This window comes from Arthrobacter sp. Soil782 (genome assembly GCF_001428435.1).
Lineage (GTDB): Bacteria > Actinomycetota > Actinomycetes > Actinomycetales > Micrococcaceae > Arthrobacter_D > Arthrobacter_D parietis.
Map to the genome: position 1 here is coordinate 800,490 of NZ_LMSO01000001.1, position 114,288 is coordinate 914,777.

Consider the following 114,288-nt stretch of genomic DNA (forward strand, 5'->3'; position numbering starts at 1 on the left):
CCGCCGGCGACATCATCCACTGACACTGAACTGACCCGGCGCTGCGGGTCCACCCGGTCCACCAAAACCACGGGCACGCCGTGAGCGCGCAGCTGTTCGAGCCGGGAATCGACGTTACCTACCGGCGAAATCAGAACACCCTTGACCCGCTGCTGCTCGAACACATCGAGATAGCGGCTTTCGCGGCCGGCGTCATGCCCACTGTCCCCCAGCAGCACGGTGCTGTCCGACTCCGCCGCCCGGTCTTCGGCGGCGCGCGCCAGCGAAGAGAAGAACGGATTACTGACGTCGAGGACGATGAGCCCAATGGTGCGGCTGAGCCCGGCACGGAGCTGGCGAGCGGCATCATTGCGCACGAAGCCCAGTTCCGAGATGACGCTGAGCACCCGCTCGCGGGTCTTTTCAGCTACGCGGTCCGGGTTGTTGAGCACGTTCGATACTGTGCCCACGGCAACCTGCGCCTGGTCGGCAACGTCTTTGATACTGACCATCCGGGCAGACCCTCGTTTCCTGGAAGTGACGGGCTGTAGACAAGCGATGGATGAAAATGTGCACTCTTCACGAGAATGCTTGACACCACTTATCGCCAAGGATACCTTTGAAACGTACTAATGAATCGATTCAATATTTGATTCATTACCTGACCGTCACCGCCGCCTCCTTCAGGCCTAGTGAAAAGTCAGTGCAAAACAACGACGATGCGCGCGGGCTTGCAGCCGGCAGCTGTAAATGGAGAGTAGTTATGGTTGACCTGAGCCGCATAACGCCAACCCTGGAGAACCTCGCTATTGAGGTGCCGTCCTGGGCCTACGGCAATTCCGGAACCCGCTTCAAGGTGTTTCAGACTCCCGGCACTCCGCGCACTGTGCAGGAGAAGATCGCCGACGCCGCCAAGGTTAACGAGCTGACCGGCCTTGCGCCCTCCGTTGCCTTGCACATTCCCTGGGACAAGGTGGCAAACTACGGCGCGCTTTCTGACTTCGCGCAGGGCCTCGGCGTCAGGCTGGGAACGATCAACAGCAACACGTTCCAGGACGACATCTACAAGTTCGGGTCTCTGACCCACAGCGACGCCGCCGTGCGGAACAAGGCCCTCGACCACATGTACGAGTGCATCGACGTCATGAACGTCACCGGTTCACAGGACCTGAAGATCTGGCTGGCTGACGGCACCAACTACCCCGGCCAGGGCGACATGCGCTCACGCCAGGACTGGCTGCATGATTCCCTGCAGAAGGTTTACGAGCGCCTCGGTGATGACCAGCGCATGGTCCTCGAGTACAAGTTCTTCGAGCCGGCTTTCTACCACACCGACGTCCCTGACTGGGGAACTTCCTACGCCCACACCCTGGCCCTCGGTGAGAAGGCCATGGTCTGCCTCGACACGGGCCACCACGCACCCGGCACCAACATCGAATTCATCGTGGCGCAGCTGATCCGCCTGGGCAAGCTCGGATCCTTCGACTTCAACTCGCGCTTCTACGCGGATGATGACCTGATCGTGGGGGCAGCGGATCCGTTCCAGCTGTTCCGCATCATGTACGAGGTGGCCCGCGGCGGCGCTCTCGACCCGGCTGCCAACGTGGCGCTGATGCTGGACCAGTGCCACAACCTCGAAGAGAAGATCCCCGGCCAGATCCGCTCGGTCCTCAATGTGCAGGAGATGACCGCCCGCGCGCTCCTCGTCGACCGTGACAAGCTGACCAAGGCCCAGGAAGCAGGCGACGTGCTCGGCGCCCACGCCCTCTTCATGGACGCCTTCTACACCGACGTCCGTCCGGCACTTGCCCAGTGGCGTGAATCCCGCGGACTTCCCGCGGACCCCATGGCTGCCTACGCGGCCAGCGGCTACCAGGAAATCATCAACGCTGACCGTGAGGGCGGGCAGCAGGCAGGATGGGGCGCGTAACCATGACTAACCAAACCGTTCAGGACCTCATCAACCGCTCCAACCGGCTCGGTGCGGACAAGCGCAACACGAACTACGCCGGCGGCAACACCTCCGCCAAGGGCAGCGACACCGACCCCGTCACCGGCGAGAACGTCGAGCTGCTCTGGGTGAAGGGCTCCGGCGGTGACCTCGGCACCCTTAAGGAACAGGGCCTGGCCGTACTCCGCCTCGACCGTCTCCGTGCCCTGACCAACGTCTACCCTGGCCTTGACCGCGAGGACGAGATGGTCGCGGCGTTCGATTACACCCTGCACGGCAAGGGCGGCGCGGCACCTTCCATCGACACCGCCATGCACGGCCTCGTCGACGCCGCACACGTTGACCACCTGCACCCGGATTCCGGCATCGCCATCGCCACCGCGGTCGACGGCGAAGCACTCACCGAAAAGATCTTCGGCGACAAGGTGGTGTGGGTGCCCTGGCGGCGTCCGGGCTTCCAGCTCGGCCTGGACATCGCCGCAATCAAGGCCGAAAACCCGCAGGCCGTCGGCACCATACTCGGCGGGCACGGCATCACCGCGTGGGGTGAAACCTCCGACGAGGCCGAGAACAATTCACTGTGGATGATCGAAACCGCCGAGCGCTACATTGCCGAGAACGGAAACCCAACGGCGTTCGGTGAGCCCCTCGACGGCTACGCCGCGCTCTCGTCTGAGGCGCGCCGTGCGAAGGCCGCCGCCCTCGCCCCGGTGATCCGTGGCCTGGCCTCCACCGACCGCGCGCAGGTGGGGCACTTCACCGACGACGACGCCGTTCTGGACTTTTTGAGCGCAGCTGAACATCCGCGCCTGGCGGCACTAGGCACTTCCTGCCCGGACCACTTCCTGCGCACCAAGGTCAAGCCCTTGGTCCTGGACCTGCCCGCGGACGCCTCCGTCGAGGACTCCATCACCCGGCTGAAGGAACTCCACAAGGAATACCGCGCGGATTACCAGTCCTACTACGAGCGCCACGCCCAAGAGGATTCCCCGGCCATGCGCGGAGCCGACCCGGCAATCGTGCTGATCCCCGGCGTCGGAATGTTTTCCTACGGTGCCAACAAGCAGACCGCTCGCGTAGCCGGTGAGTTCTACATCAACGCCATCAACGTGATGCGCGGCGCTGAGGCGATTTCCACCTACGCCCCGATCGATGAGTCGGAGAAGTTCCGCATCGAGTACTGGGCGCTGGAAGAGGCCAAGCTCGCCCGGATGCCCAAGCCGAAGTCCCACGCCACCCGCATCGCACTGGTAACCGGCGCGGCCTCGGGCATCGGCAAGGCCATCGCCACCCGCCTCGCAGCGGAGGGCGCGTGCGTGGTTATCGCCGACCTGAACCTCGAAAACGCCGAGAAGGTCGCCGAGGAACTTGGCGGACCGGACGTCGCCATCGGCATCCAGGCCGACGTCACCAATCCCGAGCAGGTCCAGCAAGCAATCAACGCCGCAGTCCTGGCCTTCGGCGGACTGGACCTTGTGGTCAACAACGCCGGGCTTTCGATCTCCAAGCCGCTGCTGGAGACCTCCGAGAAGGACTGGGACCTGCAGCACAACGTGATGGCCAAGGGATCGTTCCTGGTCTCGAAGGCCGCCGCGCAGGTCCTCATCGACCAGGAAATGGGCGGGGACATCATCTACATCTCGTCCAAGAACTCTGTCTTCGCCGGGCCGAACAACATCGCGTATTCAGCCACCAAAGCCGACCAGGCCCATCAGGTGCGTCTGCTGGCCGCTGAACTCGGCGAGTACGGCGTCCGCGTCAACGGCATCAACCCCGACGGCGTGGTCCGCGGCTCCGGTATCTTCGCCGGCGGCTGGGGAGCCAAGCGCGCCGCGGTCTACGGGGTGGATGAAGAAAAGCTCGGCGAGTACTACGCCCAGCGGACCCTGCTCAAGCGCGAGGTGCTGCCCGAGAACGTGGCGAACGCGGCCGCGGTCCTCACCTCCGCCGAACTGTCCCACACCACCGGGCTGCACGTTCCGGTCGATGCGGGCGTAGCCGCCGCCTTCCTCCGGTAATCGGCTCAGCATGAAGTCGGTATACGCAGCCGTCGATATCGGTGCCTCATCCGGCCGGGTTATCCTCGGCCGAATGGGCACCGACGGCCCGTCACTTGAGGTCATCCATCGATTCCCGAACGGCGTGCAGGAAATCGACGGCGCCCTCCGCTGGGACATCGACGCCCTCTTCGAGGAGGTGCTGTACGGCCTCACCCTCGCCCGCGAACTCACAGACGCAAAGGGCGAACGGGTGGTGAGCATCGGCGTCGACACCTGGGCCGTGGACTACGGATTAGTGCACGACGACGGCGCTCTCGCCTCCCAGCCGCACAGTTACCGTGACTCGCGCACGACTGGGGTTCTCGATCGGGTGCACGAAACCGTTCCGTTCGAGCAGCTGTATGAAACCACCGGGCTCCAGTTCCTGCCGTTCAACACTGTCTACCAGCTGGCGGCTGAACCCTCCCTTGAGAACGTCCAGGCGCTGTTGATCCCGGACCTGCTCGGCTTCTGGCTCACCGGCGAACGCCGGACCGAAATCACGAACGCCTCAACCACCGGACTGCTCGATGCCGCAACGGGCAACTTCTCAAGCCACCTTCTCGATGCCGTCGACATTCCGCGGAGAATCTTCCCGACGCTGATGGAACCGGGGGAAACGCTGGGCACCCTGCTGCCCTCCATCACCGAACGGACAGGGCTGAATTCCGCCACCACGGTCATCGCCGTAGGCTCCCACGACACAGCATCCGCCGTGGCCGCAGTGCCCGCGGGAGTAGACAACTTTGCCTACATCTCCTCCGGCACCTGGTCGCTGGTGGGCGTCGAACTGTCCGAACCGATCCTCAGCCCGACCAGCCGCGCTGCGAACTTCACGAATGAACGCGGCGTTGACGGCACCATCCGGTACCTGCGCAACTGCGGCGGACTGTGGCTGCTCCAGGAGTGCCTGCGTGAGTGGGGGCGATCCGTGACCCTCGAGCAAGTTCTCGCTGAGGCTGCCGAGCTGCCGACCGGCGGTCCGCGAATCGACGCCGATTCCGACGACTTCATCGCGCCAGACAACATGCCACACCGCATCCGCAGCGCGGCGGGCGAAGCGCTTGAGTCTCCTGCCGCCGTCGTTCGCTGCATCCTGGACAGCCTCGCGCGGGTGTATGCACGCACGCTCGAGCAGGCGGCAGAACTTAGCGGTAAGCCGATCGACGTCGTGCACATTGTCGGCGGCGGTTCGCAGAACCGGCTGCTGTGCCAGCTCACCGCGGACGCCACGGGGCTTCCCGTTCTTGCCGGGCCGGTGGAGGCCACGGCCCTTGGCAACGTGCTGGTTCAAGCGCGTGCCGACGGCGCACTGGGCGCGGGAGCTCTCGGTGCCGGAGCCACGCTGGACGACCTCCGTACCGCCGTCCGGAGCACAGCCCAGACCACGCGTTATGAACCTGCACGACAAACCGAAACAGCACTGACCTAGCAAAGGATCCGCAGTGGCAGTTCGCACCAAACCCATCCGTACCGCCGTCGTTGGAGGCGGAGGCATCGCGCAGGGGCAGCACCTTCCCGGGCTGCGCGTCCTCGGCGATCGGGTGGAGATCGCAGCCATCGTCGACATGGACGGCGACCGGGCGCGGGAAGTTGCAGCAGAGTGGGGCGCGCCTTCCTCCAACACCTCCGTGGCCGCGATGCTGGAGGAGGTGCAGCCGGATCTCGTGCTGGTGTGCACGCCGCCCGGCTCGCACACTGACGCGGTCATCCGCTCGCTCGACGCCGGAGCCTCAGTCTGGTGCGAAAAGCCGCCGACCCTTTCCCTGGCCGAGTATGACGCCATCCTCGAGCACGAAGGCGCCGCGGGCCCGTATGCGTCCTACGTCTTCCAGCACCGCTTCGGATCGGCGGCGCGCACGCTCCGCGCGCAGATCGCCGCGGGGGATCTCGGGGCGCCTCTCGTGGGCATCTGCCACACGCTCTGGTACCGGGACGCCGCCTATTACGACGTCGCGTGGCGGGGTAAATGGGAGACCGAGGGCGGTGGACCCGCCATGGGCCACGGCATCCACCAGATGGACCTGCTGCTGTCCCTGCTGGGCGACTGGACCGAAATCAGCGCGACCATGGCGACCCTGGGCCGTGATGTTGAGACCGAAGACGTCTCCTTTGCCCACGCCACCTTCGAAAGCGGCGCCATTGTCTCGGTTGTGAACAGCGTGCTGTCGCCGCGGGAGACCAGCTACCTGCGCTTCGACTTCGCCCATGCCACCGTGGAGGTCGAGCACCTGTACGGGTATGACAATTCGCACTGGAAGTGGACGCCCGCGCCGCACGTCGATGCGAACACTGTGAGCTCCTGGGCGCCGACGCAAAACTTCGCCAGCTCACACGCTGTGCAGTTGGAGGAACTCGTGTCCTCCCTCGAGCGCGGCGAGCGCCCCGCGGCTTCCGGGCACGACGGACGGCGTGTGCTTGAGCTGATCGCGGGCCTGTACCAGTCGGCCATCACGGGCAAGCGGGTGCAGCGCAGTGAGCTGACCCGGGATAATCCGTTCTACTGGTCGATGAACGGTGCTTCCGCCACATTGAAGGAGACACTCGATGCCTGAACTGCAGCTACGCCGTCCATCCAATAGCGAGCTGGTGATTTCCTGCGGCGCCGTTGACCTGGCGACGTACGTGTTCATCCCGCCCGCCACGCGCTCGGAAGCACCGAAGCCGTACCTGCATCCGCTGCGTACCCTGAGTGGTGCGCCGCTCACCGGCTTCCGGCCCTGGGATCACCGCTGGCACAAGGGCCTGCAGATGACCTGGTCCCATGTTTCGGGGCAGAACTTCTGGGGCGGACCAACGTTCTCTCCGGAGACGGACTACCAGTGGCGGGACAACCTCGGTTCGATCGAACACGAGGGGTTCCCCGGGATGTCCGCTGCCGAAGACAGGATCACGGTCGGCGAGACCCTTTCCTGGCGTAACTCCGCCGGCGAGCGCTGGCTCTCCGAGGAGCGCGAGACCGTCTTTTCCAACGTCGATGTGCAGGAGCAGTCCTGGCAGCTGGACTTCACCACCGAGTTGACCAACATCTCCGAGCGATCGCTTGATCTTGGCAGCCCTACCACCCATGGCCGCGCCAACGCCGGGTACACCGGGTTTTTCTGGCGCGGCCCGCGTAGCTGGACCGGGTGTTCGATCATCGGTCCGGATGGTGCTGAGCGTGAAACGATGATGGGCACCTCTGCGCCCTGGATTGCCCTCGCCGGGCAGAATGACGAGCTCGACGGCGGTGCCACCATCGTGGCGCTCGCCGGGACGTCGTCGTCGTCGGTTCCCTTGAAGTGGTTTGTCCGCAGCGAGCCGTTTGCGGCGTTGGCGCCCTCCCCCGCTTTCGACGAGGAGATCACGCTGGCGCCCGGGGAGTCCCTGCGGCTCCAGCACCGGTACGTCTTCGTGGACCGGATCTGCGAGCGCGACGACGTCGAGCGGATCGCGAAGGGCGCCTCCCTGTGAACGGATCGCCGCGGCTGCTCCCTCTCTTTCCGGGATCGGTCGGCATGAGCGACCTGCGGGTGTACGAGTGGGAGACCTCCGACGGTCACCACGGCGGGACGCCGCACCTGCATACGGTGTCGAACGAGGGTTACGTGGTGATCGGCGGATCAGGTGAGGTGCACACGCTCTCCTCCGAGGGCTATGCGCGGGATCCGCTGAGTGCCGGATCGGTGCTGTGGTTCAGCCCGGGGACGGTGCACCGGCTCATCAACACAGGCGACCTTCACATCCTCACGGTCATGCAGAACTCAGGGCTGCCGGAGGCCGGCGACGCTGTGCTGACGTTTCCGCTCGAGATCGTTTCCGACGCCGAAAGGTACCGGTCAGCGGTCACGTTGCCCGAGGGCACCGAGGCGAAGCGCGGCGAGGCGGCCCGCCGTCGTCGTGATCTGGCGATCAAGGGCTATGCGGAGTTGCTTGCTGGATTGGAGGAAGGCGACCGCCGACCGCTCGATGCGTTCTACGCCGCAGCTTCCGCACTGGTGCAGCCTCGTGTGGAGGAGTGGACGAAGCTGTGGACGGACACGGTGCTTGCCGACGTCGAGACAACCCGATCGCAGCTGGCAGCCCTTGCGGAAGGGGACGCTTCGCACCTGGGTGATGCCGCCGTCGTACGTGCCGTCCCGAGGCCTGAGCCGCGAGCCTTCGGAATGTGCGGGCGCCTGGGGATCTGGGACGCCGACCGGCGCTGAACCCTGCGCACCGCTACCGCAAAAGTGCCGGTGAGTGGCAGGATCGTGGGGACGTCCCCACGATCCTGACAATCACCGGCGCCTTTGCGCCCGACGTGCCCGTTTTCGAGGAGACACGCCGGGATTGTTTGCGTGGATAGGCTTATTCGCATGACGCCGAGCGAGCAGCAGTGACCCACCATCCGGGTGCCGGCATCGGCGCCGTTTTTGTCCTGATTGCGGCGGTGCTGTGGGGAACCACCGGCACCGTTGCCAGCTTCGCGCCAGGCGTCGGCCCGCTCGCTATCGGCGCGGCGGCAATGGGGGTCGGCGGCCTGCTTCAGGCAGCCCTCGCCGGGCCGGCGCTGACCCACGCCCGCCACGAATTACGACGGCGGTGGCCCACCATCGCGCTCGGCGGAGTCGCCGTAGCTGTGTACCCCCTCGCCTTCTACAGCTCCATGCGATTGGCCGGTGTTGCCGTGGGTACCGTCATTTCGATCGGCTCGGCGCCCATCGCGTCGGCGGTCATCGAACGCGTCATTGACGGGCACCGGTTGACGCGGCGCTGGGCGGTGGGTGCCGGCGTCGGGCTGGTGGGAGTAGTGCTGCTTACCTTCGTGGAGCCGGCGCAGGCGGCGGGTGCAGGCAACACCACTGCCGGGATTTTGCTGGGGCTGCTCGCCGGGGTCACGTACGCGCTGTACTCGTGGGCGGCACACCGGACTATGCAGCGGGGCGTGCGTTCCAGGGTTGCAATGGGTGCGATCTTCGGGGCGGGCGGTGCGTTGTTGATGCCGGTGCTCGTGCTCACCGGCGCGCCGTTGCTTGAGTCGTGGCACAACTTCGCTGTGGGCACCTATATGGCGCTGGTGCCGATGTTCCTTGGCTACGTCTTCTTCGGCCTCGGTCTCGCGCGGGTGATGGCAAGCACGGCGACCACGCTGTCCCTGGCGGAACCGGTGGTCGCGGCGATGCTCGCCGTCGTCATCGTGGGTGAAAGGTTGCCGGCGGCAGGGTGGATCGGCGTCGGACTCGTGATTGCGAGCCTTGCAGTCCTCACCGTGCCCGTGCGGCGCAATGTTCGCACAGCGGTTGGTGTGCCCTAGCGACCTAGGCCTGGCCGTCCAACTCCTCCGGCACCTCGATCCGGGTGACACGGACACGTTCGATCCGATGGCTCGCCATCTCCGCCGCTTCGAAACGCAGTCCCTCGATTTCTACGCTATCGCCGGTCTTCGGCATTCTGCCAAGCCGGTCAAGAACCAGGCCGGCAAGCGTCTCATATTGGCCGTCGTCGGGAAGGTCCACGCCGATCTCCTCGGAAGCCTCTTCGATGATCAGACCGCCGTCCAGCACGACGCTGCCACCGTCACTGAGCGTGTGCCGTGCGGATGCGTCAGCCTTCTCGTCGTCGTACTCGTCATAGATTTCACCGACGAGTTCTTCGAGGAGGTCTTCAAGTGTGGCAATACCGTCAGTGCCTCCGTATTCATCGACGACGAGGGCTATGTGGTGCCCTCCTCCACGCATTTGGCTGAGTGTGGGCAGAATTCGGTTCGAACCCGGCACAGCGAGGATCGGCCGGGTGATTGAGGCAATGGCATCACCGCCGGATCCTTCGTGGCTGAGGAGGTCGCGGATATGAATGAAACCAACGACGTCGTCGATGGACTCTCGGTACACCGGGTACCGCGTGTAGGGGAGGTCACGGACTGCCTCAGCAGCTTCACTCAACGGCATGGTCTCGGCGAGGAACTCGACGTCGGTGCGTGGTCGTTTAACCTCCTCGATCAGGCGTTCTCCGATGCTGAAGGCGTCAGAGAGAATCTGACGGTGTTCCCGCCGCAGGTCCGGCGTTTCCTGAACCAGTTGCCGCAATTCCGCGGCGGTGTACTCCTCGGTGGTGGCATTCGGATCCCCGCCGACCAGCTTCACGACGAAGTTGGTGGACACCGAGAGTAGCCAGATCACGGGGCGCATCACCCGGGCAAACAGGTTGAGCGGGGGCGCAAGGACCTTCGTGAAGCCGACCGCACGTTGCATCGCCAAGCGCTTGGGAGCAAGCTCGCCGAGGACGAGGGATAGGTACGCGATGACCAGAGTCATCAGAATCAGGGCAACCGTATCGGCAGTGCCGTCCGGAATGCCGATGTCGATGAGTAGCGGGGCGAGATCGGGGGCAAGCGTCGAGGCGCCGTAGGCCGATGAGAAAAATCCTGCGAGCGTGACGCCGATCTGCACGGCGGAGAGGAAGAGATTAGGATTACGGACCAATTTGGCGGTCCTCATCCCCTTGGGCCCGGACTCCTCGATGCGCTTGATCTGGCCTTCGCGAAGATTGACGATGGCCATCTCGGTGCCGGCGAAAACGCCGCCTATCAGCACGAAAACGAGAACCAGCAGGGCATTCAGGAGGGTGTCGGTATCCACTACGCCACTCTATCCGTGGCGACTCGGCCTACTTCGGTTGTTCAGTCACCGCGAAGATGTACTCAACGCCGGCGGCAGGTTCACCGCTGAACGTCATGAAGTAGCCGGTCTGTGCCGGGGGCACTGGGCGTGGACGACCCGGCAGTCGCGCCCGCGATCAGACACGCGGCGCATAGGGTTGGCAGCATGTGGTGGGAACCTGTAGTCGCTATCCTGGCGGGGCTCCTCGTTGTGTACGTGGTGGCGCTCGTGCTCCTGTATCTTTACAGCCGCCGACACCCCGAAACGGTCAGCATGCGCAGCGCTCTGCGACTCCTACCCGATCTGCTCCGGCTCTTCCGTTCCCTGTTGAGCGACCGGAAGGTCCCGCGATCGATCCGGGTGCTCATCGTGGTGCTACTGGCGTACCTGGTCCTGCCGATCGATCTCGTACCGGATTTCATTCCGGTGCTGGGGTACGCCGACGACGTCATCATCGTCGCCATTGTGCTCCGTGCAGTGATTCGCCATGCAGGACCGGAACTGATTACCCGCCTCTGGAAGGGCGACGACGACGGCCTGCGCCTCGTTCTGCGGCTGGCAGAAGTCCGTGAACGTCCCTGACGTCCAAACTTTCGGGCAGATCTGGTGCCTTCAGGTCGCTCGAAGTCGCCGGACCTGCGCAAAAGTTCCAGAAACGGGTGGGCTACATCCGCCCGAACTTCGCCCGCAGCAGCGCGAAAATGCCGTAGCAGATGAGGCCCACGGCAATTGAGACAAGCAGCGCATCGCCGAATGGGTGGTCCGTCAGCGCCTTCAGGCTGCCGTCGAGTCCGGTGGACCGGCTTGGGTCGTGGGTAATCACAGCGGTAACGAACAGGATGCCCACCAGGATAAGGGCAATCCCCTTTGCAACGTGCCCGATAACCCCGAGCACCTCGATAAGAGCGCCGCGGTGCGTGTCTTCGAAATGCCGGAGCTCGGGCCGGAACTTCCGCAGCAGCCCCTTGAAGACGAAGTGGACGCCGATTCCGAAGACGGTCCCGCCCACGGCAAGGATAACGAAGTTGCCAGGAGGCGAGCCCATCATCGAGGCGGTGAAATCCCTGGTGGACTCGCTGGAATCGACTTCCCCGCCAAAGGCGAACCGGGCAAAGGTGACAGCCATGGTTCCGTAGATGATGCTCAGCGATCCGGAGGAAATTGTCTTGGAGACCCGTTCTCCCGTGGGGAGGTGGCGCGCACGCAGGGTCCCTTCGCTGAGCTGCCAGGCAGCGAGTCCGAGGCACCCGATCGAGCAGGCCCACATGGTCCAGGGACCTGAGGTTCCGCCCGCCAGCTGTTCCAGCGCACCAGTGGTTTCCGCCTCGCCGCTGCCCCCAAACGCGATCTGCAGGGCGATGATGCCAATGAGGATGTGAACCACCGCAAGAACGGCGAACCCAAAACGGGCGACGACGTCGAGCGCCTTGTGGTCCGACACTTCCTCCGCGGTGTCCGCGGCTCCCCGTGCCGACAAGTTCTCATCCGTTGACATGCCACGCTCCTGCACTTCCCTGAAACAGGGTACAACCGCAGGCGCCCTGCTGCTCAGCGCCGCCAGAACAGGTGATGGGTCACGCCGCTGGCGCTGGGAACAATGTCGAGATGGAAGCGGTCGAGCAGCTCCTCGGGCGATTCCCACAAGCGCGACCCGACTCCGAGTTCAAACGGCGAGACAGCTACATGCATCGTGTCTACGAGATCCGCGTCGAGGAACTCCCGGATGGTGATCGCTCCCCCACCGAGCCGGACATCCTTGCCGTTGGCTGCCGCCCGAGCTTCCGCCAGCACCGTTGCCGGATCAGCGCCGGTGAAATGGAAAGTGGTGTCGGAAAGAGTGAAGGATGGCCGCTCATGGTGGGTCATCACGAACACTGGAGTGTGAAAAGGCGGTTCGTTGCCCCACCAGCCCTGCCAGTCCTCGTTCTCCCAGGGCCCACGGTGTGGGCTGAACTTGTTTCTGCCCATGATCTCCGCCCCGATGTTGTTGCTGAAATCCCGGGTGAAGTAGTCATCGAGGCCACGGGTTCCGCCGGGTTCGGTTCGGTTGGGCCAGCTTGCCGTTGCCCCTGCCCAAGCGAACATTGCGCCCGGATCCGCGTGGCCGAACGGCCTTTCCAGGCTCTGGTTCTCACCCGCTCCGAAACCGTCACTGGAAACACCGAAATTCTGCACCTTCAGCAGCTGGTTCACCTGATACTCCTCATCGTGGCAACCGGCCACTCCCCGGTTTCGAAAAGATCCTCCAGCAGCCCGAGCGCAGGCTCCGGATCCAGACCGCGCGCCGCCAGCCAGGCGTCGTCGTTATAGGAACACGCATAACGCTCACCCGAGTCGCAGAGAAGGGAAACGATACTCCCCTGCTGACCCGCTGCCTTCAGTTCGGCGACGAGCTTCCACACTCCCCACAGGTTGGTCCCGGTGGACGGACCGGCCGAGATACCCGTCCAGGCGCGCAGGTGCCGCGAAGCGGCTACCGAGGCGGCATCGGGGACCTGGATCATCGCGTCAATGACTGAGGGAATGAAGCTCGGCTCCGGCCTTGGACGGCCGATCCCCTCGATCCTCGACGGCTTCCCGACGGCCGCGACACCTTCCGCCCAGGTGGGATAGAAAGCCGAGTTTTCCGGGTCCACCACGGCAAGCCGCGTGGGGTAGCGGTTGTAGCGGAGGTACCTGCCGATGGTGGCGCTGGTTCCACCGGTTCCTGCGCCGACCACCACCCAGTCCGGGACAGGGAACCGCTCATGCTCCATCTGCCGGAAAATCGATTCGGCGATGTTGTTGTTGCCGCGCCAGTCCGTGGCACGTTCCGCGTAGGTGAACTGGTCCATGTAATGGCCGCCGGTCTCCGTCGCAATGCGCTCGGCTGCCGCATACACTTCCGAGGCCCCGTCAACGAAGGAGCACGTTCCTCCATACTGCTCGATCAGCGCAATTTTCTCGGGACTGGTGGAACGGGTCATCACCGCAACGAACGGCAGCCCGAGCAGCTGCGCAAAGTACGCCTCGGACACTGCAGTGGATCCACTGGACGCCTCAACAATGGTGGCGCCCTCCCGGATCCAGCCGTTCACGAGTCCGAAAAGGAAGAGCGACCGGGCAAGGCGGTGCTTCAGGCTTCCCGTCCGGTGCGTTGACTCGTCCTTGAGGTAGACGTCAATCCCCCAGCTCTCCGGCAGAGGCAGTGCAAGCAGGTGGGTGTCAGCGGACCGGTTGCCCTCGGCCTCGATGCGCCGGATGGCCTCATCCGACCAGGCGCGGTCAGCAGCAGCGGAAATCGTCATATGTGCACCTTACGGATTCGCGCCGACAAAGGAACAACAGACGACGGCGGCACTGTGGGTGCCGCCGTCGTCATCCCTGCCGCTACAGGTTGCGGTCGGCGAAGAGCTTCAGCGCGTCGCGCACCAACTCCGCACCCTTCCGGCCGCCGTAGTTCGCACCGAAACGGTCATCGGCGACGTACATGTCACCGAGCCCGGTGACGTACTCCTTCGAGGGCCCGTTGTCCGAAGACCCGCTGCCCGACGACGGCAGGCCGGGCACGCCGGCGAGCCACTCGCAGTGCCGCCGCGCCAGCTCCTGCGCCTCAGCACTGTCCGCTGCGACCCCCTGCTCCGCAGCGGATGTCCAGTCAGCGCCGAGCTGCGCCGTCCGGGCCTTCCAACCGGCTCGCTCAGTATCACTCATGCCGGTCCACCAACGGTCGCCGGAGACATAGGCCTCCTTGCCCCACCGCTGCTCCACCTCGTCCTTGTACTGCGTGTGGTCGAAGCCGTTGAACATGTTCTCAGCCATCAGTTGTTCACCTCCTTCCAGTTGTCTAATGGTCAGCGAGACCGACGCGATCTGCCGCGCCAGCCGCTCCTGTTCCTGCCTCAGCAGCTCCAGGTGCCTGTGCAGCGCACGGGCGGGTTCCGCCTCCCTGTCCAGCACGTCCGCGATCGCAGGAAGCCCCAGCCCGAGGTCGCGCAGCAGGAGGATCCGCTGCAGCCGGACCAGGGCGCCGTCGTCGTAATAGCGGTAGCCGTTACTACCCACCCTGGACGGCGGCAGCAGACCCAGCCGGTCGTAATGCCGCAGGGTGCGGCTGGTGGTCCCGACCAGCCGAGCGATGTCCTGAATCGACCTGTCCATGTGCTCCTCCCTGCGCCTTTCCCTCACGGTATAGGTTGACGCTGCGTCAAGGTCAATAGCCGGGTGTAGGGTTCGGGAATGAGCATTGGAGAGGAACAGTTCCTTGCCCGCGCCATCGATCTTGCAATCCGGAACGTGCACGACGGCGGCGGTCCCTTTGGAGCTGTGATCGTCACCGGTGATGGGCGTCTGTTTGACGGAACCAACCGCGTGACCGCGAACAATGACCCCACCGCCCATGCCGAAGTGATGGCCATCCGCAACGCCTGTTCATCGCTCGGAACCTTTGATTTGAGCGGGTGCGTGCTCTACACGAGCTGCGAACCGTGCCCCCTGTGCCTGTCCGCCGCGCTCTGGGCCCGCGTTGACGGAATTGTGTACGCGGCAGACCGGCACGATGCTGCAAGGGCCGGCTTCGACGACGCCCGCTTCCACGATTTCTTCGCTCAACCTGTCGAGGAACGGTCAATGCATGTCCGGCAGCTCGCGCTTCCGGACTCCTCCAGCACTGGACCTTTCCGCGCCTGGGCAGAGCTGGCCAACCGCATCGAGTACTGACAGCGCTTCACCTGCTGCAGAAATGCGCGCCGAGCACTGCCGCAGCACCACGCTGACCTCCCCACGAAATTACACAGTATGCTTAGCAATTAGTTGCCCGCAGCACACCGATCATCTCTGGGGAAGGGGAAACCTATGGCCGGCTCCCGCTTGCACAGCACCAGATCAAGCCCATGGACGGACGGTCTCGGCCGGACCGCCTCCCGGTCAGCGCAGATTCTGCTGATTCTGACCCTTGCGGTGGTGGCCATCTACGGGCTGCTCCAAATCCGGCTGCTCGTGATTCCGGTCATCATTGCGCTGATCCTCGCAGCGGCCATCGGGCCCTTTGTAAACCTGCTGCGGCGGCGCGGAGTGCCCGGCGCACTCGCCACGGCCATCGCCTTCCTTGCCCTGCTGATCGTCATCTCCGGCGTCATCACCATCATCGTTTTCTCGGTCCGCAGCCAGGCCGATGAGTTGATTGCCGCGGCCACCGAAGGCCTGGACGAACTGCAGGCCTTCCTGACCAGCGGACCCTTCCCTATTTCGCCGGAACAGCTCGACCAGGCGCGCACCGCGATCATCGATTTCGCCACCAGCGCCCAGTTCCGCTCAGGCGCCATCTCCGGTGTTTCCGTGGTGGCTGAATTCCTCACCGGCGCCACCCTGATGGCCGTGATCCTCTTCTTTTTCCTGAAGGACGGCAAGAAGATCTGGGAATTCTTTCTCCGTCCCTTCAAGGGCGAGCGGGAGCAGAAATTGCGCCGCTCCGGTGCCCGCACCCTGGAGGTACTCGGCAGCTACGTTCGCGGAACGGCAATCGTCGCGCTCGTTGACGCTGTGGCCATCGGCATCGCGCTGCTCATCCTCGGCGTACCGCTGGCCCTGCCGCTGGCCATGATCGTGTTCATCGGTGCGTTCATCCCGCTGGTGGGGGCTACCCTCGCCGGCGTGCTGGCTGCCCTCGTTGCGCTGGTGGCCAACGGGCCGATTGTCGCGCTCATCGTGGTCGGCGTAGTCGTCGCGGTCAACCAGCTGGAAGGCGATCTCCTGCAGCCCATCGTGATGGGGAAGTCACTGCGACTCCATGCACTGGTGATTCTGCTCGCGCTGACAGCAGGAACCATCCTCGCCGGCATCATCGGTGCCGTGCTGTCCGTTCCGATCGCAGCCGTCACCTGGGCCGTCCTGCAGGTGTGGACCGATGAGGATCCAAGGATGGAACCGCTGAACCCGGACCTGCCTCCCGCAGGCTCCGAACCAATCTGAGGAGGGGGAGAGAATGACCACAGAAACAGCTCCATCGAAACTACGGCAGGGCATCTCCGGCAAGCTGCTCTACCTGTTCATTCTCGGAGACGTGCTCGGCGCCGGCATCTATGCCCTGGTGGGCGTCATCGCCGCCGAGGTCGGCGGGGCCATTTGGGTGCCGCTGATCATTGCGCTGGCGCTGGCCCTCCTCACCGCCGGGTCCTACGCGGAGCTGGTCACCAAGTACCCCAAGGCGGGCGGAGCGGCCGTCTTCGCGCAGCGTGCGTACAAAACCCCCTTCATCTCCTTCGTCGTGGGATTCTGCATGCTCGCCGCAGGCGTGACCAGCGCAGCCGGGCTCACCCTGGCATTCACGGGTGATTACCTCTCCGCCTTCATCGCCGTTCCACCCGGCTGGGCGGCAGTGGTGTTCCTCGCGCTGCTGGCACTGCTGAACGCACGCGGCATCAAGGAATCCGTGCGCTCCAACGTGGTCATGACGGTCATCGAAGTGTCCGGGTTGGTGCTCGTGATCGTCCTGGTCGCAGTATTCCTCGGCCAGGGCGGCGGCAACCCCGAGCAGATTTCCCAGTTCCCGGCCAACGCCAATCCTGCCGTTGCCGTCCTGGGAGCGTCCCTCATCGCCTACTACTCGTTCGTCGGCTTCGAGGTCTCCGCGAATGTCGCCGAGGAAGTGCAGAACCCGGCACGCGTCTACCCGAAAGCCCTGTTCGGCGCCCTCGCGACGGCGGGCGCCGTCTACCTTCTGATCGGGCTGGTGTCCGCTGCCGCGCTACCCGCCGAAGACCTGGCCGGCTCCACCGCACCCCTGCTCGACGTCGTCACCGCCACCGGCTTCGGGATCCCGCCGTGGCTGTTCAGCCTGATCGCCCTCGTCGCCGTTGCAAACGGTGCGCTGCTGACCATGATCATGGCGAGCCGGTTGACTTTCGGCATGGCCGAGGAAGGTCTCCTTCCTCCGGTGCTCGGCAAGGTTCTGCCCAACCGGCGCACGCCGTGGGTAGCAATTATTGCGACGACGGCGGTTGCCATGGTCCTGACCCTCACCGGGGATCTCGCCTCGCTCGCCGAGACGGTGGTGCTGCTGCTCCTGTTCGTCTTCATCAGCACGAACATCGCGGTACTGGTACTCCGCCGGGACCGGGTCGAGCACAAACACTTCCGCATTCCGACGGTGATTCCCTACCTCGGCGTTGCCTCGTGCGTCCTTCTTCTCACCCAGCAGTCAGCAGAAATCTGGCTGCGGGCGGCGATTCTGGTGGGTGTCGGCGTCGTGCTGTATTTCATCAGTGCGGTGGTGACCAAACGCAGCAACCGTAAGCCCCAGGCGGAAGCTGGATAGTCATGACCTTCACCGCGGCCCTGATCGCTTCGCTGGTCATCGCACTCGTACTGGCGGCACTGCACCTCGCCGCCCCGCGCATCCGGAAGCTGCCGTTGGTTCCGGAGAGCGTGACCGGTTCCTTCGCGGGAGGACTCGCCGTTGCTTACGTCTTCCTCCACCTGCTCCCGGAAATCGCCGAGGGTAACGAGGCGATTGGCGAGCTGCTCGAGGACACCATTGAGGTCACGCCGCTGTTTGACCTGGGGATCTTCGTCGTTGCGCTTACCGGCTTCACCGTGTTCTACGGGCTGGACCGGCTGGCAACCTCGCGGCGGACAAGCAAACGGCCGGATTCCGCCGGCGTCTACTGGCTGCACCTCGGAGCGTTCGCGTTTTACAACGCCCTGATCACGTACACGATGGCGCTGCGCGTCGAAACGGGGTACCTCTTCGCAATCCTGTTCGCCATCGCCATGGGCCTGCACTTTGTGCTCACGGACCGGCACCTCGAGGAGAACTATCCGCACCGCTTTGCTGCCAGCGGCCGGGTGGTTTTGGCAGGCGCGCTCCTTCTCGGCTGGCTGTTGTCAGCCCTGTTTGCGCCGACCAGCACGGTTGTCGTCGCCATTCTGACCGCCCTGCTGGGAGGCTCTGTGCTCTTGAACGTTTTCAAGGAGGAACTGCCGTCCAACCGCGGCTCAAGTTTCCCCTGGTTCCTTGCGGGTATGGTGCTCTACTCAGTGCTGCTTGCCCTCATTACAGCGGCCGCCGAATGAGCAGAAAATTCGAGGCCACCGCGCGGGAGCACTTCGGCTGGGATTCGCTCCTTCCCGGACAGCGCAAGGCGCTGGACGCAGCCGACGGCGGCCGGAACCTCCTCTGCATCCTTCCCACCGGTTACGGAAAGTCCGCCATCTACCAGGTGGCCGCAATGGCAGCGCCGGGTGTCGCCGTCGTTGTTTCGCCGTTGATCGCCCTGCAGCGTGACCAGGCGGAGGCCATCAACGAAGCACTGGGCGAGGTCCGCGCCTATGTCCTGAACTCCACCGTGACGGACAGCGAGATCGACGAGGCATGGGCAGCCGCCGAGGATCCGGACGAGGAGCGCCGCGCCAAGTTCCTGTTCCTGGCGCCTGAGCAGCTGGCGCGCGAGGAAACAGCCGCCCGGCTGACGGCGCTGGACGTATCCTTCCTGGTGATCGACGAGGCGCACTGCGTCTCCGCGTGGGGGCATGATTTCCGGCCCGACTATCTCCAACTGGGTTCCCTGGTGGAGCGTCTTAAGCGGCCGGTCATCGCGCTGACGGCCACCGCGTCTCCCCCGATGCGGCAGGAGATTCAGGAGCGGCTGAAGTTGACGGACGCCGTCGTGATCGCTGAGGGCTTCGACCGGCCAAACCTCCACCTCAGCGTGCAGCAGCACGAGTCCGACCGCGACAAGCAGCGCGCAGTATTGGAGCAGGCGGCCTCCCTTGAGGGGCAGGGCCTGCTCTATGCCGCCACCCGGAAGCAGGCGGAGCAGTATGCACAGGAGCTGCGTGACGCAGGAGTGCGCGCTGACGCCTACCACTCCGGGCGGAAAAAGTCCGAGCGGACCGCGCTGCATGAAGCCTTCCATACCGGTCAGCTGGACGTCATGGTGGCAACAACGGCATTCGGGATGGGCATCGACAAGCCGGATGTGCGGTTCGTGGTGCACGCGGACATTCCCGATTCCCTCGACAGCTACTACCAGGAGGCAGGGCGTGCCGGGCGGGACGGTGAGCCTGCCGACGTCGTGCTTCACTACCGCCCTGAGGATCTTGGGATCCGCCGATTCTTCGCCGCGAAGAACGTGCAGGAGGACAGCCTTCGTGAGCTGTTCGCCGCTCTGCGGGCAGCGGAAAGCGCGCTCGATGCCGCTGGGATCCGGGAAGCGACCGGGCTGACCCAGCGCAAGCTCTCCGGGCTCCTGAACCAGCTGGTTGAGGTGGGAGCGCTCCGTGAGCGTTCCGGGACGTACCGCGCGGTGGCGACGGATGCCAGGCAGGTGATTGCCGACGTCGTCGAGCATCAGGAGCGGCGGCAGGAAGTGGACCGTTCACGTGTGGAGATGGCGCGGCAGTACGCGGAGTACCGCGGGTGCAGGCGGAAGTTCCTGCTCGGATACTTCGGCGAGGAGCACGAGGGCCTGTGCGGTGCCTGCGACAACTGCGATTCCGGCCGGTCAGCGGAGAACACTGACGACGACGGCGAGAAGCACCCCTTCCCGCTGCAGAGCACCGTGCGGCATGGCGAGTGGGGCGAGGGCGTGGTGATGGGATACGAGAACGAGGTGATCACGGTCCTGTTCGGGGAGCACGGTTATAAATCGCTGTCTGTGCCGCTGGTGGAGGAGAAGGACCTGCTGACTGCGGTGGGGTCCTGAAGGTACTGGTGTGCGCGTGAACAGCGCGTTCCGTCATCCGATCTCGCGCAACGCTCAACAGCATGGTTACACTTCGACAGAGAACCGTAATGAGCGCGAAAGTGACCCATGGAAACCAACCACAAGATTTCCCCAGAAGACCCATTCCCAGAAGACTTGACCGTGCTGGATGATGTCGAGGTCGAGGTACTCAACAGCAGAATTCACCGCGAGCTCGAGGCTGAGTATGCAGAAGGCCTCCCGGAGCCGGAAACCGAGGCGCGTCTTGAGGAGGTCAACCTGGAGTTGAACCGGCGCGAGCAGGAGAACTAACCCCTTCATCGGGAACACGTCCGGACTGGACAGGCTGCTCGCCTGCCTGGTCCGGACGAGTTCTTTAACCGGGGTGACTTAATCGAAAATATGTTCTACTTTTAAACCCGGCACTGAAGAAGGTGAAGGGTAATGACGGCGCAGCATGTAGACGAGGTTCAGCCCGGGTCGCGGTCCCTCAATGAGGAGGCAGACGTCCGTTTCACGTCCCGCGGGGAGCCGCTCGCGCTTCGTTGGAGGGCGGGCATCTGGCAGGTTCTGGGTGACCCGATGCACTGGACAAGCTCCCGAAACTGGTGGGAGCCGGGCCCTTCGGGAATTATGGGCCAGGGCAGCATCATGACACAGCAGTACTGGCGGTTCCGGGCACAAACAGGGCCGGCGTCACCCATCCTTGTCTTCGACGTCTGCCGGGATCCGCGCTGGGAGGGCTGGAGACTGGTCCGGGTGACTAACCTCGGGTCCGGTTGAGTTCTCGCGGCTTTCAGGCGTGCGGCTCATCGGCAAAGAAAATGCTCGTAAGCAGTGATGGCGCCGTCGAACGCTTCGGTGCCGCTGATTGCGGACTCGGCAAACGGGGCAATGTCCGCCGTGTTGTCCCTCGGATTTCTCCGCCAGGTTCCTACGGCGCGGCCGTCCAGCAGAAGTGCCGGCTTGAACACCCCGTTCTTGGCCAGCTGGATGCGGAAGGCGTACTCGGGCGGAAGTGAGGGCGCGCGGTCCTGGTAACCAAGGATGTACTCGTCATACCCGGCCAGCAGGAGCCCGCCTCCGGCCATCGGGTCCGGCTCGGTTACGCCCGGCAGCGCCCAGTAGCTCGCGCCGTCGTAGACGTACTCCACCAGCTCGCTGCGTGCCTGAGCCAGGCCAACCTTCGCATCAGCGAGAGTCAGCTTCGACCACCAGGTGAAGTCCTGCAGACGTGCCGGGCCGTGTCCGGTGAAGTACCGGAGAACGAACCGCCGGAGGGCCTCTTCCCGATCCGGCTGCGGGCTGCCATCAGGAGCCCAATCATCAAGCAGCACCAGCGCTTGCTGGGACCCGTCCGCTGGTCCCCAGCACACCAGTTGTATCTGCGCCAGATACCAGATGATGTGGTAACCCCGTTGCCCGCTGGTGGAGATTCCTGACCTGTTGAGGGTTTCCAGGAACTCGTCCCGACTAAGCGCCATACCGCCCGCGAGCGCCTCACTGGCTACATCCCGGGCCCGGTGGAGTGTGCGCTGGTCAAGGTCGAGTTCCGCCAGACGCCGCGACGCAGACTTGATCATCCGCCCCGCCGTCAGCCCGAGCATCCAGCGGAGGTCACCCGGCCGTACAAAGTGGAGTGTGCCGCGCACCGGCGCAGACCGCACCACGTCTGCACTATCGAGGACAGCGAGGACTCGTTGACGAGTGGAACCGCTCACCCGCGAGCCAACCGCCCAGAGCGCCTGGCCGAAATCCTGCGCCTGGACTGCGAGCATCTTGCCAACCACGTCGGCCGGACCGGAAGGTCCTGACCGTCTGGACGGTGGTTGGCCGTCGCTCGCCGGGAAGTGGTGAGCGAGCCGAAGCTGCAGCAACTGGTCCCGGGTTATCGGAGTTCCCATGGCTTCAGTATGCGTTGATCGGCACCTGCACAGGAGGACCTACGGCATGATGGACAGATGTCCTCCTCCGAGCACTTCACCCTGCGCGTTGACGATGCTGACTTCTCCTGCACCTACGAACAGCCGGACACTCCGACGGCAACCGTGATCATCGCCCACGGTGCCGGTGCGGGCATGGACCACCCTTTCCTCCTCGGCTTCAGCAATGCCGTGAACGACGCCGGCTTTGCCACCTTGCGCTTCAATTTTCCCTACATGGAGCAGGGTCGGCGATTCCCGGACCGCCCTCCGAAGGCGATCGCTGCCTGGCGGGAAGTGATGGCGCATGCGCAGGAGCGCACGCGGGAGGGACCGGTGTGGGCGTGTGGGAAGTCCTTCGGGGGCCGAATGGCGTCCATGGCAGCAGCGGAGGGGATGGACGCCGCCGGACTGATCTTTCTCGGTTATCCGTTGCACCCGCCGGGAAAGCCGGAGAAGATCCGCGACGAACACCTGGTCCACATTCACATGCCGATGCTCTTCCTGCAGGGAAGCAACGACGCGTTCGCGCGGAAGGAGCTCTTGAATCCGGTGGTCGCGAAGCTCGGCGACCGGGCAACGCTGCAGTACGTGCCCGACGCCGATCACTCTTTCGCGGTCAAGGGCGCCAAGCGCAGCCCTTTGGAAATTGGTGCATCGCTGGCTCCCGCGGCGGCGTCACTTATTGCGCGGAGTGGCTGAGCCCGTATCCCCACTGGGTACGGTAAACCTATGCCGAGCCCCTCTCCCGCAAACCTGACAGTAATCCCAGCCGTGGATGGAGCCGACGTTCGCAGACCTGCTGTCCTCGTGCTTCCGGGAGGCGGCTACGGCAAGACATCTGACCATGAGGGGGAGCCCGTTGCCGAATGGCTCGCAGGGCTCGGCATCCACGCATTCGTCCTTCGATACCGGGTTGCACCTCATCAACATCCTGCGCCGCTGATCGACGCCAAGGAAGCGATGCTCTGGATTCGGGGAGGGGATCACGGTATCGCCGTGGACGGCGGGCGGGTAGGCGTGCTGGGGTTCTCAGCCGGTGGACACCTCGCCGCCACGCTCTCGACAGCTACATCCGCGAAGACTCCAGCGCTCGACGTCCCCTCCGCCGTCCCCGACCTGTCGATCCTCTGCTACCCGGTGGTGTCTTTTACCGATGCTGTGCATCAGGGAAGCATCGACAACCTGCTGGGCCGCTCGCCGTCGTCGGACCTGCTGCGACAGATGTCACCGGAGTTGAACGTTACCGACGCAACGCCTCCGGCGTTCCTCTGGCATACGGCCGACGACGGCGCGGTGCCCGTGGAGAATACCTTCGCCTATGCACGTGCGCTGATCGAGCACTGCGTGCCGGCCGAGGTCCACGTCTTCCCTCACGGCTCGCATGGGCTGGGATTGGCCGGCGGCGAACCGGGCCCCGACCAGTGGACATTGCTGTGCGGGAACTGGCTGTCGCGGCAGGGCTGGACCAGCGGATAGAGCCGCGAACCTTGGGAAAAGGTTGGAAGAGTGTGTCCCCCGGCGTCATACGACTTTCTTATATTACGAATTAATGAAATCCTAAAGTCATCAGGCGCGCTGATGCGCCTCTGCGCCGGAGGAGGAAATAGTGGCCGGTAACTTCGAAATTTTCAGGGACGCCGACAAGCTGTACCGCTTTCGCCTCATGGATGAGCGAGGCGGCATTCTCGTAACCTCAGCCGGGTACGGACACAAAGGTGACGTGGTAACAGCCATAACCGCCGTCCGTGAGCATGCCGCCATGGGACATATCCAGGATTGCTCCGACCCTGCCGCACGGGCGCCACGGGCGCGGCAAGTGCGGCAAGTGCGGCGTCGCGCTACCGCTTAGTCTCGCTACGGTGCGAGTCTCGCTACGGTGTGGGAGCGGACTGCTGGGATTCCCTGGCTTCGACGGATTCCTGCGCAACCCACTCCGAAGTCCGCAACTGCTGCTGCGTAGACTCAAGGACCTCGCCCAACAGCATCTTCGCCGTCGCCAGCAGGTCGGCGACACGCGGATAGGCCAAGCTGTAAAAGACTTGGCTGCCGCGCCGCTCGGACACAACAAGGTGGTGCGTCCGCAGCACGGAAAGGTGCTGGGAAAGGCGGGATGCTTCAACGCCCATATCCGCCATAAGATCCGTCACTGAGACGTCCCGCGACGCGGAGAGTATTTCAAGAACACGCACCCGTACGGGATGCGCCATGCCTTTGAACAGGTTCGCCTTCACCTCATAGAGGGGCCGGTGCGCTCCTGGAAATGCCTCCAAGAAAACCATCATCCTTTGCGAACATGGACCGGGACGATCACAGGATGACAGCCGGTTCAGAGAAGTGCCTCGCGGCGATCGCCTGGGCAGTTGAGGACTTCATCATACCGTCATATGCTACTCACCGGTAGCTTCTCCTGTTAGACGGATTCGTCTCCCACTGGTCCGCGCGGATAATCATCCTCACCGTAAACCGCCTGCGCCTGCTCGACGACGTCCGCCTCGTTAGCTTCGCGGGCCCCCGCCTCAAGCGGCTGCTCGCTCACGTCCTCGACGGAATCCTCACCAACTGCTTGTTGCTGCTCAATCCGGTCGGCATCATTTGCCGTCAACGGCTCATTGTCTTCGATCGACACGTCTGACTCCTTCCTAAGGGGAGACTTGCACACAACGATCATAAGCATGCTTGCTTTCTTTGGAAAGAGACGGAGAAAGTGGTCCGCAAACCGTCTGTCGGGATGAAAAGGTTGATGCCGAAGGAGGACGATAGCCGCGGTCCATCGGGTGTTGGTAGGTTGAATTCATGGGGAGCGCGAGCCAGAGAACAGACGATACGCACGCAGACACCGACACAGCCAAACGCCGTCGCAAGGTTTGGGCGGTCTTCCTTCTCCCGCTTGCAATCACCGGCATTTTCTTCGCTGTCGGTGTCTCGCGGTATGCGGCGATGCCGGAGGTCATTCCTACTCATTGGGGACCCGATGGAACCCCTGATGCCCACAGCGACAAGTCTTTCTGGTCTGTCTTCAGCCCGCTGCTGATCGGCCCGGGCGCGGCGATCTTCTTCGCTTTCGCCGCGCTGGCCACCTCGGCGCTGGCGCTGGAATCGCCGGAGCCAACGCTATGGCGGAAATACCAGCGGGAAGGGTCCTACCGCGCCAATATTTTTATACTCGGCCTCATCGCCGCCCTCATTGCGCTGCTGATCGGCACCGTGTGCGTGGCCGCGTGGAGGGGAGTGGGTTCGTTCGAGCCGTGGCCGGTGGCCGTTTTCGTCGTCGTCGTTCTTGGCATCATCCTCGTTGGCTACCCGGCCGGGCAACGCTGGGCGCGCCGTCATGCAAGAGACGCAGGGGTGCAACCAAGCCCTGAGGAGATTGTGGAGGATGAGAAGTGGGTGGCAGGTGGACTGTACCGCGACGCCGATGATCCGCGCGTCCTTGTGCCGAAGCGTGATGGCCAGGGAGTAGGAACCACTCTGAACATCGGGAGCGCTGCGGGCAAGGCCGTGGCCACGGCTCTGCTCGTTCTGGTTCTGGCCGTACCGGTTGGCCTCACCATTGCGGCGCTGTTCAATTGAGGAGCGGATGAACCCCAAGAACGCAGTCCTCCGGCGCTGGACGCCCGACGACGCCGGTGCCCTCCACCGCGCCGTAGCCTGCAGCGATGACTTACGCATCCAATTCGGGCAGCAGGATCTCGCTACCCACGACGCCTGCAGACGGTACATCGAAAACCAGCTGGCAGTCGAAAGCGCTTCAGCCCGCCATTTCGCAGTAGCGGTCGACGGCGTAGCGGTCGGCGATGTCGGCATCAGCTCAATGGAGTTCAATCACGGCACGGCCTGGGTCTCCTACTGGATGAGCACCGAGTTCCGCGGACGGGGACTCATCACCAGAGGTCTCGCGGCGGCGTCGGAATGGGCATTTTCCGAAAGCCTGTTCCGGTTGGAGCTGGGGCACCGAGTCAATAACCCTGCCTCGTGCCGGGTAGCAACGCGCGCCGGATTCCAGGCGGAGGGAGTTGAGCGCTCGAAACTGCGTTACGGTGTTGAACGCTACGACGTGGAGACGCACGCCCGCCTGGCGACTGACCGTTCACCGGATGATATCGAGCCGCTTCCCCGGTGAACTCAATGCGAGGATTGAGTCCAGAAGCTCGCGCATCGCATGGAAGGGATGACCATGAAAGTTGCTGTTGTTGGGGGCGGGTCGACCTATACGCCCGAGCTCGTGGATGGCTTCGCCCGCCTCCGGGAGATGCTGCCCATCGAAGAGCTCTGGCTGGTTGATCCCGACGGGTCGAGGCTCGAGCTGGTATCAGGTCTTTCCCGCCGCATCTTCTCGAGGGCGGGACATCCGGGCCAAATTCGGACCACTTCCAGTGTGGAGGAGGGGGTCAGCGACGCCGACGTCGTTCTCCTGCAATTGCGCATCGGCGGGCAGGCCGCACGCCATGGCGACGAGACGTTTCCCCATGAAGCCTGCTGTGTGGGGCAGGAGACCACCGGCCCCGGCGGGTTCGCCAAGGCGCTGCGGACCGTGCCTGTGGTACTTCAAATCGCTGAAATCATCCGCGAGAAGGCGAAGCCGAATGCGTGGATTATCGATTTCACGAATCCGGTCGGGATAGTGACGCGCGCGCTTTTGCAGGCCGGTCACCGGGCTGTGGGGCTGTGCAACGTGGCCATCGGTTTCCAGCGTCGGTTCGCAGCGCTCCTCGACGCTGATTTCAGCAAGATTTCCCTACATCATGTGGGCCTCAATCACCTCACCTGGGAACTGGGCGTCAACCTGAAAACGGATGGCGGCTCCGTGAACGTCCTCCCGCGAATCCTCGGAGAACATCTCGAGGAAGTGGCGCGGGAGGTGCAGCTACCACCCGCCTTGTTGTCTCTGCAGCAGGCTGTGCCGTCCTACTACTTGCGGTACTTCTACGTCCACGACGAGGTGCTCCGGGACCAGCTGAGCCAGCCGTCCCGGGCGCAGGCTGTCATGGAGGTTGAAGATGCGCTGCTGAGAAAGTACGCGGACCCGGCGCTGGACATCAAACCGGAGGAACTGTCCCTGAGGGGCGGCGCCTTCTATTCCGAAGCAGCGGTTGACCTCATGTCGTCGCTGATCTCGGGGCGGGGCGATGTTCAGGTTGTCAATATCCGCAATGACGGCACGCTGCCTTTCCTGCCGGACGATCACGTGATCGAGGTCCCTGCCGTCATTCAGTCCGGTGGGATGACTGTGACTCCGATCGGCACGCTGCCGGAGGAGATAGCCGGGTTGATCAGCCACGTGGCGTCCTACGAGCGGCTGGCCCTCGACGCCGCACTGCACGGCGGTAGGGAGCGGGTGCTCAAGGCGATGCTCGCCCATCCGCTGGTTGGCCAGTTCGACAAGGCGGAGAAGCTCACCGATGCACTGCTTGCCGCCAACCGTGAGCACCTGGCGTGGGCCCGTTGAATCAGCCCGGCTGCCCTGTTGTTATAGCGGTTGACGGCGGCGGTTCGAAGACGGACCTTGCAGTGCTCTCGGTTGAGGGCGAGGTGGTCTTTCACGCGCGTGGCGGTGGCGCGAATCCCCAGACGGTGGGCCTCGACGCATCTGTCGCGGTGGTCCGGGCGCTTGCTGCCGAGGCGATGGCGGTTATCGGGAACCGACCGCTGCTGCAGACAAGCGTCTATCTCGCCGGTATGGACCTCCCGGTCGAGATTGAGGAATTCTCCTCGGCCATCGCCCAAGATGACTGGGCGGGAGGAGCAGGCGGTAGACGAGCGTTCGTCGACAATGACCTCTTTGCCCTCCTCAGGTCCGGAACCGACAGCCCGGACGCCGTCGCGGTTGTCTGTGGGACCGGAATCAACGCAGTGGGAGTGAGAGCTGACGGCCGGACGGCACGGTTTCCCGCCCTTGGTCTGCTGTCCGGAGATTGGGGCGGCGGAGGGGACCTCGGCGCGGCTGCACTGTGGCACGCGGCCAGGGCAGAAGACGGCAGGGGGCCACGAACGTCCCTGGCCGAACTGGTTCCGGCGGCCTACAACCTGCCGTCCGTGCGCGAAGTCATCGAAGCCATCCACCTCGGGCGAATCCCCGCACGTTCGGTTGCTGACCTCACTCCACTTCTGTTCACAGCCTCGACAACCGGCGATGACGTCGCCGCATCAGTGGTTGACCGCCAAGCCGATGAGATTGTTGTCCTGGCGGTCACTGCGCTTCGGCGTCTCGATCTGCTGGACGCTCCGGTGCCGGTCGTTCTGGGCGGAGGGGTCCTTGCTGCGAATGACAGCCGGCTCCTCACCAGGATCGGGTCAGGTCTGGAGGAGCAGGCACCCCGCACCCACCTGCACTTGGTGACCGCTCCCCCGATCGTGGGAGCGGGCCTTCTGGCGCTCGAAGTGGCCGGTGCGGAGGCGGACGCATTGGCCCGCGCACGGTCAGCTCTCGAGGGTTCCTCCGGGAAACCGCACGTCGGCTCATCACTCCGGGTCCCTGACTGGCACAACGAGGAGACGTCTTGAGCGCGGGGGCAGGACGCTGGTAGCCCGACACTTACCGGTGGCACGCACGCGGCTCTAACATCGATCGGTAACATTACCTCAGCTTGGCGAGGCTCTCACCTTTGAGGTTGAGCTCTCGTAGCGGCGCCCGGCTACACCGTGATCTGGTCGCTCCCGTACCGGATGCCGACCTGCCCGCGCACGTCGTCGAGAAGCTCCATCGTGGCAACCGAGTCAGCCCACGGCATGGTGGGGCTTTCGGTCAGTCCGTCCTGGATGCACCGGGTGACTTCGCGCAGCTGGTACACATAGTTGCTTCCCACCTGGCCGAAGGATTCGACGCGGGATCGTCCGTCCGTCGTCGTAATGGTGAGGTCGGAAGGATTGCACTGTGGGGTGGAGGCAGTCAGCCAGCCTGCGTTTCCGCTCACCGTAGCGGTGCCGGGACAGGCGGCAACGATCGAGGTGATCAGTTGGGCGTTCGCCCCGTTCGCATAGGCAAGCGTCAGGGCGTTGCGCATGTCCACGCCGTCGTCAGTGAGTGTTGCTTGCGCCGCGACGCCGGTAGGAACCCCCAGCGCTCCGAGCGCCCACGTCAGCGGGTAGACCGCGAGATCCAACAGCGCGCCGCCGCCGGCAGCCGGATCCCACAGGCGTGAGTTACGGTCATAAGCGGACACGAAACCCAGGTCCGCCTGTACCCACTGAACCTCGCCCAACTCCCCGGAGGCAATGATGTCCCACGCCCGGTTGATGCTCGGCAGGAAACGCGTCCAGACCGCTTCCATCAGGAACACGCCGTTGGCCGCAGCAACTTCGGCGAGCGCCCGGGCTTCCGCAGCGTTGACGGTGAAAGGCTTCTCGCACAGGACGTGCTTGCCTGCGGCCAGGGCCGCTTCCGCCACCTCGCGGTGCTGGCTATGCGGCGTGGCAACGTAGACCACGTCCACATCCGGGTCATTGAACAACTGCTGGTAACCGCTCACGCCCTTCGTGTCGAAGTAGCTGGTTGCGAAGCCGAAGTCGGCGGCGAAGCCGGTAGCATTCGCTTCACTGCGGGAGCTCACCGCGTGCAGCACTGAGTCTTCCAGTAGCGCCAGGTCTGCAGTAACCCGTCGGGCTATGGTTCCCGGGGCCACGACGCCCCAGCGCAGGTTCTTCCCGGTGGCTTTCAGCGGGTCAGCTCCGGGCTCAGCGCAGGGCGGAACGGGCAGGATGTGTTGGCGCATGGGTTTCCTTGGAAGGTTAGGCGGAGTCCCTGACCACCAGCGAGGTGGGCAGCAGGTTCACGCGGTCCGCCGGCTCCCCCTCGATCAGTGCGAGGAGGATCTCGGCCATCCGGTGTCCCATTTCGACGATGGGGTGGTGAATGGTAGTCAGGGCGGGCGTTACGGAGGTGGCAAAGGAGTCATCATCGAAGCCGACGACGGCGATGTCCGCCGGGATGCGGATGTTCCGGTCGGTGAGCACCGAGCAGGCACCGGCCGCCATCTGGTCGTTGGCCGCAAAGAGCCCGTCGATCCGTTGCCCGCGGTCCAGGAGCCGCCGCATCGCCTCCCTGCCGGAAGCCTGCGTGAAGTCGCCGACTTCCACCAGCGAGGTGTCCAGCCGAGCTGATCGCAGGGCAGTCTCCCAGCCGCGCAGCCGGTCGATCCCCGGGTACATGTCCTGCGGACCGGCGATGGTGGCGATGGAGGTGCGTCCGGCGTCAACCAGGTGTTGTGCGGCGCGTGCCGCAGCGGCCTGGTTGTTCACCTCGACGTAGTAGCTGTCACCCTCACCCCGGAAAGGACGTCCCGCGAAGACCACGGGGAGCGAATCGCTGATTCTCGTCCAGGAGTGGTCCCCGCTGTGGTGGGAGACCACCAGCGCACCGTCAACGTTCCCGCCCAACAGGTAGCTTCTGGTCTTTTCAGGCCTTGCTTCAGACGAGACGATCAGGTTCAGCGTGTACTTCGTCTCCACCAGCGTTTGCGCGATGCTTTCCACCAGGGTGGCGAAGAACGGGTCGGCAAACACTTTCGAGGTGGACTCCGGAACCACCACTGCAACCGAGTTGGTTCGCCTGCTCGCAAGCGAACGGGCAGCGCGGTTGGGAATGTAGTTCAGTGTGGAGATGGCGCTCTGGACGGACTTCACAATGTCCGGGTCAACGTTCGGTGCATCGTTGACCACCCGGGACACCGTTGATCGTGAGACGCCAGCCAGCGCGGCCACCATTTCGAGGGTCGGCGCGGGCCGCGACCGGCTTGCGTCTGTCTTCACAATCATCTCCGTGCATGGTGCTGGAACCTGTGGGTCCAGTCTAGGTTGGCTCAGGCTCCTGACGGCGTGAGCACCTGCACCCTCGACTGTTCCACCTCCCCATTGGCCCTCGCGGAGCTGATCAGCTGCCGGTAGGCATGGCCGCTGTCCTTGATGGTCCGTTCAAAGGAGTTGTAATCCACCCGGACAATCCCGAAGCGCTTGCCATAGCCCCACGACCATTCGAAGTTGTCGAGCAGGGACCAGACGAAGTAGCCGCGGACGTCCGCGCCGGCATCGATTGCCTCACCGACGGCGGCAATGTGGTCGAGTACGAACGCGGTTCGCTCGGTATCATGCACCGCGCCGTCGCTGCTCACGACGTCGTCGTAGGCTGCACCGTTCTCCGTCACGTACAGCGGTGGGAGGGTTGGGTACTCCTCGCCGAGGCGGACCAGCAGTTTCCGGAGCCCGTCCGGGTTCACTTCCCAGTTCATCGCCGTGCGCGGCAGGCCGCGGCTGGGGAAGGCGATGTCCTCAGAGCCGATCCAGCATGAGGACGTCTTGCGGGTGGTGCCGCCGGAGTGGCCGTCGCCGCCCTCGGTCGGGTGACCGCTGATGAGGTCATCGTGGTAGTGGTTGACCCCGAGGAAGTCGATCGGAGTGCCGATGATTTCCAGGTCACCGAACTGGATGACGTCCCGGATGCCGAACTGCTCGAGGTCCGCGAGGGTGTCTTCGGGGTACACCCCGCGCAGGATCGGGTCGAGGAAGATCCGGTTCTGCAGGGAGTCGAACCGGCGCGCGGCATCGAGATCGATGGGGTCCGCCGGGTCCTTCGGAATTGAATTGCTCAGGTTCAGCGTGATGCCGATCTGCTCGGCCCCCCGAGAGCGCAGAGTGTTGACGGCGAGGCCGTGCGCGAGGTGCTGGTGGTGAATAGCGGCAACGGCAGCTCTCGGTTCCTGCCGGCCCGGCGCATGCACTCCGGCAGCGTACCCAAGCAGGGAGGAGCAGAAGGGTTCGTTGAAGGTCGTCCAGTGCTGCACCCGGTCGCCCAGCGCCGAATAGACGTCATTCGCGTAGTCCACAAAGCGGTACGCAGTGTCCCGGTTGGCCCAGCCGCCCTTCTCCTCGAGGGCCTGCGGCAGGTCCCAGTGGTAGAGGGTCAGCCAGGGGAGGATCCCGGCGTCGAGCAGTTCATCCACCAACCGGGAGTAGAAGTCCAGGCCTTCCAGGTTTGGCCCGCGGTCCCCCGGCCGGACGCGCGCCCAGCTGGTGGAGAACCGGTAGGAGCCCAGCCCGAGCTCCTTCATGATGCGGACGTCTTCGGGCATGCGGTCATAGTGCTGGACCGCGTCCTTCAAAGTGTCGCCGTGGGCAATAGCCCCGGGCACACGGGCGAAGGCGTCCCAGACGGAATCTTCCTTGCCGCCCTGGTGGCTTGCTCCTTCAACCTGCGCTGCTGCAGTGGCTGATCCCCAGAGGAACCCCTCCGGCCAGGTTCTGGTCGCGCTTCCTGACACGGGTTCACCGCTGATGGGTAGGGGGCGGGTTGCGTCGAGTGGCATTAGCCTTTCACTGCTCCTTGCATGATTCCTGAAATGAGTTGTCGGCCTGCGATGACGAAGAGCACCAGCAGGGGAAGTGTTGCGAGAACCGCGCCGGTAAGCACGATCGAGTAATCGACGTACCGGGCGGCCTGCAGTTGGCTCAGCGCCGTCTGCAGGGTGGGGTTGCCGGCGTCGAGCACCAGCAATGGCCAGAGGAAATCCGTCCAGGCGGTCATGAAGGTGAAGAGCCCAAGAATCGCCATGGCCGGCCGCGCAGCGGGAAGCGCCACGTGCCAGAACGTGGAAATCATGGACGCACCGTCCATGCGGGCGGATTCGATCAGCTCATCGGGAATGACGTCCACAAGGTACTGACGCATGAAGAACACACCGAACGCCGTCACCAGCGTGGGGATGACGACGGCGCCGATCTCGCCGGTCCAGCCCAGGGTCCGCATCATCATGAACAGAGGGATGATGCCCAGCTGGGTGGGGATCGCCATGGTGGCGATCACCGCGACCATCAGCCCGTTTCTGCCCTTGAAGCGAAGCTTTGCGAAGGAGTAGCCGGCAAGGGTCGAGAAGGACACCACCGAAACGGTGATGATTCCCGAGATCAGGACGCTGTTGCCCAGTGCCAGCCAGAACGGGATGGTGTCGAAGACTTCGCCGGCGTTGCTCCAGAAGTTGCCGCCGGGCAGGAGCGGCGGCCAGGTTCCTGCGAGTGCCGAATTGGACCGGCTGCCGATGATGACTGACCACCACAGCGGGTACGCCGAGGCGAGGAAGAAGGCAAACAGCAGTCCGTAGGTCAGGAACCCGGGACGGTACCCATTGCCGAGCGGCTTTCTCCGCAGAGCCGGCGGGCGCGTACCTTTCTTGCGATCGGTGGTCTGCGTCCTGTCGATGACGGTCATTTTCCACTCCTTGTGGTCGCGTCGTCTGTGCTGGCTGGGTTTCCAGCCGCTGATTCCCCCGACGGTGCCGGCGGCTGTGTTCCGACGGCAGGCAGTACGACGGCGGGAGCCGAAGACTTCTTCCTGCGCCCGCTGAGTGCCCCGCGGCGAGATCCGCGTTCGTCCCCCGTGGTTGCAATGCGGCGCGAGATCAGCCAGTTCACGATGCCGAACAGGACGATGATGAGGAACAGGAGCCACGCGATGGTCGCAGCCTTGCCGAAGTTCTGGCGCTGGAACGCCATTTCCCACAGGTAGAGGACGGTGGTCTGGAACTGACGTGCGGTTCCACCGGCGCTCCTGGGATCGTAGAGCTTGGGTTCGGTGAAGATCTGCAGGCCACCGATGGTTGCGGTGATGACCACGAAGATCATGGTGGGGCGGATGCTTGGCAGGGTGATGCTGAAGAAGCGGCGGAACGGCCCGGCGCCGTCAATGGCGGCGGATTCATAGATGTCCCGCGGCACGGCCTGCATGGCTGCGAGGAGAATCAGGGCGTTGTAGCCGGTCCAGCGCCAGTTCACCATGGTGGCAATGGCGATGTGGCTGGGCAGGGTCTCGTTCATCCACATGATCCGGTCGATGCCCATGCTGGCCAGGATGTTGTTGATGAGCCCGTACTGCTCGCCAAACATGTTCGCGAAGATCATGGCAACCGCTACCGGAGTAACGATGTAGGGGAGCAGGATGCTCATGCGCCAGAACGTCTTGGTCCGCAGATTCTGGTCCAGGACGGCCGCAATGGCGGTTGCGACCACCAGTTGCGGGATGGTGGAGAGCAGGAAGATGCTCACGGTGTTGAACAGTGAGTTCCAGAAGAACCTGTCCTGCAGTACCTCGACGAAGTTCTGCAGTCCCACAAACTCGCCCTGACCCTTCAACAGATGCCAGTCGAAGAGGGAGACAACAAAGGTGTAGCCGAGGGGGAACAGCCCCACGAGCCCGAACAGGAGAAAGAACGGGGCGATATAGAGGTACGGCGACGCCTTCACATCGAAAACATTCAGGCGCTGGCGGAAGGTCGGTGCGGTCTTGCTGGCAGCGGGAGTCCCGGATGCCGGTCGATTCAGTGTCGTGGTCATGACGATTCCAGTCCATGAGGGGGCCTCCGGTACTCCGGAGGCGTCGGTGATCCCGGAGGCCCTCCGGCTGGTGTGCTAGTTGTTGACGACGAGCTCGTTGAGGAGCTTTACGGCTTCGTTCCAGGCTTCGTCAGCCGTACCGGAGCCTGTATCGAGGATCTTCAGTGCCGGCGCGAAGACGTTCTCCTGAATCACCGAGTCCTTCGGACCCTTGAACTGCGCGACGACGCCCTCGGCCCGTGAGGCGAAGATGGCACCGTAGGGAGCGTCATTGAAGAGCTCATTGGGTACGGCGTCTTCCACAATCTGCTGCTGTGCCTCGATGGTGCTGGGGAAGTTGTTCGCTGCGGCGGACTGCTTGACCTGCTGCTCCGGGGCGGTCAGCCATGCTGCCAGCTTGGCTGCCTCTGCCGGGTGTTCCGAGCTTTCAGGAACGGAGAGGAAAGCTCCACCCCAGTTGGAAGCGCCGCCCGGGAACACGTCAGCTACGTCCCAACCGGTCTCGGGTCCACCGCCTGCGGATTCAAGCTGCTCCTGGATGGTGCCGAGCATCCAGGCGGGGCACACATGGACGGCGAAGGAGCCATCAACGAAAGCTTTACCCTTGCCCCAGTCGAACTGCTTCTGGTTGGCGGACAGTCCGTCGGCTGTGCCGGCTGCAAGGAGATCGAACTTGGCGCGCATGGCCTCGTTGCCCTCGACATTCAGCGCGCCATCGGCCGTGTAGTAGCCCTCCTCCATCTGGTTTACCATGGAGTTCCACACGAACGCGGACTGGTCATACCAGGCTTTGCCGGTGGCCTCGTTGTACTGCCGGCCCAGGTCGAAGTAGGTCTCCCAGGTGGCGTCGTCGCCGCCGAAGAGTTCAGCAACTTCTTCGCGGTCCGTGGGGAAACCTGCTGCCTCGAAGAGGTCCTGGTTGAAGCACAGTGCCTGCGGCCCGATGTCGGTGCCGTAGCCGATGACGCGGCCGTTGGGATCGGTGCCCTGCTCGAACTTCCAGTCCACCCAATTGTCCTTGATGTCCTGGGCACTGTGCTCATTGAGGTCTACGAACTGGTCAGACACCTCCATGATCTGGCCGAGCCAGCCCTCCTCGACGGCGACGACGTCGCTCAGACCGGATCCGGCTGCGAGTTTGGTGAACGCATCGACGCGGGCGTTGGCGCTGCCGTCGATGTTGTTGGCCTCGATGGTTACGCCGGGGTTGGCTTCTTCGTATTCGGCATACAGATCGTCGTAGCCGAAGTTGCCGAAGGTGGTGATGGACAACTCGATGGGGTTCTCGGCGCTGGCCGGTTCATCGCTGCTGCTGCCGCAGCCCGTGGCAACGAATGCCAGGGTCATAGTGCCGGTGAGGGCGGTGATCATTTTGGTGCGTCGTGAAAGGCTCACGGTCACTCCTTTGTGTGCGTGCTTCGATGGGGAAAGGGCGTGCTGAATTCCACTGGCTGGCCTTCTGGAAACGGACGGGATCAGCCTGCGCGGAGAGTGATGCGAAAATTTGATGGAGCGCTCCATCGGCGGTTCAGTCAATCTACAGATGACCTGGGTCACATGTCAATAGAGCGCTCTATCAAGTCTCTTCGGGCGCCTCAGGCGTGCATCACAACGGAATTGAAGGCACGGCTGTTGCCTCGCGAATCCTTACGCGCGGCGGGCGGTACGTCCGTCGAGCAGATCCTTGGCGCGGGCCGGCACGATGTGGCGGAGGAAATCAATCTCAGGGATTGACGGCGTCGCTGCCGCTGCATCTGCAGTGGATTCCACAGTTGTCGCGACAGTCAATCTGGCATCGGCGGCACCGAGTCCCCAGGCAACACCTTCACGCACGATGTGCTCGAGCGTCAGGTAGGGCAGCTTGATCTGGCCGCCGAGGGCGTGGCCGGCGTTGACCGAATGGGCGTGCAGCAGGAGTGTCGGCGCAGCGTCATACAGGGGTGCCAGCTGGACTTCACCGCCATCCAAAATGAGCACGCCGTAGTTCTTCGAATGGGCATCGCCATTGCCTATGAGCGCATTGAAGGTGACGGCACTCAGCAGTTGGCGGAGGAACGCCTCCTCATTGCGTGCGTGTGGCGCAGCCAGGGAAGTGAGCGTCATCAATCGCGACGGCGGTGCTGTGGTTCCTTCGTATTTTGCGTTGCTGGAGAGTCCGAGCGCCTGGGTAAAATCTTCTTGGTGTATCCGGTCGCCTGTGGGTGTCCGGTCGTATCGCTTCACGACGATGGCGCCGCGGGAACCGAACGTTTCCAGATGCGACTGCGCGGCGGGCAGATCTGCGGCAGCTGCAACTTTGAGCGCCCAGTCCTCGGAGGCAAGAAGGTGAGGCACAGGGGAATCCAGCGGCTCCGGCTTGATGATGTGGGTTGAGATTGTGCCGCCGCCCGGCCACGCCCAGCTGCCGTCGATCCAGCTCAGAAGCACCTTCGACTGCACACCGCCGAGCGACGCGGTTATCATGAAGTTTCTTGGCAAGTCCCACGTTGGAAGCGCCTCGATCAGACTCACAATTTCATCCGCTGTGATCGACCGGCCTAAACCTGCCTGCTGCGGTTCGACACCAGCCGGCAATGCCTGCACTGCGCCGGCGCAGTCTGCACCCAGGACACGCAGTAATCCGAGAGCATCGGGGGTCGAGACCCCGTTCTCTTTGGCCAACTGGGATCGCACTTGGCCCTCAGGAAGTAGGCCATCGAAGTAGTTATAGACGGCCGGGCCTACGAGCTTCCTGCGGGAAACGGGCAGCGCAAGGGACAGCAATGTGGCTCCGACGCCATATTCGGCGACAACATCGGCATCGTACTGGAAAGCAAGCTTCAGCGATGTGCCCGAAAGCACCCCGATATGGCGGCCATACAGGTAAACCTCCAGCGCGCTGCGGCGGCTCACTTCTTGACCTGCAGCCTCGAAAATCGCGGCACCAGTGCTACATCCCGTCCGATGATTCGTATCGCATGCATTGCCACGACAACAGACACCGCCTCGCCATTTTCAAGTCGAACGACAGTGCCCCGACCGACGCCCAGGCGAGCAGCCAACTCCCGCTGAGTCATACCAGCTTCCTTGCGAGCTTCGCTGATAGAGCGTCCCAACGATGCTGCATCTACCGCACGGAAGAACGGCGTGGTATCCGGATGTTCCATATATCGATCATAACCTGAACGGGTGTAAATGTTCAATATACGGAACATTTCATGATTGGACGCTTATGTTCGATATCGCGCACTTCAAAAAGCAGAAGCTAAGCGAATCCGGATAGCTGCGTTGCTTCGAAGGTAAGGACACATGCACTCGTGATCTGCGCCACCGGCTCCACTAGCGATGCCCTGATCCGGTCAGCGTCCGCCGGCAGCCACACGGGAGTATCGGCAGCGAGTGGAAACACCGCCACCTCGACCGCCCGCCTGTCGGTGTCCGCCGCCGGCGTGATGTCGATGTCAGACACCGAACCGTCCCAGAACACGTCCTCCTCACGGCCTTCAAACAACGACGAACCCGTGTCACCCACCAGCTCAAGGCGCAGCAGGGAGCGTTCCCCCGCCTTCGCCTGACCGCTAACGCTGATGGTGTAGCGGGCGGCATGCGCAGCGAAGTCATCGGGGGACGGCGCGGAGGCGCGCCCCGGTACGGTGACGGGCCGTGCCGGCGGTGCGGAAGCGGGAGCTGTCCGTGCGATCCTCACTTCGTGCGCCTCGGACGATACGGTGAACGGGTGGCGCGAGAAACCGTCGTCGTCCGCTTCTCCCATGGGAGGGAATACTGCCGCGGTGCCGGGTTGGTGCGCGTACACCGCAAGTCCGCCATCCCGCTCCACCACAGGGGCAGACGAAAGCACCAGACGACGACGGCCGCTGACAGTAGGCGTCCACGCTTCCAGCGCCTGGGACGCCGAAAGAACCAGCACGCGCAACCGCCCACCCCTCTCACTGGTCAGCGTGAAGAAGCCGGGGCGAAGGTCTTCGAGCACCCGCTCCACACCCACCGGCACACTGGAATGGCCCTCAACCGCGTACGCGGCCGGCACGGCCAGGTGGGCATCGACGCCGTCGTTCGCGGCGAGCACCAAAACCGGCGGCTCCCCCTCGGCTTCAAGCACGGTCAGGACATTGAGCGTGGCCCACCGGACGACGACGCCACCTACCTCCAGCTGCACCGGCCAGGAAAGGAACTCCCCGGCCGGGAGATCGACCGTCCGGTGCGGGAACAGGACACTCTGGTCATCCAATCCGATCTCGAACTGCATGCCGGTCCGGGCGGGCAGCGGCTCATGCGGCCGGTGGTTGTTGATAAATACAAAGCCGCTCCCACCGTCGCTGCGCAGTGACCAGCGCAGGCCGCCGTCGTCGTCGTCGGTTTCCGGGATGGTCGCATTCATTGCCGCGAGACGGGAGCCGAAAGCATCCAGGAAGGAGTGCTGGTTCCGCAGCCGGTGGAAGCTCTCCCGAATCTGGAGGTGGGCGCCGATGGGTGCGCCGAAGTCGTAGTTCAGTTCAGGCAGGTCGTTCGGGTAGCCGGTGGCGTGGGACTCCTGCAGGCCCTTGCGCGGATTGGTCCCGCCAACATACATGTAGTAGCCCTGCCAGGTGGACCCGCTGCCGATCTTGCAGAGCGCGACGGCGGCAATATCCCGTGCGGTCGGCGCCGGACGCCGGTGGTAGGCCTTCGCCATTCCGCCGCCGAGTTCGCAGGTGGCGGCCGGGAAGTCGGGATGCTTGGCGCCGACGACGCCGGTCCAGGCGGCACCCGCGAGGTCCTTGCCGATTCCGGGGTCATCCCACTGGTGGGAGAAGGTGAAGTGGGCCTGGAAGCTCTCATCCCAGCCCTGATCCATATCCACCCAGAAGCCGTCTGAGTAGCCGCCGTAGAGCGGGAACACCTCGCCCACCGGGATGTCCGCGCTGCCCCAAGCCGTTGCGGTCCACAGCGGCGCGTAAAGCCCGCTCTCCCGGGCAAGGTCCTTGAGGGCGAGAATGTGGTCCGGCTGGTCGTAGATCTCGTTCTCGAGCTGGATGCCAATCACCGGGCCACCGCTGCCACAGAGGCCGGCCACCTCACGGCCGATCTGCCCGAACCAGGTTCTGACGGCGTCGAGGTAGCGGGGATCGTTGGTGCGTTCGGTGTAGTCCGCGTTGACTACCCAGTCCGGATGACCGCCGTTGCGGACCTCGCCATGGCACCACGGGCCGAGGCGAAGGATGACCTCGAGCCCAATCTCCTCACACAGCTGCACGAACGCCGCGAGGTCGAGGTTGCCCTCGAAGCTTGGAGTGCCGTGTTCCTCCGGCTGGTGATGAATCCAGAAGATGTAGGTGGCGACGACGTTGATGCCGCCCGCCTTCATCAGCCGCAGCGCATCGGCCCAGCGTTCGCGCGGCTGGCGGCTGTAATGCATCTCGCCGGTGACGGGAATCCACGGTTCACCGTTCCGGAGAATGCTGCGGTTGGTGAGCGCTAAGCCGGGGCGGGCGTCGACGTCGTTGGCCATCCGTGGGCGGGTTTCGGGAGCGTCCCAGCCAACGTGGGAGATCTTCAGGGCGGGCATGGTTTCGACGGTAAGCGCATTCCGCGCACCGAGCAACAATGTCAGGGTTCCAGGACGTACGCCAACAGATCATTGAGCGTCTGCTCCATGTGCCGATCCATGGCCAGCCGGGCGCGTTCGGTGTCATGCGAGCGCATGGCGTCCATGATGTTGGCGTGCTCGGCAATGGCGTTGATCTGAATCTGGACCACCTTCGAGGTCTGCGCGCGCCGGGAGGCAAGGATCCGGGTCAGCGGCTCAAACAGCACCGCAACAAACACGTTTCCGGACGCATGCAGGATCAGATCATGGAAGGCGAGATCGGCAGCGACGAAGCGGTCGACGTCGTTCTCTTCATGGGCGGCGCGCATCTGCGCCAGCTGCCCGTCCATCTCGGTGAGTTCCTCGGCGGTGATGCGGCTCGCGGCGAGTTCAGCGGCGCCGGTTTCGAGCATGCGCCGCAATTCGATTAGCTGCACGGCCACCGCAGCATCCTCCTGGCCCTCGGACGCGGCACGCAGCACGGCTTCAAGGGACGACCACTGGTTCAGCGGGTTCACGAACGTCCCCCGCCCACGCTCCACGCGGAGAATCCGGCGTGCCACGAGAGTCTTCATCGCTTCGCGGACGGTCATGCGGCTGACCTCGTGCCGCGCGCTCAGTTCGAGCTCGCCCGGAACACCGGATCCAGGCGGGAATTCACCGGCAACAATGCGGTCGAGCAGCTCATCAGCGACTTCATCGACCAGCGATTTGCGTGCCATGCTCCCCCTCTTCCAGTGGTCAGCCCAGTGTACTTGCGCGTCTGCATGGCCTATGTCACACTTATCGACATGCAAGATGTCTGACATCTTACATTCGAATTGAAGCCAGCTATACACAACGGAGTGCACAGTGACCACTGAGACAAACCTCCTCGCCGGTTACCCGGCCGAACTCGCCGTATCCGCCGACGCGGTGGCGCAAACGCTTGAGAACCGCATCTTCGTAGTGCTCGACGACGACCCCACCGGCACGCAGTCGGTCTCGGATCTGCCGGTCCTCACCCGCTGGGAGACCGAGGATTTCACCTGGGCGTTCGGCGAGGGAAAGCCCGCGGTGTACGTGCTGACCAACACCCGAAGCCTTGATCCCGCGGAAGCCGCCGCCCGCAATGAGGAAGTGGTCCGCAACGCGCTCGACGCCGCTGCCCAGTCAGAATCCGACCTCCGCGTGAGTTTCGTCAGCCGCAGCGACTCCACCCTCCGTGGGCACTACCCGCTGGAGCCGGACGTTATTGCCGCCGCTGTGGCCGAGATGTCCGGTGAAGCTACCGACGGCGTCGTCATCATCCCCGCCTTTCCCGACGCCGGCCGCATCACCATCGGCGGAGTGCACTACACGCGCGGAAGCGAGGACGAACTTATTCCAGTCGCTGAGACCGAATTTGCGAAGGATGCCACCTTCGGTTTCGCGAACTCCGCGCTACCGAAGTATGTGGAGGAGAAGTCCGGCGGGCGGTTCTCCGCCGGTGACGTGATCGTTCTCGACCTGAACATCATTCGCGCGGGCAGCGAAACCAGCGATCCGGAGCTCTCGGCGATAACCATCGCTGACGCGCTCGACGGCGCTACCGGCTCCACTCCGATCGTCGCGGACATCGTCACCGAGAACGATCTCCGCGCGCTCTCGCTCGGCCTCGCCGAAGCTGAACGGCGCGGCAAGCGCCTGCTGTACCGGGTGGGCCCGCCGTTCATGCGTGCCCGCATCGGGCAGGATGTCCGCGAGCCGCTCACCAGTGACGAAGCGTTCGCCGGTAGCAGCCCGAGCACTGCGGGCGGCCTTATTGTTGTCGGCTCCCACGTGGGCGTGACCACACGGCAGTTGAACGTATTGACCACCGAGCACAGCGCAGCCCGCATCGTGGAGATCGATGTCGAGCGCCTGTTCACCGCGGATGCGGACCGCTACCTCGACGAGGTCGTGGACACCGTCAGCACCGCCCTCAACGGCGCGGACGTCATTATGCACACCAGCCGCCTCCTGGTGCGGGCCGATGATCCGGCCGAGAGCCTTCGCATTGCGCGCACCGTTTCTGCCGCCGTCGTCGACGTCGTCAACCGGACGTTGAAGGCGTTCCCTCCCCGCTTCGTCATTGCGAAGGGCGGCATCACCTCATCCGATGTTGCAGCCCACGGCCTCGAGATCCGCCACGCGATTGTGCGCGGTCCCATGCTGCCCGGAATCGTGAGCCTCTGGGCGCCCGTTGACGGCCCCGCCAAGGGCATCCCCTACATCGTCTTCGCGGGGAACGTCGGCGACGACCGCTCCCTTGCAGACGTGACGCGCACCCTCAGCGTCACCTTCTGACGGCTTTCCCACTGCACAGTTCAACCCAGCACGTACCAATGGAGATACAGATGAGCACCACTGATTACCAGGTCACCGTCCTCGGCCTCGGCGCGATGGGGCTGCCGATGGCAACCCGACTCGCAACACAGCTGACCGTGCACGGCTTCGACATCGCCGAGGAGCGGCTCAAGCTGGCGAACGACGCCGGTGTGCGCACCTTCGCTTCCGGGCGGGACGCGACGCACGGCGCCGACGCCCTCCTGCTCGCCGTCCGTAACGGCGAGCAGCTCACCGAGGTCCTGTTCGGCGAAAACGGTGTCGCCGCAGCGCTGAAGCCGGGCGCCGTCGTCATCCTTACCAGCACCGTCGGCACCGAGGCGATTGCCGGCACTGTCTCGCGTCTCGCGGAATTCGGCGTTGCCCTCGTTGACGCGCCGCTGTCCGGCGGACCGAAGCGGGCCGGAGAGGGGGACCTGCTCATCGTCGTGGGTGCTGACCCTTCGGCTGTTGAAGCGGCCCGCCCGGTGTTGGAGCTGCTGGCGTCAACGCTGAGCATTGTCGGCGACAAGCCGGGCGACGGCCAGGCGCTGAAGACGGTGAACCAGCTGCTGTGCGGCGTTCACATTGCCGCTGCCGCTGAGGCGATGGCGCTGGCCGACGCACTTGGCCTCGACCAGCAGAAAACCTTGGCCGCCCTCGAGGCTGGAGCCGCCGGATCCTTCATGCTCTCCAACCGCGGCCCGCGGATCCTCGAGGCCTACAGCGAGGACGGCGCCGAAGTACTGAGCCGGCTCGACATCTTCGTCAAGGACATGGGGATTGTCGGCAAGGCCACGCGCGGCGCCGGGCTGGCAACGCCGGTCGCTGCCGCGGCTGAACAGCTCTACCTTCTCGGTCAGGCCCAGGGCCTCGCCGCTGCGGATGATTCCGCTGTCATCCGGGTTGTTGCGCCGACGAAGCGCAGCGCCTGACGTCGTCGCTCACTACACCATCACTGAGCGCACCGTTCGCTCTCAGGCGGCTCCCGCCGTCGTCGTTTTTATTAGCAGCCTCACTGCGAGGCTCCTGTTGTCATAGGAGACACCCTTATGAGCCCTCTCGCTCTCCTCGCCATTGCAGTAGCGGGCGTTGCCCTGCTGCTCGTGGGAGTTATCAAGTTCAAGATTCCGGCGTTCCTCGCGCTGCTGGTGGTGAGCGTGCTTGTGGCGCTGGTCGCGGGCATTCCGCTCGGCGACATCGTCAGCACTGTCACTGACGGTATGGGCGGGACGCTCGGCAACGTCGCGATCCTCGTGGGCCTCGGCGCCATGCTCGGCAAGATGATCGAAATCTCCGGCGGCGCCCAGGCGCTGGCGGGGAAGTTCACCTCGGTGCTCGGCCCGCGCCGCGTGGTTGCAGCACTGACGTCCGCGGCGTTCCTGCTGGCCATTCCCGTGTTCTTCGATGTCGGCTTCATCATCCTTGTGCCGATCATCTACGGTTTCGCCAAGGCGGCCGGCGTGAACCCGGTCAAGTTCGGCCTGCCGGTTGGCGCCATCATGCTCGCCATCCACGTGGTGGTTCCGCCGCACCCCGGTGTTGTGGGAGGAGCCGGAATCCTCGGCGCGGATATCGGCTGGACCACTGTCCTGGGCCTGCTGCTCTGCATCCCCGTCGGCGTACTGGGCTACTTCGTTGCGCAGAGGCTGAACCGCCGCGAGTACGAGATGCTCCCCGCCACCGCCGCCCAGTTCAAGCTTTTCGGCACCGGCGAGTCCGACGTCGAGCGCGACGCAGCCGCCGGCGGCACCGGTGGAGTTGCCACGCAGGTCCGCACCGCGCCGAGCCCTGCGATGATCATCTCCCTGATCGTGCTTCCCATCCTGATGATCATGGTCGGGACAGTCGGCGCCATCCTCCTGCCCGAAGATACCTTCGGCCGGGACCTCGCCGGGTTCATCGGCTCACCGCTGATCGCGCTGCTGACGGCTCTGGGCCTGACCTACTACTTCCTGGGCATCCGCCGCGGCTGGTCCTCCCAGCACACCGGCGAGGTCATGGATTCAGCGCTGGCTCCCACCGCGATCGTCATCCTCGTGACCGGCGCCGGCGGCGTCTTCGGCAAGGTACTGACGGTTTCCGGTATCGGAACGGCGCTGGCTGAGGGTCTCGCTGCCGTTGGTCTGCCCATCATTGTCATGGCGTTCATCCTGGCCGCAGTTCTGCGTGCGTCGCAGGGTTCGGCAACCGTCGCCATCATTACGACGGCGGGACTTCTCAGTGCAGCCGTCGCGGCCGGCGGCTACTCCCCCGTGCAGACGGCGCTCATCCTGATCGCGATCGGTTTCGGCGCGTTCGGTTTGAGCCACGTGAATGACTCCGGCTTCTGGATTGTTACCCGCTTCCTGGGCCTCTCTGTGGCGGATGGCCTTCGGACCTGGACTGTACTGACTACCATCCTGGGCGTTGCCGGCTTCCTTCTCACCCTTGTGGTGTGGGCGCTGGTGGGCGGGTTCGCGGTCTAGGTTCGCCTTTCCGCGATACCGTTCGCGCCTCCCGTTAGCTCTTTTGCCATCCGATAGCGGCCTACCGCTATCGGATGGCAAAACTGTTATCGGATCAGCTGTAGTCATCGGCTCTCCCACCCGTTATTGTTCGGAACAGTCCGCTCCTTGTGCAGGGGCGCCGAGGGGGGAAATGAACTGGATCCGCGCCAACCGGCTGATTGCAGCCGGTCTTGGCATCGCCGTCGTCGGGCTTGTGCTGGTTCTTGTTGCCGGGGCCACCGCGCCGCCTGTGACGTTCGGCTGGTTCGCCTACGCACCGTTGGCCAACAACGCCGTCGTAGCACCCGGCCCGACGGCGGGTGAAATCTTCGGAGGGTCCCTCGCTGGAGTGGGACTCATCCTTTGCGCCGGGGCCCTCGGTTACCTGCGGGGACGGCACCGCACATGAGGCGGCTGCTGATCTCGCTGCTGGGCGTCGCCGCGCTCCTGGTCCTGGCCGGGGTGTCGCTGCTATTTGGCCGGCCGCCAGCCGCTCTCCCGCTTCCCACCGCTCAGTCTGAAGCGAGCATCGCGTACGGTTCGGAGCTCGTGATCGCGTACGACGACGGCGCCTCCTCCTCCGATCTGCTCACCACCGCCGGTGGCCTGCTGGTGCTGGGCGGCCTGATGATCAGCGCCGGCGCCTACGGCGGCCGGCTTGCGAAGGATGCTCCGGATGCGGACTGATTCCGGTTGGCGGAAAGCGATCGCGGTGTTGGCGGTGGGAGCGTTGCTGGTGGTTCTCGGCGTGTTTCTGGTGATCGGTTCCCAGCCGGCTCCCACGCAGGACTTCGGTTTTGTCGGAGGGCAGGGCCAGGAATTCCACCTCACCTCGAACGGCGTCCTCAGCAATGGCCCCCTGTTGTTCAGTCCCACGATGGGCGGGGTGTTGCTCGGTGCCGGGGTGGCGCTCGCGGCCGGCGTCGGCGGGTTCGTGCTTGGCCGTCGTCGTCTTGGCTCGGGCTAGTCCTGGGCCACCCCTTCAGCGCGACGATGTACAATTTGTACATGACTACAGAGATGACGGTGAGTCAGGGTCGGGCTGAGCTCAGCGCCGTGACCGCCCGTGCAGAATTCGGCGGCGAGACCACCTACCTCACCAAACACGGGCATCGCGCCGCAGCCGTGGTGCCGGCAGCATCTGCCGAGTTGCTCGAACAACTGGAGGATCTCATCGACACGAGGAGCGTTGAAATCGCCCTCGCAAACCTTGACTCCGGGAAGGACGAGCGAGTGCCCTTTGTCCGCCGCAGTGGCGCTAACCCCGCATAGTGACTTACTCCATCGCGCTCCTTCGTTCAGCAGACAAATTCTTGTCCAAGTTGGTGAGACAACAGCTGACCGATGCGCAGAATATTGAAGAAGTAATTCAAAGCCTGGCGAATAACCTCATCCGCCCGGATGCAAACAACTCAAGGGCTACTCCGGCATATTCCGTATCAGAGTAGGCAACTACAGGATCTGTTACCGCGTAGACGACGGCGAGCTACTCATACTTGTGATTGTCATCAACAAGCGGGACGAAATCTATCAGGAGCTGCGGCGTCATCTAGGGCGCTGAGCGAGATTGCTGGACGTTACGTAGCTATCCAGTAGCGAAGCTTCGCCGCTCGCTGGACTACTCCGGGATTCTCCGTGGCGCGTAGAGGTGGCGTACATCGGACCGCGCCCTTGCCTGATCCCCCGGCCCGTGATTCGGTGGGAAGTGGGGCTGACAGCCCCGGTCGGGTTCCGACTCACCGAATCCATAGAGGAACCCGAGAGTAGGAGAGGCACATGGCTACGAACAACCCCGCCAAACTGATCAAGCTAAGCGACAGCGATCAGACGGTGACTGCCGAGGAAGACATCCGCGGACTCAGCGTCAAGGACAAGGACGGCGAAGATCTGGGGCAGATCGATGCACTGCTGATTGACGACGCCGAGAAGAAGGTTCGCTTCCTGGTGGTCGCCTCCGGTGGATTCCTCGGGATCGGCAAGGAGAAGTCGTTCATCCCGGTCGAGGCGATCACGCGTATTGCCGATGAGGTCACCATTGACCAGTCCCGCGAACTGGTCGCCGGAGCTCCGGGTTATGATCCTGAGCTGGTCGACGAGGCCGCCTATTACGAGGACGTGTACGGGTACTACGGATACATGCCGTATTGGGGCGCCGGCTACGCTTACCCGACCTTCCCGTACTACCCGCCTGTTCCGCCTGCCCGCTCTTCGGACAAGTAGGGGCGGTTCGACGCTTAGACTCCGAGGATGCGCGCAGTAGTTTTCGACCAGGTTCAGGGCCGGCCCAATGTTCGGGAGGTACCGGCCCCAGCGGTCACTCCGGGCGGCGTCGTGGTCAAAGTGATGGCAACAGGTTTGTGCCGCAGTGATTGGCATGCTTGGGCCGGCCACGAGGACATAGCGTTTCCCCACGTTCCCGGCCATGAGCTTGCCGGCATCGTCACCGAGGTGGGTGCCGACGTCGTCCGGTGGAAGACTGGAGACCGTGTGGCTGTCCCCTTTGTGTGCGGCTGCGGCCGGTGCGAATGGTGTCTGACCGGAAATGCCCAGGTGTGCCCCAATCAGCAGCAGCCGGGCTTCACACACTGGGGATCAGCCGGGAGACTGAGAAATTGGCTGGCGATCAGTGCCGCGACAACTGTGGCCGTAGCACGGACAAGACGGGGACGGCTCATTGGCTTCCTCGAAGTGAGACCCCCGGGAACTCCGGGCAGTGGGACGCCCGGTTGCTTCCCCCGCGCGTAGTGTATATCGGCTGGGATCGGTGAGGGAATAGTTCGACGACGAGCGCTCGGCCTGCATGCTCGAATCGACAGGTGCCGCGCAGGCGCCCGACTCACCTTAAGCTGGAACGCGTGATCAACGGGACAGTGCGCGCGCAGGTAGACAAAGCGTGGGGTACCTCCAAATTTACATTCAGACCACGCGGTATAAGGAAGGCAATAACGTCGACCTGGAAACGATTCAGCCTTCGTCGACTTCGAGTTACCCTACATGCACGAATATCTACTCAGTAGGTTGCAGCAGTAGCGACAACATTCAGCGCGGCACGCCCGCCCGCATTCCCGCAAAGAACTCGCCCAGCTCCGCGGTAGCCGTCAGAGGCAACACATTGGCCACGTACTGGTCGGGGCGGACAACGACGACGACGCCGCCACGGTCCAGCCCGCGCAGCTCGAAGATGTCCTCCGCCTGGTCGGTGCCGAAGACCTTCTCCAGGTAGTTCAGCTTGAACGGCCCGACTTCAGGCTTGAAGACCGCTGGCACGGCGTTGATGTCGATGCTCTGGTGGTCCTGCTGATAGATCACCTTGACGTCGAACCACGCGTCGAGGTCGGCTCCCTCGGGCGTTGCAGCGAGCGGTGACTCCGGTGAGTTCGTCAGCCACTCGGCGAAGTTGGTTACCTTCGATGGATTGCCCGGCAGTGGCTCGTCCGCGAAGACGTAGATCCGCCAACGACCGTCAGCCGTTGCATGGTGGCCGAGGTGAAGCGGGTTGGTGTCGCACACCCGGACTACCGGTGCAGATTTGAAGCGCTTGCCCACGGGGAAGCCGGTTGCCAGTTCCTGATGTACTGCCTCGGCAACGATCATCGACGGCGAGTACTCCGTCATGAATCCGGCGGGGAACTCCATGGTTCGGACGTAGAAGTTCTCGAGTTCGGTGGGGTCCTCGAACTCTTCGGGCTTCTTCGCCATGAGCGAGGACCACTGCTTGTCGAAGTCGATGAGGTTCTTCGCAACCACCTGGCGTTCCGCCGAGTAGGTGGACAGCAGACTTTCCTTGCTCCGGCCTTCCAGCACATGGCCGAGCTTCCAGGCGATGTTGAAGCCGTCCTGCATGGAGACGTTCATGCCCTGGCCGGCTTTGGCGCTGTGTGTGTGGCAGGCGTCTCCGGTGATGAAGACGCGCGGGGTGCGGGTTCCAATGTCCTCCGGAAGGACGTCGTCGAACCTGTCCGTGAGTCGGTGGCCAACCTCGTAAACACTGTTCCAGGCGACGTTGCGGACATCGAGCGTGTAAGGGTACAGGATTGCGTTGGCCTTCTCGATGACCTCCTCGATGGTGGTGCTGCGGATGTCACCCTTCGTGTGCGCGTCCACCTCACCGAGGTCCACGTACATGCGGAACAGATGGCCCCCTTCGCGCGGAATGAGCAGGATGCTTCCGCCCGTACCGGATTGGATGGCGCACTTGAGCCGGATGTCCGGGAAGTCGGTGACGGCGAGGACATCCATTACGCCCCATGCGTGGTTCGCCGCATCACCGGCGAGCGTGCACCCAATCGCCTGGCGGACTTTGCTGCGTGCTCCGTCCGCCCCGATCACGTACTTGGCGCGGACCGTGCGCTCCTGCCCTTCGCGGGGCCCGGCGGTGTGAAGCAGGGTGACGGTCACGGGGTACTCTCCGCCTTCATCGACCTCGAGGCTTTGGAAATCGAGTCCATAGTCCGGGGTCATGCGGGTAGGTGCGTTTGCCATGAACTCAGCAAAGTAGTCCAGCACCCGCGCCTGGTTGACGATGAGGTGTGGAAACTCGCTGATGCCCGTCGGGTCATCGAGCGGGCGAGCCGTCCGGATGATGCGTGAGGGGTCCGCCGGATCCGGCTTCCAGAACGCCATTTCGGTGATCCGGTACGCCTCGGCCGTGATGCGCTCGGCGAACCCAAAGGCCTGGAACGTCTCAACGCTACGGGCCTGGATACCGTCCGCCTGCCCGATTGCGAGCCTCCCTGGGCGGCGCTCCACCAAACGCGTGGTGATATTCGGGAACTGTGACAACTGCGCAGCGGCAAGCATGCCGGCCGGACCGCTGCCGACAATCAGGACATCGACCTCCTCCGGCAGTTCTTCGGACCGATTCACGCCGACGCCGGCTGCCGCCTGGACACGTGGATCACCGGAGACGTAGCCATGATGATGGAAGTGCACGCGCTGTCCTCACTCACTTCTTCGTGAAACTTTGGGAATGCCCGCCATTGTGTTCACTATCTGAACAGCTATTTCTATAATCGAATGACGGTGCCAAAACTGTACGACGAACATGATGCGCAACACAACCGTTCCAAGCACCTGAACGAAGGGTTGACGTGCTGCACTTCACAAGACAGACTTATCGTATACGATTTCGTACATCGAAACATCGCTTGGATCTATTAGGAGAACGCGGCATGACAACGGAGTCACAGACCACCGAAGCAAGCAGCCAGCTCCTTGCCCGCACCCGCAAGGTCATTGCCGTCCACATCAACTACCCGAGCCGCGCCGCCCAGCGCGGGCGCACCCCCCAGAAGCCCTCCTACTTCCTCAAGCCGCCGTCGTCGCTCGCAGTGGGATCCACCGAAGCGCCCGGTTCGGTCGAACGCCCGGCCGGCTGCGAACTGCTCGGTTATGAAGGGGAAATCGCCCTCATCATCGGCAAGCCGGCACGCCGGGTCCGCCTCGAGGATGCTTGGGGCCACGTGGAATGGATCACCGCAAGCAATGACCTGGGCGTCTATGATCTCCGCTACGCAGACAAGGGCTCCAATCTCCGCTCCAAGGGTGGTGACGGATTCACCCCCGTCGGGCCGCAGCTCATCCCCGCGGGGGAGGTCGATCCCGCCGCAATGAGGGTGCGCACCTGGCACAACGGTAACCTAGTGCAGGATGACACCACCGAGGACCTCCTCTTCCCTTTTGCCCAGCTCGTTGCGGACCTCTCGCAGCTCCTCACTTTGGAGGAAGGCGACATAATCCTCACCGGCACGCCCGCTGGAGCGTCAGTCGCCCAGCCCGGTGACGTCGTCGAGATCGAGGTCACCGCCGGCAGCTACAGCAGCGGCAAGCTCACCACCCGAGTGGTGGAGGGAACCGCGCCGTTCGCGGACTTCGGCGCGCAGCCCAAGGCGGATGACGCCCAGCGTGAAGAGGCGTACGGATCACGCGAGGCCGCCGGTTTGGAACCGAGCAGGCAGGCACTGACACCGGAACTCAGGAAGAAACTCGAAAGCGTTGCTACCGCCACCCTGTCCTCCCAGCTGCGCAAGCGCGGTCTGAACAACGTCAGCATCGACGGCCTGCAGACCACGCGCCCGGACCGCCGGGTTGTGGGCGTGGCCCGCACTCTGCGTTTTGTGCCCAATCGTGAAGACCTCTTCAAAACCCATGGGGCTGGCTTCAACGCACAGAAGCGTGCCATCGATTCAGTGAACGACGGCGAGATCATCATCATGGAGGCACGCGGCGAGAAGGGCACGGGAACAGTGGGTGACGTCCTGGCCCTGCGCGCCCAGGTACGCGGTGCGGCAGCCATCATCACGGACGGCGGCGTCCGGGACTTCTCGGCCGTCGCTGATCTTGATATGCCAACCTACTTCGCCAATCCCCACCCCGCGGTCTTGGGCCGCCGGCACATTCCGTGGGACACGGACATCACCATTGCATGCGGCGGAGCCACCGTGCAGCCCGGAGACATCATCGTGGCTGACTCCGACGGCATCATCGTGATCCCACCGGCCCTCGCCGAAGACCTCGTCGAGGACTGCATCCAGCAGGAAAAGGAAGAGACTTTCATCTTCGAGATGGTCAAGCAGGGCAACGGCGTTGACGGGCTTTTCCCGATGAACGCGGAGTGGAAGGCGAAATACCAGGAGTGGGCGGCCTCAGCTTCGGAAGGAGCATCAGGTGGTTGATATCGCCTTTGGGCCATCCGTCGTTGTACAGACCTCCGGTGACATCAAGCCCGGCAGCAAATCCGAGCAGGCATACATTTCAATCAAGGCTCGCATTGTGGAGGGAACCTTCTCCCCTGGATACCGGCTGGTATTGGCGAAGATCGCCGAGGACCTCGGCTTCAGCGTGGTGCCGGTACGGGAAGCGATCCGGCGGCTGGAAGCCGAAGGGCTTGTGAAGTTCGAGCGCAACGTCGGCGCCACAGTCTCCGGGATCGACCCCACGGAGTACCTCTATACAATGCAGACGCTCAGCATTGTGGAGGGGGCGGCCACCGCGCTGTCCGCGCCGCTGATTGACTCCGCAGCGGTCGCGCGGGCGCGGGCCGTCAACACGGAGATGCGCGACTGCCTTGATCACTTCGACCCCGCGCGCTTCACGAGGCTCAACCAGGACTTTCACAGCGTCCTGTTTGAGCACTGCCCCAATCCGCACATCCTGGATCTTGTTCATCGGGGCTGGAACCGACTCGCAACGCTGCGGTCCTCTACGTTCCGGTTTGTCCCCGGACGCGCACGCGAATCAGTCAGCGAACACGAAGACCTGCTGCAACTTATCGAATCGGATGCCGACGCCGACACCATTGAACGCGCGGCACGAAGACACCGCTCTGCCACTCTCGACGCTTATCTCGCGCAAGCGCCCGCCACCACCCAGTAGATTCCAGCAGTCAGGAAGAGAACAATGACGTCCACCGTTTCTGAGACCCATTACGTGCCGAAGGACCTGCCCACGCACATCCAGCACTACATCAACGGCAACTTCGTCGATTCACTGAGCGGCAAGACCTTCGATGTCCTGGACCCGGTATCCAACAAAAACTACGCCACCGCGGCGGCGGGCCAGAAGGAAGACATCGACCTCGCGGTCTCCGCCGCACGTGATGCGTTCCTCAACGGTCCCTGGCCAAAAATGAAGCCGCGCGAACGTGCCCGCGTCCTCAACAAGATCGCTGATGCGGTGGAAGCGCAGGAAGCCCGCCTCGCCGAGCTCGAGACCTTCGATACCGGCCTTCCGATCACCCAAGCCAAGGGTCAGGCGCAGCGGGCAGCCGAGAACTTCCGCTTCTTCGCGGACCTGATCGTGGCCCAGTTCGACGACGCCATGAAGGTTCCCGGATCACAGATCAACTACGTCAACCGGAAACCCATCGGCGTGGCCGGGCTGATCACCCCGTGGAATACACCGTTCATGCTCGAATCCTGGAAGCTGGCCCCCGCGCTGGCGACCGGCAACACCGTGGTACTCAAGCCCGCTGAGTTCACGCCCCTCTCCGCATCCCTCTGGGCGCAGATCTTCAAGGACGCGGGGCTCCCGGACGGGGTCTTCAACCTGGTCAATGGGCTCGGCGAGGAAGCGGGCGACGCTCTGGTCAAGCACCCGGACGTTCCGCTGATCTCCTTCACCGGCGAGACCACCACCGGGCAAACGATCTTCCGCAATGCCGCGGCCAACCTTAAGGGCCTGTCGATGGAGCTCGGCGGAAAGTCACCGTGCGTGGTTTTCGCCGATGCGGACCTCGACGCCGCCATTGACTCCGCGCTCTTCGGCGTCTTCTCCCTCAACGGCGAGCGCTGCACCGCCGGATCCCGCATCCTCGTGGAACGCGCCATCTACGACGAGTTCTGCGAAAGGTACGCGGCGCGCGCGAAGACCATCGTCGTCGGGGATCCGCATGACCCGAAGACGCAGGTCGGCGCGCTGGTCCACCCGGAGCACTACGAAAAGGTGGCCTCCTACGTGGAGCTCGGCAAATCCGAGGGCCGGCTCCTTGCCGGCGGCGGTCGTCCGGAGAATCTGCCCGAAGGGAACTACATCGCACCGACTGTCTTTGCCGACGTCGCGCCTGAAGCACGGATCTTTCAGGAGGAAATCTTCGGCCCGGTTGTAGCAATCACCCCCTTCGAGAACGACGACGAAGCGCTGGCCCTCGCCAACAATACAAAGTACGGTTTGGCCGCCTATATCTGGACCCAGAACCTCACCCGCGCGCACAACTTCGCCCAGAACGTGGAGGCCGGCATGGTCTGGCTCAACAGCCACAATGTCCGCGACCTCCGCACGCCGTTCGGCGGGGTGAAAGCCTCCGGTCTGGGCCATGAGGGCGGCTACCGCTCCATCGATTTCTACACCGACCAGCAAGCCGTACACATCACCCTTGGCGCCGTCCACACTCCGAAGTTCGGCAGCGTCGAAGACTCCGCCGCCAACGAAGGCTAGACACTTTCCTGCACTGCTCGAAGAAGAGAGAACATCATGACCAACTTCGTTCCCACGCCCGCCGCCCCGGCACCGGACATTGTCCGCTGTGCCTACATGGAGATCGTGGTCACCGACCTGGCCAGGTCGCGCGAGTTCTACGTTGACGTCCTCGGCCTGCACGTCACCGAGGAAGACGACAACACCATCTACCTGCGTCCCCTCGAAGAGTTCATCCACCACAACCTGGTGCTGCGCAAGGGACCGATTGCTGCCGTGGCCGCCTTCGCCTACCGCGTGAAATCCCCCGCTGAGGTGGACGCTGCGGAAACGTACTACAAGGAGTTGGGTTGCCGCACCGAACGCCGCAAGGAAGGCTTCACCAAGGGCATCGGTGATTCCGTCCGAGTCGAGGATCCGCTGGGCTTCCCCTACGAGTTCTTCTACGATGTGGAGCACGTGGAGCGCCTGACCCAGCGTTACGACCTCTATTCCGCAGGTGAACTTGTCCGTCTCGACCACTTCAACCAGGTGACCCCGGACGTGCCGCGCGGCCGGAAGTACCTCGAGGACCTCGGCTTCCGCGTCTCCGAGGACATCAAGGATTCCGACGGTGTCACCTACGCCGCGTGGATGCACCGCAAGCAGACCGTCCATGACACGGCGCTGACCGGCGGCAACGGACCACGCATGCATCACGTTGCCTTCGCGACCCACGAGAAGCACAACATCATCCAGATTTGCGACAAGATGGGCGCGCTGCGCATCAGTGATCGGATTGAGCGCGGCCCCGGCCGGCACGGCGTGTCCAACGCGTTCTACCTGTACATCCTGGACCCGGACGGCCACCGCATCGAGATCTACACGCAGGACTACTACACCGGGGATCCCGACAATCCCACCATCACCTGGGACGTGCATGACAACCAGCGCCGCGACTGGTGGGGCAATCCGGTTGTGCCGTCCTGGTATACGGAAGCCTCCCTGGTCCTGGACCTAGACGGTAACCCACAGCCGGTGGTTGAGCGTGAGGAGAAGAGCGAGATGGCGGTCACCGTTGGCGCCGACGGCTTCTCCTACACCCGGAAGCAGGACGACGACGGCGCGGACAGCCAGCCGCAGGGGTTCAAGCTCGGGGCGCAGCTGTAAGCATGATGGATCACGCGACAATCGAGGCCATTGCCGACGAACTGGTGGAAGCCGGCCGCAGCCGCACCCCGGTTCCCCTGCTGACCGCCCGCTACCCGGACATGACGGTGGAGGATTCCTACGCTGTCCAGCAATTGTGGCGGCGCCGCAACGAGGAAGCCGGGCGCAAACTCGTAGGCCGCAAGATCGGTCTCACGTCCAAAGCCATGCAGGCCGCTACCGGGATCACAGAGCCCGACTACGGCGCCATCTTCGATGACATGGTGCTGGAGACCGGGTGCTCGGTGGAGTGGGACAAGTACACCCATCCACGTGTTGAGGTGGAACTCGCGTTCGTTCTGAAGGACGGGCTGAAAGGCCCCGGCTGCACCATTTTCGACGTGCTCAATGCAACCGACTACGTGGTTCCGGCCCTCGAAATCCTGGACTCCCGGATAGAGATGGAGGGCCGGACAATCGTGGACACCATTTCGGACAACGCCGCGATGGGCGCCATGGTGGTGGGGGGCCGTCCGGTGAAACCCGACGCCGTGGACCTTCGCTGGGTTTCCGCCATCCTCTACAAGAACCAGACCGTGGAGGAAACCGGGGTAGCAGCCGGCGTTCTGGACCATCCTGCCGCGGGCGTCCACTGGCTGGCGAACAAGATCGCCGCCCACGGAGACAGATTGTTGGCCGGAGACATCATTCTCGCCGGATCCTTCACCCGTCCGCTCTGGGTTCATAAGGGCGACACCGTGCACGCCGACTACGGGCCGCTTGGAGCTGTGACATGCCACTTCCGCTAACCGCCACTTTCCGCGACGTGATGGCCACAGCCGAGCGTCCGCTCGCCGGCATGTGGGTTTGTTCCGGTAGCCCGCTGATCGCTGAGCTGTGCGCGGGAGCGGGCCTCGACTGGATCCTGATTGACGCCGAGCACAGCCCGAACAGCCTCGAGACAATCCTCGCCCAGCTCCAAGCCATCCACGGCTACCCAGTGCACACCATGGTGCGGCCACCCGTGAATGACACTGTCCTGATCAAGCAATACCTGGACCTCGGCGTGCAAAACCTGCTCATCCCGATGGTTCATTCGGCGGCAGAGGCCGAGGCCGCTGTGGCTGCCACCCGGTACCCGCCGGAGGGAGTGCGCGGCGTTGGCTCGGCACTGGCACGGGCGGCCCGTTGGAACCGTGTTCCCGACTACCTTGCCCGGGCCGGGGAAACCGTCAGCGTAGCGGTTCAAATCGAATCAGCAGCAGCTGTTGAAGCTGTGGAGGACATCCTGGCGGTGGAGGGCGTCGACGCCATCTTCATGGGCCCCGCCGACCTCGCCGCTTCCATGGGGCTGCTCGGCCAGCAGGAGCATCCGAAGGTGCGCGCCGCCGTCGAACGCTGTCTCGATGCGGCGAAGAAGGCCGGCAAGCCTGCCGGTGTGAACGCCTTCAATCCCGATACCGCTCTCCACTACATGGACGCCGGCGCCGGTTTTATCCTGGTCGGCGCTGACGTTGCCCTGCTGGCAAGGGGATCTGAGGCCCTCGCTGCTCAATTTGTACCCGCTGCCGACGACGATGGACCCACGGTGAGCTACTAACCCTCCGGCAGACTCCCGCCTTCGCCCTCCCGGGTCCATAGCTCGATGACAGCAGCATGAGCGCCGCGCTCTCCCTCGATATCGAGGGAGAGCATCGCGCCGGTGCCGTTCTCGATTCTTGCGAGCTCCTGCTCGCCGAGTAGAAGTCCGTCTCCCTGGGAGCATCTAAGTGCCGCCTGTCCTACAGCAGCAAAGATGAGGATCGTCGGCGCGTCCGTGACCAAGTGCTGCGCATTCGACAATTCGATCCAGGTGAGCCGGGAGTCTATGCGGCCCTTCCGGTAAATCAGGTTGAAGTCGCGAATAGGGCCACCAACCAGCGCGCATTCAGTCCTCCCGGCGCCGTCGAACGTGAAGGCTTCGAAGGGACTCAACGCTCCACTCGGCTGACTATCCACCGTCAGGTGCATACCGGCACCTTCAAGCACTGTGATGACCCGCCAATAATCCGGAAAGGAGGAGAACGGCCCGTCGGTGGCGACGTCGGCTATGGAGAGCCGCCAGTCGTACCCTTCCACCGGGCCGGAGCGCGCCACCTCAGTAGTGAAGCCGGCGCCATTTTTCCACGGCATCCGAACATAGCTTTCCGCCGTATAGTGACGCATCGCTCAACCCTATCGGCTGACCGCTATCGGTCAGGGCTTCCACACCATGAGGACAACAGTGGCAAGGAGCAGGAGCGCGACCGTCCCTGATCCGGCGGCAACCGCCGGGTAGGTGGCGCCGCGACCACCGTTCACGCTCATGGTGTGAGCTGCTTTCCGCAGACCGGGAACAACGAGGATCAAATTCAGCGCGAAGGCGATGACGTAGAGGATCAGTGACGCCATCACCCACGGGGTGGTGACGGAGAGGTCGTACTGCGGGTCCGCCATTCCCAGCACCCCGAAGCCGAAAAAGGCCACGGCTAGAGACAGGTAGGTGAAGAGCGCAGTCGATTTCGCGAGCGTCGTCACCTGGCTGGCTGCCCCAGTGCGGATGGTGCGCAGAGCGGTCATTGGGAGTATGGCCATCGGACCGATGATGAAAACGGCCGTAGCGACGTGGAGGATGTTCAGGATGGTGTCCATGGTGTTTCTTTCTTCCTTTGCGAGATAGCGGACTGCGGCCATGAGCCGCGGGTCGATGAGCCTCAGGCGGCGATGAGCCGGGAATCGGTGAGGCGTCCGTCACGCATGCTGGCAACGGCGTCGGTGAGGGGCACGAACTCGGTGTCGTGTGTGACCATGACCGTGGCCACATTGAATTCACGCGTGATGCGGCACAGCAGCCGCACGATGGACTCCGAGCGCTCATTGTCCAGCGCCGCGGTAGGTTCATCGACGAGCAGCACTGTCGGCTGGCCCATCAGGGCGCGGGCTATGTTGACCCGCTGGCGTTGCCCTCCGGAGAGCTGGTGGGGGCGCCGTCCGCCGGAATCGGAGAGGCCAACGACGCCGAGCATCTCCATGGCGCGGGAGGTAGCGCGTTTGCCGGCGTTTCCACGGAGGTGCTCTCCGATCACCAACTGTTCGACGGCGGTCAGCGAGGGAAGCAGGTTCGGTTGCTGAAAGATGATGCCGATGTTTTCGCGGCGCAGCGTGGTTCGATCCTTGTCATTCAGGGCCGTAACGTCAGTCCCGTCGATGGTGATCAACCCGCTGGTCGGCCGGATCAGGGTTGCTGCCACCGCCAGGAGGCTGGACTTTCCTGAGCCGGATGGACCGACCAGCGATGTGACGGTGCCTGCCTCGGCGGTCAGGTTCACGCTGTCGAGCGCTTTGAGCGTTCCGTTCTCGCCGTCTGGGTATTCAAGGGTGACGCCCTGCATGGTGAGGGCTGGGCTGGGAGTGGTGTTCATAGCATGTCCTTCACTGAACTGATGAGTGGTATGAGCCGGTGCCGGCTGGTTAGTTCCCGCCGAGCGCAATCAGCGGGTCGACCTTGGTCACCCGGTGCACGGCCAGCGCGGATCCGGCCAGTCCGAGCACGATGACGCCGGTGACGGGCACCACCGTGGTGGCTGCGGTGGTGAGGAAAGGCGCGGCCTGCGCGGCAAATAGTCCACCGATGACGCCGAGCCCACCGCCGAGCGCTGCACCCGCAAGCAGCACGAGGGCGGCTTGTGTCATGGCGTCCTTCAGCACATAGCTGTTGGAGCCACCGAGCGCCTTGAGCACGGCGATGTCCCTGGTCCGCTGGACCGTCCAGACCGTGAGGAAAGCAACGATCACGAGCGCGGAGATCCCATACAGGAAGCCCTGCATCATCGTCAGCGAGCCATTCTCCGAGGAGAACGCACCCAAAGCGGAGAAGCTGCCCGTCTTCGTCATACTGACCGTGTCTGCGGCGGCGTCAATGTCAGCGAGCGGAGTCGCTTGGGAAGCGTCGTCGTCGTAATTTGCTGTGATCACAGTGCCGACGACGTCCGGATCCGACAAATGGGCAAGGTCCTGCCAGTCCGCAAGAGTGGTCCAGACCACGGGAGTGTGGCTGTACCACTGGTCTTCCATTACCTCGGTGACGGTCAGCTCAGTGCCGCTGATGGCTGCCGTGTCGCCGACGGCAATATCGAGATCTTCAGCAACTTGTGCACTGACGACGGCCTCGCCACGCTCCAAGTCCGCGGGAGCGAGCTCTCCGTCGGGATCGGCAGCGAAAACTGCCACGTTGGCGGTCCCGCCGGACTCCAGCCGGGTCTGCGTTATGCCAAGCGGTTCTGCATGGCCCACTCCATCAGCCTGCGCCCATGCGTTCACTTGCTCGGAGGTGACCTGTGATTCGGTGTAGGAAGCCTTGGGTTCGTTACCGGACGGAGCGCCGAATGCGATGGTCGTAGCGTTCAGCTGCTCAATGCCCGACGTCGACTGGTTGGCCAGCCCTGCCGTGAGACCGGAGAGCATCACCAGCAACAGGCTGATCAGCGCCACCACCGATCCCATCAGGGCGAACCTGCCCTTGGCAAAGCGGATATCCCGCAGAGCTAGATACATCCCGTATCACTTCTTCCGATCTGGTTTCGAGTTGCAGTTTCGGCATTTGTTGCCTCTTCAACTCTCGGCCAGTTCGGGTGTGCTTACATCGGGAGGCCGGTTGATTCGCGGCTTGTCCGTCGGTTGATGTGCCGATCAACCGAATGGTTGATGCCTGCCCGATCGGCAGCGCTATCCGGACAGGTGGCTCGGAAGGCTGCTCCCCGGCGCGCGGCCCCGGATTTCGAGCAGTTCACGGGCGTGCGCAGCGAGTCGCTTGTCCTCGTCCGAGACCGGAATCCATTGCGGAACGGGGACGGCGGTGCCCGACTCATCCCGAGCCACCATTACCGTGAGGCAGTAGGTGGTCAGCTGCATGTCCCGTCCCGTGGGCTTGCCGGAGCGGACGTGCACCGCAATGTGCATGCCCTTGTTTCCCGTGTACACGAGGCGTGCTTCCACCTCGACCAGGTCTCCAATCAACAGCGGCCGGTAGAATCGCACGCCACCAGAGAAGACCGCCACCGTGTCCTGGCCGCAGTAGCGCGTGGCGCAGACGTAGGCCGCTTCGTCGATCCAGTCCATGACGGTTCCGCCATGAACCTTGCCGCCCCAGTTCACGTCCGTCGGCGCCGCAAGGAAGCGCAGCGTGACGCGCTCGGCGGTTCCGGCGCCGGTATATTGCTGCCCGCTCATGGCGGCGACGATCGAATCCCGTACTTCTATCCGGGCAACTGCCTGGTCACGAAGCTCTGTTTCCGCCGGCGTTACGGGCACGAACTGTGGCACTGGTACAGGCTTGCCGTCCGGCCCCACGGCAACAAAAATCACGAGGCACTGGCTGCGCATCGTTGCCGCGCCGCCCTTGACCTCGCCCGAGGAGACGACGGTCCGGATGTGGAGCGAGGACCTCCCGGTGTAGACGATTGTTGCTTCGACCTCGACCATGTCACCGATGTTCACCGGGTCCGCGAAGTGGATGTTCCCCACGTACGCCGTCACGCAGTAGCTCTTGGCCCAGCCGACGGCCGCGGCATAGGCCGCTTTGTCCACCCACTCCAGCACCGTGCCGGCGTCCACGGAGCCGCTGTGCCCGAGGTCCGTCGGTGCGGCCAGGAACCGCAGCGTCACTGAATGCGGATTGGAGCGGACGGTCGCATCGACGCGTCCTTGCGTCTCGTTGTCCATGGTTGTTCACGCTAGCTGAACCCGGAACATTTGCGCATTTATGGCGACTTCACGACGCCCCCGACCCACCGGACCTGCGCAAAACTTCCGGGTTGGAGAAGGGCGGAAACTCCAACGCAATTCTCAGGTTACGGGTGTAGCGTGGCGCGCAGGACCCCATCCCAGAACCACCACCAGAACGAGGAAGTTCCGCGATGACTCGTACAGGGCGAAAATCATGGCGTCAGTGGACTCCGGCAGTCGTTGCCGCCGGGGCGGTGGGCGCCGCAGCGCTCGTGGCCCCCTTCAGCGCCAACGCGGCGGTTGATCTTCCCGACAAGACCGCCGCTGAAGTCCTCGCGCTGGTCCAGGAGAAAGACGCTGACGCCTTCTACGGCACCGTGGAACAAAGCTCAAACCTCGGCCTTCCGGACCTCTCCGCCCTCGGTGGGGCCGCCGGCGGGATGAGCCCTGGCGGCAGTGGTACAACAGGCGGCACAACTAACGACGACGGCGGCGAACCCTCCCCGGCCAGCGCCGCCCTGGAACTCATCACCGGATCCCACACCGCCCAGGTCTTCGTCAACGGCCCCCATCAAGCCCGCCTCCAGGTGCTCGATCCGCTTGAGGAACGCAACGTAATCCGCAACGGCGATGACCTCTGGTACTACAATTCGGACGAGAATGAGGCTTTCCACGCGACACTTGAGGACCACGAAAAGCCCGACGGCGCCACCTCCGCCCCGAATGACGTCGCCGCCCACTTCCTCGAGAAGATCGATCCGTCCACGGAGGTCACCGTCGGCTCGGACCGCATGGTCGCCGGGCGCGCAGTCTACGACCTCGTGCTGACTCCGCGCTCCACTGAAACCCTCGTGAGTTCTGTCAGGATCGCAGTCGACGGCGAAACCGGCCTTCCTCTCGGCGTCACCGTCGCTGCCGCCGGCTCCACCGACCCGGCGTTCAGCTCCACGTTCACCGAGATCAACTACGAGGAACCGTCAGCAGAACTGTTCGCCTTCACCCCGCCGGAAGGCGCGGCGGTCACCGAGGTGGATCCAGGCGATCACAAAGCCGAGCACCAGCGCGAGCACCAGCGCGAGCACACTGACAAGGAAGCTGCAGAAAAGCCGACAGTGGTAGGCGAAGGATGGGACGCCGTCGTCGTTGTTCCTGCCGGTCAGCAGGAGATTCCAGCGGAACTGATGCAACTCAGCACAGCAGTCGACGGCGGTCAGCTCCTGTCCACCGCGCTGGTGAACGTCCTCATCACTGACGACGGCCGCATCCTCGCCGGCTCCGTCACCGTTGAACGCCTGCAGGCAGTAGCTTCCGGACAGTGAGCGGGGCCGCCGACCTCGTCATCGAGACAGCAGGCCTGACCAAGCGGTTGGGCGGCCGGGACGTGGTCAACGGCATCGATCTCGCGGTGCCGCGCGGATCAGTGTTCGGTTTCCTCGGCCCCAACGGTTCCGGCAAGACCACCACCATCCGCATCCTGCTCGGCCTCGCGTCAGCAACGTCCGGGGAGGTCCGGGTACTCGGGCAATCCATCCCGCGAGCGCTGCAGGAGATACTCCCCCGGGTCGGCGCGCTCGTGGAGGGCCCGGGTTTCTACCCCTTCCTCTCCGGTACCGCGAACCTCCTCCGCCTCGACGCCGCTGACCGCTACGTCTCCCCCTCCACACGCCCGCAACGTGTTGAGACCGCACTCGAACGGGTGGGGCTTTCGCAGGCCGCCGGCAAAAAGGTGGGCCGCTACTCGCTCGGGATGAAGCAGCGTCTCGGCATCGCCAACGCGCTCCTCACGCACCGCGACCTGATCGTCCTGGACGAGCCGACCAACGGTCTTGACCCGCAGGGCACCCGCGAAGTCCGGCACCTCGTGCGCTCCCTCACCGAGGAAGGTACTACCGTTTTCGTGTCCAGCCACCTGCTGACGGAGGTCGAGCAGATCTGCTCCCACGCCGCGGTGCTCAGCGCCGGCTCGCTCGTGGCGCAGGGCAGCCTCGATGAACTGCGCCGCTCCGGCGAGCCGCGCATCCGTGTGAACACGCCCGATGTGACCCAGACTTCCGCTGTGCTCCGCCGGTTGGGAACAACACCCGACGACGACGGCGCCACTCCGAACGCGCATAGCGTCACCGCGCTGCTTCCCGCAGGGCTGGCACCGGACCGGGTGGTGCGCGAGCTGGTCGAGGCGGACGTACGGGTGAACGGGTTCAGCGTGGACCAGGCCGGGCTCGAGGATCTGTTCGTAGCGCTCACCGGGGAGGGATTCGACGTTGTCCAGTAGTACTGCTGTTTCAGCGCCTCGCAAGAGTGCCGGAGGCCGCTTCCTGGCGTCTGAGCTGTCTGTCCTTTTCCGTCGCCGCCGCACCTGGGCGCTGCTGGCCGCGCTCGCGGCCATACCGGTGCTGATCGCCGTAGCCGTGAGGTTGTCCTCCGGTCCGTCACCCGGGCGCGGGCCCGCATTCCTCGACCAGGTGAGCCAGAACGGGCTCTTCGTTGCCGTCGTCGCGACCATCGTTGCGATCCCGCTGTTCCTGCCGCTGACCGTCGGGGTGGTTGCCGGTGACACCGTCGCGGGTGAAGCAAGCACCGGCACGCTACGGTACCTGCTCATGTCTCCCGTCGCACGGGGGCGGTTGCTGGCAGTGAAATATGTGGGCGCCGTCGTCTTCTGCCTGGCTGCGACCTTTACCGTGGCGATCGTGGGCACCCTTATGGGAGCGCTGCTGTTTCCGACCGGGCCGGTGACCCTGCTCTCCGGCACCAGCATCGGCGTGCCGGAAGCGCTGCTGCGCATTGCCCTGGTGTGCCTTTACGTGACGCTGTCGCTGCTGGGGCTGTGCGCCGTCGGGCTCTTCATGTCCACGCTCACCGACGTTCCGGTGGGCGCGATGGCCGCGACCGTCGTGGCGTCCGTCGTCAGCCAGGTGGTGGGGCAGCTTCCGCAGCTCGAGTGGATTCACCCGTGGCTGCTGACGCAGTACTGGCTGGGCTTCGCGGACCTGCTGCGGGATCCGATTGTGTGGGACTCGTTCGCCGCGAACGCCCTGCTTCAGGCCGGTTATGTGGTGGTGTTCGGCGCCCTGGCTTACGGCCGGTTCAGCACCAAGGACGTTCTGGCCTGAGCGTCATGCAAACAGGCTAAGGCCGCTCAGCCCGCCACGCCTCTATCTCGGCAAGAAGCTCCCGGCGGCGCGCGTCTGTGATGAAAGCGGACCGCACGGAATTCGCGGCAAGCTGCGCGAGCTGGTCGTCGTCGAAACTGAAGACTGACTGCAGCTGGATGAAGTTGTCGTCCACATATCCGCCGAAGTACGCCGGATCATCCGAGTTCACCGAGACGTTCAGCCCCCGCTCAAGCATGCGGGGTAGCGGGTGATCGGCGAGGGTGTCGACAGCCCGCAGACGCATGTTCGATAGCGGGCAGACGGTCAGCGGTGTCTGCTCGGCGGCAAGCCTCTGCACCAGTTCCTGGTCCTCCATGCACCGGATGCCGTGATCGATCCGCGCCACCTTCAACAGATCGAGCGCCTCCCGGATGTACTCCGGCGGTCCTTCCTCTCCCGCGTGCGCGATGCACTTCAGCCCCGCCTCATGCGCCCGCTCATAGAGGGCAACGAAGTCGCGCGGAGGATGCCCCACCTCCGCGGAATCCAGCCCGATCCCGATGATCGGAGCCTCCATCGCCAGCAACTGTTCGAGCACGGCGAGCGCTTCCTCGGCGGGCTCATCACGAAGGAACGCAGCGATGAGTTCAGTACTGATGCCGAACTCTTCCTCGCTGCCCGCAAGCGCCGACGCGACACCGTTGACGCAGGTGGCCAGCGAAATGCCGCGGGACAGGTGCGCCTGCGGATCCATCATGATTTCCGCGTGGCGGACGCCCGCTGCCTGAGCGCGGGCGAGGTACGCCCGCGTCATGTCCGCGAAGTCCTGCTCCGCCTGCAGGACAGCCATGTTGTCGTAGTACAGGTTGAGGAAGGACTGCAGATCCGCAAACTGGTACTGCCGGCGCAACTCCTCAACGTCCGCATAGGGCAGCTCAATACCGTTGCGCCCGGCAAGTGCGAAGATCAACTCCGGCTCGAGCGTTCCTTCGATGTGCAGATGCAATTCGGCCGTGGGCAGCACAGACATAACGCTCTTCCTGGTCCGATACGCGGGCGTGGCTGTCCTGAGGACCCGAGCATAGCGCCCGAGCGGCGGGGCTAGACCAGCGCGCCGTCCAGGACGGTCACTTCCACGTCCTTCGAGCGGTGGTCGTAGCGGAAGGTGACCACACCGCCGTCGTGCTGCAGTATGTGGTTTGCACCGTTACTGACGCCGAACGCGCCGTAGTTCTCTTCCCAGGAGCGGTCGATGGCGACCTTGTACTCGTAAGTACCGGCGGGCAGTTGTGCGGTGAGTTCCCAGCTCTGGGATACGGGGCTGTACGCCATCTGCACCTGGTCGGCTGCGGGTGCCCAGTCCTCGGCTCCCAGTCGGTGGCCGAAGTTACCGGCGAGCGCCACGGCGCCCGGAGCGGCTGCATAGCGGGAGCCCTCTTCGGTGATGGTCCATCCGGTGCGGCCCTTCAGGATCAGGCCTTCCTTGACCAGGGTGGCTGTCGCTGCGGACAGGCGCTTCACGCCACGTGCAATGCCCCCGCTGAGGACTTCGCTTTCCCACGCGCTGAGCGGCACCCGGGCAACCGCGCCTGCCAGCACATCGGCACCCTTCACCGGGGAGCCGGGCTCTTCCGCCAGGATCTGGACGATGGCCTTCAGGCGGGCTGCTGTGTTGTCTTGGGCACTCATGTGTGGACCTCTCAATTTGCTGTACTTCCGAGAAAATTTTGACAGTCGATTGCTCCCGAACCGGGGAGCCCGGGCGCCCGGCGGCATGTCGTGTCGGAATGTGACCCAGCAGGGTGCCAACGATTCCGCAGGATGAAAAGAAAGTTTCACCAAGACCATGGTCCAAGTCACATTTGACTGCTAACGTCGTACAACGAAGCCAACGGCGGGCTCCAATCGGAGCTATCTACCAGGTGGACCTGCAAATCCCCATACCCCGCAGCAGTCTGGTCGCAGAACACCGCTGAATCGTTGGCGCCCGTGTACTCGAGTGATTGCTGCCCCACGTTCGGGAGAATCACCGTGACTACCACCACCAAAGAAGAGCAGTTCCTCTCCAGGGCAATTTCCCTGGCCACTGATAACGTCCACAACTCCGGCGGCCCGTTCGGTGCGCTCATCGTGACGCTCGACGGTCGAGCATTCGAAGGAGCAAACCGGGTTACCGCCACCAACGATCCAACGGCGCACGCGGAAGTGATGGCTATCCGCAACGCCTGCACAGCGCTAGAAACCTTCGACCTATCCGGCAGCACCCTCTACACAAGCTGCGAGCCGTGCCCGCTCTGCCTTTCAGCCGCGCTGTGGGCCCGGGTGGACGCCGTCGTCTTCGCAGCAGACCGGAACGACGCCGCTCAGGCCGGGTTTGACGACGCCGTCTTCTACGACTTCTTCGCCACCCCTGTGGAGGACCGGATCATGCCGGTGCGCCACTACGAACTCACGCCCTCGGCGGAAGTAACTGCCCTGGCCCCCTTCGAAGCGTGGAGCAACCTCGCTGCCCGCGTGGATTACTAAGGAGCACGCCATGGCAATCCTCACCGAGACCGGCGGCCACCCTGAGCCCCGAGGTTCCCGTTCAGTACGCCGGCCCGTACAACCCGGCACTATCAGTCCGCTCGACAAGTTCTTCAAGATCACCGAACGCGGTTCGACAAACAGCCGCGAGGTCCGCGGCGGCTTCGTCACTTTCTTCACCATGGCGTACATCGTCATCCTGAACCCGCTCATTCTCGGCGGCTTCAGCCCCGACGCCGCTGCACTCGATGTGGAAGGCGGTTGGCTCCAGGCCACACAGATCGCCGCCGTAACCGGGTTGACCGCGGGCGTCATGACCATCCTCTTCGGCGTGGTCGCGAATCTACCCTTCGGTATCGCCGCCGGGCTGGGAATCAACTCCTTCCTCGCCGTCTCGGTGGTCGGTGATGTCACCTGGCCCGAAGCCATGGGTCTCGTAGTCATCAACGGCCTGCTGATCGTGCTGCTCGCCGTGACCGGAGCCCGAACTGCGATCTTCAACGCCGTACCGCGGCAGCTCAAGGCCGCCATCACCGTGGGAATCGGCTTGTTCATCGCCTTCATCGGGTTTGTGGACTCCGGCTTCGTCACCCGCACGGCCGGCGGGCCGCCGGTACAAATGGGCGACGGCGGCTCCATCACCACCGTGCCGACCCTCGTCTTCATCATCGGCCTGGTCACCATGGGCATCCTGATCGCCCGCAAGGTCCAGGGCGGGCTGCTCATCGGCATCATCGTCACCACGGTCATCGCGATCATCGTCGAGATGTCCCTGCGTTTGGGCGCTGGTGGACCGGACAACCCTGCAGGGTGGCACCTCAATGCGCCAGTCATCCCCTCGAACATCGTCTCGCTGCCGGACTTCAGCCTGGTGGGCGCGTTCGACCTCTTTGGAGCATTCGACCGCATCGGTATCCTGGCGGCGACCATGCTGGTGTTCACGCTCGTCTTCACAAACTTCTTCGACGCGATGGGCACCATGACCGGGCTTGCCAAACAGGCTGGCCTGACTGACAAGCGCGGCAACTTCCCGCGCCTGAAGTCCGCGCTGGTGATCGAGGGCGTGGGTGCGGTTGCCGGCGGCGCGACGTCGGCCTCGTCCAATACCGTGTTCATCGACTCCGCTTCCGGCATCGGTGAAGGTGCACGGACCGGCCTTGCCTCAGTGGTGACGGGAGCGCTCTTCCTGGCCGCCATGTTCTTCACTCCTCTGACGGCAGTGGTGCCGCTGGAGGTAGCGGCGGCAGCTCTCGTCGTCGTCGGTGCCATGATGGTGGCGCAGATCCGCGAGATCGACTTCCGGAACTTCTCCATCGCGCTGCCCGCGTTCCTCACCATCGTGACCATGCCGCTGACCTACTCGATCGCCAACGGCATCGGCGCCGGCTTCATCAGCTGGGTCATCATCCGGGCGTCCTCCGGGAAGGCCCGCAAAATCCACCCGCTGCTCTGGGTGGTCGCTGCCGGGTTCCTCGTCTACTTTGCCCGCGGCCCGATCACGATCTGGATGGGCACATAGACCTTCCCCTCGTGTGAATCGGGTCTAGGCTGACCCCGTGGAGCTGACCTTCGAGGGCGAAATCTGGTACTGGAGAGGTCCGGCACCGTATCACTTTGTGACGGTGCCGGACCTCCAGTGCGTCGAGATCCGGGCGGTGTCGAAGATCGTCAGCTACGGCTGGGGGATGATCCCGGCGTCGGTGACGATCGGTAAGACGACCTGGACCACGTCCCTGTTTCCCAAGAACGGCGGCTACATTGTGCCGATCAAGGACTTCGTGCGACGGGACGAGCAAATCGACGACGGCGACACGGTGACGGTCGCGCTGGCGGTCAATGCCTGACGAACTGAGCCCCTGGAGATGCCGTCGAACGTTCAACACCGCCGGTTAGCCGGAGCAGCCACGACTCATCCGGTTGTGCGTCCGTTAAACTCCATAACCTGTCAGTGTCTTATTGTGGACGGGACCAGTGAGGGGGCCATTCCGCATGGCATGTAACGGCTGCGCGACATCTTCAAGACTCGACTTTGACTTCAGCATGGCCTTCCAACCTATCTATGACGCGGTTGAAGATCGCGTGTGGGGATATGAGGCGCTCGTCAGGGGCGTATCGGGCGAAGGTGCCTTCGAGGTCCTGTCCAGGGTTTCTGCAGAACAGAAGTACCGCTTCGACCAGGATTGCCGGGTCAAAGCAATCGAACTGGCGTCGCGGCTCTTTCCTGCAGGCGAAGACCTGAAACTCTCGATCAACTTCATGCCGAATGCAGTCTACGAACCCGCCGCATGCCTCCGGGCGACCCTCCGGGCAGCAGAGCGATACAGCTTCCCGACGTCGTCGATCATGTTCGAATTCACGGAAAACGAGGAGGTGACGGACACCGCTCACCTCACCAACATCGTCACTGAATACCGCAAGCACGGCTTCACCACGGCGATCGACGATTTCGGTGCCGGCCACGCCGGGCTGGGGCTACTGGTGGAGTTCCAACCCGACCTCATCAAGATCGATATGAAACTCGTCCGGGGCATCGACAACAGTCCGTCCCGCCAAGCCGTAGTGACCGGCATCCTGGCTATGGCTCGGGAGCTCGGCATTACGGTTCTCGCAGAAGGCGTCGAGACGGAGGATGAGTTCAGGCACCTGGCCGCCGGCGGCATCCGCTTGTTCCAGGGCTACTGGTTTGCGAAGCCCGTGTTCGAGCAGCTTCCGCGGGTGCAGTTTGTCCCCGTCTGGACATCCTCTACCGGGAGTCCGGAGTCCGTGAGCCCGGCGGCCGGGAGTCCGGGGAAGTAAGCCGCTTCAGCAGGTCCGCCGCCGCGCTCACGGCGATGACCGCCGGTGCTTTCCCAGTGACATCCGGCAGCCCGATCGGGCACTGAATCCGCCCGATCTCCTGCTCGCCATACCCCTCCGCCGCCAGCTTCTGCCGGAACCGCGACCACTTCGCCTTCGAACCGATCAGCCCGACACTCCCCAGGTCACCGCGCCGCAGCGCGGCATCGCACAGCAGGAAGTCCTCGGAGTGATCGTGGCTCATGATGAACGCGTGCGCACCGGCAGGAAGCTCCCCCAGGAACGAGTCCGGCACCGGCGTATGCACCGGGTGCACGGTCGCCACACCCGAGGTCACATCCGCCAGCCGCTCCGGCAGCAACTGCTCGGCGCGGCTGTCCACCAGGTACAGGTTCATCGGCAGCCGCGAGAGCACCCTCCCGAGCTCATACCCCACATGCCCGACGCCGAACACCGCCACCGTGGGCAACGACAGGAACGGCTCCAACAGCACCCGAACCTTCCCGCCGCAGCACTGCCTCCCGTGCTGCGTCACCGCGTGCTCGCTGAGCGAAAACTCGACGTTCTCGGCAGTTGAAACGCCGCCCGCCATCATCTCCCGCGCCCGATCGATCACGGTCGCCTCAAGGTTCCCACCGCCGATGGTCCCCCAACTCGACGACGACCCCACTAGCATCTTCGCCCCGGCTTCCCGGGGTGAATGCCCACGCACCTCGGACACGGTCGCCAGCACACCTGGCTGTCCCGTTGACCTCAGGCGTTGCAAAGCCTCCAGCCAGTCCATGTCACTGCGCTGAACTCGTGGACGTGACAAGGTCACCGGAACCCGAGGAGGAAGAGGACGACGACGGCGCGGACACCCGCTCGATCGCCCAGAACACCGCTTCCGGAGTTGCTGGGCTGGCGAGGTCCACCTCGACATCCCCCGGCCCGAAAGCGGCGACCGCCTCCCGAAGAGCCTCCCGCACGCTGAATGCCAACATCAGCGGTGGTTCACCGACGGCCTTCGAGCCATAGACCACGCCACTCTCGGTCGCCCGCTCAAACAGGTGCACGTTGAACTCCTCCGGCATCTCGGAGAAGCTCGGCAGCTTGTAGGTGCTCGCGGACTGCGTGGTGATCCGGCCGCGGTTCGCGCCGTCGGAGGCATCCCAGCGCAGATCTTCGAGTGTCAGCCAGCCCGCGCCCTGCACAAAACCGCCCTCAATCTGCCCAACGTCGATCAGAGGCGAAAGGCTGTCACCGACGTCGTGCACTATGTCTGTGCGTAACTGCCGGTAGGAACCCGTGAAGCGGTCCACTTCCACCTCCGCAACGGCCGCGCCGTAACTGAAGTACTTGAACGGTTCGCCCTGCATGCGGGCGCTGTCCCAGTGCAGTCCTTCCGTCCGGTAATACCCAGCCGCCCACAGGGAAACGCGCTGGAAGTACGCGTCGCGAGCCAGCTCCGCAAAGGTCATCGCCGAATCATGGAAGCCAATGCCGGTGACCTTACCGTCGTCGAACCTGACGTCGTCAGGGTGGATGTTCAGCTTCCGCGCGGCCACTTCCGCCAGCCGTTCGCTGATCTGCTCGCACGCATTCTTGATCGCACCGCCGTTGAGGTCCGCTCCGGAGCTGGCCGCCGTCGCCGACGTGTTGGGCACCTTGTCCGTCCGCGTCGGCGCGAGCCGGACGGAGGACAGCGGCACCCCCAGCGCCGTCGCCGCAACCTGCCGCATCTTGGTATGCAGGCCCTGGCCCATCTCCGTGCCGCCGTGGTTGATGAGCACCGACCCGTCCTTATACACGTGCACCAGCGCGCCGGCCTGGTTGAACGCGGTCAGGTTGAAGGAGATGCCGAACTTCACCGGCGTCATGCCGAGCGCCCGCTTGGTGTTCGGGTGCGACGCGTTGAACTTCGCGATCTCCTCGCGGCGCCGCGCAACATCCGCCCGGTCCGAGAGTGACTGCCAGATCGCTTGGAGCCGTTCGGCGTGCCGCACCGGCTGCCCGTACGGCGTGCTCTGCCCCGGCTCGTAAAAATTACGACGACGAAGCTCACTCGGATCCAGCCCCAGCAACGGCGCGCACCGGCCAAGCAGGTCCTCGATCACGAGCATCCCCTGCGGGCCGCCGAAGCCGCGGAACGCCGTCTGTGACGTCTTGTTGGTCTTCGCGATCCGTCCGTTCACCTCGATATTCGGGATGAAGTACGCGTTATCGATGTGGCACAGCGCGCGCTGCAGCACGGGTTCTGAGAGATCAAGGCTCCACCCGCCGTCGCTCGTGAGGGTGGCTTTCAGCGCCTGGAGGCGGCCGTCGTCGTCGAACCCTACCTCCCACGTGGCGTGGAACGGGTGCCGCTTCCCGGACATGGTGATGTCCTGGGTGCGGTTGAGCCGAAGCCGGACAGGCCGTCCGGTGAGCGTGGCGCCGAGTGCCGCAATGGCCGCCCACCCGTGCGGCTGCATCTCCTTTCCGCCGAATCCGCCGCCCATCCGGAGGCACTGCACTGTGACGTCGTGACTGGATAGGTTCAGCACGTGCGCCACGATTTCCTGCGTCTCGGAGGGGTGCTGGGTGCTGCACTGGATGAACACCTGCCCGGACTCGTCGATGTAGGCGAACGATGCGTGCGTTTCCAGGTAGAAGTGCTCCTGCCCGCTGAACTGGAACTCGCCGCTGAAGCGGTGCGCTGCGTTCTCGAGCGCCTTGTCCGGCTCACCCCGGGCAATTGTGGGCTGGTTCCCCTGGAAACTCTCGGCCTCGATGGCCTCCTCAACGGTGATCAGCGACGGCAACGGCTCGTAGTCGACCTCCACCGCCTCCGCTCCGAGGCGCGCGGCCTCAAGCGACTCCCCCAGTACCCAGCACACGGCGTGGCCGTAGAACATCACTTCGCTGGGAAAGAGCGGCTCATCGTGCTTGATCCCGGCGTCGTTCACGCCTGGAACGTCCGACGCCGTCAGTACCCTGACCACGCCCGGAACCTCCAGCGCGGGTTCGGTGCGCAGACCGGCTATGCGGGCGTGAGCATGCGTCGACTGGACCGGCCACGCATGCAGGACATTGGAATTGCGGACAATCAGGTCATCCGTATACAGAGCCGTACCGGTGACGTGGGCTGCGGCGCTTTCGTGGGATACGGAAACACCGACCACCGGATTTACTGGGCGATCCGACAGTGACTTCATTTGGCCGCCTCCAGGGAAGGAGCGTTCTCGGCATGGAACCTGAACAGCGCCTGTCTCAGCATTGCCGAGCGGTACAGCGAGCTGGCCCGCATGTCATCGATCGGCGTTCCTTCACCCGCCATGACGACTGCGGCGGCGGCCACCGTGTCCGACGTCCAGGGTTGACCGACGAGCGCCTCTTCCGTCGCGAGAGCGCGGATTGGAGTCGCTGCCACACCGCCAAGCCCAATGCGTGCGGAACGTACGACGCCGTCTCGAAGTTGCAGTGCGATGGCCACGGACACACTTGAAATGTCATCGAACCGCCGCTTGGCGATCTTGTAAAACGCGGTGCTTTCGGCGAGCGGCAACGGGATGCGGATGGCGCGGAGCATTTCGTGCGGCTGACGAACGCTCCGGCGGTAGCCGGTGTAGTACTCGGACAACGGAACTTCGCGCTCTCCGTCTGTGGAGGAGAGGATAATTTTTGCGTCGAGCGCCAGGAACACCGGCGCGGAGTCGCCGATGGGCGAACCCGTGGAGAGGTTCCCACCGAAGGTCGCGGCGTTACGGATCAGCCGGGAGGCGAACTGCGGGAAAAGGTAACCCAACAGCGGGATGCGGCCGTCGAGCGCCCGCTCGACTTCAGAGAGTGTCAGCGCGGCACCAATTTCGATGGAATCGGCGTCAAACGTCAGCGTCCGGAGCTCTTCGAGCCTGTCGATGGCGAGGACCAACGGCGGACGTGAGTGCCGCAGGTTGACCTCGACGCCGAGGTCCGTGGCGCCGGCAACCAGCTTCACGTCCGGATTGTCGCGCAGTGTCTGGCGGACCTCGTCAAGCGACTGCGGACGAATGAAGTCCGACTCACCGCTGACCCGTGTGTGTTTTGCAGCAGGAGCCGGTCGGTTTTGCCGCTCCAGCAGCGGATCCGAATCTTCGGGCGCCTCCAGCGCATACGCTGCGTCGCGGATGGGACGGTAGCCCGTGCAGCGGCACAAATTGCCGCTCAGTGAATGCAGATCAAACCCATTGGGGCCGCATTCGTGGTCGGTGGCGTGCTCTTCACCAACGACGGCGGTTCCGGTTTCCTTCGCGCTCTCGGCAGCGCTGCGCTCTGGCCGGTAGTATTCGGCAGCCATCGAGCAGACAAATCCGGGGGTGCAGTAGCCGCACTGCGAGCCGCCGCGGTCCGCCATTTCGCGCTGTACCGGGTGGAGGTCCTCCGGTGTGCATGCATCGGAGACGTTTCCAAGCCCCTCGGCGGTAAGGATCTCCTGGCCGTCGAAGGCCAGTGCCGGCGGGAGACACGCGTTGACCGAGGTCCATCGGCTGCGGTCGGTCCCGTCGGGGCGGGCTACGAGGACGGCGCAGGCACCGCATTCCCCTTCAGCGCACCCTTCCTTTGACCCTGTCAGGCCTTCATCCCGCAACCAGTCGAGTAATCGAGTGTGGGGGTTTGCCTTGCTGCAGTCCCGGACTTTGCCATTGACGGTTACCTTGATTCCGTCCATCATTCACGCTCCCGTACGAACCGGACCGACGCGCCAACCGAACATTGTGAACCAGGGTCGAAGACCTGTCAAACTGTTCGTTACGTAGTTTCGGTGTGACCTAGCGTACACCTTGGGTGCGGAACTTTGTTTCCACCATGCGATAGAAAGGAACAAAGTTTTGAGCACTACAAGTCCTGCTGCCGAGGAAGAGCGGCGACTTCGGTTGTTGAAGTTCAGGGAGGCAGTGGATGCGGCATCGAGCGCTAGTGCCGCTGGCCACCGAGACGAGACAGCCTCTGGGAGCGTACAGAACTGGCTGACGCAGATAAGTCACTGAATTAGACGGACCCAGTCGTACAGGAGTTGCGTGAAGACTCAACCAACCGGTAGTCTGTGAAGCGCGTCACCTGTCAGTGACGCACGCTTTCGATTCGTGGCGGGAGAGTCCTGCCGGTACATTCAGCGGGCGCCGTAGGAGCAAATCCTCCCCAGGAATCTCTCAGGCCCATGTACCGCCGCGGCGAGGCAACTCTGGAAAGCAGTCCGGGAAACCGGGCTCACCGACGGTGCAAGTGGATCCTGAGAACATCAGGCAAAGCGGAAACTCTCAGGTCCAATACAGAGCGGGGAGGAACCCGAATCATCGTGGTGTTTTGCGCCACCTGAGTTATGGAGTTCCTCATGACGTATCCGTCGTCCCAATCCACGTTCGCAGACCGCCACATCGGTGCGCGCCGCCAGGACCACATCGACACGATGCTCAAGGCTGTCGGTTATGACACCGTCGACAGCCTTGTTGACAGTGCCGTTCCCGATTCCATTCGTCAGGAAAGCCCGCTCGGGCTGGACAGCGCGCTCAGCGAAGTCCAGGTGCTCGCCGAACTGCGCAGGCTCGCCGGCCGGAACAAGACTGCCGTACAGATGATCGGCCAGGGCTACTACGACACCGTCACGCCGGCAGTGATCCGCCGCAATATCCTCGAGGCCCCCGCCTGGTACACGGCGTACACGCCTTACCAGCCCGAGATCTCGCAGGGCCGGCTTGAGGCGCTGCTTAACTTTCAGACCATGGTGCAGGATCTCACCGCCCTGCCGGTGGCCAACGCTTCCCTTCTTGATGAAGCCACAGCGGTGGCCGAGGCCGTGCTGCTCATGCGCCGTGCCAATAAGGCCAAAGGCCAGAACGCAACCGCCAAGGACGGCAAGACTGTCCTCGACGCGGACTGCCTCCCGCAGACCATCGCCATCGTCCTCGGCCGCGCAGAGGCGCTCGGTTTCGAGGTGGAGGTCGCTGACCTCTCCCAGGGGCTTCCGGAAGGTGACATCAACGGCGTCGTCCTCCAGCAGCCGGGCGTCTCCGGCCGTGTCTGGGACCAGACAGCCGTCATCGCCGAAGCGAAAGAGCGGGGTGCGCTCGTCACCGTCGCCGCTGACCTCCTCGCGCTGACGCTCATTACCCCTCCGGGCGAGCAGGGAGCGGACATCGCCGTCGGCTCCTCCCAGCGCTTCGGAGTTCCGCTGTTCTTCGGCGGACCGCACGCCGCGTACATGGCTGTGCGCGACGGCATGGAACGGACCCTTCCCGGCCGCATCGTCGGCGTCTCCAAGGACAACGCCGGTGCTACCGCCTACCGCCTGGCCCTCCAGACCCGCGAACAGCACATCCGCCGTGAAAAGGCCACGTCGAACATCTGCACCGCGCAGGCACTGCTGGCCATCGTGTCTTCCTTCTACGCCGTCTACCACGGCCCGGACGGACTGAGAGCCATTGCGCAAAACGTCCACAGCAGCGCCCGTGCGCTCGCCACCACGCTGAAGGCCGCCGGCTGGGAACTGGTGAGCGACTCCTTCTTCGACACCCTCACCGTCCGCGTCCCGCGCAACGCCGCCAAGGTGGTTTCCGCTGCCGAGTCCCGTGGCATCAACCTGCGCCTCGTCAACGCCGACACCGTCGGCATCTCAGTCGATGAAACGACGACGCCTGAGATCCTCTCCGCTGTGTCCGCCGCCTTTGGCGCCGGTCAGGTCAGGCAAGCTGCGGGCTTCGAGCTGCCCGCCGCCGCGGTGCGCACCTCGGAATACCTTCAGCACCCGGTCTTCAACACCCACCGCTCCGAGACCCAGCTGCTGCGTTACATCCGCCGGCTCTCGGACCGGGACCTCGCGCTGGACCGCACCATGATCCCGCTGGGCTCCTGCACCATGAAGCTGAACGCCACCGCCGAGATGGAGGCCATTTCGTGGCCGGAGTTCGCCTCGATCCACCCCTTCGCCCCGGATTCCCAGACTGAAGGCTGGCGCGAGCTGATCGACGGGCTCGAAGCCGACCTCGCTGAGATCACCGGGTACGACCAGGTCTCCATTCAGCCCAACGCCGGATCCCAAGGTGAGCTCGCCGGGCTGCTTGCGATCCGCGGCTACCACGCCTCCCGCGGCGAGGGCCAGCGCAACGTCTGCCTGATTCCTGCCTCCGCCCACGGCACCAACGCTGCCTCCGCTGTCCTCGCGGGCATGAAGGTTGTTGTTGTGGCCACAGCATCCGACGGCACCATCGATCACGGAGACCTGCGGGCGAAGATCGAAGCACACAGGGATGCGCTGTCGGCGATTATGATCACCTACCCGTCCACCCATGGAGTGTTCGACGCCGACGTCCGCGAAGTCTGCGATGCGGTGCACGAGGCCGGTGGACAGGTCTACGTCGACGGCGCAAACCTGAACGCGCTCGTGGGCCTCGCCCAGCCGGGCAAGTTCGGCGGCGACGTCTCCCACCTTAACCTGCACAAGACTTTCTGCATCCCGCACGGCGGCGGCGGTCCCGGCGTCGGCCCGGTGGCTGCGAAGGCTCACCTGGCGCCGTTCATGCCGGGCGATGCCAACAGAGCTGGCGAGGCCGGCTCTGCTGGACCACGTGGCGTCGCGATTTCCGCTTCCCGTTTCGGTTCCGCAGGCGTCCTGCCCATCTCCTGGGCGTACGTGAAGCTGATGGGCGGCCAGGGCCTCACCGAAGCCACCAAGTCCGCCCTTCTGGCAGCGAATTACATTGCCGCCCGGTTGAACGAGCACTTCCCGGTCCTCTACACCGGCGAGAGCGGCCTTGTGGCGCACGAATGCATCCTGGACCTGCGCGAGCTCACCGCCCGCACAGGAGTTACCGCCGAGGACGTTGCCAAGCGCCTCATCGACTTCGGGTTCCACGCCCCCACGCTGTCTTTCCCCGTGGCGGGCACGCTGATGGTCGAACCGACCGAGTCCGAGGACCTGGCGGAAATCGATCGCTTCATCGAAGCGATGGTCACGATCCGGCAGGAAATGGAGCAGGTCGCCTCCGGGGATTTCACTATCGAGGAATCGCCGCTGCGCAACGCACCGCACACGGCTGCCGCCGTCGTCACCTCCGAGTGGGAGCGCCGGTACCCGCGCGAACAGGGTGCCTTCCCCGTCCGGTCCCTCCGGCAGGACAAGTACTTCCCGCCGGTTGGCCGCATCGACGGCGCCGCTGGAGACCGTAATCTGGTCTGCTCCTGCCCTCCCCTCTCCGCTTTCGAAGACTAAGGATTCCGCGATGACTGAGAAGTACACAGCTCTCTACGACCAGCACAAGCTGGCCGGCGCCTCATTCACCAACTTCGGCGGCTGGCAAATGCCCCTGAAGTACAGCTCCGAACTCGCCGAGCACCACGCAGTGCGCAAAGCGGCCGGGCTATTTGACCTCTCCCACATGGGAGAAATCTGGGTCACCGGCCCGGACTCCGCGGCCTTCCTTGACTACGCACTGGCCGGGAAGCTCTCAGCAGTGGCAGTCGGAAAAGCCAAGTACTCGCTGATCTGCCAGGAAGACGGCGGCATCATCGACGACCTGATTTCCTACCGCCGCGGGGAGGAGAAGTACCTGGTGGTGCCGAACGCCGGCAACGCGCCCGTGGTCGCCTCGGAATTGCTTGAAAGGGCCGCCAACTTCGATGTGACCATCGACGACGTCTCTGCCCAGACGTCACTGATCGCCGTCCAGGGACCCAAAGCCGAGGAAATCCTGCTCACGCTGGTGCCCGCCGAACAGCATTCACTCGTCACCGACCTCAAGTACTACGCGGCGGTCGAGGTTGAGATTCAGGGGAACGGCTTAGCCGAGGAACTGCTCCTGGCCCGCACCGGGTACACCGGCGAGGACGGCTTCGAGATCTACATGCCGAACGAGGATGCTCCAGCCCTGTGGGAAGCACTGCTGGAGACCGGGACCGGGCAAGGCCTCATCCCCGCCGGCCTCGCGTCCCGCGACTCCCTGCGCCTTGAGGCGGGCATGCCGCTGTACGGCAATGAACTCTCCCGCGAGGGCAACCCCTACGCCGCAGGCCTTGGCCCGGTCGTCTCGCTGGCCAAGGAATCCGACTTCATCGGCAAGACCGCGCTGGCTGAACTCAAGGCAGCCGGCGCCGGCTCCACCACCGGACGCAAGCTCGTAGGCCTCAACGGCCTCGGACGCCGCGCAGGCCGCAGCCACTATTCCGTCCTGAAAGACGGCAACGTGGTGGGCGAAGTGACCTCCGGCCAGCCCTCCCCCACCCTGGGTTACCCGATCGCCCTGGCCTACGTCGACGTCGAGCACGCTGAACCGGGCACGGCGCTTGATATCGACCTCCGCGGCAAGCCCGAGCCGTTCGAAGTTGTTGCGCTGCCGTTCTACAAGCGTTCGAAGTAGTCCTGCGGCACCTCCGCCAGAGCCGGCATTTTCACGCGTGCTGCTTCGCTTAACGCACGCTTTCGAAAACGCCGGCCCTGCCGGAGTTCTCTTACCCATAGATTTCTCGTTGTAAAGGAAGAACAAGATGAGCAAGGTTATTGCCGACCTGAAATACTCAGCCGAGCACGAATGGATTGCCGGCGACGGCTCCGGACCCGTGTCGATCGGCATCACCGCCGTGGCCACTGACGCCCTCGGCGACATCGTGTACGTGGACCTTCCGGAGGTCGGGGACACGGTCACCGCCGGCGAGACGTGCGGCGAGGTGGAATCCACCAAGTCCGTGTCAGACCTGTACGCGCCGGTCAGCGGCGAGGTCACCGAAATCAATAGCGACGTCGTCGACAGTCCGGAACTGATCAACAGCGACCCCTACGGCAATGGCTGGCTGTTCAAGGTGGCCGTGACCGAAGAAGGTCCGCTGATGTCGGCTGAAGAGTACGCGGCAGCCAACGGCGGCGAGCTGTGAGCCCGGCAGGCACAAGCGAGGCCACAATCGCTTTCGAGCAGGTTGTGTCGCCGTCGCTGAACGCCCAGCTGTCCGATCTGGACCCGGAGATCGCAGCGAAGATCGACGCCGAACTGGACCGCCAGCGCACCGGCCTGGAAATGATCGCATCGGAGAACCACACCGCCGCTGCCGTGATGCAGGCACAGGGTTCCGTCCTGACCAACAAGTACGCCGAGGGCTATCCCGGCAAGCGTTACTACGGCGGCTGTGAGCATGTGGACGTCATCGAGCAGCTGGCGATCGACCGCCTGAAGGCCCTGTTCGGCGCTGAGTACGCCAACGTACAGCCGCACTCCGGTGCACAGGCGAACGCTTCGGTGATGCACGCGCTGATCAAGCCGGGTGACACCATCATGGGCCTGAACCTGGCCCACGGCGGCCACCTGACGCACGGCATGCGCATCAACTTCTCGGGCAAGCTGTACAACGTCATTCCGTATCAGGTCCGCGAGGATGACCACCGGATCGACATGGCCGAGGTGGAGCGCCTCGCACAGGAACACAAGCCGCAGCTCATCGTTGCCGGCTGGTCCGCGTACGCCCGCCAGTTGGACTTCGCCGAGTTCCGGCGAATTGCCGACTCCGTGGGCGCGTACCTCATGGTTGATATGGCGCACTTCGCCGGCCTCGTCGCCGCCGGGCTGCACCCCTCCCCCGTGCCGCACGCCCACGTCACCACCTCCACCACGCACAAGACCCTTGCCGGTCCGCGCGGCGGGATCATTCTGAGCAACGACGCCGACATCGCCAAGAAGATCAACTCCGCCGTTTTCCCGGGCCAGCAGGGCGGGCCCCTGGAGCATGTCATCGCGGGCAAGGCGGTTGCCTTCAAGATCGCCGCCTCGCCGGAATTCAAGGAGCGCCAGGAGCGTGTCCTCGCCGGCGCCCGGGTCCTGGCCGAACGCCTGGTCCAGCCCGATGTCACTGCCAAGGGGATCAGCGTCATCTCCGGCGGAACCGATGTGCACCTCGTCCTGGTCGACCTGCGCAACTGCGAACTGAACGGCCAGCAGGCCGAGGACCGCCTCGCGGAAATCGACATCACGGTCAACCGCAACGCCGTGCCGTTTGATCCACGTCCGCCGATGGTGACCTCGGGGCTGCGCATCGGCACGCCCGCACTGGCCACCCGCGGCTTCGGCGAGGAGGCCTTCGCGGAAGTTGCTGACATCATCGCCGAGGCCCTGATTGCCGACGCCGGTGCTGACCTCTCCGGCCTGCGCTCCCGGGTGGAAGCACTCGCCGCCGCGCACCCCCTCTACCCGGACGTTGCCGACCTCGCCTGACCTCTGAACTTTTGTCCAGGTGACGAGAGTTCGGAGACGTTTACGTCTCCATATCTGGACAAAACTTCTGACCTTCCAAGCAGTAAGGAATGACCAATGGCTGTTGGAGTCTTTGACCTCTTTTCCATCGGGATCGGGCCCTCGAGCTCGCACACCGTCGGCCCCATGCGGGCTGCCGCCGTTTTCGCGGAGGAGCTCAAGGCCTCCGGCAGGCTGGCGGAGGCGGTGTCACTGCGGGTGGACCTCTACGGGTCCCTCGCAGCAACGGGCCGCGGACATGGCACCATGACCGCCGTCCTCCTCGGGCTCGAAGGCTTTCACCCCGAGCTGATCCTGCCGGACGAGGTGGAAGAACGGCTGGCTGCCATCGCCGACACCGGAATGCTGCAGCTGGCCGGTGGCACTTCCCTGCCCTACGGCGTCGAAGACATGGTCCTGCGTCCGCTGACCGTGCTGCCCCGCCACACCAACGGCATGACCTTCCAGGTGAAGAACGACGCCGGCGAGATACTCCACGAGGCAACGTTCTTTTCGGTGGGCGGCGGCTTCATCGTGCGGGAAGGCGAGGAAGATGCCGCTGCGGAACAGCTCGAGGAGTCGAAGGAACAACTGCCCTACCCCTTCCGCACGGCGGCGGAACTGCTGGAGCACTGCCGCAACACCGGCCTGGGGATCAGCGACATCATGCTCCTCAACGAGAAGGTTGCGCACTCCGAGGACGAGATCCGCGAGGGCCTGCTGCATATCTGGCAGGTGATGGAGGAGTGCAAGAACTCCGCGATCAAGCGTGAAGGCTTGCTTCCAGGCGGGCTGAAGGTCCGCCGTCGTGCTCCGGATTGGCATGAGCGGCTGCTCAAGGAGGACAAGGACCGGGACCCGAAGTACTGGCAGGAGTGGGTCAACCTCGTTGCCCTCGCCGTCAACGAGGAGAACGCGTCAGGCGGCAGGGTCGTCACCGCACCCACCAACGGAGCCGCCGGCATCATTCCCGCCGTGCTCTACTACGCGCTCCACTTCGCGCCCGGCATGGAGAACGTGACGCAGGAGGACCGGGACGACGTCGTTATCAAGTTCCTGCTGACGGCCGCCGCGATCGGCGTGCTGTACAAGGAGCAGGCTTCCATCTCCGGCGCGGAGGTGGGCTGTCAGGGCGAGGTGGGTTCGGCGTCGTCCATGGCAGCGGCAGGCCTCGCCGAGGTGATGGGCGGCAGTCCGTCCCACGTGGAGAACGCGGCCGAGATCGCAATGGAACACAACCTCGGCCTGACGTGCGATCCCATCGGAGGACTGGTTCAGGTGCCGTGCATTGAGCGCAACGCGATTGCTGCCGCGAAGGCAATCAATGCTGCCAAGATGGCTCTTTGGGGAGATGGCTCGCACCGGGTATCTCTGGATGAAGTCATCGTGACCATGCGGGAGACCGGCAAGGACATGAGCTCCAAATACAAGGAAACGGCACTCGGCGGCCTTGCCGTCAACGTCGTCGAATGCTGAATTGGAAGTCGAAGGAAGAGAACCCATGACTCTGGCGCCAGAAGGCCGCAAGCTGCTCCGCGTAGAACAGCGCAACTCGGCAGTACCGGTGGAACGCAAGCCGGACTGGATCAAGGCAAAAGTCCAGATGGGTCCGGAGTACGTCCAGCTCAAGAACCTCGTGAAGAAGGAAGGCCTCCACACCGTGTGCGAGGAAGCCGGCTGCCCCAACATCTTCGAGTGCTGGGAGGACAAGGAAGCGACGTTCCTCATCGGCGGTTCCGAGTGCACCCGGCGCTGTGACTTCTGCCAGATCGACACAGGGAAGCCCTCCCCGATAGACCGGTTCGAGCCCACCAAGGTGGCTCGCTCGGTCAAGGCCATGCAGCTGCGCTACGCCACTGTGACCGGCGTGGCCCGTGATGACCTCGAGGATGAGGGCGTATGGCTCTACGCGGAGACCGTCCGCAAGATCCACGAGCTAAACCCGGGCACCGGCGTCGAGCTCCTGATTCCGGACTTCTCCGGCAAGCCGGAAAACATCCAGGCGATCTGCGATTCCAAGCCCGAGGTCTTTGCCCACAACGTCGAGACCGTGCCGCGCATCTTCAAGCGGATCCGGCCGGCGTTCCGTTATGAGCGCTCTCTCGACGTGCTCACGCAGGGTCGGGATCTCGGCATGGTCACCAAATCCAACCTCATTCTGGGCATGGGCGAAACCCGGGAAGAAATCTCCGGGGCACTCCGTGACCTTCACGACGCCGGCTGCGACTTGATCACCATCACCCAGTACCTGCGTCCCAGCGAACGCCACCTGCCCGTGGACCGCTGGGTGAAGCCCCAGGAGTTCGTCGACATCCAGAACGAAGCGGACGAGATCGGCTTCCTCGGCGTCATGAGCGGGCCGTTGGTGCGATCCTCGTACCGCGCCGGCCGGCTCTGGGCCACGGCAATGCGCAAGAAGGGGTGGGAGATCCCCGCCGAACTTGCGCACATTGAAAGCTCCGGCAGTACCCGCCAGGAAGCCAGCACCCTGCTGGCGGCACACGGCTGAGTTCCACGCCGGATCCTGATGCACTGAGAGGACCAATGATGTTCCCGACCAGAATTGAAATCATCCCTTCCGAGGGAATCGTTGAGCGGGTTGCCGCCGCGGTGGCCCCGAGTACCCCGATCACCGTGACCTGCCTGCCTCATCACGGCGTTGAACGGACGGTCCGCACTGCAGCGCAGCTGGCTGGTCTCGGGTACACGGCGATCCCGCACCTGGCCGCGCGAAGCGTTCAGAGCAGGGCGGAGCTCACCGAGATCCTGCGGAACTGTAGCGACGCCGGTATCGGCGAGGTGTTTGTCATCGGCGGGGACCGGAGACATCCGGCCGGCCCGTATGACTCGGCGCTGCCACTGCTGGAGGACATCGGGCAGTATTCAAGCGGCCTGATCCGGGCGGGAATCGCGGGTTATCCCGAGGGCCATCCGTTTCTCGATCCGGGCGCGGGCGTGGATGCCCTGCTGGCCAAGCAGCACCTTGCCTCCCACGTGGTCACGCAAATGTGCTTCTCAGCTCCGCGGATCCTCGACTATGTTGCCCTGCTACGCCGGGTCGGCGTGCAATTGCCCGTCTGGGCGGGCGTGGCAGGAGCGGTCCCACGAACCCGCCTCGTGTCGCTGGCGGCACAGATCGGCGTCGGGAGCTCCCTGAAGTTCCTCACGCGGAAAGGCCCGCTGGCCCGCAAACTGCTGGTCGGTGACCATTACACGCCGGAGAGCCTGGTAGCCGAGCTGAAAAGCCAGCCCGGGAAGCTTGCCGGCATCCATCTCTACAGCTTCAACAGCCTTGACCCCAACCCGCACGGTACTGACCATGGGTCAACCGCGACAAAACTTCTCAGAGGAGCACCCCATGGCAACAACTGAAGCCTTGATCCCCGGGGCCGAGCATGTCCTCACCGTCGATTGCGTCGAGTCCCCCGGCATCGTCCACGCCATTTCAGGATTCCTGTTCGAGCACGGCTGCGACATCCTCGACATCAAGCAGTACGGGGACAAAGCGCAGCGGCACTTCTTCATGCGCGTCCACTTCTCTTTAGGGTCCTCCGAATCCCAAACTGACGCCCTCGCCACGGATCCCTTCACCACGGAGGACCTGCGCCGCGACTTCGCGCCGGTGGCCGAACAGTGGCAGCTGAACTGGCAGCTTGAGCCGCAGGGCCGCAAGCGCCGAGTGCTGGTCATGGTGTCAAAGATGGGCCACTGCCTCAATGACCTGCTCTACCGCACCCGCACGGGCGAGCTCCCGGTAGAGATTGTCGCCGTCGTCTCCAACCACCGTGATCAGGAGAGCCTTGTCCAGTGGCACGGAATTCCGTTCTTCCATGTGCCCGTCACCAAGGACACCAAGCCGGAGGCTGAGGCCGAACTCCTGGACATCGTCGACCAGTTCGACGTCGAGCTCGTTGTCCTTGCCCGCTACATGCAGGTCCTCAGCGATGAGCTCTCCAACCGGATGGCGGGCAGGGTCATCAACATTCACCACTCCTTCCTGCCCAGCTTCAAGGGCGCCAAGCCGTACCACCAGGCATACGAGCGGGGCGTGAAGACCGTCGGGGCCACCGCCCACTACGTCAATGCGGAACTGGACGAGGGCCCGATCATTTCCCAGCAGGTCATCGAAGTGGACCACACCTACGGGCCGGAGGACCTGGTTGCCGTGGGCCGCGACGCCGAATGCGCCGCGCTGCGCAACGCCGTTCGCTGGCACTGTGAGGGAAGGATTCTGCTGCTCGGCAACCGCACGGTCGTGTTGCGCTGATCCCTGACAGCATGTGATCCACGTCCCATCCGGAATAGTTGCCCGGGCAACTGCGCTTTCACAGTGAAAGCTTCCGCGAAAGGACTCCCCCATGCTGTTCTCCCCGATCACCGTAGGCGAACTGAAACTACCCAACCGCCTGGTAATGGCTCCGCTGACCCGCTGCCGTTCCGGCCAGGACGGCGTTCCGGGACCTATCGTCGTCGAGCATTATCGCCAGCGCGCATCACTCGGCCTGATTGTCAGCGAGGGAACCTACCCAAGCCACGCCGGCCAAGGCTTTCCGGGCCAGCCCGGGCTCGTGACGGACGAGCAGATCGAAGGCTGGTCCAGGGTCACTGACGCTGTCCATGCCGAAGGCGGCCGCATCTTCGCACAGGTCATGCACGCCGGGCGGGTCACACACGAGGACACCAACGGCGGCCGCACGGTCGTTGGCCCGAGCGCCATCGCAATCGACGGCGTGACCCGCACCTACAAGGGCAAGCAGCCCTACCCGGTCCCCCACGCGCTCAGCGAAGACGAGCTTCCCGGAGTTATCGAGGAGTTCGTTCAGGGCTCGCTGAACGCGATCAAGGCAGGGTTCGACGGCGTTGAACTCCACGGTGCCAACGGTTACCTGTTGCACGAATTCCTCTCGCCTGCGGCTAACCAGCGCGAAGACCAGTACGGCGGCTCGCCGGAGAACCGCGCCCGGTTCGTCGTCAAGGTAGTGGAAGCCGTTGCTAAGGCAGTCGGAGCCGAGAAGGTCGGCATCCGCATTTCACCTGAGCACAACGTCCAGGGCGCAACCGAGCTGGACCGAGAAGACCTCCGTCGGACCTACTCCGCCCTGACTCAGGCCATCTCGCCGCTGGGGCTGGCCTATCTCAGCGTCCTGCATAACGAGCCCTCCGGCGAGCTCGTCCGGGAACTGCGTGAGCAGTTCAACGGTCCATTCCTCCTGAACACCGGCTTCAGTGTCATGACCACCCGGGACGAGGCCATCTCGCTGGTCGAGAATGACCTGGCTGACGCCGTCGTCGTCGGCCGTGCGGCCATCGCCAATCCGGATCTGGTGTACCGCTGGAAGGAGGGCCTGCCGGAGAACGAGCCGAACATGGCCACCTTCTACACCAGTGGCGCCGAAGGGTACACGGACTACCCCGTCTACCAGCCGGCCTGATCCCCTTGGGGCTGCTGGCATGGAGGCCCCACTGCGCGATCACGACCTCGTCCTCTGGGAAACCTGAAGGTAAGCGGGTGTCTGTACTGGTGGCACGCATTCGGTTCTCATATCGATCAGTAACATGTAGAAATGGGGATCGGAACCGAGCGGGTATCTGGAACGCTGACTTCGTGGAACGACGATCGCGGTTTCGGGTTCATTTCCCGAACGGACACTTCCCAGAAGACGTTCGTGCACATCTCAGCGTTCCCGCCTCGAGCGCACCGACCTCAGCTTGGCGAGGCCATCACATTTGAGGTTGGGCTCTCTCCTGACGGAAAACAGCGCGCAACGCGCGTGCAGCCGGTTGTTCATGCACCCGCGCTACCGTCGTCGATGAGGCGAACGCCCGGAGCGGGGATACGGCGCAGATCGGGCACCCTGACTTATCTGCCAATCCTCGGCTTCGTCATCGCGTACTTGCTTGTGAACGCCATATGGCCCATCCCCCTGTGGGTGCCAGCACTGTATCTGTTGGCAAGCTGCCTCTGCTTTCTCCTGTACGCGGCCGATAAGGCCGCCGCCGTCTCCGGGGGGTGGCGGACTTCGGAGAAGGCGCTGATACTGGCGGGCACCGTCGGTGGGTGGCCGGGCGGCATCGTCGCTCAGCAGGTGCTTCGCCACAAGACGCGCAAGGCGCGTTTTCGCTTTGCTTTCTGGAACAGCGTTGTCGTGAATCTGCTCGCCTTCGCCCTGTTCACTACGCCCCTATTCACGGTGTTTGCTCGATGGGGCAGCGCAGTATTCCGGTAGATCGTGCGTTAGCGCTTCCCGTACTTGCGGTGCACTGCCTGCTTGCTGACGCCGAGACACAGCGCGATCGCTTCCCAGGACAGGCCGGCCTGCCGCCCCGCACGAACAAGGGATGCTTCCGTCCGTGAGACTTCCTTCTGCAACTCCGCAACAGCTTGCAGCGCGTCCGCGGGACCTTTCCCATCCATTGACGCCACCAGTGTTTTCATTCGCTCCACCTCCATAGCGTCAACATTAGTTGACGCAGAGAGGGCCCGTCAACAACTGTTGACAGGCCCTCCAGAAGCCGCTGCCGCTCAGGTCAGCTTGATCTGCCGGTTCACGTCCTTGTACAGCAGGTAGCGGAAGTTGGACGGCCCGCCGGCGTAGCAGGCTTGCGGGCAGAACGCGCGCAGGGACATGTAGTCGCCCTCCTGGACCTCCACCCAGTCCTGGTTCAGCCGGTATACGGCCTTGCCTTCCAGCACGTAAAGGCCGTGCTCCATGACGTGGGTCTCGGCAAACGGGATGACGGCTCCAGGCTCGAAAGTCACCACATTGATGTGCATGTCGTACGCCATGTCATCAGTCGGCAGCATGCGGGTGGTGCGCCACTTGTTGTCGGTGCCGGGCATGGCGCCGGGCTCGATGTCCTTCTCATTGCCGACGCGGGCCTTCGGCGTGTGCCCGGCCAACGGCTGGTATGCCTTGCGGATCCACTGGAACTTCGCGGGCTCCGCCGCGGAATTGGACACCTCCCACTCGGCTCCCGGCGGGATGAACGCAAATCCACCAGGCGTGAGATCGTGCAGTTCACCCTCAAGCTTGACGGTGAGCGCACCCTCGAGGAGGAAAACGAACGACTCGACGCCCGCCTCGGGTTCCGGGTTGGTGGAGCCGCCGCCCTGGGACACCTCCACGAGGTACTGGGCAAACGTCGTCGCGCCGCCGGCCACCGGCCGGTTCAGGATCCAGGTGCGCGTTCCGGTCCACTCAGGGAGTTCGCTGACCACGATGTCGCGCAGGACCCCGCGCGGAATAACGGTGTAGGCCTCGGTGACGACGGCACGTCCGGTCAAGAGGTCCGTCTGCGGCGGCAGGACGGATTCAGGGGCGTAGTAGTTGCTCAACGTTCAGTCCTTAGGGTTCTCTCGGTTGTTTCAGGGAGTTTGCGGGGGTGTGCGAGCGCTTCGAGGTCGCCAATCGAGATGCCGGCCAGCTTGCTTACTTCGGCGTCGGTTACGGCGCCGCAGAGCACGCCGCGGTGGACGAAGCGGGCGAGGGCGCGAGCCGTTGCGGGTTCGTCGAGGATTGCGCTGTCGAGCCGGTGCACGTAATTGCGCAGGCGTTCCGCGGCGGCGGGCAACCCGTCACGGTAGAACGCGTAGGTGGCAATGAACCGGCTGGGCAGCTGTGCGGGATGGAGATCCCAGCCCTGGTAGTACCCGCGCTCCAGCGAGCGCCGCACCAGCCGGGCATGCAGCGCCCACGCCGCCGAAACCTCTGTCTGGGTACCGATCGGCAGGATGTTGGTCGACCCGTCAGACAACCGGACCCCCGTACCGGCGACGGCAACCTGCATGACCTGCTTGGCGTAATCCGCCGCGGGGTGCTCCATCGACTGGTACGCGGCGGCAATCTGCAGCGAGTCGCTGTAGTCATAGGTGCCGTAGTGCAGCGCGGACACCCGGCCCTCCGCCCGGTGCAGCAGCTGTGCCACAGGCACAGTACCGTCAGCGGCCAGGATCAGCTGCGGTGTTTCCATCTGCACCTCGAACCGCAACCGCCCGGACGGCAGTCCGTGGACGGCTTCGAGCCGCTGGCACGCGAACACCATCGCCTCGACCTGCGCCACCGTGGACACCTTGGGCAGCGTGAGCACCAGTCCCTCCGGCAACGGTCCCTCAGCGAGTAACCCGCCCACGAACAGATCCAGCGTCCGCAGCGCACGACGGCGGGTGGGCTCCTCGAAGCACTTGAACCGGATGCCGATAAACGGCGGAGCGATCCCGTCCCGCACAGCCCGGGCCACCGCAATAGCAGCGCGGGCAGCGTCGGCGTCCTCTTCGTCGTCGGGCCGGTTGCCATACCCGTCCTCGAAGTCGAGGCGCAGGTCCTCGATCGGCTCAGCGGCGAGCTTCGCGCTCACCAGCGTGCCGACGTCGTCGTTCACTCCCAACGCGCTGCACAGCGCACCCATGCCACCGGCGCGTTCGACGGCGGCAGCCGCCTCCCGCCCCCAGTCACCGGGGAGCGACGGCTGGTAGCGGTCCGCCGGTACGTACACCGTGTGGACCGGTTGGCGCGATCCGTTGTCCCCGGGATAGCTGAAGCGCAGCAGCTGGTCAGTGTCCGCGAGTTTCGAGTCGATTGCGGCGTAATCGTCGAAACCGAGAGCGAACTCCACTCAGCTCACCAGCTCATAGGCGGGAAGGGTGAGGAAATCGGTGTAGTCCTCGGAGACGCAGATGTCCGCGATGAGGCGGCTGGCCGGCTCGTAAAACTTCGTGAACGCTTCGTCGCCGACTTCGCCGTGCAACCTTTCGGTTTCCTCGGCGAGGATCGCGTTCACCAGCTCCGGTGTGACGGTATTGCCGGTGTCAGCGAGGACCACCTTGTTGCGGATCTGCTGCCAAACCTGGGAGCGCGAGATCTCCGCCGTCGCGGCGTCTTCCATGAGGTTGTGGATGGCGACCGCGCCGTTGCCGGAGAGCCACACGGCAACGTAGGCGACGGCGACATAAAGGTTGGCGCGCAGACCCACCTCGGTCACGTCCCCATCCGCGGACTCGACGTCGAGCAGCTGCGCGGCAGTGACCTCCACCTCGGGACGCTGCCGGTCAATCTGGTTCGGCCTGTCTCCAAGGACGGCATCGAACACCTCGAGGCAGACCGGCACCAGGTCGGGGTGGGCGACCCAGGAGCCGTCGAAGCCGTCGTTCGCCTCGCGGGTCTTGTCGGCGCGGACCTTCTCGATGGCCTGCGCCGTAATGTCCGGCTCACGGCGGTTGGGGATGAACGCCGCCATGCCGCCCATGGCAAACGCGCCGCGGCGGTGGCAGGTCTTGACCAGCAGCTCGGTGTACGCCCGCATGAACGGTGCCGTCATGGCCACGGACGCGCGGTCGGGAAGGATGAAGGATTCGCCGCCGTCGCGGAAGTACTTGATGATGCTGAAGAGGTAGTCCCAGCGGCCGGCGTTGAGGCCGGAGGCGTGGTCGCGCAGTTCGTAGAGGATTTCGTCCATCTCGAACGCGGCAGGGATGGTCTCGATGAGAACCGTCGCGCGGATGGAACCCTGCGGAACGCCCACGTAGTCCTGTGCGAACACGAAGACGTCATTCCATAGCCTCGCCTCGAGGTGGCTCTCCAGCTTGGGCAGGTAGTAGTACGGGCCGCTGCCGTTTTCGAGCAGGTGCTTCGCGTTGTGGAAGAAGTGCAGCCCGAAGTCCACCAGCGCACCAATGGCGGGTTCGCCGTCAATCGTGATGTTCTTCTCTGGAAGGTGCCAGCCGCGTGGCCGGGCGACGACGACGGCGAGCGGCGCGTCGGTCCGGAGCGCATACTCCTTGCCCTCGGGCGAGGTGAAGCTGAGGTTGCCGCGGGCGGCGCCGTAGAGGTTGAGCTGCGAGTCGATCACGTTGTGCCAGGTGGGCGTGCTCGCGTCCTCGAGGTCGGCAAGCCAGACCTTGGCCCCTGAATTCAGGGCGTTGATCGCCATCTTCGCGGGCGATGCCGGGCCCGTCATTTCCACGCGGCGGTCCTGCAGCTGCGGGGGCGCCGCGGCGACGGTCCAGTCTCCGTTGCGGATCTCGGCTGTCTCAGGGAGGAAATCGAGCCGTCCGGTCTGTGCCACGTTCTCGCGGCGTGCTGTGCGGGCGGCCAGCCGTTCGTCGCGCGTGCCACGAAACTTCTGGTGCAGCTTTTCAATGAACTGGAGCGCCTCCGGGGTGAGGATGGCCTCCGCGCCGGGTGCCGGCGTCGTATCTGTGACTTCAATCGACATGTCCTGCTCCTACTCTGCTGATTCTGCGGCTGAACCCTGATGAGCGGCGTGCGCCGTTGCGGCAACCGCTGCTGCCACATCGCCTGCCACGTGCGGATCGAACACGCTCGGGATGATGAAACTGGCATTAAGCTCATCATCGTCCACCCGGGCGGCGATTGCATCCGCTGCGGCAACCAGCATCTGCGGCGTGATGTCGGATGCCCCTGCGTCGAGCAGCCCCCGGAAGAAGCCCGGGAAGGCGAGGACATTGTTGATCTGGTTGGGGAAATCGCTGCGCCCGGTGGCAACCACGGCGGCGTGCCGGGCAGCGATGATGGGGTCGATTTCCGGGTCAGGGTTGGCCATGGCAAAGACGATCGCTTTGTCAGCCATGGACTTCACCTGTTCCTCACCGAGGACGTTCGGAGCACTGACGCCGATGAAGACGTCCGCGCCGTTCAGTGCGTCATGCAGCGTCCCGGAAAAAGCATTCTGGTTGGTGTTCTCGGCAATCCAGCGGCGGTGCTCGTCGGTGTGGTTCTGCCCGCTGTGGATGGCGCCCTTGCGGTCACACGCCACGATGTTCTTCGCACCCTGGGCCTGCAGCAGCTGGATGATGGCCGAACCGGCGGCGCCGACGCCGGAAACGACAATCCGCACGTTCTCGATCTTCTTGTCCACAACGCGGAGGGCGTTGGCCAGCGCGGCCAGCGTCACAATGGCGGTGCCGTGCTGGTCATCGTGGAAAACGGGAATATCCAGCTCCTCGCGCAGCCTGTTCTCAATCTCGAAGCACCGGGGAGCAGCGATGTCCTCGAGGTTCACTCCGCCATACACGGGCGCGAGTGCCTTGACGATGCTGATGATTTCTTCGGTGTCCTGGGTATCTAGGCAGACCGGCCAGGCATCCACGTTGGCGAACTGCTTGAAGAGTGCGGCCTTGCCCTCCATGACGGGCAGTGCGGCGGCGGGGCCGATATTGCCGAGCCCGAGCACCGCTGAGCCGTCCGTCACCACAGCGACGGTGTTGCGCTTGACGGTGAGGCGGCGGGCGTCGTCGGGATTTTCTGCAATTGCCATGCAGACGCGTGCGACGCCGGGAGTGTAAGCACGGGAGAGGTCGTCCCGGTTACGCAGGGGAACCTTGGGGACGACCTCGAGCTTCCCGCCGAGGTGCATCAGGAAGGTGCGGTCGCTCAGCTTCTTCACGTTCACGCCATCGAGGGCGTTGAGAGCGTCACGGACGCGCTCGCCGTGAGCAGCGTCTGTGGTGTTGCAGCTGACGTCCACCACGATGCTGTCATGGTGTGACTCAGTGACATCGAGCGCTGTAATGGATGCACCGGCGGAGCCAACGGCGGCGGCCAGCTCAGCAGTAGCGGTAAAGCTCGACGGCGCCTGGACGCGCAGGGTGATTGAGTAGCCGGGGCTAGGACTCGCCATTGATGATCCTCCAGATAAGTTATTTCGTATTGTGGATACTATTATCTACTAAGTGGAATTGCAAGCGCGGCGCCTTGGAGGCCGGAGCATAGAAACGGCCCGGAGGTGCAGGACTGCCGGTTCGAACCGGCGGGGCTGCACCTGCGGGCAGTTTCTGCGACGCGGGTCACAGCCCGCACGGCCCCAACGCCAGTTTCCACTCTGCGGAAGTACGGTATCTTTGGAGAAGTTATTCCGCTGTGCGGATAGTTTCTAGCTAGGAGTGTCAAATGGCCGAAAAGGCTGCGGGCGGCGGCGTCCAGTCTGTGGAGCGCGTCTTCGAGCTGCTCGAGTTGATTACCGACGCCGGCGGCGAGGTGACACTGAGTGAACTTTCCTCCTCGACCGACCTCCCGCTGCCGACCATCCACCGACTACTGCGCACCCTGGTCATGAAGGGGTACGCCCGCCAGCTGCCCAACCGCCGCTACGCGCTCGGTCCCCGCCTCATCCGGCTCGGCGAGGGGGCCAACAAGCAGCTCGGCGCACTGGCCCGCCCGCAATTGAAGATGCTCGTGGACCGTCTGGGTGAAACCTCCAACATGGCGGTTCTGGATTCCGACATGGTCGTCTACATCGCCCAGGTGCCCTCTTCGCACTCCATGCGCATGTTCACCGAAGTCGGGCGCCGGGCACACACCCATGACACCGGCGTCGGGAAGGCCATCCTGGCCCAGCTCGACAACGAGACGGTGCGCAACATCGTCACCCGTGCAGGAATGCCGACGCCGACCGAGAAGAGCATCCGGACGGTGGACCAGCTGCTCGAGGAACTGGACCAGATCCGGCAGCGCGGATACTCCATCGACGAGCAGGAACAGGAGTTGGGGGTGCGCTGTTTCGCGATGGCCGTCCCCAACGCGCCCACTCCCACCGCCATCTCCGTGTCGGGCCCGATCTCGCGGGTGGATGAGGGGTTCGCCGACAAGGCCGTGCCGCTGCTGCGTTCCGCTGCTCAGGCCATCTCCGACGATCTCAACCTGGCGAGCTAGCGTCTCCCCGGCGGCGTATCATGCCGCCATGACCCTTGAGGTTTTCCCCGCAGCAGCGGACCGGTTCGACGACGTCGCGAGCCTTCTGGCGCCCAAAACTCCTGGGGCGGGAGCCTGCTGGTGCCTGTCGCCGCGCCTGGCCTCTTCCGAGCTCGGTGCATTGGGCACCGAAGGCAGGGAGGCCCGGATGCGTGAACTGTGCGGCGAGGACCCGCCGCCCGGACTGCTCGCCTACCTGGACTCCACACCTGTCGGATGGTGCGCCGTGGGTCCGCGGGGAGGGATGGGAAGGCTTACCCGGTCACGCACCATCCAGCAGCTGGATGAACTGCCCGTGTGGAGTGTCATCTGTTTCGTGGTGAAGGCCGGCCACCGTCGTCGTGGTGTGGCTACCCGGCTGCTGGAGGAAGCCGTGGCATTTGCAGGGTCCCATGGCGCGCCGGCGATCGAGGGCTATCCGATCGACGCCGAGGGCACCCGCATCAACACCACGCTGGCTTTCGTAGGCACAACAGCCCTGTTCGAGAAAGTGGGCTTCGAACGGGTTGCCGAAACGAAGGCCACGAGCGCGGGCCGCACCCGGTGGATCATGCGACGGGACCTGTCCGCCTCCTGAGCACGGCTATTGTCCCTGATTGAACGCAGATTTAGAATATTGAACATGCGTTCAGCTACTCCGGGCCCGGCTGCCGCCGACCGTTCAGACCTCACTGCCCGCGCCCGGGTTCGCGATGCTGCCGTCGGCTTGTTCGGCCGATCCGGATTCAATGTCTCGGTGCGCGCCATAGCTGACGCCGCCGGTGTCAGCCCGGGACTGATCCTGCACCACTTCGGATCCAAGCAGGGCCTGCGCGAAGCCTGCGACGACTATGTTCTGCGCCGGATCAGGGATTACAAGGAGCAGGCCGTACGTCCGGCATCTGCCGATCAGCTCCTCCTCACCATGGCGTCAGTGGAGGAGTCGGCACCGCTGGTCGGTTACGCCCTGCAAAGCCTGCTGGCAGGTGGAGACCTCGCGCGCTCCTTCATCGACCACTTCGCGGCGGATGCGGAAGAGTGGATCGCAGAAGGCGTCCGTGCCGGAACCATTCTGCCCTCGCTCGACGAGAAGGCCCGCGCGCGGTATCTCACCGTTCAGGGGTTCGGCGCGCTGCTGCTGGACCTGACACTGAATCCGCCGGAAGATCCTTCCGACTTCGCCGGTGCTATGCGCGGCTACCTCGACCGCATGGGACTGCCCAGCACTGAGCTCTTCACGCAGGGACTGCTGACGGACCGTTCCATGCTGGACGCCTATCTGATGTACGTCGGCGACCCGCCGAAGGCCTGAACCCCTGCGCCTCCACAACAACAATCACCCAGATCGTCAGCAGGCCCCAGAAGGTGTCTCCAATGTCAGCAATCATCGACGTACGGCAGCTGGACAAGAGTTTCGGCTCCGTGCGTGCCCTCGACCAACTCAACCTCACCCTCGGCGCCGGAGAAGTCCACGGATTCCTCGGGCCCAACGGCTCCGGCAAGTCGACCACCATCCGGATCCTGCTGGGACTTCTCAGGCCAGACGCCGGCACGACGACGATCTTCGGCCGGGACCCGTGGGACGCCGTGGACCTGCACCATCGGCTTGCCTACGTTCCAGGTGATGTCAGCCTGTGGCCCAAGATCACCGGCGGGGAAGCGATCGACCTGTTCGCCGGCCTGCGCGGAGGTGTCGACCCTGCGCGTCGCAACCAACTGCTTGAGCGCTTCAACCTCGACCCCACGAAGAAAACGCGTTCCTACTCCAAGGGAAACCGGCAGAAGGTGGCACTCATCGCAGCGCTGGCCAGCGATGTCGAACTCCTGATTATGGACGAACCAACGTCAGGCCTTGATCCCCTCATGGAGCGTGAATTCCAGGCCTGCATTCGGGAGGTCAGGGCCGCGGGCCGCACGGTTCTTCTCTCGAGCCACATCCTCGCCGAGGTGGAAGCGCTGTGTGACCGCGTCACGATCATCCGGCAGGGCCGAACAGTGCAGAGCGGCACACTGGCCGAGCTTCGGCACCTCCGGCGCACCGCCGTCGTCGTTGTATCTGACGGTGACGCCACCACAGTGGCCCCAATTCCGGGCATCCACGATGTCCGCAGGGAGGATGAGAAAGTTCATTTCACGGCCGACGACGGCGCCCTCCCGGCTGCCCTGGCGCACCTCCTCCCGCTGGGCGTCCGCAGCCTGATCAGCACGCCGCCCTCGCTGGAGGAGCTTTTCCTGCACCAGTACGGGGACGGTTATACCGCCGCCACCGCCGACACCGCAGACGGCGGGCGGTGAGCCCCGTGAACGCCACGCTGGCAACACACCGGCAGGACCACCGTTCCGCAGGAAGCAGCGCCGGAAGCCTCACCGGCACCGCCCGCCTGTTTTGGTTCGCCCTCCGCCGGGACCGGGTACGGATTCCCCTGTGGGCACTGGGAATCGGAGGCATGATCGCCTACTTCGGCGCGGTCATTCCCCTTGCCTATCCTGATCAGGCGGCACTGCAGACCCGGGCCAACATCATGCGTGACCCGTCGGGCGCCCTGCTGACCGGCCCCGGATACGGCATCGACAACTACACCTTCGGTGCCATGGTGACCAACGAACTGCTGGGAATGCTTGCAGTTGCCGCGGCTCTGATGTCGATTTTCCTCGTGATCCGGCATACCCGCGCCGAAGAGGAGAGCGGTCGCGCGGAGTTGGTCCGTGCGGGCGTGGTGGGCAGGCGCGCACCGCTGACCGCTGCTCTTCTGACCCTCCTGGTGGCGAACGTTGCCGTCGGGATAACTCTCTGCGCCGGCCTGCTCGCCAGTGATCTGGCGCTTGCTGACACCCTTGCAGTCTCAGCCGGAACGGCACTGGTCGGGCTCGTCTTCGGCGGTGCCGCAGCCGTCACCGCACAGCTCAGCGAGCATGCCCGGACCGCTTCCGGGATGGCGGGGGCAGCCCTGGCGCTGGCCTTCATTGTGCGGGGAGTCGGTGACGCCCAGTCGCTCGGAGGCAGTGCGCTCTCCTGGTTCTCGCCTATTGCCTGGGCCCAGCAAACGCGGGCTTTCACCGACCTCCGGTGGTGGCCGCTTCTGCTTTGCGCCGGGCTCCTCGCCGTGCTGCTCACGTTCGCGGTGCTGCTGACGGAGCACCGGGACTTCGGTGCCGGCCTGGTCCCGGCCCGGAGCGGCCGGGGCAACGCGAGGAAATCCCTGATCGATCCGGTGGGACTGATTCTGCGGATGGAACGCGGAAGCATCCTCTGGTGGCTGACCGGGCTCGCTGTTTTCGCGCTGCTGACAGGGTCCATGGCGCAGGGCATCGTGGAAAGCTTCGAGGCGCAGCCCCAGCTTGCGGCGGTATTCGGTCAAGGTGCCGGCGGAGACGTCCTGCGGGCAACGCTGGCCTCCTTCACCGCCTACTTCGCCATGGCGGTGGCCGTGTACGCAGTGGTCTCGATCAACCGCCTCAGAGCCGAGGAAGCCGACGGCCGTACGGGCGCGGTCCTCGCCACCTCCGTCAGCCGGCCCCGGTGGCTGCTCAGTGCATTGGCAGTGACAGTCCTCGGATCAACGGTGATGCTCCTCGGTACCGGGCTGGGACTCGGCGGGGGTGCAGCAATCTCCCTTGGCGATCCCGCCCTGGTGGCGGACTTCGCGTTCGCCGGCCTGGTTTACCTTCCGCTGGTCATCGGTTTTGCCGGCCTGGCCGTGGTCTCCTACGGCATACTGCGGGCGGGCCGGTGGTGGGTGTGGCTCATTCTCATAAGCTCGATCATTGTGGGACTGTACGGCCCCCTGCTGAACTTGCCGGATGCGGTGAGCGACGCCGAACCTTTCGGACTCATGCCGCGGGTGCCGGCTGAGGAACTGGAGCTCCTGCCCATTGCAGGCGCAGCATTGGTCGCGCTGATCCTGGTCGCTGCCGGAACTCTGGCTTTCCGGCGTCGGGACCTCGAGGCCGGCTGAGTCCGCGCTCCCTGTCAGAACCAGCCAGTAGAGTGCCGTCCATGGATGACAAGGAAGTTCTGCACCGATACCTGCGCCTGCGCCGCGCTGACCTGCTCGCGAAAGTGGATGGCCTGGGCGACTATGACGCCCGCCGCCCGCTCACGCAGACCGGCACCAACCTGCTGGGCCTGATCAAGCATGTCGCAAGCGTCCAGTTGGATTACTTCGGCGAGGTCTTCGGCCGGCCCAGTGGAAGGGACCTGCCGTGGATGAGTGACGACGCCGCTCCCGAGGCTGACATGTGGCTTCCTGAAGAAGAAACCAGGGAGCAGATCATGGAGCTGCACCACTTCTCCGCGGCACACGCCGACGCCACCATCGAGGCGCTGCCGCTGGACGCCGTGGGTGAGGTGCCGTGGTGGTCCGCCGAACGCCGGCGCGTCACCCTCCAGCAGATCCTCGTCCATATGTGCGTTGAAACCGCACAGCACCTCGGCCACGCGGACATCCTCCGCGAACAGCTCGACGGCGCCACCGGGCGCGGCCCCGATGACCCGAACATGCCTCACCGCACCCCCGAGGAGTGGGCGGAACACTGGGAGCGGATCGAGACGGCGGCGCGCAGACCGGTTCAGGACTGAGGTCTCAGTCCACGAAGAGGCAGAAAGGGTGGCCTGCCGGATCAAGGTAGACGCGGACGCCCTCCTGGGGCTGGAACGCGGCCAGCTCGGCGCCCAGCTCCACCGCGTGGGCCCCGGTTGCCTCCAGCTCATCGACGTGGATGTCCAGGTGCATCATCATCTGCGGGTCCCCCTCCCCCGCCGGCCACACCGGACGCACATACCGCGGCTCCGTCTGAAAGGAGAGTCCGGCACCGCCGTCGGGGGCTTTGAGCATGACCCAGTCATCCTCTTCGGTGGTCACCGCCCAGCCGAGCAACCGCCGGTAGAAGTCGGCGAGCGCCCGCGGGTCGGGTGAATCCAGCACTGTTGCGGAAAGCTGCAGCTTCATGGGACCTCCAGTGGTCAAGGTGCGTGGCCGCCACTCAGTCTGCCGCCTGGCCGGCCGCCTGAAAAGACGCATGTATCCTGTCAACGCTGGGGTCGAGCCCAGTCACAGGGGAACCAGGGAAGGATAGCGTGGGATTTCGTGGCCAGACCCGGAGGTAAGTCGATCTCCAGGGCTGCCGTCCTTGTCACCGGCCTGACGGCGGTGTCCACGCTTCTGGGGTTCCTCCGCGACGTCGTGATCGCGGCGGTCTTCGGTGCCGGTGCCCAACTCGATGCCTACCTTGTTGCCCAGGGACTGATGAACATCGTGCTGGGTCTTGTGGCCTATGCGATGGCGCGGTCGGCTACACCGGTGGTCTCCCGGGAAGCCGCCGCCGAAGATGACCGCTGCCGGGGACACACCGGTTTCGACGTCGCTTTCACCCTGACCATGGTGGTGCTCGGCGTCGGCGGTATTGTCATGGCGATTTTCGCCGGCCCGGTGGCCTCGCTGCTTGCCCCCGGCTTCGATGCCGACACCACGGCCACCGCCGCCACGCTCACCCGAATCGTTCTCATTGCCACCGTGCTGGTGGCGGGTACTGATCTCCTGGCCGCACTGGCGCAGTCGCATGGCCGCTTTGCGTGGGCGTCCCTCCAGGGCGTTCCGTTCAACCTGATCATGATCGCTGCTGCAGGCCTGTTCGGTCCCCGTTACGGGATCGCGGCACTGGCCGTCGGCTTCGTCGTCGGCTCCGGCGCACGGCTCCTGCTGCAGCTTCCTCCGCTGCGGAGCCTCGGCACCCGCATCCGCCCCCGCTTGCAGCTGAAGGACCCCGGCTTCCGTGAGATCGCCGTGCTGGTCCCGGCGATGCTGGTGGGAAGCGCCGTCGCAAATGTGAACACGCTGGTGGACCGGGCAGTCGGTTCCACGCTGGAAGAGGGGGCTATCACCGCCCTGTCCTACGGGTGGCGGCTCGTGAATCTTCCCGAACAGCTGCTGATTGCATCGCTTCTGGTGCCCCTCTACCCGGCGATCAGCGCCTCCGTGGGCAATCTTCCGGAGCTCAGACGGCTGGTGAACCGGGGGCTCTCCGTCACCGTGACCATCCTTGTGCCGCTCTGCGTGGTGCTGGCAGTCGCCGCTGAGCCCCTCGTGGAGCTGGCCTTCGGCCGGGGCGCCTTTTCTCCCGAAGACATCGAAGACACCGCGACCGCCGTACTCTGGTACGTCCCCGCCCTGCTGGCGTTGGGCTGCCGCCAGGTGGTCGTGAGCACTGCGTATGCCCTCGGCGATGCCAAGGCGCCGGTCGTGGTTTCCGTCATCGCCATGGTGGTGAACGTAGTGGGTGACATCCTGCTGGCGCCGGTCATGGGTCTTGCCGGAATTGCCCTGGCCACAAGCCTTTCGCTGATGCTTGCCGCCGTCGCCAATGCATGGCTCCTGAAACAGCGGCACGACGGCGTGGACCTCGGGGACACCCTTGTCCTCCTCCTCCGCGCCGCCCTGCTGGCCGCTGCGGCCGGCGCAATTGGGGTTTTCCTGCTGAGTGTGGTCCCCGGTCCGGCGCTGGTCTCAGCTCTGGTGGTCGCCGTCGCCGTGTGCGGCACCTACGCTCTGGGACTCATCCTGTTGCGGGCGCCCGAAGGACGCGTGCCCTTCGACATGATCCGGGCAGCACGACGCCGCTGAACCCGCTACCGCTGACGGCTCAACCGTGACGTGAGCAGGTGCACGGTCGGTCCGGGATCCCGAAGGTCCCAGACACTGTGCTGGGCCCGGCTGGCCCACCGCAGAGTGTCGAGTACATCTGCAACGAGCCCGCCGCGCCGCTCTATCCGCGCCCGGCGCAGGTCACCGGCCATCCAGGCGTACCGGAATCCCGGCGGCGCATCGGCCAGGCGTGGGACCGCCTCGCCCAGCGCCAGCCGACCCCAGGCGTCCGCCAGACCGGGGCGCGCGGCATTGGTGAGTGCAATGGACCCGAAGAAGCGGCCGTTGAAATCGATCAGGTGGGACACGCCGTCGTCGTCGGTCAGGAACTGCAGCTCAACCAGCCCCCACCAGCCGATCTCGGTGAGCAGCGCTTCAACCCTGCGTGCCAACTCCTGATCGACGGCGACGGTCCGTGCCCTGGCGGAAGCACCGTTGGGCGTCGGCCAGAGGCGCGGAGTCTCCTGCTGGACCCTGCCCTCCAGCCTGCCGTCGCGGAAGAACCCGATCAGGGCACCGAGGTGCCCCCGGATCGGTTGCTGAAGCAGCGGCTCCGCACCGAGCCGCTCCATATGGCTGATGCGTTCTCCGGCAGCGGCAACGGTGTCGAACAACCGGGCTTCGACACGATGCGGACGGGTCTGTCCGGGCGACCAGTGGGCGCGGGACTTCACCACGACCGGCCCCTCCCATTCAGAGATCGCTTCCGGTGTGGCCGGAACGGTGCGTGGAGCGGCCAATCCCACCCGGTTGGCGTTCCCGGCGAGGAGCACCTTGTCCAGCGCCTGTCTGACCGCTTCGGCAGAAGGGTGCGCGACCGCCGTCGGAACCCTGTCGCGGTAGGTCGCAAGTGCGGCCATCCAGTCATCCCCGCCGCCGAAGACGACGTCGTAGCCGCCGGCCGTCACCGCGGCGCGGACACCCTGGACAAAAGCTTCGCCGTCACCCCGGGGGCGGGGAACGACATGACGGACCGAAACGGCCCGCGATGTGGAAAGCATTCCCTGTCCATCGGGTGTGCCGACGCCGACGATCCAACCATCCGCGTGCAGTGAGCGGGCAGCCGCAAGGGCGCCGCGATCCCGCGACGTACTGACTATCAGCGCGCGACGCGGCCCTGCGTGACCATTAGTTGTTCCGGGCTGCGCGTCCACAGTGCCTTCCGATGGCGGGAATGTGTCCTTCCAGCCTAGGAACCGTGGCCGTGAAATCGTTGATGAACCAAACGACGGCGAGTCGGAAAGCCGCCTTCACCCCCACCAGCTGTTACGCAGACCGTAGAAACAGCACAGGACCACCGGCGACGGCGGGGTCTGCCGTAAGCTCAGTGGTCCTGTCTGCTGATCCAGGTTTGAATCAGTGCTGTTGTCCGGGAGTCTCGTCACAGATCCTGCGGATGTCCTCCACACAGCTGATCTCACCCTTGTCCAGCTTTTCCTTCACCACGGTGTACTGCGCCGCGGTGACTACGGGGATTTCGGTACCGTCCGCAGCCACGAGCTTTCCGCCCTGGAAGCTGTCGCCGTCCTGCAGCGCTGCGAGTTCGTCCGCACGGACCATGCGGGGCGGGCTGGCCACGAAGACGGAAGCGCGGTCCGGGTTGCCTGCCTTCAGGTGGTTGAAGAGGAGGTTCATCAGCACGGCCATGATCGCCGCAGAGCTGATTCCCGAGTGGAAGATAATGCCGAACCAGGTGGGGAATGCGTCGTAGAAGGTGGGTGCAACTACTGGGATGGTACCGAAGGCCAGAGCTACAGCAACGATGACCAGGTTCATGTTGCCCTCGTACTCCACCTTCGCCAGGGTGCGGATACCGCTGGCAGCGACCGTACCGAACAGCACGATTCCGGCACCGCCGAGCACCGGCGTCGGAACAGCAGCAACCAGCCGTCCGAGGATGGGCAGGAGCCCCAGGATCACCATGATGAGTCCGCCTGCAGCGACGACGTATCGGCTGCGGATGCCGGTGATTGCCACCAGTCCCACGTTCTGCGCGAAAGCGGTCTGCGGGAAGGAGTTGAAGATGGGCGCGATGGCGCTTGAAAGCATATCGGCGCGCAGTCCGTCGGCGATGCGCCGGGAATCGACCTTCGTTCTGGCGATTTCGCCGACCGCGAGGATATCCGCCGTCGTCTCTGTCATGCAGACGAGGATCACGATGGTCATCGAGATGATGGCCGCCAGATCAAACACGGGCCAACCGAAGGCGAATGGCTGCGGGAAGGCGAAGATAGCGCCGCTGACCACATTCGAGAAGTCGGCGAGGCCCAGAAGGGCGGCAATGACCGTCCCACCCACGATGGCGAGCAGAATGGAAAGGCGCGAGATCGCCGCGTTTCCGAGCTTGCTGAGGAGAAGCACCAGGGCCAGGGTCCCGGCGGCGAGGGCAATATTGGTCAGGCTGCCGTAGTTGTCCGCGTTTCGGTTGCCGCCCATTGCCCAGTTGGCAGCGACCGGCATGAGGGTCAGGCCGATGGTGGTGATGATGACACCGGTGACCACCGGCGGGAAGAACCGGATGATCTTCGCGAAGAACGGGGCGAGGACCAGTCCGATAACGGCGGCCACCAGGACTGCGCCGAACACGGTCTGGAGTCCGCCGCCTCCGCTGAGGATTGCCGTCATGGTCGCCACGCCGGCGAAGGAGACCCCCTGCACCAGCGGCAGCTGGGAGCCGAAGAACTTGATGCCGTAACTCTGCAGGATGGTGGCGGCACCACCTACGAAGAGGCAGGAGGCAATCAGGACGGCGATCTCATCCTGGGAGACTCCGGCGGCGGTACCGACGATGAGGGGAACGGCGATGATTCCGCCGTACATGGTCAGTACGTGCTGGAACCCGTACGCGAACGTTCGTCCGAGGGGCAGCCGTTCATCCTCGGGGCGTTGGGGCTTAGCCTGATGTTTCATAGAGCTGACTGCTTTCATGAGTATGACTTCCTTGTCTCACATGAGTGGTTGGTTGAACGGCCGGGCACGTGCAGGTGCACGGCCGTCCGCGGTCGGGACGGCGCGAGTCCGCGCCGTCCCGGCCGTGCTCAGCAGAAGCCGGGGATATTGGCCCAGATGGCTGCTTCGCTGGAGGGTTCCCCGGCGCGTTCGCGCTGTACGGTCGCCTCGATGAGTCCGTACGGCCGGTCAGCCGCAAAGAAGACCTCGCCCGGGTTGTCGAGACCGAACGGCTCGAGGTCCACGAGGAAGTGGTGATTGTTGGGCAGGGAGAGCTTGATCTCCTCGATTTCGGGATGGGCTTCCAGCGCCTTACGGCCCATTTCAAACATGGTCTGCTGCAGGGCCAGCGAGTGGGTCTGGGCGAAGGCATCGAGGAAAATTCCGCGCACGCTGGCGTAGACAGCGGTGAAGTCGATGTCCGTGGTGTCGGGCGCATACCGCCAGCGGGCGGTCACGTCGGTGGCCAGGATGCGGTCCGTGGTTTCCTGCAGGGTGGTGTATCGGTCGCGGGGGAACCCGTGGAACTCCGAGCCGGTCGACTTCAGGACCGTGAGGTCCTCGATGCCGGCAACGATGTGGCGGACACCATTCTCGATGAGCAGGACCGCCGTGCGGGTTTCGGACTTGTTGCGTGCGAATGCGTGATCGTGATCGTTGATCCGCTCCCAGAAGTACTGCTCCGCCTGCCAGCGACCACCGGTCACCCAGTCAAAGCTCTCGGTGAAGTGCTTCCCCAGGCGCAGGAGGAACTGCTCAGGCGAGCCGATGCCGTCACGGGCAAACGCATACACGGTGTTCTTCTGGGTGTCGGTCGCGACGACCTTGGAGTTGTCACCCTCGGTGTGGGCGGATTCGAAGTCACCGTGCAGCTGCGAGGTGACGTTGAGGTCCTCGATCTGGTGGCGCGCCGTGTCGCGGGAGATCTTCACGAGCCGGCATTCGGCTTTGCCGTACTGATTGCGGCCGAGAACGATGCGTCCGGTGCTTTCGGCACCCGCAGTGGTGTTGTTTTCGATGGTTGGTGTCGTCATTGTCAGCTTCCTCGGTAGGTGGAATAGGCGAAGGGACTAATCAAAAGCGGCACGTGGTAGTGCTGTGCCGGGTCGGTAAGTTCGAATATGAGTGAGACGGACGGGAAGAAGGTTTCGGTGTCCGTACCGGCGAAGTAACGGCCGGTTTCAAAGTCGATCCGGTAGGTTCCCGCTTCGAGGGCTTCCGGGCCGAGGTTGGTGATGCGGCCGTCGTCGTCAGTGGTTCCTTCAGCGACTTCCTGCCAGCCGTCCGGCGTCCGCCGGTCCAGCCTGGTAGCGACGCCGACGGCGGGACGTCCCGTTCCGGTGTCGAGGACGTGGGTGGTGACGTGGCTGCGGCTCATGCTGCAAGGACCCCCTTGAGTCGAAGGACGGCGATTTCACGCAGTTGCTGGGCAATGATGTCCAGTTCCTGCTCAGGCGTATTGTGCAGGCGCTCGTTGAGCGCGCCGAGAATGTCTTCGGCACTGCGTCCGGCGGCCCGGATCAGGAAGACGCGCCCGAACTTCTCCTCATAGGCGCGGTTGCCTTCGAGGAGTGCGGCCTGGGTTTCGCCGGCGGTGCTTACGCCGGCCTGTTCTCCGCGGGACATGGTGGCTTCCGTGGTGTTCCCGCGGGCTCGCTCGCCGATGCGCGGGTGATGGGTCAGGGCGCCGTCGATTTCCGCTTCAGTCCAGGGGTGCGCTGCGTTCTCCGCGAAGGCAATGACCTCAGCCTCGGAGGAGAACGGCCGGGCATCAACGATGGCGTTGACCCAGCGCGGAATATCCACGCAGGGGGTCAACTGTTCAGCGGCCTCCGCCGGCGTACAGGTATTGAGGGTGTCAAGACGCATGGGTGTCAGCTTTCTATTGAGCGCTATCGCCGGCGCTGAACACCCTTACCCTCGAATGAATTCGATTTGACTCGATGTTTCCGGCGATAGATTGAGATTCGCAAAGTTTTTGTATTGCGGAATCTTTATTCCGCTTTCATTGTAGTCCGCGTCACAGGCCTGTTGTCAAGCGTTACCTGGGTCACATCATCGAACTGTCGGTGGGCCGCCCGCTACAACACCGGATGGGGCAGGATTGCCCTATGGACGCCACCGATGCTCTGAACGAAATCGCCTTCTGGCTTGAACGGGAACTGGCGCCGAGTTTCAAGGTGCAGGCGTTCCGCCGTGCGGCTGAGACCATCGCCGACCTCACGCCTGAAGAGCTTGCAGCACGTGCCCGTGACGGCAGGCTCAAACGTATGAAGGGCATCGGCGCCCGCTCCTTCGAAGTGATCACGCAGGCGCTGGCCGGGGAGGTCCCGGCGTACCTCGCCGATCTTCGCGACCGTTCCAGCCAGTCCCTGACCGACGGCGGCACTCACCTCCGCTCGCTCCTCCGCGGCGATCTCCACAGCCACAGCAACTGGTCCGACGGCGGCAGCCCCATCCCGCTCATGGTCGACGCGGCACGGTCACTCAAGCATGAATACCTCGCCCTCACCGACCACTCGCCCAACCTGAAGATCGCAAACGGCCTGAGCGCTGAACGCCTGACCGAACAACTGCAGATAGTGGAGCAGATCAACGACGACGCCGGTGACGGTTTCCGCCTGCTCAAGGGCATCGAGGTGGACATCCTTGAGGACGGAACGCTGGACCAGTCAACGGAAATGCTCGACCGGCTGGACATCGTGGTCGCCAGCGTCCACTCCAAGCTGCGCTCCGACCGGCGGACGATGACCTCCCGGATGCTGGGCGGGATCCGAGATCCGCACACCAACGTCCTGGGGCACTGCACCGGGCGCCTTGTCCAGGGCTCCCGCGGCCAGCGCCCGCAATCCGAGTTCGACGCCGAAAAGGTGTTCGCCGCCTGCGCGGAGAACAACGTGGCCGTGGAAATCAACTCCCGGCCGGAACGGCAGGACCCGCCCGATGACCTTATTCAGCTTGCCCTCGACGCCGGCTGCCTGTTCAGCATCGACAGCGACGCCCACGCCCCCGGCCAGCTGGACTTTCTCCAGTACGGAGCCCAGCGGGCAGAGTCCAACGGCGTGCCGGCTGAGCGAATCATCACCACCTGGCCGCTGGAAAAGCTGCTGGACTGGGCAGGCTCCTGACCCGCGCCGCCTCTATTGCCGGACGGACTTACGCGCCGGCTGCCTTGGCGGCCCGGAAGCCGGTTTCGAGGTCTGCCAGGATGTCCTCGATGTGCTCGATCCCGACAGAGAGCCGCACCAGCCCCGGCCGTACACCGGCAATTGCCTGCTGCTCGGGCGAGAGCTGGCTATGGGTGGTCGACGCCGGATGGATCACCAATGAACGGACGTCCCCGAGGTTGGCCACGTGTGAATGCAGTTCAAGGGCATCCACGAAACGCTTGCCGGCCTCTGCACCGCCGGCGAGATCGAACGCGACGATGGCGCCGATCCCATTCGGCCCGTACTTGCGTCCGCGCTCAAACCAGGGACTCGACGGCAGCCCCGCGTAGGCGACCGATTCGACGTCGTCACGCGCCTCGAGCCACTGTGCCACCTCCGCAGCGTTGGCGACGTGCCGCTCCATGCGCAGGCTCAGGGTTTCCAGCCCCTGCGCGATCAGGAAGGCATTGAAGGGCGACACCGCCGATCCCAGGTCACGCAGCAGCTGCACCCGCGCCTTGAGGATGTAGGACAGGTTGGCACCCAACGCACCGTCGGCGCCGAGATCACGGGCGTACACCAGCCCGTTGTACGTCGGATCCGGCGTGTTGAAGCCCGGGTACCGGCCGGGGTCCGCGCCAAAGTCGAACTTCCCCGAGTCCACGATGACGCCGGCGATGGCTGAGCCGTGTCCACCGAGGTATTTCGTGGCTGAATGGACAACGATGTCCGCACCCCACTCCAGCGGACGGATGAGGTACGGAGTGGCCAGGGTGTTGTCCACGATCAGCGGCACACCTGCATCATGCGCAGCCGCCGAAACCCCTTCGATGTCCAGTACGTCCTGCCGGGGGTTGGAGACCACCTCTGCGAAGAACAGCTTGGTGTTCGGCTGGACGGCGGCGCGCCACTGGTCCAGGTTGTCCGGGTCCGCTACGAACGTCACCGAAATACCGAACTTCTTCAGCGTATGAGCCAGGAGATTGTATGTGCCGCCGTACAGGCTGGGGCTGGCGACGACGTGGTCGCCTGCCTCCGCGATGTTCAGGATGGCGAAGGTTTCGGCAGCCTGCCCCGAGCTGAGCAGCAGCGCACCTAGTCCGCCTTCCAGACTGGCGATCCGCTGCTCGACGGCTTCCTGGGTGGGGTTACCGATCCGGGTGTAGATCGGAGCGAGCTCGGCCAGTGCAAAACGGTTGGCCGCGCTCTCCGCACTGGGAAAAACGAACGAGGTGGTCTGGTAGATCGGCAGGGCGCGGGCGCCGGTTGCGCTGTCCGGTTCCTGTCCGGCGTGGATCTGACGGGTTTCGAATGACCATTGGTTGGACATGCAAGGCTCCTCAGGCATGTGGCCCAGCAGGGTGGAAGCACCGCGGGGCCGCGCTTGCCGTCCGGCTTGTGCCGGGCGGCCTGGTCCTCACCCGGAGCACCCCGCCGCGGAAGGAGGGTTGCTGTCCAGCAAGCCGGGGCTTCGCGCTGGCACTCATGACCTGCTCAAGTGTAAACACACTCATATTTGACCGACACGATCATGACGTTCCTTGAAATCCCCCGCGAGGGGGCGGGACACACCCCTGTTCGCACACCATTAGGGGCTTGTCCTGCCAACTCGACGTCACGGAATGGTAAGGAGTGAGTACTTCTCGATGGCTTGGCGTGGTGCGTCCGCGTCGACTTCTCCTCGTTTGGCGAGGAGTTCGAGGGTGCGTACGACGACGGAGTGTGAGTCGATCTTGAAGTACCGTCTGGCTGCTGCGCGGGTATCGGAGAAGCCGAAGCCGTCGGCGCCGAGGGTGGCGAATTCCTGGGGGAGGAATTGGCGGATCTGGTCCGGTACGGCCTTCATGTAGTCGGTGACGGCAACGATGGGTCCGGGTGCGTCCCCAAGCTGCTGGGTAACGAAGGGAACGCGTGCCTCTGCGTCGGGATTGAGGAAGGACTCTTCCTCGGCCAACAGGGCGTCGCGGCGAAGCTCGGTCCACGACGTCACCGACCACACATCAGCTGAAACACCCCAGTGATCAGCCAACAGCTGCTGCGCTTCGAGCGCCCACGGCACCGCGACGCCAGACGCGAGAATCTGCGCCTTCGGCGCGCCGCCGTCGTCGTTCCCCGGTTTCAGCCGGTAGATCCCCCGCACGACGGCGTCCGCGTCCAGTCCGTCAGGCAGCGGCGGCTGAATGATCGGTTCGTTGTAGACGGTCAGGTAGTACATGACATTCGGGTCATCCGAGCCTCCGCCATACATGCGCTCCAGACCCGCGCGCATAATGATGCCCAACTCGTAGCCGTAGGCGGGGTCGTAGGTGATGACGGCCGGGTTGGTGGAGGCGAGGATGGGTGAGTGGCCGTCTGCGTGCTGGAGTCCTTCGCCGGTGAGGGTGGTCCGGCCGGCGGTGGCTCCGATGATGAAGCCGCGGGTCATCTGGTCTCCGGCGGCCCAGAAGGAATCGCCGGTGCGCTGGAATCCGAACATCGAGTAGAACACGTAGATCGGAATCAGCGGCTCGCCGTGGGTTGCATAGGCGGTACCCGCAGCTGTGAAGGCAGCCACCGCACCGGCCTCATTGATCCCCGGATGCAGGATTTGGCCTTGAATCGATTCCTTGTACGCGAGAACCAACTCCCGGTCAACGGAGAGGTAGTTCTGGCCGTCCGGGTTGTAAATCTTCGCCGTCGGGAAGAACGCGTCCATACCGAAGGTGCGCGATTCATCGGGCACAATCGGGACGATGCGTGATCCTATGCCTTTCTCGCGCATAAGGTCTTTGAGGAGGCGGACGAAGGCCATGGTGGTGGCTGCCTGCTGCTTCCCCGATCCCCGATTGGCCACTTCATAAGCCTTGTCACCCGGCAGTTCCAGCGCCGCCGCCCTGGTCCGGCGCTCGGGAACGAATCCCCCGAGCTCGCGACGCCGGTCCAACAGGTACTGGATTTCCTTCGTCTCAGCACCCGGATGGTAGTAAGGCGGCGCATATGGATCAGCTTCAAGCGCTTCGTCGGGGATGGGGATGCGCAGGTGGTCGCGGAAGTCAGGTCCTGAAGGGTGAGTTTCTTCATCTGGTGGGTCGCGTTACGGCCCTCGAAGTGTGAACCCAGGCCGTACCCCTTGACCGTTTTGGCCAGGATCACCGTGGGTTTGCCCTTGAACTCGGTGGCGGCCTTGTACGCCGCGTATACCTTCCGGTAATCATGGCCGCCTCGCTTGAGGCCCCAGACCTGGGCATCATCCATATCCGCCACGAGGTCCTTCGTGGCCGGGGTCTTCCCGAAGAAATGATCGCGCACGAACCCACCGGATTCTGCCTTATACGTCTGGTAATCCCCGTCAGCGGTCTCATTCATGATCTTCACCAGATCCCCGGTGGTGTCCCTGGCGAGCAGGTCATCCCACTCCCGGCCCCAGACAACCTTGATCACGTTCCACCCGGCACCGCGGAAAAACGCCTCGAGTTCCTGCATGATCTTCCCGTTACCTGATCACGTTCCACCCGGCACCGCGGAAAAACGCCTCGAGTTCCTGCATGATCTTCCCGTTACCACGCACCGGCCCGTCCAGGCGCTGCAGGTTGCAGTTRATCACAAAGTTCAGGTTGTCCAGATTCTCATTGGCCGCCAACTGCAACAACCCACGCGACTCGGGCTCATCCATCTCCCCATCGCCCAGGAACGCCCACACCTGCTGCCCGCTGGTGTCTTTCAACCCGCGGTTCTGCAGATACCGGTTGGACTGCGCCTGGTAGATCGCGTTCATCGGCCCGATCCCCATCGACACCGTCGGGAACTCCCAAAAATCCGGCATCAACCTGGGGTGCGGATACGAAGACAACGCATGCCCGGCCTTGGACTTCTCCTGCCGGAACCCGTCCAGATCCTCCTCCGAGAGCCGGCCCTCCAGGAACGCGCGCGCATACATCCCCGGCGACGCGTGGCCCTGGAAGAACACCTGATCCCCACCCGAGGGGTGGTCCTTACCCTTGAAGAAATGATTGAACCCCACCTCNGAGCCAGCACTTCGCAGAGGCTTTAGGAACCCGTCCAGATCCTCCTCGGTCAGCCGGCCCTCCAGGAACGCACGCGCATACATCCCCGGCGACGCGTGGCCCTGGAAGAACACCTGATCCCCACCCGAGGGGTGGTCCTTACCCTTGAAGAAATGATTGAACCCCACCTCATACAGGGTCGCCGCTCCCGCATACGTGGAAATATGGCCMCCCACACCGATCTCCGGACGCTGCGCCCGATGCACCATCACCGCAGCATTCCACCGCATCCACGCCCGGTACTTCCGCTCGATCTCCTCATCCCCGGGGAACTCAGGCTCCTCATCGACCGGAATCGAGTTCACATAATCAGTGGTCACAACACTGGGAAGACCCACCGACCGGCCACCAGCACGCGCCAGCAAACGCCCCAAAACATCACGGGCACGATCAGANGAGTTCACATAATCAGTGGTCACAACACTGGGAAGACCCACCGACCGGCCACCAGCACGCGCCAGCAAACGCCCCAAAACATCACGGGCACGATCAGAGCCACGCTGATCAATCAACTGATCAAAGGACTCAATCCACTCAGCCGTCTCCTCAGGATCCGAATCCCCGCCAACACCCGAACCCACAATCCCCTGATCAGCAACCATGCCAAACCCTCTTTCGCTGCGCGGAACGTGCCCGCTCGATTCACTGCCTGACCGGCATCGCACCCTTGCAATGCGGCAGATGGCCTTTGTTCCTCCGGGTCCATTCCAACCCGCGCTTTCGCAATATGGAACTATTATTCCATTACTATAGAGTGAATGCCTGCCAAGATGGGAATGCCAACCAGAAAGGGCACCGGAAGTCATGAATGAACTGCCGATTGAGTCTCCACGCATTGCCGTCATCACCGGTGCAGGCTCCGGCATCGGCAAGGCGGTGGCGCACGCATTCCTGGACGCGGGCTGGGCGGTGACCCTGGCGGGCCGCCGTCGCGGACCGCTCGAGGCGACCGCACAGGGCTGGGAATTGGCTGACGTCTTTCCAACCGATATCAGTCGGCCCGACGACGTCGCCCACCTCTTCGCGCACGTACATCAACGCTGGGGCAGGCTCGATTTCCTGTTCAACAACGCGGGAACCATTGGTCCCGCGGGCGCAGTTGACGAGATCAGCCCGGAGGAATGGACGTCAACGGTGGCGATAAACCTGACGGGTTCGTTCCTGTGCGCGGCGGAAGCGTTCCGCATCATGAAGCAGCAGGATCCGCAGGGCGGGCGCATCATCAACAACGGGTCCATTGCTGCCCACTCTCCACGGCCGCGGTCGGCGGCGTACACCGCAACAAAACATGCAGTGACAGGGCTGACCAAGTCGATCGAACTGGACGGACGCGCCTACGGCATTACGTGCGGTCAGATCGACATCGGCAATACCTCCACAGGGCTTATGACCACCCTCGGCGTTGGCGAGGGCGCGCTGCAGGCGGACGGCTCCCGTCGGGTGGAACCCACGTTCCCGGTGGAAGAGGCCGCCCGCACCGTGCTGCATATGGCGCAGCTACCGCCATCAGCCAACATCGGCACAGTGGTCATGACGGCCAGCGGCATGCCCTTCATCGGCCGCGGCTAGGCGGTCATGCGCGGGGAAAGAGTGGGTAATAAAAGGAAAGCCCTCCGAGGAGACGGAGGGCTTTCAACGGTGCGGAGTTACGGTCTTCAGCTGTACCAGAACCAGTGCGGAGGACTCCACATGGGTGGAACCTGATGTCCATTGAAGGATCCGCAGACGGAGCAGGAATAACTGACACTGGCAGGAAGCAGATCCCGCCCTCCAGAGGAAACACGCGCAGGAACAAAGTCCTCGTAGATCAGGAACTCATCGGTTCCACAGGTTCCGCACCACGGCAAAGCGCTATCCCGCTCGGCCAGCTGCCCCGTTGAGGGCAACATGGTACTTCGATGGTCCGGGTTGATAATCGTCATTGTTTGCCACCGTCCAACTGCAGTCGTTCTGAGAAGCAACAACTAAGCTCGCTTAGTTAAGGTTTAATAACGATAGCGTTTGTGCGCTAATTACGGAAGTCCTTAGTGTTTCGAAGCAACCGGATTGGCAGAATAGCGTTATGATCCGATCCCGCTCCCGCACCGCCCCGGCTCTCCCCACCACGCAGCGCCTGTCGCTGGCGCGAACCCTGGCTGAGAGCAACGATGTCACGGTGTTCGTGGACGGCACGGCCGTCAAGCTTCCCGGTGAAGCGAGGGACGCCGTCGTCGATCTTCTGCAGAGACTGGCGGCGGGCGACTCCGTGACGGTGACCTCCGTCGCTGACTCGCTGACCACCTCGCAGGCGGCGGAAGCGGCCGGAATTTCACATACCTATCTGCGGAACCTGACCGACGCCGGCGTGATCCCGGTGGAATACCGTGGAACTCACCGGCGCATCAGGCGGGAAGCCATCGACGCGTGGCTCGCCGCCCAGAAGAAATCAGATGCGGGGACGCCGTGACCATCGCCGCGCCTTCAAAGCAAGGTGCAGCTCAAGGCGGACCGGCCCGCTGAGCGGATCAGCGCCGATCACGGAACGGACGCGGGACAACCGGTTGTACACGCTACTGCGATGCAGGTGGAGTTGGCCCGCCACGTCCTGCACCGAACCGTTCTTGTCGAACAACAGCTCCAGAACGGGCAGCAGCTCATTGTTGCGGTCATAATCCTCAAGTTCTTCGAAGTAGACCGACCGCGGCGAGGAAGCCTGCCACCCGCCGCCCGCCAGAAACTGGTACACGCCGATCGAGCGGTAGCCCACGGCATCGCCCAGCAAAGGATCGACCACGGCTGCCTGCGCCGCCGATCGCGCCTGTTGGTATCCACCCGCCAGACCATCAGGAGCAGCGAACGGCTCGCTGGCCCCGCTCATCAACGGAATGCCTGCCGTTCCCGCGACAGCGGCCAGCCGCTCACCATACCGGCGCCGGATCGAGGCCAGCTCCGCCTGACCCGCATCATGGCGCACCAGCAGGACCGAATGGGACGCCTCACCGGCACTGAAGACAACGACGTCGGCCCCGACTGTGGCCTGCAAAGCTGCGGTACGCCGCGCCAGCGTCCCATCATCGGTGCCCTCCTCCCGGCGTGCCGTCGAACGATCGAGCAGCACCTCGACGTGCCACGGCGCAGTGCCGTCAAGTTCCGGCCAGCCCGCACACTCCTCCAGTGCCTGACCATCACCCGTGGCGGCAGCGAGGAAAACCCGCTCCCGGCGCGTGCGGTGCTCGGAACCGGCTGTGTTGTCCTCCAACAGCAGGGCCGCAAGCCGCTCGACGTCCTCGCGCACCCCGGGCAGCTGCTTGAGAATATGAGCAGCACTGTCTTCGCCGGCGTCCTGCTGTACCCACAGGTAGCCGACGCGGAAGCCGCGTACCAGCAGCGGTACGCATACCCGCCCAAGCATCCCGAGTCCGGGGTTGGCCGGGACCGCGACCGGACGCATCGCCGTCGTTATTCCGTGCTGCACCTGCCACGCGCTCACGTCCGCCGGGACCTTCTTGCTGAGCAGGAAGTTGACCCGCACGCGGTCTGCGGAGGATTGGTGGCTGCTGTAGGCGAGGAGGACGCCGTCGAGGTCCTCCAGGGAGAGGCCGCGGCCGAGGCGTGCGGCAATCCGCTCCACCTCAAGCTCCACCTGTGTTGTCTGCACTGACTCATCCTAGGACCGCGACGGCGACACTTGGCGCTCTACAACTCGACAACTGTCGACTGGAACGGATGACGGGTCCGTGTTAGTGATGCCAGTCACAGCGGTCCGCATTCCGCTTCCCTGCGCGGAAGGTAAGACAAACAACGACGGCGGCACCCGCCGTCGTCGTGCTCGCCCTGCTCCAGTGGGCTGCAAGTGCCCTGTCCGCCGGAGGCAACCGCTCGTATCCTTGAGGAAACAGGCCACAAGCCTGCTGATCAGGTTCCATGGTCAACCCAAGGCAATTCGAGAGCAGACGGAGAATCCCGTGATCATCGGCGTCCCCAAAGAAGTGAAGAACAACGAGTTTCGCGTGGCCATTACGGCCTCAGGCGTGCACGAGTTCCGCACCCATGGCCATACGGTCCTGGTGGAGCGGTCGGCCGGTGCGGGGTCCAACATCACCGATGACGAATATGTGGCCGCTGGCGCGGAGATCGTCGACGATGCCGATGATGTGTGGGCGAGGGCTGACATGGTCATGAAGGTCAAGGAGCCGATCGCGGAGGAGTACCACCGCTTCCGGGAGGGCCTCATCCTCTTCACCTATCTTCACCTCGCCGCTGAACCGAAGTTGACCCATGCGCTGATCGAAGCCGGCGTCACGGCAATTGCCTATGAAACCGTCCAGGATGGTCGGGCACTTCCGCTGCTGGCCCCCATGTCCGAGGTGGCCGGGCGGTTGTCGGTTCAGGTTGGAGCGCAGGTCATGACGGCGCCCTCGGGTGGTCCGGGCCTGCTGCTGGGCGGCGTGCCCGGCGTGCGGCCGGCAAAGGTTGTGGTGCTGGGTGCAGGTGTTGCCGGAACCAACGCCACCGCCATGGCTGTGGGCACCGGAGCGGACG

107 protein-coding genes, 4 pseudogenes and 2 riboswitches (2 of these 113 running past the window's edge) are annotated in these 114,288 nt (G+C 64.2%); of the genes and pseudogenes, 66 read left to right on the forward strand and 45 right to left on the reverse strand.

Annotated elements, in window-relative coordinates; translation table 11 throughout:
• Positions 1-491: the start of a LacI family DNA-binding transcriptional regulator gene (locus ASH00_RS03805; RefSeq protein ID WP_056545183.1), read on the reverse strand. 508 nt of this gene lie to the left of the window's left edge; only the first 491 of its 999 coding nucleotides appear in the window; its start codon is at positions 489-491; the stop codon falls past the left edge of the window.
• A 251-nt stretch (positions 492-742) separates the two neighbouring features.
• Between ASH00_RS03805 and rhaI the strand changes: the two genes are divergently transcribed.
• From rhaI to ASH00_RS03840, 7 genes are all read left to right on the forward strand, one after another.
• A complete protein-coding gene (gene rhaI / locus ASH00_RS03810; RefSeq protein ID WP_056545186.1) occupies positions 743-1,909 on the forward strand; it encodes an L-rhamnose isomerase in 1,167 nt (388 codons plus the stop codon).
• 2 nt (positions 1,910-1,911) lie between these two features.
• The gene (locus ASH00_RS03815; protein WP_056545188.1) at positions 1,912-3,948 is read left to right on the forward strand and encodes a bifunctional rhamnulose-1-phosphate aldolase/short-chain dehydrogenase; all 2,037 of its coding nucleotides are present in this window, start codon (positions 1,912-1,914) and stop codon (positions 3,946-3,948) included.
• 10 nt (positions 3,949-3,958) lie between these two features.
• Positions 3,959-5,401, forward strand: a complete 1,443-nt coding sequence (locus ASH00_RS03820) for a rhamnulokinase (RefSeq protein WP_056545190.1) — start codon at positions 3,959-3,961, stop codon at positions 5,399-5,401.
• 13 nt (positions 5,402-5,414) lie between these two features.
• Entirely contained in the window at positions 5,415-6,524 is a 1,110-nt protein-coding gene (locus ASH00_RS03825; RefSeq protein ID WP_082565869.1) for a Gfo/Idh/MocA family protein, read from the forward strand.
• Positions 6,517-7,422: a PmoA family protein gene (locus ASH00_RS03830; protein WP_056545193.1), complete on the forward strand. Its 906-nt coding sequence runs from the start codon at positions 6,517-6,519 to the stop codon at positions 7,420-7,422. Before ASH00_RS03825 ends, ASH00_RS03830 begins: the two co-directional genes overlap by 8 nt.
• Positions 7,423-7,466: 44 nt before the next feature.
• Positions 7,467-8,156 (forward strand): cupin domain-containing protein, encoded by a 690-nt coding sequence (locus ASH00_RS03835; RefSeq protein ID WP_056546612.1) that lies wholly within the window; start codon positions 7,467-7,469, stop codon positions 8,154-8,156.
• Positions 8,157-8,326: 170 nt separating this feature from the next.
• Positions 8,327-9,244: a DMT family transporter gene (locus tag ASH00_RS03840; protein WP_235563144.1), complete on the forward strand. Its 918-nt coding sequence runs from the start codon at positions 8,327-8,329 to the stop codon at positions 9,242-9,244.
• A gap of 4 nt (positions 9,245-9,248) precedes the next feature.
• Here the strand turns inward: ASH00_RS03840 and ASH00_RS03845 are convergent, their stop codons facing one another.
• Complete coding sequence (locus ASH00_RS03845; RefSeq protein WP_056545195.1) at positions 9,249-10,568, reverse strand: hemolysin family protein; 1,320 nt, start codon at positions 10,566-10,568, stop codon at positions 9,249-9,251.
• 186 nt (positions 10,569-10,754) lie between these two features.
• Here ASH00_RS03845 and ASH00_RS03850 point away from each other — a divergent pair, with 186 nt between their 5' ends.
• Positions 10,755-11,171, forward strand: a complete 417-nt coding sequence (locus ASH00_RS03850; RefSeq protein ID WP_056546619.1) for a YkvA family protein — start codon at positions 10,755-10,757, stop codon at positions 11,169-11,171.
• Positions 11,172-11,253: 82 nt separating this feature from the next.
• Here the strand turns inward: ASH00_RS03850 and ASH00_RS03855 are convergent, their stop codons facing one another.
• The 4 genes from ASH00_RS03855 to ASH00_RS03870 form a co-directional block, all read right to left on the reverse strand.
• Positions 11,254-12,084 (reverse strand): DUF1206 domain-containing protein, encoded by an 831-nt coding sequence (locus ASH00_RS03855; RefSeq protein ID WP_056545196.1) that lies wholly within the window; start codon positions 12,082-12,084, stop codon positions 11,254-11,256.
• 53 nt (positions 12,085-12,137) lie between these two features.
• Positions 12,138-12,782, reverse strand: coding sequence for a dihydrofolate reductase family protein (locus ASH00_RS03860; protein ID WP_056545198.1), 645 nt, complete (start codon positions 12,780-12,782; stop codon positions 12,138-12,140).
• Entirely contained in the window at positions 12,779-13,876 is a 1,098-nt protein-coding gene (locus ASH00_RS03865) for a PLP-dependent cysteine synthase family protein (RefSeq protein WP_056545200.1), read from the reverse strand. The genes ASH00_RS03860 and ASH00_RS03865 overlap by 4 nt, the downstream gene beginning before the upstream one ends.
• Positions 13,877-13,958: 82 nt before the next feature.
• Positions 13,959-14,729, reverse strand: coding sequence for a MerR family transcriptional regulator (locus ASH00_RS03870; RefSeq protein ID WP_056545203.1), 771 nt, complete (start codon positions 14,727-14,729; stop codon positions 13,959-13,961).
• A gap of 78 nt (positions 14,730-14,807) precedes the next feature.
• Between ASH00_RS03870 and ASH00_RS03875 the strand changes: the two genes are divergently transcribed.
• The 7 genes from ASH00_RS03875 to ASH00_RS03905 all read left to right on the forward strand — a co-directional run bounded on the left by ASH00_RS03875 (position 14,808) and on the right by ASH00_RS03905 (position 21,055).
• On the forward strand, positions 14,808-15,287 hold the full coding sequence (locus ASH00_RS03875; protein ID WP_056545205.1) for a nucleoside deaminase: 480 nt from the start codon (positions 14,808-14,810) through the stop codon (positions 15,285-15,287).
• A gap of 135 nt (positions 15,288-15,422) precedes the next feature.
• The gene (locus ASH00_RS03880; RefSeq protein WP_056545207.1) at positions 15,423-16,538 is read left to right on the forward strand and encodes an AI-2E family transporter; all 1,116 of its coding nucleotides are present in this window, start codon (positions 15,423-15,425) and stop codon (positions 16,536-16,538) included.
• Positions 16,539-16,551: 13 nt separating this feature from the next.
• The gene (locus tag ASH00_RS03885) at positions 16,552-17,883 is read left to right on the forward strand and encodes an APC family permease (protein WP_056545209.1); all 1,332 of its coding nucleotides are present in this window, start codon (positions 16,552-16,554) and stop codon (positions 17,881-17,883) included.
• 2 nt (positions 17,884-17,885) lie between these two features.
• Positions 17,886-18,641: a hypothetical protein gene (locus ASH00_RS03890; RefSeq protein ID WP_056545211.1), complete on the forward strand. Its 756-nt coding sequence runs from the start codon at positions 17,886-17,888 to the stop codon at positions 18,639-18,641.
• Positions 18,638-20,272, forward strand: coding sequence for a RecQ family ATP-dependent DNA helicase (locus tag ASH00_RS03895; RefSeq protein ID WP_056545213.1), 1,635 nt, complete (start codon positions 18,638-18,640; stop codon positions 20,270-20,272). Before ASH00_RS03890 ends, ASH00_RS03895 begins: the two co-directional genes overlap by 4 nt.
• A gap of 108 nt (positions 20,273-20,380) precedes the next feature.
• Positions 20,381-20,584, forward strand: a complete 204-nt coding sequence (locus ASH00_RS03900; protein WP_056545214.1) for a hypothetical protein — start codon at positions 20,381-20,383, stop codon at positions 20,582-20,584.
• 132 nt (positions 20,585-20,716) lie between these two features.
• Entirely contained in the window at positions 20,717-21,055 is a 339-nt protein-coding gene (locus ASH00_RS03905) for a hypothetical protein (protein WP_056545215.1), read from the forward strand.
• Positions 21,056-21,081: 26 nt separating this feature from the next.
• On the opposite strand, the gene ASH00_RS03910 is transcribed toward ASH00_RS03905, so the two are convergent.
• The gene (locus ASH00_RS03910; RefSeq protein ID WP_056545217.1) at positions 21,082-22,176 is read right to left on the reverse strand and encodes a winged helix DNA-binding domain-containing protein; all 1,095 of its coding nucleotides are present in this window, start codon (positions 22,174-22,176) and stop codon (positions 21,082-21,084) included.
• A gap of 57 nt (positions 22,177-22,233) precedes the next feature.
• Between ASH00_RS03910 and ASH00_RS03915 the strand changes: the two genes are divergently transcribed.
• From ASH00_RS03915 to ASH00_RS17205, 3 genes are all read left to right on the forward strand, one after another.
• Positions 22,234-22,896: an alpha/beta hydrolase family protein gene (locus tag ASH00_RS03915; protein ID WP_056545220.1), complete on the forward strand. Its 663-nt coding sequence runs from the start codon at positions 22,234-22,236 to the stop codon at positions 22,894-22,896.
• Positions 22,897-22,926: 30 nt separating this feature from the next.
• On the forward strand, positions 22,927-23,673 hold the full coding sequence (locus ASH00_RS03920) for an alpha/beta hydrolase (protein WP_056545221.1): 747 nt from the start codon (positions 22,927-22,929) through the stop codon (positions 23,671-23,673).
• A 130-nt stretch (positions 23,674-23,803) separates the two neighbouring features.
• The gene (locus ASH00_RS17205) at positions 23,804-24,046 is read left to right on the forward strand and encodes a YegP family protein (protein WP_056545223.1); all 243 of its coding nucleotides are present in this window, start codon (positions 23,804-23,806) and stop codon (positions 24,044-24,046) included.
• A 22-nt stretch (positions 24,047-24,068) separates the two neighbouring features.
• Here the strand turns inward: ASH00_RS17205 and ASH00_RS03930 are convergent, their stop codons facing one another.
• Together ASH00_RS03930 and ASH00_RS03935 are read right to left on the reverse strand one after the other, a co-directional pair.
• On the reverse strand, positions 24,069-24,467 hold the full coding sequence (locus ASH00_RS03930; protein WP_268760484.1) for an ArsR/SmtB family transcription factor: 399 nt from the start codon (positions 24,465-24,467) through the stop codon (positions 24,069-24,071).
• 140 nt (positions 24,468-24,607) lie between these two features.
• Positions 24,608-24,823, reverse strand: coding sequence for a hypothetical protein (locus ASH00_RS03935; protein ID WP_056545227.1), 216 nt, complete (start codon positions 24,821-24,823; stop codon positions 24,608-24,610).
• 167 nt (positions 24,824-24,990) lie between these two features.
• Here ASH00_RS03935 and ASH00_RS03940 point away from each other — a divergent pair, with 167 nt between their 5' ends.
• From ASH00_RS03940 to ASH00_RS03955, 4 genes are read left to right on the forward strand one after another with little or no spacing between them, the layout of a single operon-like run.
• Positions 24,991-25,767 (forward strand): DUF1648 domain-containing protein, encoded by a 777-nt coding sequence (locus ASH00_RS03940; RefSeq protein WP_056545229.1) that lies wholly within the window; start codon positions 24,991-24,993, stop codon positions 25,765-25,767.
• Between the two features lie 7 nt (positions 25,768-25,774).
• Positions 25,775-26,317, forward strand: coding sequence for a GNAT family N-acetyltransferase (locus ASH00_RS03945; protein WP_056545232.1), 543 nt, complete (start codon positions 25,775-25,777; stop codon positions 26,315-26,317).
• Between the two features lie 48 nt (positions 26,318-26,365).
• Positions 26,366-27,643, forward strand: coding sequence for a 6-phospho-beta-glucosidase (locus tag ASH00_RS03950; RefSeq protein ID WP_235563146.1), 1,278 nt, complete (start codon positions 26,366-26,368; stop codon positions 27,641-27,643).
• On the forward strand, positions 27,640-28,698 hold the full coding sequence (locus ASH00_RS03955; RefSeq protein WP_235563148.1) for an N-acetylglucosamine kinase: 1,059 nt from the start codon (positions 27,640-27,642) through the stop codon (positions 28,696-28,698). The genes ASH00_RS03950 and ASH00_RS03955 overlap by 4 nt, the downstream gene beginning before the upstream one ends.
• 131 nt (positions 28,699-28,829) lie before the next feature.
• On the opposite strand, the gene ASH00_RS03960 is transcribed toward ASH00_RS03955, so the two are convergent.
• The 10 genes from ASH00_RS03960 to ASH00_RS04005 all read right to left on the reverse strand — a co-directional run bounded on the left by ASH00_RS03960 (position 28,830) and on the right by ASH00_RS04005 (position 40,800).
• On the reverse strand, positions 28,830-29,906 hold the full coding sequence (locus ASH00_RS03960) for a Gfo/Idh/MocA family protein (RefSeq protein ID WP_056545234.1): 1,077 nt from the start codon (positions 29,904-29,906) through the stop codon (positions 28,830-28,832).
• A 16-nt stretch (positions 29,907-29,922) separates the two neighbouring features.
• On the reverse strand, positions 29,923-30,942 hold the full coding sequence (locus ASH00_RS03965; RefSeq protein ID WP_428831011.1) for a LacI family DNA-binding transcriptional regulator: 1,020 nt from the start codon (positions 30,940-30,942) through the stop codon (positions 29,923-29,925).
• Between the two features lie 50 nt (positions 30,943-30,992).
• Entirely contained in the window at positions 30,993-32,492 is a 1,500-nt protein-coding gene (locus ASH00_RS03970) for a GH1 family beta-glucosidase (RefSeq protein ID WP_056545237.1), read from the reverse strand.
• Positions 32,492-33,391, reverse strand: coding sequence for a carbohydrate ABC transporter permease (locus ASH00_RS03975; RefSeq protein ID WP_056545239.1), 900 nt, complete (start codon positions 33,389-33,391; stop codon positions 32,492-32,494). Before ASH00_RS03975 ends, ASH00_RS03970 begins: the two co-directional genes overlap by 1 nt.
• Positions 33,388-34,512, reverse strand: coding sequence for a carbohydrate ABC transporter permease (locus ASH00_RS03980; RefSeq protein WP_056545241.1), 1,125 nt, complete (start codon positions 34,510-34,512; stop codon positions 33,388-33,390). The genes ASH00_RS03975 and ASH00_RS03980 overlap by 4 nt, the downstream gene beginning before the upstream one ends.
• Positions 34,513-34,587: 75 nt before the next feature.
• Entirely contained in the window at positions 34,588-35,883 is a 1,296-nt protein-coding gene (locus tag ASH00_RS03985) for an extracellular solute-binding protein (protein ID WP_082565871.1), read from the reverse strand.
• A gap of 276 nt (positions 35,884-36,159) precedes the next feature.
• Positions 36,160-37,404, reverse strand: coding sequence for a type II toxin-antitoxin system HipA family toxin (locus ASH00_RS03990; RefSeq protein ID WP_056545245.1), 1,245 nt, complete (start codon positions 37,402-37,404; stop codon positions 36,160-36,162).
• A complete protein-coding gene (locus ASH00_RS03995; protein WP_200954738.1) occupies positions 37,401-37,694 on the reverse strand; it encodes a helix-turn-helix domain-containing protein in 294 nt (97 codons plus the stop codon). The genes ASH00_RS03990 and ASH00_RS03995 overlap by 4 nt, the downstream gene beginning before the upstream one ends.
• Positions 37,695-37,756: 62 nt before the next feature.
• On the reverse strand, positions 37,757-40,057 hold the full coding sequence (locus tag ASH00_RS04000; protein ID WP_082565945.1) for a beta-galactosidase: 2,301 nt from the start codon (positions 40,055-40,057) through the stop codon (positions 37,757-37,759).
• Positions 40,058-40,098: 41 nt separating this feature from the next.
• The gene (locus ASH00_RS04005; RefSeq protein WP_056545251.1) at positions 40,099-40,800 is read right to left on the reverse strand and encodes a FadR/GntR family transcriptional regulator; all 702 of its coding nucleotides are present in this window, start codon (positions 40,798-40,800) and stop codon (positions 40,099-40,101) included.
• A 130-nt stretch (positions 40,801-40,930) separates the two neighbouring features.
• On the opposite strand from ASH00_RS04005, the gene ASH00_RS04010 reads away from it, so the two are divergent.
• The 10 genes and pseudogenes from ASH00_RS04010 to ASH00_RS16340 form a co-directional block, all read left to right on the forward strand.
• On the forward strand, positions 40,931-42,385 hold the full coding sequence (locus tag ASH00_RS04010) for a four-carbon acid sugar kinase family protein (RefSeq protein WP_056545253.1): 1,455 nt from the start codon (positions 40,931-40,933) through the stop codon (positions 42,383-42,385).
• A gap of 50 nt (positions 42,386-42,435) precedes the next feature.
• The gene (locus ASH00_RS04015; protein WP_056545254.1) at positions 42,436-43,338 is read left to right on the forward strand and encodes an NAD(P)-dependent oxidoreductase; all 903 of its coding nucleotides are present in this window, start codon (positions 42,436-42,438) and stop codon (positions 43,336-43,338) included.
• Between the two features lie 117 nt (positions 43,339-43,455).
• Positions 43,456-44,871 (forward strand): GntP family transporter, encoded by a 1,416-nt coding sequence (locus ASH00_RS04020; protein WP_056545257.1) that lies wholly within the window; start codon positions 43,456-43,458, stop codon positions 44,869-44,871.
• Positions 44,872-45,043: 172 nt separating this feature from the next.
• Positions 45,044-45,301, forward strand: coding sequence for a hypothetical protein (locus ASH00_RS04025; RefSeq protein WP_056545258.1), 258 nt, complete (start codon positions 45,044-45,046; stop codon positions 45,299-45,301).
• Complete coding sequence (locus ASH00_RS04030; protein WP_056545260.1) at positions 45,298-45,579, forward strand: hypothetical protein; 282 nt, start codon at positions 45,298-45,300, stop codon at positions 45,577-45,579. Before ASH00_RS04025 ends, ASH00_RS04030 begins: the two co-directional genes overlap by 4 nt.
• Positions 45,569-45,859: a hypothetical protein gene (locus tag ASH00_RS04035; RefSeq protein ID WP_056545262.1), complete on the forward strand. Its 291-nt coding sequence runs from the start codon at positions 45,569-45,571 to the stop codon at positions 45,857-45,859. The genes ASH00_RS04030 and ASH00_RS04035 overlap by 11 nt, the downstream gene beginning before the upstream one ends.
• Positions 45,860-45,900: 41 nt before the next feature.
• A complete protein-coding gene (locus ASH00_RS04040; protein WP_162252838.1) occupies positions 45,901-46,164 on the forward strand; it encodes a type II toxin-antitoxin system prevent-host-death family antitoxin in 264 nt (87 codons plus the stop codon).
• 142 nt (positions 46,165-46,306) lie between these two features.
• A pseudogene (locus ASH00_RS17210) lies at positions 46,307-46,453 on the forward strand (type II toxin-antitoxin system RelE family toxin); the annotation flags it as partial.
• A gap of 215 nt (positions 46,454-46,668) precedes the next feature.
• On the forward strand, positions 46,669-47,112 hold the full coding sequence (locus tag ASH00_RS04045) for a PRC-barrel domain-containing protein (protein ID WP_056545267.1): 444 nt from the start codon (positions 46,669-46,671) through the stop codon (positions 47,110-47,112).
• A 27-nt stretch (positions 47,113-47,139) separates the two neighbouring features.
• Positions 47,140-47,544, forward strand: a pseudogene (locus ASH00_RS16340) (alcohol dehydrogenase catalytic domain-containing protein); the annotation flags it as partial.
• A gap of 387 nt (positions 47,545-47,931) precedes the next feature.
• Here the strand turns inward: ASH00_RS16340 and ASH00_RS04050 are convergent.
• Complete coding sequence (locus tag ASH00_RS04050; protein WP_056545269.1) at positions 47,932-49,824, reverse strand: FAD-binding monooxygenase; 1,893 nt, start codon at positions 49,822-49,824, stop codon at positions 47,932-47,934.
• A gap of 239 nt (positions 49,825-50,063) precedes the next feature.
• Here ASH00_RS04050 and ASH00_RS04055 point away from each other — a divergent pair, with 239 nt between their 5' ends.
• Genes ASH00_RS04055 through ASH00_RS04080 form a run of 6 tightly spaced genes read left to right on the forward strand, consistent with a single transcriptional unit; the run spans position 50,064 to position 56,533 of the window.
• Positions 50,064-51,566, forward strand: coding sequence for a fumarylacetoacetate hydrolase family protein (locus ASH00_RS04055; RefSeq protein WP_056545270.1), 1,503 nt, complete (start codon positions 50,064-50,066; stop codon positions 51,564-51,566).
• 1 nt (position 51,567) lies between these two features.
• On the forward strand, positions 51,568-52,266 hold the full coding sequence (locus ASH00_RS04060) for a GntR family transcriptional regulator (protein ID WP_056546625.1): 699 nt from the start codon (positions 51,568-51,570) through the stop codon (positions 52,264-52,266).
• 24 nt (positions 52,267-52,290) lie between these two features.
• On the forward strand, positions 52,291-53,826 hold the full coding sequence (gene hpaE / locus ASH00_RS04065; protein WP_056545272.1) for a 5-carboxymethyl-2-hydroxymuconate semialdehyde dehydrogenase: 1,536 nt from the start codon (positions 52,291-52,293) through the stop codon (positions 53,824-53,826).
• 36 nt (positions 53,827-53,862) lie between these two features.
• On the forward strand, positions 53,863-54,954 hold the full coding sequence (gene hpaD, locus ASH00_RS04070; RefSeq protein ID WP_056545274.1) for a 3,4-dihydroxyphenylacetate 2,3-dioxygenase: 1,092 nt from the start codon (positions 53,863-53,865) through the stop codon (positions 54,952-54,954).
• Positions 54,955-54,956: 2 nt separating this feature from the next.
• A complete protein-coding gene (gene hpaH, locus ASH00_RS04075; RefSeq protein WP_056545275.1) occupies positions 54,957-55,742 on the forward strand; it encodes a 2-oxo-hept-4-ene-1,7-dioate hydratase in 786 nt (261 codons plus the stop codon).
• Positions 55,727-56,533, forward strand: a complete 807-nt coding sequence (locus tag ASH00_RS04080) for an HpcH/HpaI aldolase family protein (protein WP_200954739.1) — start codon at positions 55,727-55,729, stop codon at positions 56,531-56,533. Before hpaH ends, ASH00_RS04080 begins: the two co-directional genes overlap by 16 nt.
• On the opposite strand, the gene ASH00_RS04085 is transcribed toward ASH00_RS04080, so the two are convergent.
• From ASH00_RS04085 to ASH00_RS04105, 5 genes are all read right to left on the reverse strand, one after another.
• The gene (locus tag ASH00_RS04085) at positions 56,530-57,138 is read right to left on the reverse strand and encodes a HutD/Ves family protein (protein ID WP_082565874.1); all 609 of its coding nucleotides are present in this window, start codon (positions 57,136-57,138) and stop codon (positions 56,530-56,532) included. The genes ASH00_RS04080 and ASH00_RS04085 overlap by 4 nt on opposite strands.
• A 30-nt stretch (positions 57,139-57,168) precedes the next feature.
• Entirely contained in the window at positions 57,169-57,603 is a 435-nt protein-coding gene (locus tag ASH00_RS04090; RefSeq protein ID WP_056545278.1) for a DUF2269 family protein, read from the reverse strand.
• Positions 57,604-57,665: 62 nt separating this feature from the next.
• Positions 57,666-58,373 carry an ABC transporter ATP-binding protein gene (locus ASH00_RS04095; protein ID WP_056545280.1) on the reverse strand — a complete coding sequence of 236 codons (708 nt, stop codon included), beginning with the start codon at positions 58,371-58,373 and terminating at the stop codon, positions 57,666-57,668.
• A 49-nt stretch (positions 58,374-58,422) separates the two neighbouring features.
• Complete coding sequence (locus ASH00_RS04100; protein ID WP_056545282.1) at positions 58,423-59,505, reverse strand: ABC transporter permease; 1,083 nt, start codon at positions 59,503-59,505, stop codon at positions 58,423-58,425.
• A 171-nt stretch (positions 59,506-59,676) separates the two neighbouring features.
• Positions 59,677-60,672: an acyl-CoA thioesterase gene (locus tag ASH00_RS04105; protein WP_056545284.1), complete on the reverse strand. Its 996-nt coding sequence runs from the start codon at positions 60,670-60,672 to the stop codon at positions 59,677-59,679.
• Between the two features lie 194 nt (positions 60,673-60,866).
• Between ASH00_RS04105 and ASH00_RS04110 the strand changes: the two genes are divergently transcribed.
• The 3 genes from ASH00_RS04110 to ASH00_RS04120 are packed head-to-tail and all read left to right on the forward strand — an operon-like array spanning position 60,867 to position 63,788.
• Positions 60,867-61,994: a LolA family protein gene (locus ASH00_RS04110; protein WP_056545286.1), complete on the forward strand. Its 1,128-nt coding sequence runs from the start codon at positions 60,867-60,869 to the stop codon at positions 61,992-61,994.
• Positions 61,991-62,947 carry an ABC transporter ATP-binding protein gene (locus ASH00_RS04115; protein WP_056545288.1) on the forward strand — a complete coding sequence of 319 codons (957 nt, stop codon included), beginning with the start codon at positions 61,991-61,993 and terminating at the stop codon, positions 62,945-62,947. The genes ASH00_RS04110 and ASH00_RS04115 overlap by 4 nt, the downstream gene beginning before the upstream one ends.
• The gene (locus tag ASH00_RS04120) at positions 62,937-63,788 is read left to right on the forward strand and encodes an ABC transporter permease (protein ID WP_056545290.1); all 852 of its coding nucleotides are present in this window, start codon (positions 62,937-62,939) and stop codon (positions 63,786-63,788) included. The genes ASH00_RS04115 and ASH00_RS04120 overlap by 11 nt, the downstream gene beginning before the upstream one ends.
• Positions 63,789-63,804: 16 nt before the next feature.
• Here the strand turns inward: ASH00_RS04120 and ASH00_RS04125 are convergent, their stop codons facing one another.
• Positions 63,805-64,800 carry an adenosine deaminase gene (locus ASH00_RS04125; RefSeq protein WP_056545292.1) on the reverse strand — a complete coding sequence of 332 codons (996 nt, stop codon included), beginning with the start codon at positions 64,798-64,800 and terminating at the stop codon, positions 63,805-63,807.
• 71 nt (positions 64,801-64,871) lie between these two features.
• On the reverse strand, positions 64,872-65,459 hold the full coding sequence (locus tag ASH00_RS04130; RefSeq protein ID WP_056545294.1) for a pullulanase X25 domain-containing protein: 588 nt from the start codon (positions 65,457-65,459) through the stop codon (positions 64,872-64,874).
• Between the two features lie 342 nt (positions 65,460-65,801).
• On the opposite strand from ASH00_RS04130, the gene ASH00_RS04135 reads away from it, so the two are divergent.
• From ASH00_RS04135 to ASH00_RS04150, 4 genes are all read left to right on the forward strand, one after another.
• Positions 65,802-66,296, forward strand: coding sequence for a nucleoside deaminase (locus tag ASH00_RS04135; RefSeq protein ID WP_056545295.1), 495 nt, complete (start codon positions 65,802-65,804; stop codon positions 66,294-66,296).
• 10 nt (positions 66,297-66,306) lie between these two features.
• Positions 66,307-67,815: an NCS2 family permease gene (locus ASH00_RS04140; RefSeq protein ID WP_056545296.1), complete on the forward strand. Its 1,509-nt coding sequence runs from the start codon at positions 66,307-66,309 to the stop codon at positions 67,813-67,815.
• 37 nt (positions 67,816-67,852) lie between these two features.
• A complete protein-coding gene (locus tag ASH00_RS04145; RefSeq protein ID WP_056545299.1) occupies positions 67,853-68,140 on the forward strand; it encodes a DUF1905 domain-containing protein in 288 nt (95 codons plus the stop codon).
• A gap of 196 nt (positions 68,141-68,336) precedes the next feature.
• Positions 68,337-69,092, forward strand: coding sequence for an EAL domain-containing protein (locus tag ASH00_RS04150; RefSeq protein WP_235563149.1), 756 nt, complete (start codon positions 68,337-68,339; stop codon positions 69,090-69,092).
• Here the strand turns inward: ASH00_RS04150 and xdhC are convergent.
• The 3 genes from xdhC to ASH00_RS04165 are packed head-to-tail and all read right to left on the reverse strand — an operon-like array spanning position 69,040 to position 73,761.
• Positions 69,040-69,876, reverse strand: a complete 837-nt coding sequence (xdhC, locus tag ASH00_RS04155; protein WP_056545303.1) for a xanthine dehydrogenase accessory protein XdhC — start codon at positions 69,874-69,876, stop codon at positions 69,040-69,042. The two genes, ASH00_RS04150 and xdhC, sit on opposite strands and share 53 nt — an antisense overlap.
• Before the next feature lies 1 nt (position 69,877).
• A complete protein-coding gene (gene xdhB / locus ASH00_RS04160) occupies positions 69,878-72,268 on the reverse strand; it encodes a xanthine dehydrogenase molybdopterin binding subunit (protein ID WP_056545305.1) in 2,391 nt (796 codons plus the stop codon).
• Entirely contained in the window at positions 72,265-73,761 is a 1,497-nt protein-coding gene (locus ASH00_RS04165) for a xanthine dehydrogenase small subunit (RefSeq protein ID WP_056546632.1), read from the reverse strand. The genes xdhB and ASH00_RS04165 overlap by 4 nt, the downstream gene beginning before the upstream one ends.
• Before the next feature lie 409 nt (positions 73,762-74,170).
• Positions 74,171-74,268: riboswitch (glycine riboswitch) on the forward strand.
• Positions 74,269-74,412: 144 nt separating this feature from the next.
• On the opposite strand from ASH00_RS04165, the gene gcvP reads away from it, so the two are divergent.
• The 10 genes from gcvP to ASH00_RS04215 all read left to right on the forward strand — a co-directional run bounded on the left by gcvP (position 74,413) and on the right by ASH00_RS04215 (position 86,526).
• Positions 74,413-77,298: an aminomethyl-transferring glycine dehydrogenase gene (gene gcvP / locus ASH00_RS04170; RefSeq protein WP_442854337.1), complete on the forward strand. Its 2,886-nt coding sequence runs from the start codon at positions 74,413-74,415 to the stop codon at positions 77,296-77,298.
• 10 nt (positions 77,299-77,308) lie between these two features.
• Positions 77,309-78,442, forward strand: coding sequence for a glycine cleavage system aminomethyltransferase GcvT (gene gcvT, locus ASH00_RS04175; protein WP_056545306.1), 1,134 nt, complete (start codon positions 77,309-77,311; stop codon positions 78,440-78,442).
• Between the two features lie 127 nt (positions 78,443-78,569).
• Positions 78,570-78,953, forward strand: coding sequence for a glycine cleavage system protein GcvH (gene gcvH / locus ASH00_RS04180; protein ID WP_056545307.1), 384 nt, complete (start codon positions 78,570-78,572; stop codon positions 78,951-78,953).
• Positions 78,950-80,281, forward strand: coding sequence for a serine hydroxymethyltransferase (glyA, locus tag ASH00_RS04185; RefSeq protein WP_056545308.1), 1,332 nt, complete (start codon positions 78,950-78,952; stop codon positions 80,279-80,281). Before gcvH ends, glyA begins: the two co-directional genes overlap by 4 nt.
• A gap of 96 nt (positions 80,282-80,377) precedes the next feature.
• On the forward strand, positions 80,378-81,775 hold the full coding sequence (locus ASH00_RS04190) for an L-serine ammonia-lyase (RefSeq protein ID WP_056545310.1): 1,398 nt from the start codon (positions 80,378-80,380) through the stop codon (positions 81,773-81,775).
• Between the two features lie 25 nt (positions 81,776-81,800).
• Positions 81,801-82,808, forward strand: coding sequence for a lipoyl synthase (gene lipA, locus ASH00_RS04195; protein ID WP_056545312.1), 1,008 nt, complete (start codon positions 81,801-81,803; stop codon positions 82,806-82,808).
• Positions 82,809-82,843: 35 nt separating this feature from the next.
• Positions 82,844-83,671 (forward strand): methylenetetrahydrofolate reductase, encoded by an 828-nt coding sequence (locus tag ASH00_RS04200; RefSeq protein WP_056545313.1) that lies wholly within the window; start codon positions 82,844-82,846, stop codon positions 83,669-83,671.
• The gene (gene purU / locus ASH00_RS04205; RefSeq protein ID WP_056545315.1) at positions 83,658-84,566 is read left to right on the forward strand and encodes a formyltetrahydrofolate deformylase; all 909 of its coding nucleotides are present in this window, start codon (positions 83,658-83,660) and stop codon (positions 84,564-84,566) included. The genes ASH00_RS04200 and purU overlap by 14 nt, the downstream gene beginning before the upstream one ends.
• 91 nt (positions 84,567-84,657) lie before the next feature.
• Positions 84,658-85,731 (forward strand): alkene reductase, encoded by a 1,074-nt coding sequence (locus ASH00_RS04210; protein ID WP_056545317.1) that lies wholly within the window; start codon positions 84,658-84,660, stop codon positions 85,729-85,731.
• 132 nt (positions 85,732-85,863) lie between these two features.
• Positions 85,864-86,526, forward strand: a complete 663-nt coding sequence (locus tag ASH00_RS04215) for a DUF1294 domain-containing protein (protein WP_056545318.1) — start codon at positions 85,864-85,866, stop codon at positions 86,524-86,526.
• Between the two features lie 8 nt (positions 86,527-86,534).
• Here ASH00_RS04215 and ASH00_RS04220 read toward each other — a convergent pair whose 3' ends face one another.
• From ASH00_RS04220 to ASH00_RS04240, 5 genes are all read right to left on the reverse strand, one after another.
• A complete protein-coding gene (locus tag ASH00_RS04220; RefSeq protein WP_056545321.1) occupies positions 86,535-86,750 on the reverse strand; it encodes a hypothetical protein in 216 nt (71 codons plus the stop codon).
• Positions 86,751-86,822: 72 nt separating this feature from the next.
• A complete protein-coding gene (locus ASH00_RS04225; protein ID WP_056545322.1) occupies positions 86,823-87,635 on the reverse strand; it encodes a bifunctional allantoicase/(S)-ureidoglycine aminohydrolase in 813 nt (270 codons plus the stop codon).
• On the reverse strand, positions 87,632-88,912 hold the full coding sequence (locus tag ASH00_RS04230) for a DUF6986 family protein (RefSeq protein WP_056545324.1): 1,281 nt from the start codon (positions 88,910-88,912) through the stop codon (positions 87,632-87,634). The genes ASH00_RS04225 and ASH00_RS04230 overlap by 4 nt, the downstream gene beginning before the upstream one ends.
• On the reverse strand, positions 88,913-90,511 hold the full coding sequence (gene aceB, locus ASH00_RS04235) for a malate synthase A (RefSeq protein ID WP_056545327.1): 1,599 nt from the start codon (positions 90,509-90,511) through the stop codon (positions 88,913-88,915).
• A 9-nt stretch (positions 90,512-90,520) separates the two neighbouring features.
• Positions 90,521-91,936: an NAD-dependent malic enzyme gene (locus ASH00_RS04240; RefSeq protein ID WP_056545328.1), complete on the reverse strand. Its 1,416-nt coding sequence runs from the start codon at positions 91,934-91,936 to the stop codon at positions 90,521-90,523.
• Between the two features lie 269 nt (positions 91,937-92,205).
• On the opposite strand from ASH00_RS04240, the gene ASH00_RS04245 reads away from it, so the two are divergent.
• The 6 genes from ASH00_RS04245 (at position 92,206) to ASH00_RS04270 (ending at position 97,564) form a co-directional block, all read left to right on the forward strand.
• The gene (locus ASH00_RS04245; protein ID WP_056545331.1) at positions 92,206-92,967 is read left to right on the forward strand and encodes an IclR family transcriptional regulator; all 762 of its coding nucleotides are present in this window, start codon (positions 92,206-92,208) and stop codon (positions 92,965-92,967) included.
• 28 nt (positions 92,968-92,995) lie between these two features.
• A complete protein-coding gene (locus ASH00_RS04250; protein WP_056545332.1) occupies positions 92,996-93,583 on the forward strand; it encodes a GNAT family N-acetyltransferase in 588 nt (195 codons plus the stop codon).
• Between the two features lie 45 nt (positions 93,584-93,628).
• On the forward strand, positions 93,629-94,297 hold the full coding sequence (locus tag ASH00_RS04255; RefSeq protein WP_056545335.1) for a TetR/AcrR family transcriptional regulator: 669 nt from the start codon (positions 93,629-93,631) through the stop codon (positions 94,295-94,297).
• Positions 94,298-94,359: 62 nt separating this feature from the next.
• Positions 94,360-95,280: an ABC transporter ATP-binding protein gene (locus ASH00_RS04260; protein WP_056545337.1), complete on the forward strand. Its 921-nt coding sequence runs from the start codon at positions 94,360-94,362 to the stop codon at positions 95,278-95,280.
• A gap of 5 nt (positions 95,281-95,285) precedes the next feature.
• On the forward strand, positions 95,286-96,941 hold the full coding sequence (locus tag ASH00_RS04265; protein WP_056545339.1) for an ABC transporter permease: 1,656 nt from the start codon (positions 95,286-95,288) through the stop codon (positions 96,939-96,941).
• A gap of 41 nt (positions 96,942-96,982) precedes the next feature.
• Positions 96,983-97,564, forward strand: coding sequence for a DinB family protein (locus ASH00_RS04270; protein ID WP_056545340.1), 582 nt, complete (start codon positions 96,983-96,985; stop codon positions 97,562-97,564).
• Positions 97,565-97,568: 4 nt separating this feature from the next.
• Here ASH00_RS04270 and ASH00_RS04275 read toward each other — a convergent pair whose 3' ends face one another.
• Positions 97,569-97,934 (reverse strand): VOC family protein, encoded by a 366-nt coding sequence (locus tag ASH00_RS04275; protein WP_056545342.1) that lies wholly within the window; start codon positions 97,932-97,934, stop codon positions 97,569-97,571.
• Between the two features lie 138 nt (positions 97,935-98,072).
• On the opposite strand from ASH00_RS04275, the gene murJ reads away from it, so the two are divergent.
• The gene (gene murJ, locus ASH00_RS04280) at positions 98,073-99,605 is read left to right on the forward strand and encodes a murein biosynthesis integral membrane protein MurJ (protein ID WP_056545345.1); all 1,533 of its coding nucleotides are present in this window, start codon (positions 98,073-98,075) and stop codon (positions 99,603-99,605) included.
• Between the two features lie 5 nt (positions 99,606-99,610).
• On the opposite strand, the gene ASH00_RS04285 is transcribed toward murJ, so the two are convergent.
• From ASH00_RS04285 to uraD, 5 genes are all read right to left on the reverse strand, one after another.
• The gene (locus ASH00_RS04285; protein WP_056545347.1) at positions 99,611-100,780 is read right to left on the reverse strand and encodes a hypothetical protein; all 1,170 of its coding nucleotides are present in this window, start codon (positions 100,778-100,780) and stop codon (positions 99,611-99,613) included.
• A 202-nt stretch (positions 100,781-100,982) separates the two neighbouring features.
• Positions 100,983-102,536: a nucleobase:cation symporter-2 family protein gene (locus tag ASH00_RS04290; protein ID WP_235563150.1), complete on the reverse strand. Its 1,554-nt coding sequence runs from the start codon at positions 102,534-102,536 to the stop codon at positions 100,983-100,985.
• A 128-nt stretch (positions 102,537-102,664) separates the two neighbouring features.
• Entirely contained in the window at positions 102,665-103,609 is a 945-nt protein-coding gene (pucL, locus tag ASH00_RS04295) for a factor-independent urate hydroxylase (protein ID WP_056545350.1), read from the reverse strand.
• A gap of 2 nt (positions 103,610-103,611) precedes the next feature.
• Positions 103,612-103,953, reverse strand: coding sequence for a hydroxyisourate hydrolase (gene uraH, locus ASH00_RS04300; protein ID WP_056545353.1), 342 nt, complete (start codon positions 103,951-103,953; stop codon positions 103,612-103,614).
• Entirely contained in the window at positions 103,950-104,444 is a 495-nt protein-coding gene (uraD, locus tag ASH00_RS04305; protein ID WP_056545355.1) for a 2-oxo-4-hydroxy-4-carboxy-5-ureidoimidazoline decarboxylase, read from the reverse strand. The genes uraH and uraD overlap by 4 nt, the downstream gene beginning before the upstream one ends.
• A gap of 242 nt (positions 104,445-104,686) precedes the next feature.
• On the opposite strand from uraD, the gene ASH00_RS04310 reads away from it, so the two are divergent.
• Positions 104,687-105,703, forward strand: a complete 1,017-nt coding sequence (locus tag ASH00_RS04310) for a PHP domain-containing protein (RefSeq protein ID WP_056545357.1) — start codon at positions 104,687-104,689, stop codon at positions 105,701-105,703.
• 28 nt (positions 105,704-105,731) lie between these two features.
• Here the strand turns inward: ASH00_RS04310 and ASH00_RS04315 are convergent, their stop codons facing one another.
• The 3 genes and pseudogenes from ASH00_RS04315 to ASH00_RS16945 all read right to left on the reverse strand — a co-directional run.
• The gene (locus tag ASH00_RS04315; protein WP_056545359.1) at positions 105,732-107,054 is read right to left on the reverse strand and encodes a bifunctional o-acetylhomoserine/o-acetylserine sulfhydrylase; all 1,323 of its coding nucleotides are present in this window, start codon (positions 107,052-107,054) and stop codon (positions 105,732-105,734) included.
• Positions 107,055-107,099: 45 nt separating this feature from the next.
• A riboswitch (SAM riboswitch) is annotated at positions 107,100-107,215 on the reverse strand.
• Between the two features lie 124 nt (positions 107,216-107,339).
• A pseudogene (locus tag ASH00_RS16790) lies at positions 107,340-109,727 on the reverse strand (transketolase-like TK C-terminal-containing protein); the annotation flags it as partial.
• Between the two features lies 1 nt (position 109,728).
• A pseudogene (locus ASH00_RS16945) lies at positions 109,729-110,162 on the reverse strand (pyruvate dehydrogenase (acetyl-transferring), homodimeric type); the annotation flags it as partial.
• Positions 110,163-110,571: 409 nt separating this feature from the next.
• Here ASH00_RS16945 and ASH00_RS04325 point away from each other — a divergent pair.
• Both ASH00_RS04325 and ASH00_RS04330 read left to right on the forward strand, forming a co-directional pair.
• Positions 110,572-111,336, forward strand: coding sequence for an SDR family oxidoreductase (locus tag ASH00_RS04325; protein WP_056545361.1), 765 nt, complete (start codon positions 110,572-110,574; stop codon positions 111,334-111,336).
• 493 nt (positions 111,337-111,829) lie between these two features.
• Positions 111,830-112,213 (forward strand): helix-turn-helix domain-containing protein, encoded by a 384-nt coding sequence (locus ASH00_RS04330; RefSeq protein WP_056545362.1) that lies wholly within the window; start codon positions 111,830-111,832, stop codon positions 112,211-112,213.
• Here the strand turns inward: ASH00_RS04330 and ASH00_RS04335 are convergent.
• Positions 112,193-113,404: a PucR family transcriptional regulator gene (locus ASH00_RS04335; protein ID WP_056545364.1), complete on the reverse strand. Its 1,212-nt coding sequence runs from the start codon at positions 113,402-113,404 to the stop codon at positions 112,193-112,195. The two genes, ASH00_RS04330 and ASH00_RS04335, sit on opposite strands and share 21 nt — an antisense overlap.
• Before the next feature lie 307 nt (positions 113,405-113,711).
• Between ASH00_RS04335 and ald the strand changes: the two genes are divergently transcribed.
• Positions 113,712-114,288: the 5' portion of an alanine dehydrogenase gene (gene ald / locus ASH00_RS04340; RefSeq protein ID WP_056545365.1), read on the forward strand. Its footprint extends 536 nt past the window's final position; only the first 577 of its 1,113 coding nucleotides appear in the window; the start codon lies at positions 113,712-113,714; the stop codon falls past the right edge of the window.

Excerpts from the sequence above, each read along its gene's own strand:
- ASH00_RS04045 (WP_056545267.1), top strand. The coding sequence starts at position 46,669 with ATGGCTACGAACAACCCCGCCAAACTGATCAAGCTAAGCGACAGCGAT.
- ASH00_RS04215 (WP_056545318.1), top strand. The coding sequence starts at position 85,864 with ATGGGGATCGGAACCGAGCGGGTATCTGGAACGCTGACTTCGTGGAAC.
- uraH (WP_056545353.1), bottom strand. The coding sequence starts at position 103,953 with ATGAGCCGCAGCCACGTCACCACCCACGTCCTCGACACCGGAACGGGA.
- ASH00_RS04275 (WP_056545342.1), bottom strand. The coding sequence starts at position 97,934 with ATGAAGCTGCAGCTTTCCGCAACAGTGCTGGATTCACCCGACCCGCGG.
- ASH00_RS04105 (WP_056545284.1), bottom strand. The coding sequence starts at position 60,672 with ATGGACAACGAGACGCAAGGACGCGTCGATGCGACCGTCCGCTCCAAT.
- lipA (WP_056545312.1), top strand. The coding sequence starts at position 81,801 with ATGACTCTGGCGCCAGAAGGCCGCAAGCTGCTCCGCGTAGAACAGCGC.
- ASH00_RS04250 (WP_056545332.1), top strand. The coding sequence starts at position 92,996 with ATGACCCTTGAGGTTTTCCCCGCAGCAGCGGACCGGTTCGACGACGTC.
- ASH00_RS03835 (WP_056546612.1), top strand. The coding sequence starts at position 7,467 with ATGAGCGACCTGCGGGTGTACGAGTGGGAGACCTCCGACGGTCACCAC.
- ASH00_RS03970 (WP_056545237.1), bottom strand. The coding sequence starts at position 32,492 with ATGCCACTCGACGCAACCCGCCCCCTACCCATCAGCGGTGAACCCGTG.
- ASH00_RS04035 (WP_056545262.1), top strand. The coding sequence starts at position 45,569 with ATGCGGACTGATTCCGGTTGGCGGAAAGCGATCGCGGTGTTGGCGGTG.
- ASH00_RS04055 (WP_056545270.1), top strand. The coding sequence starts at position 50,064 with ATGACAACGGAGTCACAGACCACCGAAGCAAGCAGCCAGCTCCTTGCC.
- ASH00_RS04110 (WP_056545286.1), top strand. The coding sequence starts at position 60,867 with ATGACTCGTACAGGGCGAAAATCATGGCGTCAGTGGACTCCGGCAGTC.
- ASH00_RS04025 (WP_056545258.1), top strand. The coding sequence starts at position 45,044 with ATGAACTGGATCCGCGCCAACCGGCTGATTGCAGCCGGTCTTGGCATC.
- ASH00_RS03950 (WP_235563146.1), top strand. The coding sequence starts at position 26,366 with ATGACCATGAAAGTTGCTGTTGTTGGGGGCGGGTCGACCTATACGCCC.
- hpaH (WP_056545275.1), top strand. The coding sequence starts at position 54,957 with ATGATGGATCACGCGACAATCGAGGCCATTGCCGACGAACTGGTGGAA.
- ASH00_RS04015 (WP_056545254.1), top strand. The coding sequence starts at position 42,436 with ATGAGCACCACTGATTACCAGGTCACCGTCCTCGGCCTCGGCGCGATG.
- ASH00_RS04210 (WP_056545317.1), top strand. The coding sequence starts at position 84,658 with ATGCTGTTCTCCCCGATCACCGTAGGCGAACTGAAACTACCCAACCGC.
- ASH00_RS03940 (WP_056545229.1), top strand. The coding sequence starts at position 24,991 with ATGGGGAGCGCGAGCCAGAGAACAGACGATACGCACGCAGACACCGAC.
- ASH00_RS04330 (WP_056545362.1), top strand. The coding sequence starts at position 111,830 with ATGATCCGATCCCGCTCCCGCACCGCCCCGGCTCTCCCCACCACGCAG.
- ASH00_RS03885 (WP_056545209.1), top strand. The coding sequence starts at position 16,552 with ATGACCACAGAAACAGCTCCATCGAAACTACGGCAGGGCATCTCCGGC.
- ASH00_RS04150 (WP_235563149.1), top strand. The coding sequence starts at position 68,337 with ATGGCCTTCCAACCTATCTATGACGCGGTTGAAGATCGCGTGTGGGGA.
- ASH00_RS04325 (WP_056545361.1), top strand. The coding sequence starts at position 110,572 with ATGAATGAACTGCCGATTGAGTCTCCACGCATTGCCGTCATCACCGGT.
- ASH00_RS03910 (WP_056545217.1), bottom strand. The coding sequence starts at position 22,176 with ATGGGAACTCCGATAACCCGGGACCAGTTGCTGCAGCTTCGGCTCGCT.
- ASH00_RS03905 (WP_056545215.1), top strand. The coding sequence starts at position 20,717 with ATGACGGCGCAGCATGTAGACGAGGTTCAGCCCGGGTCGCGGTCCCTC.
- ASH00_RS04290 (WP_235563150.1), bottom strand. The coding sequence starts at position 102,536 with ATGAAACATCAGGCTAAGCCCCAACGCCCCGAGGATGAACGGCTGCCC.
- aceB (WP_056545327.1), bottom strand. The coding sequence starts at position 90,511 with ATGTCGATTGAAGTCACAGATACGACGCCGGCACCCGGCGCGGAGGCC.
- ASH00_RS04020 (WP_056545257.1), top strand. The coding sequence starts at position 43,456 with ATGAGCCCTCTCGCTCTCCTCGCCATTGCAGTAGCGGGCGTTGCCCTG.
- ASH00_RS03830 (WP_056545193.1), top strand. The coding sequence starts at position 6,517 with ATGCCTGAACTGCAGCTACGCCGTCCATCCAATAGCGAGCTGGTGATT.
- ASH00_RS03855 (WP_056545196.1), bottom strand. The coding sequence starts at position 12,084 with ATGTCAACGGATGAGAACTTGTCGGCACGGGGAGCCGCGGACACCGCG.
- ASH00_RS04260 (WP_056545337.1), top strand. The coding sequence starts at position 94,360 with ATGTCAGCAATCATCGACGTACGGCAGCTGGACAAGAGTTTCGGCTCC.
- gcvP (WP_442854337.1), top strand. The coding sequence starts at position 74,413 with ATGGAGTTCCTCATGACGTATCCGTCGTCCCAATCCACGTTCGCAGAC.
- gcvH (WP_056545307.1), top strand. The coding sequence starts at position 78,570 with ATGAGCAAGGTTATTGCCGACCTGAAATACTCAGCCGAGCACGAATGG.
- ASH00_RS04270 (WP_056545340.1), top strand. The coding sequence starts at position 96,983 with ATGGATGACAAGGAAGTTCTGCACCGATACCTGCGCCTGCGCCGCGCT.
- ASH00_RS04080 (WP_200954739.1), top strand. The coding sequence starts at position 55,727 with ATGCCACTTCCGCTAACCGCCACTTTCCGCGACGTGATGGCCACAGCC.
- ASH00_RS04125 (WP_056545292.1), bottom strand. The coding sequence starts at position 64,800 with ATGTCTGTGCTGCCCACGGCCGAATTGCATCTGCACATCGAAGGAACG.
- ASH00_RS03890 (WP_056545211.1), top strand. The coding sequence starts at position 17,886 with ATGACCTTCACCGCGGCCCTGATCGCTTCGCTGGTCATCGCACTCGTA.
- hpaD (WP_056545274.1), top strand. The coding sequence starts at position 53,863 with ATGACCAACTTCGTTCCCACGCCCGCCGCCCCGGCACCGGACATTGTC.
- ASH00_RS03900 (WP_056545214.1), top strand. The coding sequence starts at position 20,381 with ATGGAAACCAACCACAAGATTTCCCCAGAAGACCCATTCCCAGAAGAC.
- rhaI (WP_056545186.1), top strand. The coding sequence starts at position 743 with ATGGTTGACCTGAGCCGCATAACGCCAACCCTGGAGAACCTCGCTATT.
- xdhB (WP_056545305.1), bottom strand. The coding sequence starts at position 72,268 with ATGAAGTCACTGTCGGATCGCCCAGTAAATCCGGTGGTCGGTGTTTCC.
- ASH00_RS04090 (WP_056545278.1), bottom strand. The coding sequence starts at position 57,603 with ATGGACACCATCCTGAACATCCTCCACGTCGCTACGGCCGTTTTCATC.
- ASH00_RS03945 (WP_056545232.1), top strand. The coding sequence starts at position 25,775 with ATGAACCCCAAGAACGCAGTCCTCCGGCGCTGGACGCCCGACGACGCC.
- ASH00_RS03895 (WP_056545213.1), top strand. The coding sequence starts at position 18,638 with ATGAGCAGAAAATTCGAGGCCACCGCGCGGGAGCACTTCGGCTGGGAT.
- ASH00_RS04245 (WP_056545331.1), top strand. The coding sequence starts at position 92,206 with ATGGCCGAAAAGGCTGCGGGCGGCGGCGTCCAGTCTGTGGAGCGCGTC.
- ASH00_RS04000 (WP_082565945.1), bottom strand. The coding sequence starts at position 40,057 with ATGCCCGCCCTGAAGATCTCCCACGTTGGCTGGGACGCTCCCGAAACC.
- ASH00_RS03915 (WP_056545220.1), top strand. The coding sequence starts at position 22,234 with ATGTCCTCCTCCGAGCACTTCACCCTGCGCGTTGACGATGCTGACTTC.
- ASH00_RS03870 (WP_056545203.1), bottom strand. The coding sequence starts at position 14,729 with ATGGACAGGTCGATTCAGGACATCGCTCGGCTGGTCGGGACCACCAGC.
- ASH00_RS04140 (WP_056545296.1), top strand. The coding sequence starts at position 66,307 with ATGGCAATCCTCACCGAGACCGGCGGCCACCCTGAGCCCCGAGGTTCC.
- ASH00_RS03880 (WP_056545207.1), top strand. The coding sequence starts at position 15,423 with ATGGCCGGCTCCCGCTTGCACAGCACCAGATCAAGCCCATGGACGGAC.
- pucL (WP_056545350.1), bottom strand. The coding sequence starts at position 103,609 with ATGACGACACCAACCATCGAAAACAACACCACTGCGGGTGCCGAAAGC.
- ASH00_RS03960 (WP_056545234.1), bottom strand. The coding sequence starts at position 29,906 with ATGCGCCAACACATCCTGCCCGTTCCGCCCTGCGCTGAGCCCGGAGCT.
- ASH00_RS03920 (WP_056545221.1), top strand. The coding sequence starts at position 22,927 with ATGCCGAGCCCCTCTCCCGCAAACCTGACAGTAATCCCAGCCGTGGAT.
- gcvT (WP_056545306.1), top strand. The coding sequence starts at position 77,309 with ATGACTGAGAAGTACACAGCTCTCTACGACCAGCACAAGCTGGCCGGC.
- ASH00_RS04030 (WP_056545260.1), top strand. The coding sequence starts at position 45,298 with ATGAGGCGGCTGCTGATCTCGCTGCTGGGCGTCGCCGCGCTCCTGGTC.
- ASH00_RS04165 (WP_056546632.1), bottom strand. The coding sequence starts at position 73,761 with ATGGACGGAATCAAGGTAACCGTCAATGGCAAAGTCCGGGACTGCAGC.
- ASH00_RS04240 (WP_056545328.1), bottom strand. The coding sequence starts at position 91,936 with ATGGCGAGTCCTAGCCCCGGCTACTCAATCACCCTGCGCGTCCAGGCG.
- ASH00_RS03815 (WP_056545188.1), top strand. The coding sequence starts at position 1,912 with ATGACTAACCAAACCGTTCAGGACCTCATCAACCGCTCCAACCGGCTC.
- ASH00_RS04040 (WP_162252838.1), top strand. The coding sequence starts at position 45,901 with ATGACTACAGAGATGACGGTGAGTCAGGGTCGGGCTGAGCTCAGCGCC.
- purU (WP_056545315.1), top strand. The coding sequence starts at position 83,658 with ATGGCAACAACTGAAGCCTTGATCCCCGGGGCCGAGCATGTCCTCACC.
- ASH00_RS04220 (WP_056545321.1), bottom strand. The coding sequence starts at position 86,750 with ATGGAGGTGGAGCGAATGAAAACACTGGTGGCGTCAATGGATGGGAAA.
- ASH00_RS04310 (WP_056545357.1), top strand. The coding sequence starts at position 104,687 with ATGGACGCCACCGATGCTCTGAACGAAATCGCCTTCTGGCTTGAACGG.
- hpaE (WP_056545272.1), top strand. The coding sequence starts at position 52,291 with ATGACGTCCACCGTTTCTGAGACCCATTACGTGCCGAAGGACCTGCCC.
- ASH00_RS03975 (WP_056545239.1), bottom strand. The coding sequence starts at position 33,391 with ATGACCGTCATCGACAGGACGCAGACCACCGATCGCAAGAAAGGTACG.
- ASH00_RS03985 (WP_082565871.1), bottom strand. The coding sequence starts at position 35,883 with ATGATCACCGCCCTCACCGGCACTATGACCCTGGCATTCGTTGCCACG.
- ASH00_RS03865 (WP_056545200.1), bottom strand. The coding sequence starts at position 13,876 with ATGACGATTTCCGCTGCTGCTGACCGCGCCTGGTCGGATGAGGCCATC.
- ASH00_RS03875 (WP_056545205.1), top strand. The coding sequence starts at position 14,808 with ATGAGCATTGGAGAGGAACAGTTCCTTGCCCGCGCCATCGATCTTGCA.
- xdhC (WP_056545303.1), bottom strand. The coding sequence starts at position 69,876 with ATGGACTGGCTGGAGGCTTTGCAACGCCTGAGGTCAACGGGACAGCCA.
- ASH00_RS03850 (WP_056546619.1), top strand. The coding sequence starts at position 10,755 with ATGTGGTGGGAACCTGTAGTCGCTATCCTGGCGGGGCTCCTCGTTGTG.
- ASH00_RS03820 (WP_056545190.1), top strand. The coding sequence starts at position 3,959 with ATGAAGTCGGTATACGCAGCCGTCGATATCGGTGCCTCATCCGGCCGG.
- ASH00_RS04005 (WP_056545251.1), bottom strand. The coding sequence starts at position 40,800 with ATGGCACGCAAATCGCTGGTCGATGAAGTCGCTGATGAGCTGCTCGAC.
- ASH00_RS04100 (WP_056545282.1), bottom strand. The coding sequence starts at position 59,505 with ATGTATCTAGCTCTGCGGGATATCCGCTTTGCCAAGGGCAGGTTCGCC.
- ASH00_RS04130 (WP_056545294.1), bottom strand. The coding sequence starts at position 65,459 with ATGAGTGCCCAAGACAACACAGCAGCCCGCCTGAAGGCCATCGTCCAG.
- ASH00_RS04255 (WP_056545335.1), top strand. The coding sequence starts at position 93,629 with ATGCGTTCAGCTACTCCGGGCCCGGCTGCCGCCGACCGTTCAGACCTC.
- uraD (WP_056545355.1), bottom strand. The coding sequence starts at position 104,444 with ATGCGTCTTGACACCCTCAATACCTGTACGCCGGCGGAGGCCGCTGAA.
- ASH00_RS04085 (WP_082565874.1), bottom strand. The coding sequence starts at position 57,138 with ATGCGTCACTATACGGCGGAAAGCTATGTTCGGATGCCGTGGAAAAAT.
- ASH00_RS04095 (WP_056545280.1), bottom strand. The coding sequence starts at position 58,373 with ATGAACACCACTCCCAGCCCAGCCCTCACCATGCAGGGCGTCACCCTT.
- ASH00_RS04190 (WP_056545310.1), top strand. The coding sequence starts at position 80,378 with ATGGCTGTTGGAGTCTTTGACCTCTTTTCCATCGGGATCGGGCCCTCG.
- ASH00_RS03980 (WP_056545241.1), bottom strand. The coding sequence starts at position 34,512 with ATGACCACGACACTGAATCGACCGGCATCCGGGACTCCCGCTGCCAGC.
- ASH00_RS04315 (WP_056545359.1), bottom strand. The coding sequence starts at position 107,054 with ATGTCCAACCAATGGTCATTCGAAACCCGTCAGATCCACGCCGGACAG.
- ASH00_RS04200 (WP_056545313.1), top strand. The coding sequence starts at position 82,844 with ATGATGTTCCCGACCAGAATTGAAATCATCCCTTCCGAGGGAATCGTT.